This is a genomic window from Acanthopleuribacter pedis, from assembly GCF_017377855.1.
GTDB classification, from domain to species: domain Bacteria; phylum Acidobacteriota; class Holophagae; order Acanthopleuribacterales; family Acanthopleuribacteraceae; genus Acanthopleuribacter; species Acanthopleuribacter pedis.
The window spans coordinates 461,371-543,466 of record NZ_JAFREP010000003.1 but is presented as its reverse complement, the minus strand read 5'-3'; the positions used below and the strand labels follow the sequence as shown (position 1 = coordinate 543,466).

At 63.9% G+C, this 82,096-nt stretch carries 12 protein-coding genes (1 of these 12 cut by a window edge); 4 read left to right on the top strand and 8 right to left on the bottom strand.

Features of this window, described 5'->3' with window-relative positions:
- The coding region (locus J3U88_RS04985) for an RHS repeat-associated core domain-containing protein (RefSeq protein ID WP_207857258.1) at positions 1-1,275 on the top strand (1,275 nt) is incomplete at its 5' end.
- Positions 1,276-1,287: 12 nt separating this feature from the next.
- A complete protein-coding gene (locus J3U88_RS04980) occupies positions 1,288-1,725 on the top strand; it encodes a hypothetical protein (protein ID WP_207857257.1) in 438 nt (145 codons plus the stop codon).
- A 276-nt stretch (positions 1,726-2,001) separates the two neighbouring features.
- On the opposite strand, the gene J3U88_RS04975 is transcribed toward J3U88_RS04980, so the two are convergent.
- A complete protein-coding gene (locus J3U88_RS04975) occupies positions 2,002-2,301 on the bottom strand; it encodes a hypothetical protein (protein WP_207857256.1) in 300 nt (99 codons plus the stop codon).
- Between the two features lie 576 nt (positions 2,302-2,877).
- Between J3U88_RS04975 and J3U88_RS04970 the strand changes: the two genes are divergently transcribed.
- Together J3U88_RS04970 and J3U88_RS04965 are read left to right on the top strand one after the other, a co-directional pair.
- Complete coding sequence (locus J3U88_RS04970; protein WP_207857255.1) at positions 2,878-3,411, top strand: 3'-5' exonuclease; 534 nt, start codon at positions 2,878-2,880, stop codon at positions 3,409-3,411.
- 105 nt (positions 3,412-3,516) lie between these two features.
- Positions 3,517-4,731: a sterol desaturase family protein gene (locus tag J3U88_RS04965; RefSeq protein WP_207857253.1), complete on the top strand. Its 1,215-nt coding sequence runs from the start codon at positions 3,517-3,519 to the stop codon at positions 4,729-4,731.
- Between the two features lie 101 nt (positions 4,732-4,832).
- On the opposite strand, the gene J3U88_RS04960 is transcribed toward J3U88_RS04965, so the two are convergent.
- From J3U88_RS04960 to J3U88_RS04930, 7 genes are all read right to left on the bottom strand, one after another.
- The gene (locus J3U88_RS04960) at positions 4,833-6,632 is read right to left on the bottom strand and encodes a carbamoyltransferase family protein (RefSeq protein ID WP_207857252.1); all 1,800 of its coding nucleotides are present in this window, start codon (positions 6,630-6,632) and stop codon (positions 4,833-4,835) included.
- 66 nt (positions 6,633-6,698) lie between these two features.
- Positions 6,699-7,850: a MupA/Atu3671 family FMN-dependent luciferase-like monooxygenase gene (locus J3U88_RS04955; RefSeq protein ID WP_207857251.1), complete on the bottom strand. Its 1,152-nt coding sequence runs from the start codon at positions 7,848-7,850 to the stop codon at positions 6,699-6,701.
- A 23-nt stretch (positions 7,851-7,873) separates the two neighbouring features.
- Positions 7,874-37,333, bottom strand: a complete 29,460-nt coding sequence (locus tag J3U88_RS04950) for an SDR family NAD(P)-dependent oxidoreductase (protein WP_207857250.1) — start codon at positions 37,331-37,333, stop codon at positions 7,874-7,876.
- A complete protein-coding gene (locus tag J3U88_RS04945; RefSeq protein ID WP_207857249.1) occupies positions 37,330-52,359 on the bottom strand; it encodes an SDR family NAD(P)-dependent oxidoreductase in 15,030 nt (5,009 codons plus the stop codon). The genes J3U88_RS04950 and J3U88_RS04945 overlap by 4 nt, the downstream gene beginning before the upstream one ends.
- 8 nt (positions 52,360-52,367) lie before the next feature.
- Positions 52,368-65,123, bottom strand: coding sequence for an amino acid adenylation domain-containing protein (locus J3U88_RS04940; RefSeq protein ID WP_207857248.1), 12,756 nt, complete (start codon positions 65,121-65,123; stop codon positions 52,368-52,370).
- Positions 65,120-73,864: an SDR family NAD(P)-dependent oxidoreductase gene (locus J3U88_RS04935; RefSeq protein ID WP_207857247.1), complete on the bottom strand. Its 8,745-nt coding sequence runs from the start codon at positions 73,862-73,864 to the stop codon at positions 65,120-65,122. Before J3U88_RS04935 ends, J3U88_RS04940 begins: the two co-directional genes overlap by 4 nt.
- Positions 73,861-82,096, bottom strand: the final stretch of a protein-coding gene (locus J3U88_RS04930) for a non-ribosomal peptide synthetase (RefSeq protein WP_207857246.1). The gene runs 37,067 nt beyond the window's last position; 8,236 of the gene's 45,303 nt are visible here — the last part of the coding sequence; its start codon lies off the right edge, out of view; it ends in the stop codon at positions 73,861-73,863. The genes J3U88_RS04935 and J3U88_RS04930 overlap by 4 nt, the downstream gene beginning before the upstream one ends.

Sequence of the window (82,096 nt, the reverse complement as noted above, 5' to 3'; positions counted from 1 at the left end):
GTGGGGCGTCTAACACGGAATGTCGCCTCGGAACATCACTACGACGCCGCTGGTTTTTTTGAATTGGTGAAGCAGGCTGGAACCACGAGCCGGAGCGCCTCCAAGACCGACGATTGGGAGGAATACTACCTCTATGACGCGTTCGGCCAACGGGTCGCCAAATGGGAAACCGCGTCCAACAAGGTGACCTATTCGGTGCGCGACTTAAACGGCGCCATCCTGACCGAGGAGGACTTCAGCACCGCCGCGACAAATCAAGGCCAACTGAAAACCCGGCGCCAGTACATCCTGTTCGACGGCAAAGCGGTGTACACCGAGGAAACGAGCTTCTCAGCTAAAGGCACCCAAACCGACCGCAAGGAAACCTACCGCTTCCATGATCGCCTAGGAAACCCGGCGGTTACTTGGGACGCGGACCTTGAACAACCCCAATCCCAGTTCTACGAGCCCTACGGAACGCCAACAGTCTCATCAGTGAAAACCAAAGGGGCTCACGGATTCACCGGTCACGACGAGGACAACACCGGCCTGGTGTACATGAAGGCACGCTACTACGAGCCGAGGATGGGCTGTTTCCTGCAACCCGATGAAGCGCGCGACTTCAACCCATTCTTACCCAACAGCTACAACCTCTACAGCTACACGTACCAAAACCCGGCCAACGCCTACGATCCCGACGGGAACGCGGTAGAAACGGCATGGGATGTCGCCAATATCGGCATCGGCGTCGCGTCCTTTGTGTACAACGTCAGCGAAGGCAACTGGTTGGACGCAACGATTGACGCGGGTGGCGTAATCATCGACACCGCCGCGGCGGCAACCCCTTTTGTCCCAGGTGGAGCAGGTGCTGTGATCAAAGCGGCTCGGGCTGGTGATAAAATCAAGGATGCCTCGAACGTAGCCGTGGGTGTCAGCGATGCACGCCAGGCAGCAAAAAAGGTTACACCTGATAAAGGCTTCAAAACAAAGAAGAAAGGTCCAAAGCCAAACAATGGTGAAGCAAAGCCGCATGGTGGCCGAAACCACAATAATAGGATTGACGATAGGATTCGAGAATTAAAGCAAGATGCAGATGTCGAGAATATCAGGAAAAACCAAGAACAAGTGGATGTAGACGGTAACAAGGTTGGCCGAAACCGTCCAGACATCCAATACGATAAAAACGGCTGTCACCATTGTGTTGAATATGATAAGCGGCGATCCAGCAGCGTAAAACATGGAGAAACCATCAAAAATAACGATCCAAATACAGAAGTGGAACTTAATGCAATATAAGGAGAGAGAACGTTGTCAAAGGTAGAAGAACTAATTTCCCAGTTAGATGGATCTGATGAAGAGTGGGACGCAATTAAGTGGCTAAGGGAGAATGTAAGTAACGAGCTTCCCATTCACTTACTCAAGGCATATCCAAAAACAACGCAATGGAAGAAACGAGAAAGCCTTGTTTACCACAGCATGCGATATGCAAGAGAGAGTCAACCAGCAAAAGATCTTGGTATGCTTGCCTTAAAAGATCGATCAAAAATGGTGAGATACAGAGCATGCATGCTGCTGGCATACTCCCTGGACCAAAGCTTGCTTCCCAACCTCCTAGAGTTAAAGAAAGACTTCCCAGAAAACACAATGGAAGACCTTTTGGCTACAATAGACGCTATTCAATCCCAGAATCATCATTATTTTGTTGATCGCGATCACTCAGGAAAGATCAAGCTAAATATTGGTTAAATTATTGCTTACCTGGAAAGAAGCGGTCCATGCTCGCTGAATGGATCGCTTCTTCACAAAAGCGACACTAACTTAATGTTATTCATGCAGTGAAATCGTAGCGCCACCAAAGTCGTTCCCGTCATCTCGGCCTTGTACCTAAGAAACGCGATAACTCGCGGTGATTTTAACTAAGCCTCTGGGCTGCAACGGCCTGTGAAAATGCTCACCGCACCGAGTGGGTGCGGTCGTTCGCGACCCCGGTCCGCTTTTCCCAGGCCATTTCGCTCCAGATCTTTAGCGAAAATCCCACGCTCTTATCGCGCTTCTTAGGTTGTACCGAATCCGACTTATGGTCGCATCCGCAAACACACATTCAAACGTGTACTCGGTCCATTCGTGATCCACCTCGCGGGTGTATTCCAGCGTGCTAGGCTCCCAGGTCTCGCCGCCGTGATTGCTCGCGAACCAACGAACCGTTGTCGCGCTGGGGACGTCCATCTGCACGTATAACTTCGTGCTCGCAACCGTTTGCGGCATCGCGTTTTCGCGTGACAGGTAGGTACCTTCCGTGTCGACTTCATCCGCCGGGACCATTTCTTCAGCTCGCGGTTGTTTTTCTACGACTACTCGGATTTGGGCCAACTAGAGAAGCTGACCATGGGCGCGACGTCCACTGACTACCGTTATGACCTAGCCGAGAATATGATTTCCCGATCCGGCCTTAACGCGGATGTCGGTGGCGCCACGCTCCAGCTCCCTTCGTTTTCAACAGAACAGTGGTGACCTCACCTTCCCTTTGCTCGCGGTTTGCCAACAAACCGGCGGGTCGCAAACCGTCCCACTTTTAGACGTTGGCAACGATGTGCGCATCCGCGTCGGAGCGATGAAACTACAGGGCTCCGTTTATTCCTGGGACCATCGTGAAATTAAACGATGCTTGCTAGGTCACCAAACCAATCCCAGACGCTAACTTCCTAGAATTTCCCATAAATCTACTCAGCCACCAAAACTGGACAGATGGCACATAAGTAGCTTTATTTAAGGACTTAAGCGCGCTCACGACAGTTTGGTCCGAACCATGCTCTTCCTCGAATTGAGGCGCTTCCCGCGTTAAGCAGGGTTGCTCCTCCGAACGTTTCACCGTTTTTGACGGATTCTAAGGAAGACCAAATGACCTACCTCATTGTTGATTTTGAAGCGACCTGTTGCGATGCCGGCAGTGTGCCGAGAAATGAAATGGAAATTATTGAAATCGGCGCGGTGGCACTGGACCCTAAAAGCCTTCGCATCATTGATGAATTTGAGCGCTTTGTTAAACCCCAACGCCACCCCCTGTTAACCAACTTCTGCGCATCCCTAACCTCCATCACACAGCGCGACCTGGATCGGGCCGACAGCTTTCCAGAGGTGCTAAAATCCTTTCAAGCCTGGATCGGCCAATTCGAAAACCCCGTCTTCTGCAGTTGGGGAAATTACGACAAAAACCAACTTCTGCAAGACTGTCGGTACTTCAAGGTGCCCTTTCCCTTCGATGAGCAACACATCAACATCAAGCAACGCTTTGCTGAAAACAAAGGCTACCGAAAAGGAATGGGTTTGGGGCGCGCGATCAAAACCATGGGTCTAACCTTCCACGGCACGGCCCACCGCGGCATTGACGATGCCCGCAACATGGCCCGCCTGGCACCCCACATTTTCTCGTAATCAGGAACAGGCGGGTTTTCCCGGCCCCCTCAAAAATTCCGGGTGCCCTTCCCCGCCTTTGCGGCTATCTTTGAGGGTAGCTTTTCCTGATTTGGGGGGGACGCCTTGGCACCCAACTACATTGCGCTCGCCATTCCCTTCTTTTTTCTCTTGATGGGGCTCGAATGGTGGGTGGCACGACGACGCAAGCGCGATGTGTACCGCTTGAATGATTCAGTCAATGACCTGAGTTGCGGCATCATGCAGCAGGTCGTGGATGTGTTTCTGAAAACCCTGCTTTTGGGTGTGTACACCTGGGTTTATCTGCATGGGCACCTGTTTGAGATCCGGCTCGATTCGGTTTGGATGTGGGTGCTTTGTTTTCTCGGGGTGGATTTTGCCTATTATTGGTTTCACCGCTCCAGCCACGAGGTGAATGCGATCTGGGCTACCCACGTGGTGCACCATCAATCCGAGGAATACAACCTCAGCGTGGCACTTCGCCAGAGTTCGCTCCAGCCGATTTTTGTGATGCTGTTCTACCTTCCCTTGGCACTCATTGGGTTCCCGCCGCTGATGTTTCTCGCCGCGGCCTCCTTCAACACCCTGTACCAGTTTTGGATCCACACCCGCCTCATCGGCCGCTTGGGTCCCTACGAATGGGTGTTCAACACGCCTTCCCATCACCGGGTTCACCATGGGCGCGACCCAAAGTACATCGACAAAAACCACGGCGGCACCCTCATCATCTGGGACCGTTTGTTCGGCACCTTCCAAGCGGAAGAGGAAGAACCCACCTACGGCATCACCAAACCGCTGGAGAGCTGGAACCCGTTTTGGGCGAACAGCCATTATTGGATCGAGTTGGTTGATTCAGCGCGGCGGACACGCGCCCCGCTGGACAAACTTCGGGTTTTCTCAAAACAGCCAGGCTGGTTTCCCGACGATTTGGGCGGACCTCAGGCGCCGCCGCCCGTTCCCGCCGATCCGCCTAAATACGATCCAGCCCTGCCGGCCGGTTTGACGCGTTATGCAGCCTGCCAATTTTTGGTGTTGCTCCCGCCGGTCACCCTGCTGCTTTTTCTCCAAGCCTCCCTATCCACCGACTTAAAGGTCGCCGCGGCTTTGTTTGTGATCTGGAGCCTGATCGCGGTCGGGCTGTTGTTTGAGCGCAACCGCACCGCCTTTCGCTTGGAATGGTTGCGGCTCGGTCTTGCCGTACCGCTGGTCGTTTGGGCCTTGCCGGTTGGGTACCGAGCCGTCGGCCTCGCCGTCATCTTGGTTGCGGTGGCCTTAATGCTGGTTCCTTGGTTCGGACTGCGCCGTTCCTTTGCCGCATAAACAGATTGCCTCCCCGCAACTGAAGCGAACCATCCAGAGCGCAACGGCCGGGCAAGAAACCATGGCCGCACCCGGCGCGTGCGGCCATGAAGGAAAAAGGCTTAACCCACCGGGGTGGCGGTTCGGTCGCTTGCACGCGTGCGGTTGTCGATTTCTTCGGCATCGGGTTTTTCGATGAGCATGTCTTCCAACACCAGCGCGTCCAGACCCGAGGTAAAAAACACGCTGAGCGCGTCCTCCACCGAGTGAATGATGGGTTTGCCCATCACATTGAAACTGGTGTTGAGCAGGATCGGCACCCCCGTGATCGCGTAAAAGGCTTTGATCAATTTGTAATAGGGCTCGTTTAAGCTCGCGCTGACCGATTGCAAACGACCGGTGCCGTTGACATGGACCACCGCGGGCACGCGGTCGCGCACTTCTTCCTTGAACCGCAGCGTGCGCTCCATGTACGGCGTCTCCTGGTAATTTTCAAAATACTCGGGGCCGAACTCGTGCAGGATCGACGGCGCAAAGGGCCGGTATTCCTCACGGAACTTCACCTTGGCGTTGATTTTGTCCTTCATGTCGGCGGCACGGGGATCGGCCAGAATCGAGCGATTGCCCAAGGCGCGCGGGCCGAACTCCGCGCGTCCGCGCGCCCAACCGACCAACTTCCCTTCCGCCAACAACTTGGCGGTTTCCTCGTAAAGGGTGTCGGGCAATTGACGGATTTTGGGCAACCGGCCGAAGGTGCGCATGTTGTGCAAGCCGCGCGGGGAAAGGCGCGAACCCAGGTAGGGGCTCTGGCGTTTAGGCAGCGGTATGTTGGTCGGAAAATCGGCGTGATAAGCCAGGTAGGCGGCACCGACCGCGTTGCCGTCGTCGCCCGGCGCGCAGGGGATGAACACCTCCTCGAACGGGGTCTGCTCGATGATCTTGCCGTTGTAGGAACTGTTGAGACCGCAACCGCCGCTCAGGACCAAACGTTCACCGCCGGTCATCCCGTGAAAGTTGTTAATCAGCCGCGACATGGCCTCTTCATAAAAGGCCTGGCCGGTGGCGGCCAAGTCGGCGGCTTCGATGATCGGTTGGTCGCCGCTTCGTTTGGCGGCTTCCAGGTGCGCCACCAACTTTTGGTAATGTTTTTTCGAACGGTACTTGATGTTGATTCCGTCGATGATCACCAGCTCGCGCAGCACCTCTAAAATGGCTTCGATGGGTTTGCCGTAGGGCGCCAGTCCCATCACCTTCCACTCCTCGCCTTTGTCGGGTTGGAAACCGCAGTAACCGGTAAAAGCGGTGTACAAGGCGCCCAAACTGGCGGCACCTTTGATTTCTTTGATCTCGTTGAGGCTGCCGTTTTTGTATCCGAAATAGGAAATCGAACCCCGTTGGCCGTTGCTGTCGACCACCATACAGGCCGTTTCCTCGAACCCACTCATGCGGCACGCGCCCATGGCGTGGGTCCAGTGGTGCGGGTAGTTGCGGAATTCAATGTTGCGGTTGTTGTGGTGCTTGGCCAATGCCATCGACCAGCCGGCACCGGCGCCGTTCATCGAATTTAACTGCATCAGGCAGACATAAAGCCCCTCGTGTTTGGTGGCACAGGCGGTGGCGAAGCGTTGATCGTAGCGAAAAATCTTGCGCGCGCTGGTGATCCCCAAAAAGTTGAGCAGCTTCAGGAAACGATGCATTTGGTGATTCCAAGAACCGGCAATCACAAATTTGGCCGAGGGATCGGTGACCTGTTTAATCAACTGATTGGCCCATTCCATGCTGTCCGGTAAACAACCCATCGCACGTTTGTCCTGATAGTGTCGTTCGGTCGCTTCAGCAAAGATAATCTCACCCTTTTCATCGATTATCGCTAACGCGGGATCGTGAAAGGTGGTCGCTAAGCCAACATAATAAGTCTTCATGGCGTTCCTCGATGGTATGAAATAACACCCGGCGTTTGCGAAATGCGGGCTAGCGCAGGTGAAAACCTATGAATCAAAGGACAAGGACGTAACTTGTTCTTTTAAGGACTGGAGATAGGGCAGGGATTCCATGACCACGCGGTGTTCCGGGCCGAAATCCATCAAACAGGCAATTTCGCCGACACCCACGGAAACAGCTTTTTCAATCGTCGGCATGACGTCGTCAACCCCGCCGAATAAGGCGCCGGTCTTGAAATAACGTTCGTAACTGTATTCAACCATTTTGCGTACCTCACTCTCGCCTGGCCGGTCGGCTTTGTCAAGAGTTTGCATATGGCCGGTTAAGGCACTTTTTATATAGTTGAAAAACGGCTCACGCACGGCGGCCCGCACGGTGTCCAAATCGCGGTGAACCAAGGTGTGCAACATCAAGGTCACACAACCGCCGTCGGGATCGAAGCCGGCCCCGGCGCGCGCCTCACGGTAAATCGCAATCTTTTCGCCCAGCTTGTCCAAATCGATGCCCTGCAGCATGGTCAGCACGTTGTAACCCTTGGCACCGGCAAAACGGAAACTCTCCTCGGACTTGGAAATCGCCAGCCACACATTGAGCTGTTCTTGCAACGGCTTGGGGTAAACCCGCACCTCGGTGGCCTCCCCCTTCCCGTTGGCAAAACGCATGGTCTCACCCCGCCACAGCTTCTCCACCTGGCCGATGCGCTCGAACCAAACCTTGCGCAAGTCACCATAGGTTTCGGGTGAAATGATAAAGTCGTTGGGGTTCCAGCCACTGGCAAAACCCAGGTCGACGCGGCCACCCGATAGATGGTCCACCATCGACCAGGCCTCCACCACCTCGACCGGATGGTGCAGCGGCAACACCACCGAACCGGAACGGAAGCGAATCTGTTCGGTGGTTCGCGCCAAGGCCGCGGCCAGCACGGCGGGGTTGGGGTAAATACCGCCGAAGGGATGGAAATGGCGTTCCGGCAACCAAACGGCGGCAAAACCCGCACGGTCGGCAAATTCGGTCAGTTCGAAAACGAGTTGGTAGGTGTGGCCCAAACCCTGGTTGCTGTCGGAAAAAAAGATCAGGCTCATGTCCGGGGCACGTTTCTTGGGCGCGGTCTGCGCCGGACCCGGCGCGGGGCGACGATCAAAGGCGAGCAAATCGGCAATGCGTTGGTTTACCTGGTTGCGGTCGACGGGTTGATTCATGGGCGTGTCCTCTGATTGATGTTTTATGGTTTTTGGCCGGCGAGCGGTTGGCCGGCGTTGGTTTGGAAACCTTGGATCAGTTCCCGACGGCGCGCGGGTTCGGCATACAAGAGCCGGCATACCTCGGCGACGGCGGCCAAGGCGGGCGGATCGGTCAAGAAGGTCATGTGGGAACGCGCGGCGACATCGCGCGTGTAGAAGTTGGGAAGCGCCCGCGCCCAGGCGGCCCAATAACGACGGCTGTCGACGGGCGAAGGGGCGCGCCGCAACATGAAGTAGGGTTCCAAATCGCCAAGAAAACGTCCGCCGCCGTTGCGCAGGTAGAAACAGGTCACTTCATCGGGTCGGGACAGCGGTTGGATGTGGAAGGCGTTGCCGTCGTAGGCCTTGGTCACCGCGGCCTGTTGCAGCAAATGGGCACGCAGTTGCGCCTTGTTTTGCGGTAAACCGCGCGCCGCTGCGAGCTGCAGCAAGCTTTCCAAGAAGTCTTGCTCCGAGACGTCGGGGTCGACGGCGTCGCAATGAATGAGGGTTTGCGCCAAACGTTCCGGTTGGTCGGCAATGCTCGCGCCGAGCGCGGCGTTGACGGCGTGGAACAGCGCCAGTTTGTGTTGGTCCGGGTTGGGCTCGGTGTGGGTGCTGTCCAAGGTGTCAAGCATCACGATGGACGCCACGCGGCGTCCTTGCTGCTGCAACAACCGGGTCATTTCATAGGCCAGCAAACCCCCGAAGGAATAACCGCCCAGGTCAATGTCGCCGGTCGGCTGCAGGTTTTGCACGATGTGGACGTAGTGTTCGGCCATGGCGGCAACGCCGTGGATGGGCGCGGCGTCGGTCATCCAGCCACGCGCCTGAATGCCGTAGAAGGGGCGCGCGCTGTGCTGGGCAACGGCCTGGTAACCCTCAACCCCGCCCAAACCGCCGTGAACCCAAAACACGGGTCGCCCGGAACGAACCGGGTTCAAACGCTGGCATTCGGGAAAAAAGGTGCGGCGTTTGGGCGGTTCCGACAGGGGCGGGTAAACCGCGGCGGCGGTTTTCAAGGCGGCAAAGGGTTCTTCGAAATCAGCGACCAGCCTTGAAACGGGCTGCTCCGGTGCGGCGAGGAGGGCACGCACCAGGCGGATGATCAGCGCGGCCAGGTCCCGCATGGTCCGCGCGGCAAAACAGTGGGCGCGGTAGGCGCAAACCAGATGGACGGCACCGTCGACCCGCAGGATTTGGTAGAACAAGGTGGCGGTGGCGGGCATCTCGAACACGGCGTCGCTCAGTTCGGCCGGAACCTCGCCCTGGCGACTGTGCCCCTTTTCGCCGACACCGCTTTGGGTACCGCTGTCGATATCGGCACTGTCCAACACGACCTCGCCCAACTGGCGATGGAAGGCTTCGAGATCGGGCAAACCCACCTGTTCCAGCAAAGGATCAAAGGCGGTTTTTCCGTGACGCAGACACGCCAAGCTTTCACTTTTCACGGACTGGAACAGTTCCAGCACGGTGTGGCCTGGATCAATGGTTAAGGGCAAAAACAGGATGTTGGTGAACTCGCCCAGGGTTTGCAACAGCGGGGTTCGGTCCCGCAAGCTATGGAAAAACTGCAGCACGGGTTGGGGGTTGTCCATGGCGCGAGCGAGCACGAGGGCGAGGGCGCCGCTAAATACATGGGTCAGGGTGAGGTCGTGTTCGGCACAAAAGCTTCGCAACAGCCGGGTGTCTTCATCGGTTAGTGTTCGCGTGAAGGTGGCGCCGGCGTCGCGTTCCTCAAGGGTCAGGGCGCGGGGATCGCGCGCGTAGGGCAGGCGCATGGCGAGCGTCTTGTCACCCAAAAGGTTCCGCCAAAAACGGCGGGTGCCCTCGGCGCGGAAGGACCGCGTGTCCCATTGCCGCAAACTGTACAACCAGTAGGGTTCGTGTTCCGGTTGCCGCGGATCCGCCCCGGCGCGCAAGGCGTCGTAGCTTGCTTGGATTTGGCGGAACAACAGCGTGCAGGTGAAGGCGTCGGCAAGGGCGTGGTGGACGACCATGCCCAAGTGGGCGGCGCCGTCAACCCGCGCCAACCACAAGGTGAACAGCGAATCACCCTGGACGTCGATGGGTTGGAGCCGTTGCCGGGCGAGCTGGGTTTGGAACGCGAACAAACTGTCGACGGCCACTTCTTGGATCGGAATGCGTTTCTCGGGCGACACGACCTGACACCAGCGATTGCCGAGCGGTTGGAAATGGGTGCGCGGTGCATCTTGCGCCGCAACCACCTGGTCAACCGCCGCTTGTAACAGGTCGCGAGCCAGGTGTTGGTCGGCGAGGGTGAAAAGATGTTGCACGTTCCAGGAGGTCAAACCCAATTGCTCGGAGTGGACCAAGTTACGCTGTTGTTCCTGCGAAACGGGCGCGACCAAGCTATCGGGTTCAAGCCGCATCGCCAATTGCGCGACGGCACCGGGTTCGAGATCCGCGAGCCGACGGTTCAGATCAACGGTCTGGTGCGCCACGAGGCACAGTTGGTCGCCGGCGTGGTAAACAGCAATCCCGGCGGCGAGCAAAGGTGCGAGCGGATCCTGGTCGGGATCGGCGGCGGCGTGTTTGCCGTTAATGGGCACCCGCAACAGGTGCATGCCGCTCGGCATGGGGTTGAGGCGCCGAGCGACCCAGTGATCGGCATCGTCGAAGGTGTCGCCGGCGGGAGGCGGGGTGCTTGCCTCGGGCGCGGGTTCGGCGGCGGCGAGGTGCCCGGCCAGCAGGCGTGGGTTGTGAAATTCAAGCAGGTCGGCGATGTGCAGTTCCAGGTCGAAATCTTCGTTGAGCCGTGCCAGCAAGCGCATGTTCATCAGCGAGTCCATGCCGAAGGAACCCCAGGCGCGGTTGGGATCAACCTCGGTGGGTGCGAGGCCGGTGATCTCGTGGAGCACACCCAGCAGTGCCTTCAAAGGTTCATTTTCGGAATGGGTGTCGCCGGCGGGTTCCGCGACCGCTTCCCCACCCCGCGGCGCGGCCAACCAACAATGCCGCCGTGCGAACGGATAACCCGGGAGGGACAGATGGGCCGGCGGATGTTCGGCAAAACAGGCCTGAACCGATGCGGCATCGCCACGCACAAACACATCGGCGAGCAGCAGAGCGGCGTCGCGGCCGGGTTCGGCGGCCCACTGCCGGGTGGCGGTTTTGGCGAGCACGGCGAGGATGGGATCGTTTTGGGACGACGCGGTGCCGTGTAAAACGCCCGCGGGAAGTTGTCCATCGGCGAGGTTGCGCAACACCTGCTCCAAGGCGACGGGATCGTCGACGACCAAGGCGCGGCGTTCGCGCATCGGGGTGCGACGCAGCAGGTTTAGCGCGACATCGGCGAGGTTGACGGGTTCCGCCTGAGCCGCGAGCCAGGCGGCCAGATCGCCGCAACGGCGTTGCAAGGCTTCGTCGGTGTCGGCCGAGAGCAGCAGGGGCGGAAGCGCGGGCGGTGGCGCGCTGGGCGTTGTCCGCCGGGGCGCCTCGGCAAGCACCATGTGGACGCCGCTGCCGGCGGCGCCCAGCGAACTCACCGCGGCGCGGCGCAAAACGCCGTCGCTTGGCCAGGATTGGTTGACGGCCGGGACATGGAGGGGCGCGTGCGCGGGGAACAGGTCGGGGTCGGGTCCGCCTTGTCGCAACAAGGTCGCCGGGATGCTTTGGTGTTTGAGGGCCAGCAAGGCTTTGATGAGATGGGCCAGCCCCGAGCATTGCCAGGCGTGGCCGATGTGGTTTTCCACGCTGCCGAGTACACAGGCGCCGGCGGGCACCCCGGCCGCGCGGTACACCTGCTGCAGCGCCTGCACTTCCATGCGGTCGCCGAGCGGGGTGCCGTTGGCGTTGGCTTCCACAAAACCAATGTCCTTGGGTGAAACGCCGGCGCGTCGGTAGGCCTGCTCGAGCAGATCGGTCCAACCGGCGACGCTGGGCGCGGCCATCCCGTTGGTTAAGCCGTTGTTGTTGACGGCCCAACCTTCAATGACGCCGTGGATGGGATCACCGTCGGCGCGCGCGCGGTCGAGGCGTTTGAGCACCACCACCCCGACCCCTTCGCCGGGTACCATGCCTTGCGCCGAGGCTGCGAGCGCGCGCCCGACGCCGTCCGGCGCCAGCAGCGAGGCGGAGGCAATCGCCAAGTTGGGCGTGCTGGAAATGGAGACCCCGCCGACGACGGCGGCTTCGCAATGGCCGAGCAGGAGGTGGTCACAGGCTTGGGCGACGGCGGTTAGTGAGGAGCTGCAACCGACATCCACCGCCATGGAAGGTCCGGTGAGGTTCAGCGCGTAGGACACGCGACCGGGTAGGGTGCTGCTGGTAACGTGGGGCGAAACCCCCAGCGTTTGTTGGAGCCGCAGGGTGTAGTCGCCGCCGCCACCGCAGTAAACGCCCCAGCGTTTGCCGGCGAGGGCGGTAGGGTCGATGCCGGCGTCTTCCAAGGCATGCCAGGCCGATTGCAGGAACAACCGTTCGCTCGGATCCATGTGAGCGGCTTCGTTGGGCGCGATTTTGAAGAACAGCGGATCGAAGGCGGCGATGTCCTCGAGGAAACCACCGACGACATCGCCGGCGCCGGATGGCGACCACTGATCCCAGCCCCGTTCGGCGGGAACGGGGCCGAGGGCGGAGCGATCCCCGTTGAGCAGTTGCCAAAAGGCGGACGCGTCGTCGGCACCAGGGAACTTTGCCGCAATGCCGATCACGGCGATGCGGCGGTCCTCGCTTGCGGCGGACGTCGGCCCGTGGTTCGGCGTCGGGGCGGGCGCTTCGCTTGGTTGCGGTTGGGTTTGCATCGCGGCGCGGGCCTTGTTTTGGCGAAGTTGGTGGGCGGCCACCCCCATCATTTGCGCGATCAGGTCGGCCATGTGGCGCACGGTGGTGCGGGTGCTGAGCAGATCGAAGTGGTTGTCGCCGTCGACGAGCATGGTGCCCATGTGTGGCAAAACCCGTTGCCAGTCTTGCAGGTAATGGGCAAAACCGCCGCGTTCGCGCTGGATATTGACCAGGTAATCGGGATTGTAAACGGCGTCCGAGGTGGCGAAGGCGGTGCGGGTGCGGAACAAAAGCGCCTGGACCCGGCGCGGGAAGGGCAAGGGCAGGGCGCGGTAGCGGTTAAAGGCATCGAGGTTGGCGAGGTGGGTCGCCGCCATGGAGGCCAGGCGTTGACGCAAATCGTCCGCGTCCCGCGCGACACCGCGTGCGCGAATCAGGCGCACCAGGCGGTCGACCAAGGTTTCCTTCGCGGTATCCGCGGCCGGCGTTTCCGCGACCAGGGCCGGGGTTACCATCAAATCGGCGAGGGACACTTCGCCGCGCTGTTTGCGCGCGCGGAAGGCGGGATCGGCGTGCAACCCGTGGATCAGCAGGAAGTTGGCATTCATGATCAGGTTGGCGGTTTCGTCCGTGGTCCAAGGAGCCGCGTCGGCATCCACGGCAATCAACGGCGATTCTGCAAGCAGCAAGGTTTGAACGTTGCCCCCACCCTGTTGCAGGTGGCGCGTGGTTTCATAGGCGATGGTGCCGCCGACGGAGCCGCCGAACAGATGGTAGGGGCCGTCGGGATCCACGGCGCGGATGATGTCGGCGTAGACCGCACCCATGGCAGGCAGATCGGTCAAAGGCGCGGCCTCGGTCAGGAACCCTCGGGCGCGCAAGCCGACGACGCGAAAGCGCTGGTCCGCCGCCTCGGCCAGTTTGCTGTAAACGCCGACATCGCCGGACATGGGTCCGAAGCAGAACAAGATCGGCCCCGCCCCTTCGATTTGGAGCGGCACCAACTCGGGGTACTGCTGCATCAATGCACCGAGATGGGCGCCGAATGGGGAACCCGCGGCGGCTGATGCCGGCGCGGGCAGGGGCTCGGCATCAAGCGGGGTCGCGGGCAGCAAGCCGGCCAAGTGTTCGGCCATGCTGTCGATGGTGGGACAGTCGTAGATTAGGGTTTCCGGCAGCGAAAGGTCAAAGTGTGCCGACAAGGTGCGGATAAAGCGCACGGAACTGATGGAGTCGAGCCCCAAATCGGAAAAAACCGCATCGCCCGCCAGCGCGTGTTCCGGGCGCAGCAGGAGCAGCTCGCGCACGATTTCGGCCAATTGGTGCTGAACGGCCGCAACAGAGGCGCCGCGCGCCGTGGCCGGCGCCGAAGTTTGCCGTGCTGCTTGGGGCGTTTGTAGCGACTCAGGAAGAACGGGTCGCAGCCGTTTCATCAACGCCCGTTGCGGATGCTTGCTCATCAACAGCGATTCCAACGCGGGCCAGGCCTCCCCGGGTTCGATGGAGCCGGCGCCTTCCGCGCGCATGCGCTCCTGGTAAAAGGCGTCGGTGGCAACGCCGACGCTGCCCCAATAACCCCAGTTGATGACGCGCACGCGGGCGGTCCAGGCGTGATCCAGTTGCCGGGCGAAGCTGTCCTTGAACACGCAACCGGCGGTGTAATTGCACTGGCCCGCGGTTTTGAGGAAGGCACTCATCGAGGAGAAAAAGAGGGCAAAATCGAGCGCATCCTGTTGGAAAACGCGGGCCAGGTTCACCGAGACGTCGATTTTGGCGGCGAGCCCGAGGCGAAAATCGGCTTCGTCCATATTCGCCAAACTCTTGTCGCGCAGGACCAAGGCGGCGTGGACCACCCCGTGAACAGCACCGAAGCGTTGCCGCACGGTTGCGGCGGCGGCGGATAAGGCGTCGTAGTCGGCGGCGTCGGCTTGGAGATACAAGGGTTCGGGTCCGAACATCCCGAGCGCGGCGGTTTTGGCGGCGATTGCGGCATCGGCGGCACGGCGACCGAGCCAAACGACGCGCGCGCCAAAGCGTGCGATCATGTCGCGGGTCCAAGCTTCGCCAATCCCACCCGCGCCGCCGATCACCACGTAGACGCCGCGGCTCCGGTAGGGTGAACGGGCGGCGGGCGCCGGCAGCATCGGCTGCCGCGTGGCACGCCACCAGACGCCGTTGCGGTAGGCGCGGCCGTCGCCGTCGTCATCAAAGGGCAAGCGGAAAAGATCGTCCGGGAACGCGGTGTCGGCCGGACTCAAATCAACAACACGCACCTGCCAGTGGGGAACCTCTTTGGCCATGGTGCCGGCGAAACCGTGGATACCGGCATGGGTTGGATTGAGGGCTTCCTCGTCGTCGACGGCCTGGGTCGCAAAGGTAACCAGCGTCCAGCCCAAACGCGCCTTGCCATAGTCATGGGCAAGCAGGGCCTTGACCAAGCGGAACAAGGCGATCACGCCGTCCTGTTGGGCTTCGATCATCGCGGGTTCGGCGATGGCATCGAGATAGGACGGCGGTGCGATCCAAACGACGTGGTCAAAGCGGTCGAGGTTGGCCAAGGCGGCGACGAGGTCAGCCGGTTGGTGACGGCGATCAACGCTCAGTTGGACGCAGTGGGGAAGCCGTGTTTGCACGGCTTCGCGTTGGGCGGCGCTGCCGCCGACAAGTAGCACCGAGGCCTGCCGGTCGGGCACGGGCGACGGCAACAAAGGTTCGGTGGCTTCAAGCCAGGTGGGGCGCAGGCTAATCACATCCTCGATCATGGCGTCCGCCGCCGGGGCGCCCGGCTTTTCGTCAACAGCGGCACGTGCCTCGGGTTGCTCGGCGGGAACCACGGCATCCGGCAGCGAAGGCGGCGTTTCCGGCAACCAATACCGCTCCTCGGCAAACGGGTAAGTCGGCAGGCTCATGCGGTTCAAGCGGACACCGCCGTGAAGCGCGCGCCAGTCGACGGCGCCCCCTTGCACCCAGTGGGCGGCCTGTTCGGCCAAGGTCCGCGTCGGACCTTGCGGCGGGTTGCCATGGCTTTTGCCACACCACAGGTAGGACGATTCGCGGTGCTCAAGGTAGGCCTGCAAGCCGGCGTCTAATTCTTGTTGCGAGGACACGACCAGGGCCAGGCGTTCGTCCATGGCGTCACGGCCGATTTGCAACGTATAGGCGACATCGGCCAGAGACGGCGCCTGGTCCCGACAAAAATCGCGCAGCAGCTTGGCCGCCCGGCACAAGGCGTCCTCCGTTTTCGCGGAGAGCAGCACCAGAACCGGGCCGTTTTGCGGGCTCGGCGCGGGCGCGGGGTAGGCTTCCAAGAGGACGTGGGCGTTGGCGCCGCCGATGCCGAAGCTGCTCACGCCGGCGCGGCGCGGCACACCGGGTTCGGTACGCCAGGGTTGGGTTTCTTTGGCCAGATAAAGCGGGCTGTCGCGCAGGTCGAGGTAGGGGTTGGCTTCTTGCAGGTGGACGTTGCCGGGAATGGTGCCCTGTTCCATCATCAACAATACTTTCATGATGCCGGCAATGCCGGCGGCGGCCTCGGTATGCCCAATGTTGGTTTTCACCGAGCCGACCCCACAGTGGGCCTCGGCCGGCGGCGTTTGGCCCAAGTCGGCGTAACGCTTGCGAAAAGCGGCTTTGATGCCGTTGATCTCGATGGGATCGCCCAGTTCGGTGCCGGTCCCGTGGGCCTCGAGGTAAGATATGCCGGCCGGATCCACGCCGGCACGGGTCCAGGCCTCGTTTAGCAAACGTTCTTGGGCGACGGGATTGGGTGCGGTCGGCGAGGCGGCGCGACCACCGTGGTTTACGGCACTCCCGCGGATCACGGCGATGATGCGGTCGCCGTCGGCCTCGGCACGGGCCAAGGGTTTGAGGAACACGGCGCCGACCCCTTCCCCGCGGGTGTAACCGTCGGCGCGTTTGTCAAAGGTTTTGCAGCGCCCATCCGCGGCCAGAATACCGGCTTGGCTGGTGTTCAGGGTGACGGTCGGGCTCAACATCACATTGACGCCACCCACCAAAGCAGCCTCCGAACTCCCCTGGCGCATGCTTTCGACGGCGCGGTGTAGCGCAACCAACGAACTGGAACAGGCGGTGTCGACGGCTTCACTCACCCCGTGCAGGTTGAGCAGGTAGGAGATGCGGTTGGGAATCGCCCCGTGGAACAAGACCGAACCGCCGAGCGCAAGCGCGGGCTGCGCGGACTGCTGCAACAGCTCGGCGTAATCGCGGGTGGTCACCCCGACAAAGACGCCGGTTTTGCTGCCGGAAAGCGCGCCCGGCCCGTAGCCGGCATCTTCAATCGCGGCCCAAACGGTTTGCAGGAACAGGCGGAATTGGGGATCCATAAACGCGGCTTCGCGCGGGGCAATCCCGAAGAAACGCGGATCAAAATCGGCGACACCGTCGATGAAGCCGCCGTGGTGGGCGCGGGTTTTGCCGATTTCGGCCGTGGGATCGCCGTCGTAGGCGCGCCAGTCCCAGCGGTCGGCGGGCACGCGGGTGATTAAGTCGCGGTTGTCGGCCAGGTTCGCCCAGAAGGCGTCGAGGTTCTTGGAACCGGGAAAACGGCCGCTCCTACCGATCACGGCAATCGGCATGTCCCGCGCGGATGTTGACGCACCGGCGTTCGCCGCGGGCTTCACGGCGAGCAACGGCCGCGCCTGAAAGGTCGGCTTGGGTTTCGGCGTGGCCGCGCGGTGCGACGGCGCCTCCGACGTCCCTTGCGACGGCGCCTCCGACGTCCTTTGCGACGGCGCCTCCGACGCCGTGTGGGCCACCGTACCCCGATCCGGCTGATATACCGCGGCGATTTTGGCGGCGCTCGTTGTCAAAAGATGCTCGGCCAACCGCGCCAGATCGGGGAATTCGAAAAAGACGGTCGGCATCAGTTCCAAGCCGTAGTGGCGGTTGAGCCGGTCGGCGAATTCGGTAAAAGAAATAGAATCGTATCCGTAACGGGTCAGTTCGGTTTCGGGCTCTACCTGTTCCGGGGACACGGCCTGCTGCGCGACAACACATTGAACCAGGAAGGCGTTCAGTGCTGCTTCCGTTTCCGCGCCGGCCCCGTCAACGCGGGCCGGCACCGCGACGGGTTGGCGAACCTGTTGCCACAGGGCGGTGATTTTGGCGGGGTCTCCCTGGGCGACCAGCAACCAATCGCCGTCGCCGGCGAGGGCGCGCTGCAAGGCATCAACCCCGACGTCGCTGTCCATGGCGACCATGCCGGTGTTGTGTTTCATGCGTGCTTGGGCGGCGGCGTCCATGTGCATGCCGCCGTCGCGCCACAGCGGCCAGGCCACCGCCAGGGTGCGCCCGTACCGGGTGCCCGCGGTGACACGCCGGTTGCGCTGTGCCGCGAAGCCGTGCAAAAAGGCGTTGGCGCCGGCGTAGTCGGCCTGGCCCATGCTGCCCAGCGCGCCGGCCGCGGAAGAAAACAGCGCCATCCACTTGAGCGGAAGATGCGCGGTGGCGGCGTCGAGGGCGTGCGTCCCGCGCACCTTGGGTTGGAGGACGGCATCGACGGCGTCGCGCTCTTTTTTGAGTAGGGCGGCGTCGCGCAGCACCCCGGCGGCGTGCAATACGGCGTCGAGCCGCCCGAACCGCGCGGTGATCACTTCGACACAGGATTGCACGGCCTCCGTATCGCACAAATCACAGGGCAGGTACACCACCGCGCCCTGTTCCTGAAGCGCGGCTAGGGCGGCGCGCCCCGTTTCGGCCAAGGTACGCCGACCACTTAACACCACGGTCGCGCCGACCTCGGCATAAGCCCGCGCAAAGATTTGACCCAGGCCGCCCATGCCGCCGGTGATCCAAACCACATCGCCGGTTTCCAGCGGCGGCGGGCCGGGCTCGCGGCGGCAGGGTTCAAAAACCTGAACCATGCGCTTGCCGTTCGCCTCGTAACGCACCACCTCACCTGCTTCCATGGGTTCGCGGACCAGGCGTTCGGCGGTTGTTCCCGCGGACATTTGGCTATCAATCAGCTTGCCGACGAACCGCGGGTGTTCAACCGCGGCGGTTTTGAACAAACCGGCGTAGGCGCTTAACGAAGCGACATCCGCGTTCGGCGGGACCAGTACGTAACAGGGTTGAACGCCGTCTTTTTGCTTCAGGCTCGCCTGGATCCGCGCCAACACGATTGGCAAGCCGACCGCGACCTCGGCCGGCAAGGGGTGTAACTCGGCGTTTGCGAAACGCTGCCGCAACGCTTGCGCCCATTCGGCGTCTTCGCCGGCCAAGAAAATGATCGGATCCGCCGCGACGGGTTCGGCAGCGGTGCAAGCGGGTGTTTCCCGCCAAACCGGCACGGCGAACAGGGTTTGCGGCGGTGTTTCCTTCAGGCGCGTTTCGCGCGGTGCCGTGGTCAAGGCGAAACCCCGCAAGGCAAGCAGGGGCCGCCCGTTTAAGTCGGCGACCACCACATCGAGCTTGCGCAGTCCGGCCGCGGCGGGCGGCTGCTCGGCGCACAAGGCGGCATGGACCACGGCCTCGTCGCTTAGGGGCGCGTAACATTCGAGGGCGTCGAGGGCGAACGGCATCGGCAGCGCGGGGCTGTCGGAACCGACCAGGCACAAAACCGCCGCGGTGAGCACGGCCCCGTTGGTCAGGGCGGGATGCAATGCAAAACGCTGATCCGACACGGCGTCAGGCACTTTGAGCCAAGCCAGGGCTTCCCGGTCTCCGTGGCACAAGGTGGTGATGCTGAGCAGCCCGGGGCCGTGGGTGCCGCGCAGCAGTTGATCGCAAGCCGCGCGATCCAAGCTTTGCGGGCAGCGTTCGCGCAGACCCGCGATATCCAGGGCCGCCGGCGCCGCCACCGGTTGGGTACACAGCCGACCCTGAGACAGGCGTTCGCCCTGTTCGCCGGAAAGGGTAAATTCGTGGTGTTCCCCAGCCTCGGTGATCTGGACGACCACCTCGTGTTCGTCGGTGACCCTCAGCGTTTGCGGCCAAACAATCTGGCGCAGACCCGTCACCGCCAGGCCGCGCGCTTTGGCCGCGGCGAATGCCAGCTCAAAGGTCATCACGCCCGGCAACACGCCGCCGTGGTCTTTTAGGTAAAACGCATCGGCATGGAGACGGCGGCGCAGGTCGGGCCCCGGTTCGGTCAGAACACGCGAGGAGAACCCCCGCAAGGCGGCCCAGACCGCGCCCTGTTCATCACACAGATCCAGGTCCAACTTCTGCACGGCATCGTCCGCGCAACAACCGGGCGCGAACCGAATCCAGACCCAAACTTTGGGCGGCGCCGCCGCCCATTGGGTGGCGGCTTCCAAGCCAAAAGGCACGGTGGCGCGCGGTGTTTGGGTCTCCGCATCGCCACTCTGAAGATGATCGGCAACGGTTAAACCGATGGTTGCCTGCAAAGCGGCATCCAGCAAAGCCGGATGCAAGCCGTACAGCGCTTGGTCCGCCGCCACCACCTCGGGCAGGACCAGCTCGGCCAAAACCTGATCCCGACCCAGCAACACCTGTTGCAACCCGGCGTGGCTCGGGCCGTAAAGCATGCCCATGTCGCGGTACAAGGCCCGCGTTTGGGCGCCGTCCAAGCGGCCGACGTCCATGTGCGCGCGCAATCCGGCCAAGTCCAAGGCGGGCGGCGTCGGTTCGTCACGGAGCATGGCCACGCCCAGACAATGGGGCCGCTCCCCGTCTGTTTCCACCTGGAAGCGGACCCGTGCGGCCGCATCTCCCGCGGCCTCGGGTTCCAGGCGGATGCTCAGTTCCACGCCTTCCGCCTCAACGCGAAGCGGCCGTGCCCAAACAACCTGGCGAAGGGACATTATCCCCGCGTCTATGCCCGCCGGCAGAGCCTGCTGCAACGCGGCCCGCGCCATTTCCAAATACACAACACCCGGCACCACCTTGTCGCCGTTGACCACATGGTCGCGCAGGAAAAATTCATCGCCTTCGAGGCGGCTCGCAAAACGTTGCGCGCTCAAATCGGAAACGTTGCGCTGAACCAACGGATGAAGCATCGCCGCGCCCATGCCGCTAGACGCCGGCGCCTTTACCGCCGGTAAATGGTAGGCCGTTGGTTCAAAAGCGTAGGTCGGTAAACTGATCCGACGTGGTGTTTCACCCTCGGCCAAGACCTGCCAATCCACCGCCAAACCCTTTACCCACAGATCCAACAACTTGCTGAATTTGCGTTTGCGCACCCAAGCCGCAACAGCCCCGGCCATGTCGCTGTCCTCGCGAAACAGGGCGATGGTTTTTTTGTGGGGCGTCACCCGGTCGCGGAACACCCCGTCCCGGGCGGGCGCACCGGCAACAATAGCGGCCAGTTTCTCGTCCAGTTCATCCAGCGAACCCACCACCAAGGCAAGGCGTTCTTCCATCGCCTCGCGACCAACCTGTAAGGTGTAACACAGGTCCGCCAACAACCAGGGCGACGGCGCCGCGGTGCGCACAAACCGCAGCAGGTTCTCGGCGACGGCCGACAAACGCGCGGCGGTCATGGCCGACAACAGCACAACCCGCGGCCCCTCGGCGGGTAACCCGCGACGCGCCTCGGCGTTGTATTCCTCCACCAACACGTGCACGTTGGCGCCGCCGGCACCAAAGGAGGAAACGCCACCCAAACGCGGCAATTCGCTTTGAACGCCGTCTTGCGCCAAGGTCGTCCGTTGCCAATCGGCAAGCTGCTGCTGCACCCGGAACGGGGTTTTCTCAAAGGGAATTTTGGGGTTCAAACGCGCGGCGTGCAGGCTCGGCACCAACCGCCGATGTTTCAGTTGCAACACCAGTTTGGTAAAACCGGCCACCCCGGCGGCGGCCTCCAAATGGCCGAGGTTCGACTTGGCCGAGCCCAAGGCACAAAAACCGGTCTCGTCACTGTCGACGGCAAATGCCTGACGCAAGGCGTTGACCTCAATCGGGTCACCCAACTCGGTGCCGGTCCCGTGGGCCTCAATGAAACCCACCTGCCGCGCGGACAGGCCGGCTTTGTCCAAGGCGGCGCGCACCAAATCACGCTGGGCGACGGGGTTGGGCACGGTGTAGCCGTTGGTTTTGCCGTCGTGACCGGCATGGGTCGCGCGGATCACGGCGTGGATGTTGTCGCCGTCGGCCACGGCCCGCGCCAGCGGTTTCAACACCACCACGCCGACCCCTTCACCGGGAACAAAGCCGTTGGCGCCCTCGCCGAAACTCTTGCAACGCCCGTCCCGCGACAACATTTTGGCTTGGCTCAAACTGATGTAGGCCGAGGGGTGTAGGTATAAATTGACACCGCCGGCCAAGGCCATGGCGCAGTTGCCGCGCTGTAGGTTCTCGCACGCCTCGTGGATCGCCGACAACGACGCCGAACACATGGTGTCCACTGCCATGCTCGGCCCCTGCAGGTTAAGGAAATAGGAAACCCGATTGGCGGCAGAGCTAAACGAGGTCCGCGGGAACACGGCCTCGCCCTGACGCCACAGGTCCGGGCCGTACAACGCAAAGCCGGGCCGGGTGATGCCGGCAAACACACCCACGCGTTGTTGAAACCGTTCGGCAATGGAGGCCCGCGTGTAGCCCGCATCTTCCAAGGCGGACCAGGCACATTGCAGGAACAGCCGTTCCTGCGGGTCAATGTTCACCGCCTCGCGCGGCGAGATGTGAAAAAAGAGCGCGTCGAATTCGGCGTGACGCTCCAGGAACCCACCCCACTTGGAATAACTTTTGCCCTCGGCGACGGCCCGCGCCGAATCGGCCTCGTAAAAGCCATCCAACGGCCAGCGATCCGCGGGCACCTCGCTTACGCAATCGCGACCGGCGACCAGGTTGGCCCAGAACTGATCCAAATCGGCAGCCATGGGATAACGCCCGCTCATGCCGATCACGGCAATGGGTTCAAAGGCACCGGGTGCCGGCGCGACGGCCTCCACCCGCGGCGTCACGTCCTCAACGCCCGGCTTGGTTTCCGCGACCTTGCCGGACGGCGCCGTCGCCGCGGGGCTGAGGCCGAGGAGCCCCATCAACGCGTCGCGCTCCGCCACCGCGAAGTGGCGCGCCATGGCATCAATGGTTTGCAACGAAAACAACAAGGTGGCGTCCACCGCTTCGAAGTGGTCTTCCAAACGGTGGGTAATCTGCACAATGAGGATCGAATCCAAGCCGTAGGTTTCCAGGGGTTCGGCCGCGTCGATGTGATCGACGGGAATGCGCATGGTCCGCGCTACCAGGTCACAGAAAAAGGCGACGGCGCGGCGCTGTAATTCCTCGTTGTCGATGCCGGTTTCGACAGCGGGCGCTTCAGGCCGCGCCGGAACCGATTCAGCGGATCTCGCGGCGGAAACAGACGCCACCACCCGGTCGCGCCGCGTCGCGGCGGCCTGCAGCACAACCCCGTCGCTTTCGGCGGCAAGGATGTGTTGGCCGAGCACTTGGGCGGCTTGGCCCGCAAAAACCACCCGCGACCAGCCCTCCTCGCGCAAGACGTCGGCCCAGCCCGCGGGCGTAAGCGCCGGAGAGCCCGGCAGCCGCAAGGCCTCGTCCTCATTCAGCCACCAACCCTCCAGCAAACCGAAGGTTAAATGACTGTACAAGGTGCGAATGCTCAGTTCATTAAGCAGCAGCAAACCCTTTGCCCGCAGCGCGGCTTTCACCTGGCGCAAAGCACCGCGAATGTTGCGGGTCGCATGCAACACGTTGGTGGCCACGGCGAAATCAAAAGCACCGGGCGCCACATCCTGACCGGCAAGGGGTTGCGACACATCGAACAAGGCAGTGGTCAGGTAAGGCGCTTGCGGCCGGTAGTGTTCTTCCGCGTGGAACAGAAAGGCCTTGGACAAGTCGGTATAGCAATATTCGGCGAGGTTCGCGGCGAAGGGTGCCAAACGCGGCAGCAGTTTTTGCGTGGTGCCGCCGGTGCCCGCCCCCACTTCCAAAATGCGCAATTTAACGTGGGGGTCGGCCGCGATGCGGGCCTTGACCGCCGCGATCAAGGCATCGCCAAGGATCGCGTTAAAGGCGTCGGCGATCACCCCGCCCGCGTACAAACCCTCGACCAGTTCCATCGAGGCGTTGGGGAACATCACGTCGGTAGCACGCCGTTTCCCGGTCAAGATCTCGGGCAACGCACGCATCGTGGTTTCCACCAACACGGCGGCGGCGCGTTTGTCGGGATCGGCGCGCCAAACCTGCTTGGCTTGGTCCCAGCGGCGCCACAAGGTCGCGAGCGGTTGCGTCGGCCCGGTTTCGAATTCGTCCAACAACAACAAACCGGCCTCGAACCAACGGTCGTAAAAGGCCGGCACATCCGCGCCCAGATGGGAAGGCCGCGTGGCGCCGGCGCGCGCCAAACCCAATTCGGCAAACACGGCCCGGAGCAGTTGCACGAGCAAGTCCTGCATGCCGTCCGGCTCAAGGACGCCGGTGGCCAGCACGCGCGTTACCAACGGCTGTTGGTCCGGCAAGGCGGCCACGGCGTCGGCAACGGAAGGCACCTCAGGTGGGTAGACCAGGACGCTCTCACCGGCATCCTCGCCGGCAAGGGAACTTTTGTGCAGCGCCAGTTGGGCGAAAGGTCCGCGCAGCAGGATCGACAAGGCGTCCAAGGCTTCGTGGGGCGTAACGGCGACGACGCCGTTTTGCTGCAAGCGTTGTTTGGCCTGTTCACTGAGCCGTTCACCGGAACCCACCGACCAGTAACCCCAATTGATCACCTTGACGGCACGACCCGCGCGCTGCAAAGCGTGAGCGACGCCGTCCTGGTAGGCGCAGCCGGCGGCGTACCCACTCATGCCGCCGCTTTTGAAGAAGGAGGCGGTCGAGGAGAACAACAGCAAAAAGTCGAGATCGACATCGGCGAGGAGACGCGCCGTCACGGCGGTGGTTTCGATTTTGGCGGACAACACCGCGTCAAAATGGGCCGCATCAACCTTGGCCAAACCCTGATCGAAAACCCCGAGGGCGGTGTGGATGACGCCGTGAATGCGCGGGTACCGTTCGAATATTTGCGCCAGGGCGGTCTCGAGTTGGGCCGCATCTGAGGCATCGGCTTGCAGGTACCAGGGCGCGCGACCGCCGTCGGCGAGGTTGTCGCATTTGGCTTGGATCGCCGCATCGAGCGGGCTTCGTCCCAGCCAAACGACCCGGGCGTTGAAGCGGGTCTGCAGCAGTTCAGTAAAGGTCCGGCCCAAACCACCGGCGCCGCCGATCAGGACGTAAACGCCACCCTGACGGAAGGGTACGTCTCCCGGCGGGAAGGCAACCAGCGGGGTCAGGTTTTGACGGCGCCACTGACGACCGCGATAGGCAAGCGCGTTGCCTTGTGAATCAAACGGCAGGGTCGTCAGTTCCTTCAAAAGGTCGTTGTTTTCCGCCGGAGCATCGAGCAAACGCACCCGCCACCGGGGAAACTCTTTGGCGAGGGAACCGACCAACCCCATCACGGCGGCGTGGTTGGGGTTCACGGTGTCGTCGCCATGCAGCGCGGCGGCCTGGCGGGTGATCAGGGTCAGCGAAGGTTGCCGCACGGAGGTTTGCTGCAGCGCTTTGGTCAAACGGAACAGCTCGCCGAGGGCGTGGCGGACACCTGAGTCGTCGTGTGGGTCCCAAACCGGCTTGGGCGCGAACCAAATGATGTGCGCCGGGGTGTCGTCGCGTTGTTCAAGCTCGGCCACATCGGCCACAAACACCGCGGCGGGCAGCGATTGAGCGAGGATGCGCTGTTGCGCGGCATCGGCACCCACCACCAAAACGGTTTCGTCAGATGCGGGTACGGCCGCGATCCGCTCCGGCACCACCGGCTGCCAAGTGGGCACCAGCACCACCGCTTTGGGTTGGGCGGGATGTTTCGTTTCGTCTTTGGCGCGTTCGAGGACACCCGCTTCGGTCGCGGTCACGGCCGCGGGTTGTTCGGCTTGTTCGGCTTGTTCCTGCTTCATGGTTTCGGGCAACCACAGGCGTTGCTTGGCGAAGGGATAGGTCGGTAGGTGGATCCGCCGGGGCGGGTTTTGGCCGTACAAGGCGGCCCAATCGACCGGCACCCCTTTGAGCCAACAATCAGCCAGTTCGGCAACGTCGCCGGCCGCCAGGGCCGGTTCACAAAGCGCCGCAAGTTGTTCGTCATCGAATTGGGCCAGGAAGGCGCGGTGATCGGCGGGGCGACCGAGCAACAGGTCCGCTTCCCCACCCGCCTCGTAGGCGCTCAGCCCGGCAATTGCCTCGTCGAGGGACCTGACCCAACAAGCGAGTCGCAGTTCCCGAGGTTCACGACCGACCTGGAGGCTGTAGACCAGGTCCGCTACATCGGTTGCCGGGTTGGCCCGCAAAAAGGCGGCGATGCGGCGCGCGTAAGCCTGCAAACGGTCCTGGTTTTGCGCGGATAGCACCAGCAACAAAGGGACCTCGCCCTGCCAAGGTTTCCGCATCTCCGCCTGTTCCGCCAGCACGATGTGGGCGTTGGCGCCGCCCGCACCGAAGGAGGACACCCCGGCCAAACGGGTGCCGTTGCGCATCGGCCAATCGGTTAACGTTTGCTGGACGACGAAGGGCGTTTTGTCAAAATCGATGTTGGGGTTTAAGCGCGTGGCATGAAGACTCGGTACCAGCTTGCGGTGTTTGAGTTGCAAAACGACCTTGGTCAAACCGGCGATGCCGGCGGCGGCTTCCAAATGGCCGAGGTTCGATTTGGCCGAACCCAGCGCACAAAAACCGTTTTCCTCGGTGTCGCCTCGGAACGCCTGGGTCAGGCCGGTGACCTCAATGGGATCGCCCAACTTGGTACCGGTCCCGTGGGCTTCAATCACGCCGATGTCCCGCGCTGAAACGCCGGCAAGGTCCAGGGTCTCGCGGATCAGTTCGCCCTGGGCGACCGGATTCGGCACGGTGTACCCATTGGTTTTACCGCCATGATTCACCTGACTACCGCGAATGACGGCGTGGATCGGATCGCGGTCGGCCAGCGCCCGCGCCAGCGGTTTGAGCACCACGACGCCCACGCCTTCACCGGGCACAAAGCCGGCCCCGCCTTCGCCAAAACTCCGGCAACGGCCGTCGACGGCGAGCATTTGCCCCGAACACAAACCCACGTAGGTCGAGGGGTGCAGGTAGAGGTTGACCCCGCCGGCCAAGGCCAGTTCACAATCGCCCGCGCGCAAGCTTTGACACGCCTGGTGGATCGCGGTCAACGAGGAGGAGCACATGGTGTCGACCGGCACGCTGGGGCCCTTGAGGTTGAGGGTGTAGGACACGCGGTTGGCCACGGAACTAAACGAGGTGTGCAGGTAAAGCGGCCGCTCGGCGCTGCTCAGTTCGGGTCCGTAATGGTCGAACCCGGTTTTGGTGATGCCGGCGAAGACACCAACCCGTTGTTGGTCGTGACGGCGCAGGGCGTCACGGGTCAGGCCGGCGTCTTCCAAGGCCTGCCAACCGGCTTGTAGGAACAAGCGCTCCTGAGGATCGGTGTGCAGCGCTTCCAGCGGCGCGATGTTAAAGAAAAGCGGGTCGAAGTCGGCAAACCCCTCGTAGAAGGCGCCCCACTTGCTGTAACTCTTGCCGGCGGCGACGGCTTTGCGCGGGTCGGCTTCGAAAAAACCGTCCAGCGACCAACGATCCGGCGGAATCTCGCCAACCAAATCCTTGCCCGCGGCCAGGTTGGCCCAAAAGGCGTCCAGGTCCTCGGATTGGGGATAGGCGCCACTTAGACCGATGATGGCGATGGGCGCTTGGCGACCGTCGTTGGTTTGCGGCGCGGCGACGGCCGTCACCCTCGGCGCGGCTTCCCCGGCGGGCACGGACCGGACGCTTTCGCCCAGGTCGACCCACTTGGCCGCCTCGTCGGGAAAGGTTTCGCAGAGGTGTTTGCTCAGCGCACCCAGGGTTTCCACTTCGAAGAAGATGGTTTTGGAGAGTTCGGTAAAGTCTACCGCCAAGGCGTCGTTGAGCCGGGTGATGCTTATCGAATCGATGCCGTAGTTTTCCAGCGGTTCGCGCGGGTCGATGCGCTCCGGCGCCATGTTCAGCGTCTCTCCCAGCAGGTCCTTCAATCGGCCGAGCACCTGGCGGCGCAAGTTTGCGCCCGACACGGGGGACGGTGAGGAAACCGCGACGGCCGTCGGTTTTGGGTTTGCCTGGTTGGGTTCGGGGAACATCAACCGCCGCAGGGCGGGCACATCGCCGGCGAGCACCAGCAGCCCGGAAGCTTGGGTGGCCAAGCCGGCGCGCAAGGCGGCCATGCCGGCGGCGGTTTCCATGGGCACCACGCCGGCGCGGGGCGCGGCATCCATGCCGCCCGCGCGCCACAAGGGCCAGTTGATCGACAACCAATGGGCCGCGACCTCGGGCCGGCTGTTTTGGACGGCGGCGAAGCGATCCATAAAGGCGTTGGCGACGGCGTAATCGCCCTGCCCCACATTGCCGGACACGGCCGCGGTCGACGAACAGAGCACGACAAAATCGAGCGAGACCGCTTGCAGCGCATGGGCTAAAGCAACACAGCCATGGACCTTGGGTTGTAAAACCCGCGCGAAGTCCGCGGCATCTTTGCGCAGCAGGAACTGGTCACGCACCATGCCGGCACCGTGAATCACGCCGTCCAGGCCACCCAACTCGGCGCGGGCAAACTGCACCAAAGCGGCGACGTGATCGGCGTTGGCGACATCGGCGCGACGGTACACCACCTTGGCGCCGTCGGCGCGCAAGGCGTCGAGCTGGTGTTGTTTGTCCGGGTTCAACGCCGAACGCCCGCTGAGCAGCAAGGTACAGGCGCGGGTGGCGGCGGCGATTTCACGGGCAAACAACAAACCCAAACCGCCGGCACCGCCGGTGATCAGGTAAACGCCGTTTTCCCGCCAGGGCGCGCGCGGCACGGGTTGCGTCAGTTCGTTCCAGCCCAGCGTTTCCCTGCGACCGTTGCGGTAACGAATGGCGACCTCGTCCGGTCTGGCCTGGTTTTCCGCCAGAACAGCGCGCAGCTCGGCGGCGGACCCATCGGCATCGACCTCGATCACTTGGCCCAACAGCTTGGGGTTTTCCAAACGCGCGGTTTTCAGCAAGCCGGCCAAGGCGCCAAACAAGGGGCCGTCGCCTTGGTGCGGTACCAAGATTTGCAGCAGGCGTTTGCCCTTGGCGGGTTGGCGCAGCAAGTTTTGCAACCGTGCCAAACAGGCGAGGGTGACCTCGGTGAAACGGTTTGCGGCATCGCCGGCCGGCGCGGCAAGGTGAACCGGCTCGGTTTCGCCCACAAGCCGCGCCGGGTCATGGGGCCAAGCGGCAAACACCAGCAGCGGTTCGGCGTCACCCGGTGTTTCGCCCGACGCAACCGGGGCGGGCTGCCACGCGGGGGTACACAGCAAAGTTTGCGCGGGCGCCTCGGCTTCGCCGCCGCGGGCCGCGCCGGGTTTGATCGGCTGCCAGCCCGGCGGTGGTTGCGGCACCCAATGGCGTTCCCGTGCATAGGGATAGGTGGGCAGGCTGAGGCGTTGCGGCGGGGTGTCGCCGTAGGCCTGCTTCCAATCGACCGCGGCGCCTTTGACCCAAAGCGCCGCCACGGCGGACCAATCGCGGGCTTGCAGGTGTTGCGCGACACGCTCGGGCAGCGTCGGATCGGCCTTCAAGGCGGCGAGGCCGTCTTCATCGTCGCGGATGTGGCCTGTTTGTAGCCCGGCCACCGTTTCACCCGCGCACCATGCCCTGAGGTTTTGGGCCAATTGATCCAGGGAAGACACCAGCAAAGCGAGCCGTTGATCCCAGGCCTCGCGGCCGACTTGCAGCGTGTAGGCCAGTCGCGTCAAGGTGTGCGCGTCGTGCCCACCTTGTGCCAACCAGGCCGCCAGGTTTGCGGCCATGACACGCAGGCGCTCGTGGTTTTTGGCCGACAGCGGCACCAGCAGCGGTTGATCGCGCGGGCTGGGTAAACGCGAGGCCGGCGCCTGGTGTTCGGCAATGATCAAGTGGGCGTTGGAACCGCCGGCGCCGAAGGCCGAAACACCGGCCAGACGCGGACCGTCCCCCGCCGGCCAGGGCCGTAATTCGCGGTTGAGCACAAAAGGGGTGGCCGCGAAATCGATGTGCGGGTTCAGGGTTTCCGCGTGCAGCGACGGTGCCAACATGCCGTGTTTTAGTTGCAGCAGCACCTTGGTCAGGCCGGCGATCCCCGCCGCGCTTTCGCAATGGCCGATGTTGGACTTGACCGAACCCAGCGCACACCAACCGCGCGCGTCGCCCCGTTGCATGGCGTTGGTGAGGCCTTTGATTTCGATGGGATCGCCCAACTTGGTGCCGGTCCCGTGGGCTTCGATGGCGCTGATCGCGCGTGGGTCGACCCCGGCCTCGTCCAGGGCGCGTTGCACCACCGCCTGCTGAGCCTTGGGATTGGGCACAGAGAAGCCGTTGGTTTTGCCGCCGTGATTGACCGCGCCGCCTTTGATCACGCCGTAAATGTGGTCGCGGTCGCGGACCGCATCTTCCAATCGTTTGAGCAGTACCACGCCGACGCCTTCGCCGGGAATGTACCCGTCGCCGCCTTCGCCGAAACTCGCGCAATGACCGGCGCTGGAGATGTAACCGCCGGTGCTGAGCATCAGGTATTTGTTGGGATGGATGCTGAGGTTGACCCCGCCCGCGATGCCCAGGTCGATGCGGCCCGCGCGCAAATCGCCACAGGCCAAGTAAACCGAGGTCAGCGAACTGGAGCACATGGTATCGACCGTCAGGCTGGGGCCGTGCAGGTTGAGGTGGTAAGAGACGCGGTTGGCGATGCCCGCGTAGCTGCCGCCCAGTGAGAGTGGGAACCCGTTTTGGGTCGATTCGGCGCCGTAAAGTTGGTATTCGGAGAACATCACGCCGGCGTAAACCCCGGCTTGGCTCGCTTGATAGCGGTCGGCGAAGGCGCGCAGGCCGGCGCGGGTGTAACCCGCATCTTCCAACGCGCTCCAGGCGGTTTCAAGGAACAGGCGCTCCTGGGGATCGATGTAATCGGCATCGCGTGGCGGGATGTTAAAAAACAGCGGATCGAAGCGGTCGACCCCGTCGATAAAGCCGCCCCACTTGCTGAAATGGGCGCCCCATTGTCGCCGTTGCGGATCGTAATAATCGCGCCAATCCCAACGGTCGGCGGGGATTTCGGTGATGCAGTCGCGGCCGTCGCGCAGGTTGGCCCAAAAGGCGTTGACGTCCGAAGCTTGGGGGTAACGACCGGCCAGCCCGATCACGGCGATGTCCAGCGCGCCCGTGGACCCTGACGGGGCGGGTTCACCGCCCGTGGCGGCGAGGCGGCGAAACTGATCCAGCACGGAAGGTGCCGCGACGGACGGGTTCGCTGTGCTTGCGGTGGAAGGTTCCCTGGGGGCCGGGGTTTCGGAAGCCGCCCCGCCCTGCACCAGGGCGGCCGTTTGGGTGCCGTGGTGTTGTTGGAAATATTCGGCCAACTCGCGGATGCTCTGCACTTCGAAAAACAGGGTTTTGGAAAGTGAGCCGAAGCTTTGTTCCAACACGCTGGTCATTTCCATGGCCATGATCGAATCGATGCCGTAACGTTCCAAGTCCTCGTCGGCGTCGATGCGCGCCACCGGTAATTTGAGCGTGGTTGCCAGCAGGTTTTTGAGGTACTCGGCCGTCGCGGCTAAATCGCCGCCGACCGCCCCGGTCGCCGCCGGTTGTTGTGGTTCGGGTTCCGGTTCGGGTTCCAGTGCGCTTTCCGGTGCGATTTCTTTCGTCCCCGCGAAGAGCCCTTCTAAACGGCGCCGATCACCTTCGAGGACCAGCATTTGGGATCGGTCACCCCGGATCCCATGGGCAAGCGCCTGGAGCCCGGCCGCCGTGCTGAGCGGAACGGTGCCGGTCTCGCGCCGCATGGCCGCGACCGCCGCATCGTCCAAACGCATGCCGCCGTCGCGCCAGAACGGCCAATTGATCGAAACCGTGTGGCCGTGGGCGCTGCCCGCGGCGACGCGGTGGTTGCGCTCGGCGGCGTAAGCGTCCATAAAGGCGTTGGCCGCGGCGTAATCGCCTTGACCGGGATTGCCGAAGGCGCCGGCGCTCGAGGAGAAATAAAGGGTGAAATCGAGCGGTATCTCGCTGGTAGCCCGATCCAGGTTGACCGTGCCGGCCACCTTGGGTGCCAGGACCGCGTCCCATTCACTTTCGGATTTTTTTAGCAAATAATTGTCGCGCAGGACACCGGCAACATGGAGGATGCCGTGCAGGCCGCCAAACCTTTGCTGGATTTCGTCGACAAGGGTGCTCACGGCGGAGGCGTCGGCGACATCGACCTGACGGTAAAGCGCTTGCACGCCGGATTGCCCAAGCTCACGCAGGAAACCTTCCTTGTCGGCGTCCAAGGGCGAGCGCCCGGTCAGCACCACGGCCCGCGCGCGAGCCTTGGCGGCGATGTCACGGGCCAACACACGCCCCAGCCCACCGCAACCACCGGTGATCAGGTACACGCCGTTTTCGCGCCAGGGTACGGGAACCTCGGCGGGCACATCCACGGCGTCCCAGCCAAGCAGTTGGCGCTGTTGCTGCTGATACCGCACGTGACCGTCGCGGGTTTCCGCTTCAAGCGCGAGCAAGTCCCGCAAGGCGCCGCCTTCAAGGTCGGCCGCGACTTCGATCACCTGAACCCGAAGTTTGGGGTTCTCCAGCGCGGCGGTTTTCAGCAAACCGGCCAAACCCAGCGCCATCCTTCCAGAACCGGAAAGCGGCACCACGAGTTGGATCAGGCAAGGCCCCGCTTTTTTGTCGCGCAGCCGTTGTTGTACCCGGCGGAACAAGGACAGCGCCGCCGCGTGGAACCAAGCCGCCACGGCGTCGTCTTGCAACGGCAGCCTTTCCCAAGGCGCCAAAGCCGCGGCCAAATCGGCGCGGTCGAAACCCGCGAGCACGACCAAGGTTTCACCGGGCTTCGCCGCGGTGGCGGGGGTCGGCGTTTCGTGCCACGCGGGCCGACGCACCATCAACACATCTTGGGGAACCTCAAGCACCCGTGAGGCGAACCCGTGCATGGTTAAACAGGTACGGCCCTGTTCGTCCATCAGGGTCACGTTGAGCTTTTGCACCCGCTCGCCGCGCGCCTCGGCCGGACGGATCCACCCCCACATCGGCCCGTTGCAGGGTCCGGCAATGGTCAAGCGATCCAAGGCAAAAGGGACCGCCGCCCCAGCTGAAACCGCCCCTTCCCCACCCACCGTAAAACCAATGCACGCCTGCAAGGCGGCGTCCAACACGCTGGGATGCAACACAAAATCATCCGCGCCGGCGGCGATCACCGCGGGCACCGTAACCCGCGCCAAAACTTGACCCTCCCCCGTGAACACGTCTTGGATGCCGCGCAAAGCAGGGCCGTAAGCGGCACCCAGGGCGGCGTGTTTTTGGTAGGCCTGTTCACCGGTTAATCGCGGTCCCGTCTGTTGCTTTTGCAAGGCGGCCAGGTCGTGTTTGGTTTCTGGTTCGGGTTCGCTCAAACCAACCAGGCCGCTGCTGTAAACGCCTGCTTCCTCGCTGTTTTCAGGCGCCACTTCGAATTGCAACCACACCTGGTCCGCGTGCTGTTCGGCCACACTCAGGCGAACCACCACCCCCTGCGCTTCTTCGGCGACCAACGGCCGCAGCCACACCACATTTTTGAATTGCAAACCCGACAGCGCCTCGCCGCCCACGCCTTCAGCCAACGCGGCCCGCACCATTTCCAGGTAAGCCACCCCTGGCAGTAAAGGTCGCCCGCCGATGCGGTGATCGGCCAAAAAGAATTCGGAACCGTCGAAGCGGCTGCTAAAACGCTGCTCGAAGAAGGTCGACTGGTTGCGATGTACCAAGGGGTGCAGTCGCGTTTCGGTCGCCTGGCCGGCAAGGCCGAAGTCGGCGGGTGGGCGATGGTCTTCCGCCGCAAACGGATAGGTCGGCAAGCTGATGCGCCCCGGCACCGCGTCGTAAAACGCGTTCCAATCCAGGTTGGTACCGCCGACCCACAACGCCAGAATTTTGGCGTACTTGCCCTTGGCGAACCAGGCGGCAACACCGGGCGCAAGGTCCTCGTCGTCGGCGACCAGGTCCAGCAAGGCGCGGTCTCGCTGCACCCGGCCGCACCCATCCCCCGCGGCAAGCGAGCCGTCGCGTAGAAAACGTTGTAATTTGTCGTCGAGCTCAGCAAGCGAGGCCGCCACCAAACCAAGCCGATGGTCCATGGCTTCGCGCCCGACCTGCAGGGTGAAAGCGACCCGCGGCAAATCAAGGTCCGCGCCCTGCTCGGCCACATACCGCTGTAACCGCGCGGCCGAATCGCGCAATTGCGCCTCGGTACGCGCGGAAAGCACGATCATCGCGGGTCCGTCTTCGGCGTTTTGAAGTCGCGGCTCGGGAGGCGCTTCGATCACCAAGTGGGCGTTGGCGCCACCCGCGCCAAACGAGGAAACACAGGCGAACCGCGGTTGTGCCGCGCCTTGTTCATCGACCGGCGCCCAGGGTTCCAACGCCTGTTGGACGCGGAAGGGCGTATTTTCAAAGTCGATGTGGGGATTGGTTTGTTCTGCATGCAGGCTGGGCACCAAACGACCGTGTTTCATTTGCAGCAGGATCTTGGTCAACCCGGAAATCCCCGCGGCGGCTTCCAAATGACCGATGTTGCTTTTAATCGAGCCGATGCGACAAGGTGCCGTCGCACGCGGTTGGGCCGCAAATACGGAGGACAAGCCGCGGATTTCGATGGGATCGCCCAAGGCGGTGCCGGTGCCGTGGGCTTCGACGTAACTCACCGCATCCGGCGCCACCCCGGCCCGGGTAAGCGCGGTGCGGATCACATCGGCGTGGGCTTGCGGGTTGGGCACGGTGAAGCCGTTGGTTTTGCCGCCGTGGTTCACGGCCGAACCACGCACCACCCCGTGGACGCGGTCACCGTCGGCCAGCGCACGCGACAAGGGTTTGAGCAGCACGGCGCCGACCCCTTCACCCGGAACCATGCCGTCCGCGTCGGCGCCGAAGGCTTTGCTTCGGCCGCCCGGCGACAGCAGCTTGCCGTAAGCCAGCGCCACGAAATGCGAGGGATGCAGGAAGACATGCACGCCGCCAGCGACGGCGACGCTGCACTCGCCGCTCTGAATGTGACGGCAGGCTTCGTGGACGGCGATCAGCGAGGAGGAACAGGCGGTGTCGACGGTGAGGCTGGGTCCGTGGAAATCGAAGCTGTAGGAGACGCGGTTGGCCACGGAAAACAACGAACTTTGGTAGGGATCGTGTCCGGCGCGGGTCACCCCGGCAAACACGCCGACGCGCTCGCCGCGCAAGCTGGAAGGTGGGTAACCGGCGTCTTCCAAGGTTTGCCAAACGGTTTGCAGGAACAGGCGGTCCTTGGGATTCATGTATTCGATTTCGCGGGGCGACAAATTAAAAAACATCGGGTCGAAGGCATAGGGCGCATCGAGGAAACCGCCCCACTTGCCGTAGCTTTTGCCGTGTTGGACGGCGCTGTCGGGGTCGGGATGGTAGAGATCACCCCACTCGCGGTCGGCCGGAATTTCACCGATGCCGTCGCGGCCCGCGGCGAGGTTGGCCCACAGCGTGTCGAGATCAGGGGCGCCGGGATAACGGCCGGCGAGGCCGATGATCGCGATGGGTTCGTCACGGGCGATGCCGGCCTCGGTTTCACAGCCGGCAGACGGCGCAACGCCGGCACGAAGCGCGGCGATGTGGTCGGCGAGAAAATCGGCCAGCGCCGCCGGGCGGTTGTGTTCAAAAAACAGCGCCGCCGCGACGGGAACGCCAAAACGCTGTCCCAGCGCCGTGGCCAGGTTGATCACCAGCAGTGAATCGAAACCGAGGTCGGTGAAGGCCGCCCGCATGTCGATCTCGGCCGCCGCTTGTTCCAAATAATCGGCGAGCAGATCGCGCAGCGCCGTGTGAACGGTTTCCTTCAAAGCAGCATCCGCGCAAACCGCTGAAACCGCGGTCTGGGAGGCGGCGGCCGCTTTGGGCGCGACCACCGCTTGCTTGGGCGCTTCAAACCAAAATTCTTTGTTTTCAAAGGGATAGCCTGGCAAATGCAGGCGTGGCAGGGCGCGCGCCGGTTCGGGCAGGTCGGCACCGGTTACCCAAGCGGCGGCGATGTTTGCGACCTCGCCGGATTCCGCCGCGGGACGGCGCGTGGTCGCGTGTCCGCTGAAAACGCCGGCGTGGTTGTGACCTTCCACAAAAGCTTCGGCCTGCCGCAACAACTGGTCGCGGTCGGTGCACACGAAGGCGGCGCGGGTCGCCATGGCATCGCGGCCCACGGTTAACGTGTGGGCGATCTGGGCCAAGGGTTGTTCCCCGTGGTGTTGCACCCAATCGGCCAAGGCCTGAACACGAGCCCGGAGCCCCCGTTCGCTTTGCGCCGACAACGGCAGCAGCACCGCGCCGGCAGGGCTGAGCACGGGTGCGGCCGGCGGTGCCGCCTCCACCAGGATGTGGGCGTTGTTGCCGCCGGAACCGTAGGCGTGAATTCCGGCCAGCCGCGGCGCACCTTCGTTCGGCCACGGGCTCACCTCGGCGGCAAGGGCGCAGGGTACCCCGGCCGGCTCCAGTTCGGGATGACCGCCGGAAAATCCCAAAATCGGCGCCACCCGTTGCGCGCGCAACGCGTGAATCACCTTGAGCAACGCGCCCAGGGCCGAGGCCGCGTGCATGTGCCCGATCATCGGTTTGAGCGTGGAGACGCGACAGGCGCCGGGCGTCAGGCGCACGCCTTGTTCGCCCGCCACGCTGGTCAGCGCCCGATTGAAGGCGTTCCATTCGGCGATGTCGGCGACCGGGTTGCCCATCCCCTGGGCTTCTAAGTAACCGATGTGGCGCACGTCGACGCCGGCCTCGCGAATGCAACGCGCGATCAATGCGGCATGGGCCCGCACGTTGGGGGCGGCCATCGAGGCACCGCCCTGACCGTTGTAGTTCACGGCGGTATGGCGAATAACGGCGTGGATCGCGTCGCCGTCCGCGCGGGCTTGGGACAGGGTTTTCAGCAGCACGCAGGCCACGCCTTCCGCGCGCAAAAAGCCGTCGGCCTTGGGGCCGAAGGAATGAACGGTGCGGTCCGCGCTCAATTGGCCGGCCGCGGCCAAGGCGGCAAAGGGTTCGGGTCGCAGCAGCAGGTTGACCCCGCCGACCACGGCTTGGTCGATCTGCCCGGCGCGCAGGGCGGTCACCGCGCGATGCAGCGCCACGGCCGCGCCGGAGCACATGGTGTTGACGACCTCGCTCGGCCCGCGAAAATCGAAATGGTAGGACAGCCGGTTGGCGAGCACGCCGGCGGCGAGGCCGAAGGGACCGCTCGGCACCTGGCCTTGTTCCAAGAGCAAGGGCAGGTATTCACTGCCCTCTTCGCCGATGAACACCCCGGTCGCGCTTTGTTTGAGGCGCGCGGGCGCATAACCCGCGTCTTCTAAGCAATGGTATAGCGTGTGCAGCAGCAGGCGCAGGCGCGGGTCGAGCAAACGCGCCTCGGCGGGCAAAATCTTAAAAAAAGCAGCGTCGAAACCGGCCACATCAGGTAGAAACCCGCCCCAACGCCCGCGTGTTTGGTTTTCGGGCAGGCTGAAACGATCGGCGGGGATGGGTTCCAACAAGGGACGCCCCCCGTCAAGTGCCGACCAAAAAGCAGCGAGATCGGCACAGCCCGGAAAGGAACCGGCGGCGCCGATCACGGCGATGGGTTCCGGTGGCGCGAGGCCGCCCCGCTTGGGCTTGGGTTTGTCTCGCGGCGCTTGTCGGGCCTGCGCCATGCCGGCCTGGATTTGTTTGAGCGCTTCGTGGATGTTCATCGGGTTTCCTTTCCAGCGGATGCTTGCAGTTGCGCGACCAGTTCTTGCACGGTGGGATGGTCAACCAGCCACTGGACGGGAAGGTCGCGGTCCAGCGCTTTTTCGAGGCGGGTGGCCAGCACCGTGGCCGAGATAGAATCCAGCCCATAGGCCGGAAAAGGTCCGTCATCGTCAACCTGCTTGAGCTTGAGCACGGCGGCGAGGTGCTCGCGCACCACGGCGCGAAGCTCGGGCGATGCTGCGCCCGTGGGTTTCGGTGGCGTGGCTTGGGTCGCCGGGACGTTACACGCTGCGTCGGGCACCTGAGGCGATGCCGCGGTGGACAGGGTCGCGGCGCCGAACAGCAAACGATGAATGCGCGCAATCAAGAACGGCTCCAGCGCTTGAACCGCGGCGAAGGTCATGTGTTGGTTGAGCGTCTCAAAGGGCAAACCGCCGTCACCCAGTTCACGCTCCCATCGGGCAATCAAGGCGGCGATTTGGTTCTCTTCGGCCGGCGTCTCGGGTTTCACCTCGGGTTGCGCACCCAAACCCATGGTGCCTCTGACCCTGGGCATGTCGGTTACGCGCATCAGCAGCAAGGCGCCCTCCGCGCCGCTTAAACTCGCCTCGATGGCGGGGAATCCCTGGTCGATATCAATCAAACCAAAACCCTGCTCCTGAATGGCGCGACGCGATTCGGGGAACAGGTGATCTTCCACCCACGCACCCCAACACTGGGACAGGCTCACGCCGTGACGCAGGCCGGCCTTTACCAAGCGGGCGCGATGGCGGGTGAAGGCGTTTTGGAAGGCGGTTGCGTAGGCGTAATCGGCGGAACCACGTACCCCGTAGGCGCCGAGGGACGAGAAACACAGGAAAAAGTCGAGGGGTTGGTCCCGCGTGCATGCGTCGAGATGGATGGTGCCCTGCACCTTGGCTTGGATCACGCGCTGGAAGGAATCCCATTGCTTGGCGGCGATCATGCGGTCCTCGTGGGACCGCGCCAAATTGAAAACACCGTGGATCGGGCCGACCGCCGCGGTGACCTGTGCAAGCGTGACTGCCAAAGTTTCCTGATCCGCAATATCGACGGCGTGGCAATGAACGGTTGCACCTAAGTCGCGCAAAACAGCGCATTGCTGCTGCACGGCCTCGTCCATGGGACGCCGCGAGAGCATCACCAGGGTAGCCCCGTAGCGGCTCGCCAGTTCCCGCGAAAGGTGTCCGCCCAAACACCCCAAACCACCCGCCAACACATAAACCCCACCCTGGCGGAACAGGGTTTTTTCATCTTGTGGCAAAAGGTGTTCGGCAAAGGCGCGTACCTGACGGAGGCCCGCGCGGTAACGAATGTCGCTTTTTTCAAGGGGATGGGCCGCGTCTTCCGCAAACAACCATTCGCGAAGCAGGATTTGGGCGGCCTGGGCCTCGGCGCCGTCGTGGCGAATGATTTGCCAGCGGTGGTTTTCATTTTCCATCATCGCCGAGCGCAGCAGCCCGGGGAGGGCTTCACAGGCCAGGTGCGGTTCGTCTTCCGTATCCTTATATATGTAGATGCAACGAATCGCCTCGCCCCAGAAGGCCTCCATCAAGTGCCGACACACGCCCAGCACCCGCCGCACTTCTTGTTCCGCAAACACCGCCGTTTCGGTCGCGCGCTCCGGGCCCAACCACAGCACCGCGTCGGGCGCCTCCGACGGCAGCGAAGCCGGGCCTTCATCCAGGAGGATCACCCGAATCGTCGGTTCAGGCACCGACACCGCCGCGCTCATGTGTTGCAACAGATCCCGGAGCGCATCGGCGGCCGCGCGGTTGTCGGCCACAATCCAAAACGACTGCCCCGCCGTGGCGCCCACCCGCGCGGACCAGTCGAAATCGGCGGGAATGGCCGCGTCTCGCCAATGCTCGCGAAGGAACAACCATTGGCCGTTGTCTTCAGCCGGCGCACATTCGGGTAGGGATTCCTGCTTTGGCGAGGTCAACCAATAGGTTTCCCGCGCAAAGGCGTAACCCGGTAAATGAATGCGGCGCGGGGTCCGCTCGCCAAACAGAAGTGATCCATCCAAGGTATAGCCCTGACAAAACAGCGCGGCCGCGGCCAACAGATTTTCGCGTACGGCGGCGGTATCGGGATGCTTGCGGCAGCCCCGGAGCAAGTCATCGCAAGTGCGCTGCAAGGCGGCTTGGCCTTTGAAGCGGCGCGGCACCTCAGCCATCAGGAGATTGGCCGCATCGCCGCTTTCACTTTGGCGCAACAGGTACAAGGCGTCGGCCGTGTCTTCCACCACCAGGGCGCAGCGGAAAGGGAAATGGAATCGCCCGGTTAACAAGGTGGTGGCCGCGGCGGTTAGATCGGGCGCGTCGTCGCCTTCCAACACCGCGATCAGGGCATTGATCCGTTCCTGCAGGGCCGACCGCGTTTTGGCGGACAGCACCAGCAGCAGGGCAGCCGGGCGCGGGATCTCGGGTTCGACGATGGGATGGTCGCGCACCACCACCGTGGCGTTGGTGCCACTCATGCCGAAGGCGTTGATGCCGGCCCGGCGCGGGCGGTGCTCCAGCCGCGGCCAGGGTTTGTTGCTTTTGTTGACCACCAGGGGACTTTCGGCCCACTGGATGAAGTCGTTTTCCTGAAGGCAATGCAAACCGGCGGGAATCGTTTGATGGCGCAAAGCCTGTAAGGCGTTGACCAGGCTCAACAAACCGGAGGCGGCAAAGGTATGGCCGAAGTTGGTTTTGCTGCTGGTAATCGCACAACTGCCAGGGGCGGCGCCGGCCTGTTGGAACACCTGATTCAGGGCGTTGGCTTCGATGGGGTCGCCCAACTTGGTGCCGGTCCCATGGGTGACGAAGTAGTCGAGGGACGCCGCGTCGATGCCGAAACGGGCGTAGGTGGTTTGCAGCAGGTCCACCTGGGCAACGCCGCTGGGGGCGGTGATCCCGTTGGTGCGGCCGTCGTGGTTAATGCCGCTCGCCTCGATCACGCCGTGGATCGGGTCGCCGTCGGTGAGGGCGCGGGCCAGGGGTTTGAGGACCACCGCGACCGCTGCTTCGCCGGGAACCATGCCGTCCGCGCGGCGATCAAAGGCGAAACAGGTGCCGCTGTCGGACAACATGCCGGCTTGGCCCAGGCCGACCAGGGTTTGCGGCGCCAGCACCAGGTTGACGCCGGCGGCGAGGGCCGTGTCGCATTCGCCGTTGCGCAGACTTTGACAGGCTTGGTGCAGCGCGACCAGCGAGGAGGAACAAGCCGTGTTCAGCGCCATGTTGGGGCCCTTGAGGTCGAGGAAATAGGCCAAACGGGCGGCCATGATGCCGGTGTGGTTGGCGGTGAAGTCGCCCGCGCCGGTGGCGAGGGCGTAATCGCCGTCCTCCACGCCGACAAAGGTGCCGACGCGTTGTTGGGCCAAATGGTTCGGGCCGTAGCCGGCATCTTCGAGGGCGTTCCACAACTCTTGCAGCAACAGGCGCTGGCGCGGGTCCATGCGTTCGGCTTCGGCCGGTGAAATCTCGAAAAACAGCGGGTCGAATTCAGCCACGCCGGGGACACAGCCGAGCCATTTACCGTTGGTTTTGTAAGGGTCTTGATGGGGATCGCCGAACACGGCGCGCCAGTCAAAACGGTCCGGGGGCACCTCGGCCACCGCGTTGCGGCCCTCGGCCAGAATCCGCCACATCGCGTCCACGGAACGGGCTTGGGGGAAACGACCGCTCATACCGATGACGGCGATGCCGTCGCAGGAAACCGAGGCGGTGTCGCCGATGGCGGCGGTGGCGGCAGGTTGGGACGCGGAGATTGGGGCGGTGGTTTCGGGTTCGGTAAGCCGTTGCGGTTTGGGCGCCGTGCTCGGTTGGCCGGGGCCGGCGTAGAAGGACTGCATCAGGGAGCCGTGTTCGTCGATGAAGAACCCGGTCAGCTTGGCGAGGGTGGCGTACCCGAAAAAGACGGACGGTGTGATGTCCAGGCCGAAATGGGCGGAGAGCATGCGCGCCCAGTCGGCGAGGGCAATGGAATCAAAACCAAAATCGGCGAGGTTGGTGTCTTCGCCGAGCAGGTGGCGGGGCATTTTCAAGTAACGCGCGGCCAAATCCCGGAGATCCCAAGCAACGCATTGGGCCAGACTCAGTCCCTTCAGCTCGGGCCGTGCCGGGTTCAGCACCGGCGTTTGCTCTGGTGGTGCCAGACTTGCAAAACCATCTGGCTTTGTTGGGGTTGGCTTTTTTGGCGCACCCGTTTGTGGGGACAGGTACGTGAAAACGTCTGGTTTTGTTGGGGTTGGCTTTTTTGGCGCACCCGTTTGTGGGGACAGGTACGTGAAACCGTCTGGCTTTGTTGGGGTTGTCGTTTCTTCTGCACCCGTTTGTGGGGACAGGTATGTGAAAACGTCTGGTTTTGTTGGGCTTGCCGTTTCTGCTGTACCCGTTTGTGGGGACAGGTACGTGGAACCGTCTGGCTTTGTTGGGGTTGTCGTTTCTTCTGCACCCGTTTGTGGGGACAGGTACGTGAAACCATCTGGTTTTGTTGGGGTTGCCGTTTCTCGTGCACCCGTTTGTGGGGACAGGTACGTGAAACCATCTGATTTTGGTTGGGTTGCGGATGTGGCGATGTGGCGCAGGCGTTGCGGCTCGCCGTGGAGCACCAGCACTTGGCGGGATTCGCCGGCCGTCAGGCGTTCGAAAATCGGCAAACCGAGGGCGGCGGTTAACAAGGCTTGGCCGCTGGATTTGAGGTAGAGGTGAAGTTGGTCCGCGTCCTCGAGGCGCATGCCGCCCTCGGCCCAGGTCGGCCACATGACGGCCAAGGATTGGCCCGGCCCACGGCGAACCGCCGCGTAGGCGCTTTGGTAGCGGTTGGCGACGGCGTAATCGAAGGCCCCGAAATCACCCAGCACGGCCGAACTCGACGAGAAAGTCACCACAAAATCAAGGGGTTCATCGGCCAACACCTGATCCAGAACCCGCGTGCCCGTGAACTTGGGGGCAAGTACCGCGGCGACGTCCGCGGCGTTTTTATCGGTCAGCAAGCTTCCGGCGGGTAAACCCGCTGCGTGAATCACCCCGTGGACGGCCCCGAAACGGCACTTGGCCTCGGCGACGGCGGCGCGCATCGCGGCCGGATCACATACATCGCCTTGCACGTAGGCGGCGCGACCGCCGGCGGTTTCGATCTGAGCAACGGCCGCCTGTTTTTCGGGCGAAAGCGGCGACCGTCCGATCAGAACGAGGTTGGCACCCACGCGGGCCGCCAGATGTTTGGCGAACAGCAAACCCAAGCCACCCGCGCCGCCGGTAATCAGGTAGGTCCCCCGCGTGCGCAGGGGCGAGGCGGTGCCCTCGCCGGGATGAACCTCGCGGATCTGTAGAATCCGGCGCTGCTGTTCTTGGTAACAGACGGCCTGGTCGGGCGCCGCGGTTTCCCGCCACAGCAGCGACAAGCCCGCTTGGCCCGGCACATCGTGGAGCACGACCTGGACCCGCGTGTTGGGCAACAAGGCGCCGGTGGATCGCGCCCCGCCGATGAGCGCTTCCAGCGCGACCCGTTGATCGTCGTTGCGGTAACACCCGCCCAACACCAGCCGCGCCGGTTGGGCCTTGGTCGCATGTAAGGCTTGGATCAGGTGGACGTGGTGATCGAGACGAAACGGTTGGTCTTCGTCCCAAGGCGGCAAGCAAAAGAGTACCGTCGCGGGGACGCCGTGATCCTGTTTGACTGCCTCGAACAGAGCGCCCACCGAGGCGGCGTCATCCAAATCACAGCGGTAGGCGGCAGCGGCCTCTCGACTGAAAACGGACCCGGGCGTCACGCGAAGGTGCTGCTCGGGTAAGGCAAGGCACACCGCCGCCGGCGGCAAAAACCACAACACGGGTCCACTTGTTACCGGATCAGGGGCGGTGGTGTCCCGCGCCACCCAGGTCTCCTCGAAACACAGAAGGTCGTTTTCCGCCGGCGCCGCCGCGGCGGATTGTGTTCCCGTTGCCAACAGGGAATCCGGTCCCCAGTAGCGTTGACGCGCAAAAGGATAGGCGGGCAAGCTGATGCGCCGTGGTCCGTTGTCGGGATACAGCGGCGCCCAATCGAAGTCGTACCCAACCAGCCAGAGTTCAACCAAGGTACCCTCATCTTTTTGCGCCAACGCGGCCTCAACCCGCGCGGCCACGGCCGCATCGTCGCACGCCGCGCGCACCTGATCCTTTTCCACGCGCCCCTGTAGCAAGCCTGGACATGCTTCACCCCGCGCCGCGTTTTGCAAAAAGGCGGTCAGGGCTTCCAGGGAATCGGCGCGGAAGGCCAGCCGTTGCGGCAAGGCATCGCGACCGATGTGCAAGGTGTAGGCGATGTCGTCAAGTCGCACCTCGTCGCCACCGTGGCGCAACCATTCGAGGAGCCCGGCGGCAACGGCTTGTAAACGCTCGCTGTTCAAGGCGGACAACACGAAAAGGTAGGGTCCAGGTTCGGGTGCCCGGCGCGGTTTGGCCGCGGGCGCTTCTTCCAACACCACGTGGGCGTTGGTCCCGCCAATCCCAAAACTGCTGACCCCGGCGCAGCGGGGTTGCGCTTGCAAATCGGGGCCGGTCGGTTCAGGCCAGGGCACGCTCTCCGTGGGCAGGTAGAAGGGACCCTCCTCGATTTTGAGGTAGGGGTTGACCTGCTTGAGGTGGATGTTGCCCGGGATGGTGCCGTGTTTCAACATCAACAACACCTTGATCACACCGACAATGCCGGCGGCGGCCTCGAGGTGGCCCACGTTCGCCTTGACCGAACCCAAGGCGGTGCCCACAACCGCGTCGTCTTGCTTGAGTTCGGCATACGCGCCTTTGAGGCCGTTAACCTCAATCGGATCGCCCAACTTGGTTCCGGTACCGTGGGTTTCGATATAACCGATTTGACTGGGCTGCAGACCGGCGCGGCGATAGGCGTCGACCAGCAACGCCTGTTGCGCGGCCGGGTTGGGCGTGGTCGGTGAAGCCGCTTTGCCGCCGTGGTTTTCGGCGGTGGCGCGAATCACGCCGTGAATGATGTCGCCGTCTTCCAAGGCACGCGCCAAGGACTTGAGCAGCACGACGCCGACGCCTTCCCCGCGGCCAAAACCGTCCGCTTCGGCATCAAAGGTTTTACAGCGACCGTCCTCGCTGAGCATGCCGACACGGCCGGCGGCGATCATGAACCCGGGATCGGCAATGAGGTTAATGCCGCCGGCAAACGCCGCCTCGCATTTGCCTTGCTGGATCTGTTCAACGGCGTGGTGAATCGCGACCAGCGAACTGGAACAAGCGGTGTCGATGGGTTCACTGGCGCCGCGCAGGTCGAGCAGGTAGGATACGCGGTTGGCGACGGTGAAGTGGCACAACAACGAAGCCATAAAGGAACCCGACCCCCACTCGGCCTGTTGCAGCAGGGTTTGGTAATCGCGGGTGGTCACGCCGGCAAAAACACCGGTTTTGCTGCCGGCCAGAGATTTCGCCGTCACGCCCGCATCGTTCATCGCCGCCCACACCGTTTCGAGGAACAGGCGGAATTGCGGATCAAGCGCCTCGGCCTCGCGCGGAGAGATGCCGAAAAACATCGGATCGAAGCAGGCGATGTCTTCGATGAAACCGCCGCGGTTGATCCGGGTTTTGCCGGGTGTTTGGTGCGGATCGCCGTAGATGCCGCGCCAGTCCCAGCGATCCGCGGGCACCTCGCGGGTGAGGTCACGGTTGTTCACCAAATGGTCCCAAAAAGTAGCCAGATCCGGCGAACCGGGAAAACGCCCGGCCATGCCGATCACGGCGACCGCATCGTTGGCGGTTGCATCCGGTGAGGAAACCGCCTCGATTGCGCCGGCAGCAGGAACAGCCGCTTGGCCTAAGAAGCGACGGGGTACCGGCGCCGGCTCAGGCGAGGCTTTTTGAACCACTACGCCGGCAGGGGGCGCGCTTTCCTGTTGAAACGCCTCGGGAAAGTTCGCCGCCAGGTAATCCGCCAAGCGGGCCGGGGTGGTGTATTCGAAAAACACGGTCGGCATCAGGTCCAGGCCGTGGCGCGTGTTGAGGCGGTTGGCAAAGTGGGTGAAGCTGATCGAATCAAAACCGTATTGGGTCAGCTCGCGGTCGGCACGGATACGCTCGTGCGCCACCTGCTGCAGTTCAGCCACCCCTTGTTTCAGTTCCGCCAGCACCCGGTCGCGCAGGTCCCGCGCAACGGCCGGCGCGGGTTCCAACCCCGTCGCCTGCTTGGGTTGCGCCGCCTCAAAAAACACGGCGCGTATTTTGTCGCGATCACCCGGCAACACCAAGAGGTGGTCCGCGCTGTGTTGCAAAGCGGTGGTGAGCAGGGTGCACCCGGTTTCGCTGTCCAGCGCGACCAAACCGGTTGCCTGGGTCATCAGCGCTTGGCTCGCGGCATCCATGGTCATGCCGCCCGCGCGCCACAGCGGCCAATTCACGGCAACGGTGCGACCGCGCCGCCGTCCCTCGGCCAGCCAACGGTTGCGCCGCGCGGCGAAGGCGTCGAGGTAGGCATTGGCGGCGGCGTAGTCACCCTGGCCGGGCGGACAAATGACCCCGGCCAGGGAAGAACACAGCAGCATCCACTTAAGGGCGGCGTCGGCGGTGGCCTCGTCGAGGGCCAAAACCCCGGCAACCTTGGGGGCCAACACCTCGGCCGCGGCCTCGGCGCTTTTTTGCGCCAGCGGTTCGTCGTGCAACAAGCCGGCGGCGTGAATAACGGCGTCCAGCCGGCCGAACCGTTCACGGACGGTCGCGGCGGTTTCAGCGACGGCCTCGGCATCCGCCAAGTCGACGGGCAGATAGGCGACCTCGCCGTGGCAGTTTAGCGCATCCAAAAGGTGCTGTTGGTGGGTTTCGAGGGGCGAGCGCCCGCTCAGCACGACGCGTGCGCCAAAGGCCGTCATCAGGTAACGGGCAAAGATGCGCCCCAATCCACCAAGCCCACCGGTGATCCAAACGACATCGCCTGAGTCGAGCAGGGCTTCCCCCGTCGCTTCCGGCTCGACCGGGATCAGGTGTTGGTGGTGGAGAAAACCGGCGTCGCAGCGGGCAACAACCTCGCGACCCGGCGTCGCCGCGAGGGCCGCAAGCAGGCGCGGCAGGTGTTCCGGCTTGGCTTCGCCGACAAGCAGCAACTTCACCGAGGCGGCCGGATGTTCGTTGTGCCAGGTTTTCAACAAAGCGGTGATCGCCGCAATTTGGGGATCGGTTTCATCAGGCGCAACAACCCACAGGGCTTGTTCCCCGTGTTCTTGCAAGCGCTGAAGCAATTGTTGGAGTCGGCCGATCACGGCGGCGGCCTGGTTCCCCGACGCTTGGAGCACCTCAATCTCGGCGTGCGGCGCGGCGGCGCGCAGGCTTGCGACCAAGTCCTGGTTGGCTTCGAGCAGCACCAAACGGGGCGCCGGGGGTACATCAGCGGCACCTTCAACCACCGCGCGGCGCCAGGCGGTGGTTGCCAGAATCGGCCGGGCCGGCTCCGCCGCGGCGGTCGGCATGGCGGCATAACCCCGCAGGGCCACACACACCCGGCCCCGTGGATCGCAGATATCGAGGTCGAACAGCGGCATGGCACCCGCGCGCGGAACCGGTCGCATGTGAACCAAGCCGACATCGGGCACGGCGTCGTACACCCACAACTTCTCCAGGGAAAACGGCAGCCACGGCCGGTGTTGTCCACTCTGGAAACCGTTCCAAAACTGCACGGTTTCGAAGGCAACGTCCAACAGGCTGGGATGCAAACCATAGGCGGCGCGGTCGGCTTGGACCGATTTGGGCAAGCGGAAGTCGGCCAATGCCTCGTCCCCGTTGTAGGAGAGCGCGGTCAAGGCGCGGAAGCTGGCACCGGTGGGATCGGCGGCCCAGGCGGCGGCGTCGTCAACGCCCCAACATTGATGGGCCTGCTTGTGGTGGCTGCATCGAGCGCGCAACGCGTCAACGGCCGTGGCTTCGGGCCGTTCGGGCCGCGCCGCCGCCCCGTACAAACGTCCTTGGGCGTGGTGGGTCCCATCAAGGCCGGTCACAACCCAGTCCTGGTGTCCCCGCCCCGGCGTAACCTGAAGGGTCACCGCCACGGGTTCGTCTTCCACCACCATCGCCTTGGCCCAGACGAGGTTGCCGACCCCGGCCACGGTGTTCCCCGCCAACACGCCGGCGGCACGGGCCATTTCCAAATAAGCAACCCCTGGCAAAAGCCGCCTGCCGTTAACGACGTGATCGGCCAAAAACCATTCGCGACCGGTGAACCGACTCTGAAAGGAAGCACCCTCGGGGTCGGCGATTTCGCCGTGAACCAGCGGATGACGCGGCCCCGCGGCCCGCGCACGCGAGCTAAACCCTAGCAATGCGGCCTGACAACGACCCTGCTCGTCATAGAGGTTCAGGTCGCAACGCATGACGTTTTCGGTTTCCTCGACGACGCGCACCACGGCACGCATCGCACCGCGACAGGGACCGTAACAATGCACAGCGGCGAGCGCAAAGGGCATGTAGGCCGCCCCCGCCCCCGCCCCGGAACGGTTGATCGCCAAAGCAATCAAACTCTGGAGGGCACCATCCAGCAAACTCGGATGCAACACCCAGGCGTCATCGGCGACACCGTCGGGCATGGTCAACCAGGTCACCAAGCGACCCTCACCCCGTTGGATGGTTTCAATGGAACGCATGCGCGGTCCGTAACACATGCCCAACCCTTCGTAGGTCTGGTAACAAATCGGGCCATCCAGCCGCGCGCCGCGTTTCAGGGTTTGATCCGCGCCGTCCCACGGTTCCGGCACCGCCGATGTATCCCGCTCAGCCCTCCCCTGGCAATGAACCACGGGCCGCGCCGCGTCACCAGTGGCCACTTCCCAGGCCACGCTTGCACCGTCCTCGGCAACACGCAGCGCCACGGTCAGAGTTTGCGGTTCCCGCACAATTAAGGGTTGCAGCCACACCACGTTGCGCAGCACGACCCGCGCCCAATCGGTCGCCGCGGCCAGAGCCGCCCGCGCCATCTCCAGGTAGGCAACCCCCGGCAGGATCTTCTCGCCGGCGACGACATGATCGGCCAGGAAAAAGGCGTCACCGTCCAGATGGGTGACGTACGCTTGTCGCTGCAAGGTGGAACGGTTTTCGTGGAGCAACGGATGCAGGCTTGCTGCCGCCGCGGGCGCGGTTTCCACTTCCGGCAAGCGGTAGCGCTCGCGCGCAAAGGCATAAACAGGCAGGCGCATCAGCGCCGGTTGGTCGCTGTACAGGTCGCGCCAAGGAATCACGGCGCCCTGGATCCACAAGGCGAGCAAGGTCTCGCGGTCCATGCGCGCGAGGGCGTCTTTGACCCGAGGGCCAAAGGCGGGGTCTTTTTGGCCGCGCAACAAAGACCCACAAACCACGCGCGCCGCGGGTTCACCAGAAGCAAAAGCGGTCAAGCCGGCAACGGCCTCGCCCACGCTTTCGCACAGCAAACCGGCGCGTTCTTCCAAGGACGCGCGGCCGACTTGCAAGGTATAGGCGACGGCGTGCAGATCAAGGCCGGTCTCCTGATCGCGCAGGAACGCGGCCAAATCCGCGGCGGCTTCCCGCAAGGATGGTTCGCTTTGCGCGGAAAGAACGAGCACGGCCGGGCCCGGCGTGGTCGCGGGCGGCGCAAGCACGACCGCTTGCGCGGGCGCCTCTTCAATCAGTAAATGGGCGTTGCTGCCGCCGGCGCCAAACGAGGAGAGACAGGCCAAACGGGGCCGGGGTGAACCGTCCGGGCCGACCGGGTTCCAGGCTTCGTGGGTCTGTTGCACGCGAAAGGGGGTCGCGGCAAAATCGATTTGCGGATTGGTCTCGGCGGCGTGCAACGAGGGCACCAATTCACGGTGTTTTAGCTGCAACAACACCTTGGTCAAACCGGCGACCCCGGCGGCGGCTTCCAAATGACCCAGGTTACTTTTCAGGGAACCCAGGGCGCAGATCCCAGGCCGACCCTCAAAGGCTTGGCGCAAGCCGCGCACCTCGACGGGGTCACCCAAGGCGGTGCCGGTTCCATGGGCTTCGACATAACTAATCGCCTCGGCGCGAATGCCGGCGCGTTGCATGGCCTGTTCCATTAAGTCGCGGTGGGCCTTGGCACTGGGCACGGTGAAGCCGTTGCTTTTTCCGCCGTGGTTGGTCGCGGAGCCGCGAATCACCCCGTGAATGGGGTTGCCGTCGCGCAGCGCCGCGGCCAGGGGTTTCAGCAAAACGGCGCCGACGCCTTCGCCCGGCACCATGCCGTTGGCGGCCGAGCCAAAGGACTTGCACCGGCCGTCCGGCGAGAGGAATTGGCCCAGCGACAGGGCGACGAAATGCGAGGGATCCAGGAAGACATGCACGCCGCCGGCAAGGGCGACACTGCATTCGCCGCCGTGCAAGTGGCGGCAGGCCTCGTGAATAGCCACGAGCGAAGAAGAGCAGGCGGTGTCGAGGGTGAGGCTGGGTCCGTTGAAATCGAAACAATAGGAAACGCGGTTGGCGATGGAAAAGGACGAGGTGGCGTAGGGATCGATGCCGGAACGGGTCACGCCGACAAAAACACCGACCCGTTCGTCGGCCAGTGCCTCGGGATAGGTCGCCGCGTCTTCCAAAACATGCCAGGCCGTTTGCAGGAACAAACGTTCCTTCGGGTTGATGTAGGGCGCCTCGCGTGGCGACATGTTAAAAAACAGCGGATCAAAATCGTACACACCGTCGAGAAAGCCGCCCCACTTACCGTAACTTTTGCCGGTGGCGGCGGCCCGGTTCGGATCGGGTTCGAACAGGTCGCGGTTCCAGCGGTCGGCGGGCATTTCGTCGATGCAGTCGGCGCCTTCCACCAGGCGTTGCCACAAGGCCGCCGGCGAGGGCGCATGGGGATAACGACCGGCAAGGCCGATCACGGCGATGGGTTCATAGGTCGGCTCGCGACGGGTGACCCGACGTTTCGGCGCCGCGGCCACGACCTCGGCACGCCCGAACACCGCGCCGTGCGCTGCTTCCAGATAGGCGGCGAGTTGGCGCGGCGTATTGTGGTCAAAAAACAGGGCGGCTTCGACAGCGACCCCGAAATCCTGTTTCAAGGCCTTGCACAGGTCGAGGACCAGCTTGGAATCAAAACCCATTTCGCTAAACTCGCGGTCCACATCGATTTGGTCCGGGGCTAGTTGCAAATAAGGGCTCAGCAAACGCCGCAGCGCCGCCAAGGCGTCGGTTTGGGCGGCTTCGGTGACGGCGACGGAACGCACCACATCAAACCAGTGTTCGCGATGGGTGAAGCGATGAACCGGCAAATGAACCCTGCCACCGCCGACGTGCGGCCGCCACGCCGACCAGTCGAGGGCGGCGCCTTGGACCCAGGCCCGGGCGGCACCCGGTCCGTCGTCGGCGACACGCGCCGGACCGCCTTCGGCGCGCGTGAACACGCCCTCGTGGGGGTCACCGTTGAGGAAGGCGTCGACTTGCGCGCACCAGTCGCGGGTGTCCTTGACCAGAAAAGCCACCCGTTCGGGCATGGCGTCACGGCCGACCTGGAGGGTGTGGGCGACGGCGGCCAGGGGAAGGTCGTGTTCGCCCAGGAAAGCCGCCAGCCGGGTGACCTTGTCGCGCAAGCCGGCGGAGTCGTGGGCCGACAGCGGCAACACCAGGGCTTGCGACGCCACGGCGGGCCGCGGCGCCGGCCGGTATTCCTCAATGAGCAGGTGGGCGTTGTTACCGCCCGCGCCGTAGCTGTGCAGGCCGGCTAAGCGGGGCCGCGTCCCCGCCCGCCAGGTTTCGTGTTGCTGTTGTAACCGGCAGGGACGACCGGACAGATCAAGACCGGGATGGGCTGTTTCAAAATCGAGGATGGGGTGAACCGTGCCGGTTTGCAGGCTGCGAATGATTTTGCAAAGCGCACCCAGGGCGGAGGCGGCGTGCATGTGGCCGAGCATGGGTTTGAGGGTCGACACGGGTACGGAGCCGGGCTCAAGCCGCCGTCCCTGTTCCTCGGCCAGGTTCTCGAGGGCGCGGTTGAGCGCTTCCCATTCGGCCATGTCGCCGGCGGGGTTGCCCATCCCCTGCGCTTCGATCAAACCCAGATCGGCGATGTCGATGCCGGCCTCGCGGTAACACTGTTCCACCAACTGGGTGTGGGCGGCCACGTTGGGCATGGCCATCGACAAACCGCCGCGGCCGTTGTAGTTGACGGCGGCGTGGCGGATGACGGCGTAAATGGGATCACCGTCCCGTTCGGCATCGGCAAGCGTTTTGAGCACCACGCCACCCACGCCCTCGGACCGCAGAAAGCCGCGGGCATCGGCCCCGAAGGAACGCACCGTCGCCTCGGGGCTCATTTGCCCACTCGCGGCCAAGGCCAGGTGCAATCCCGGCTGCAAGATGAGGTTGACGGCGCCAACCACGGCCTGGTCGATGTCGCCGTTGCGCAGGGCAACCACGGCACGGTGCAGCGCAACGGCCGCGCCGGAACACAGGGTGTTGACCACCTCGCTCGGCCCGCGCCAATCGAAAAAATGGGAAATGCGGTTGGCCAACATGCTCTCGCCGTGACCGTCGCCGACGGGAAAACCGTGGGCGGCCAGTTCGCCGGCGTATTCGTTGCCCTCGGCGCCGACAAACAGGCCGGTGCGACTGCCCTGCAAGCTGAGCGGCGCGATGCCGGCGTCTTCCAAGCTTTGGTACACGGCGGGTAAAAGCAAGCGTTGGCGCGGGTCCATCAGGTCGGCTTCGCTGGGCAGGATCTTAAAAAAGGCTGAATCGAAGCCGCGCACATCGTCCAAAAAACCGCCCCAACGGCCCACGGGTTCTTCCAAACCGGCCAAACCGCGACGCCAGTCAAAACGCGTTGGGGGAATCTCTTCGATGAGCGAGCGGTCGCGGTCCAAGGCGGCCCAGAAATCGTGCAGCGTCGGACTTTGCGGGAACCGACACGCCAGACCAATGACGGCAATGGGTTGCGGCACGCGCGGTCGCGAATCTTTGCGTTTCAGCACATCTTGGTGTTGGGGCGGGCTCACCTCGGGCGCCAGGGCATGCAGGCGTTCGATCACTTGGCGGCGTTGTTCGTGAATGTTCATGGCGAAACTCAGTCTTGCTTTGATGCGGTGATATGGGCGAGATGACGGGTCAGGGCGGTGACGGTGGGATGGTCCAGCAACCATTGCGGCTGGACCTCGCATTGGACGATTTTTTCCATACGGGTCGAGAAGTGCATGGCGGAAATAGAATCCAAGCCGTAATCCTGAAGGGGTTTATCGTCCTCAATCGCGGGCAGGCGCAGCACCTCGGTCAACAGCGAACGCACCGTATGGGGCAGGTCGTCCTCGCGGCGGGCTTGGGGCGGTGTACCGGGCGCGACCGCGGCGGGCTCGGGCTTGGAAGGCGCGCGGAGCAACGGGTGCAGGCGCTGAATGATCGCATCCGGCAGGGTTGCGGCGACCTCGGCGCTGACGACGGCGGCGACCCTAGCGGCCACGTCCTCACCCTTTCGAAACCGGTTTTCCCAATCGCGCAATTGCTGTTCTGAAACGGCCGCTTCCGACCCCGAACCGGCTTCAGCAGCGGAACCTTCCACCGCATCGGACACCAACCCCATGGCCCGGCGCACGCTGTCGGCGTCGTCGACCTGCATCAGGGTCAGCACGGGCACGCCGGCGCCGAGGCTGCGTTCGATTTGCGGGAAGGCGCGTTCCATGTCGATGAGGTGGAAGCCCATGCACTGCAACTGTCGCCGCGTTTCGGGGAAAAGGTTGTCCTCTTCCCAGGCACTCCAGCACTGCGCCAGAGCCACCCCTGACCGGCCGAGCGAACCGCGGTAGTGGGCGAAGGCGTTTTGGAAGGCGGTGGCGTAGGCATAATCGGCGGAGCCGCGCACGCCGAAGGAACCCAGCGACGAAAACATCAGGAAGAAGTCGAGCGGTTCGTCGGCGGTCACCTGATCGAGCAGCAGGCTCGCCTGAACCTTGGTGCGAATGACCCGCGCGAAGGATGACCAGGACTTGGCGGCGATCATCTGGTCCTCGTGGGAACGCGCCAAGTTGACCACGCCGTGGAGCGGCCCCACCTCGGCACGGATGCGGGCATAAGCCGTGCGCAAGGCGTCGCCGTCGGTGATATCGACGCGGTAGAAGTGGACGGTGGCACCCGCGCGTGTCAGGGTCGCGAAAAAGGCGTCGCTGTCGGCGTCGCGTTCCCGGCGCGAGAGGATCACCAAAGTGGCGGCGTAGGTGGTCGCCAGCTTGATGGCGAGCAAACGCCCAATGTAACCCAAGCCGCCGGCCAACAGATAGGTCCCGCACTGTTTAAAGGCAGGTAGCCCGGTGGTCGGGACCGCAACATCGACCAGCTCTTTTTCAAGACGTTCGTTGTCGCGGTAGCGGACCTCGCGTTGCGTGAGCGGGTTGTCGCCGGGTTCGGGTCGCGCCAACCACTCGGTTAACAGGATTTGGTGTTTTTGCAGCGGGTCGACGCGGTCGTTTTCCCCGGCGATCAGGTGCCAACGGTGGTTGGGGTTTTCCTGCATGGCGGAGCGAACCAGACCGCCCAAGGCGTTGCAGGCCAGGCGCGGGTGTTGCGGCGTGATTTGGTAAACGAACCAGAGGTCGATGGTTTCGCCCCAGCAGCTTTTCATCAGCGCTTGACTGAGTTGGAACACCAGCCGCGGGTCGGTTTCGTCATAGGCCGCGCTCTCGCCGGGCGAACCGAGCACCAACACGGCGGCGGGTGCTTGCGCAAAGGTTCCCGGGTGGAGTTGGTCGGGGCCGATGCACTGAATATCAGGCACCACGCCGGCAACTTTTTTAATTTGGCCGAGCAAGGCCAGAAAGAGCGCTTTTTCGGCGGGGTCGCTTGCGACCACAACCAGGCGACGTCCGTGGAAACGCGCCAGACCGGCGGCCCAATCGACGGCATCGGGCAAGGGTCGCGGTAACCAGGCTTCGCGGTGGAACAGCCATTGGGGTTCGGGGCCGCTTGCCGCGGCGACGGGTTCGGATGGGACAGGTTTGGGTGTGCCTGTTTCGGCCATCACAACGGGTTTGGGCTGCAGCCACAGGGTTTGACCGGAAAAGGGATAGGTAGGTAGATGGATGCGACACGGTGGTGCGTCGTCGTACAACGCGGGCCAATCAATGGTGGCACCCGATACCCAGGCGGCGGCCGTCTCTTCCAAACTGTCCCCCGCGCTCTCGGGTCGGTTTTCCGCGACGGTCCCACGCAGGACCCCGACACCGTCGACCAATGCGGCGCGGAGTTCGGCCAAGTCGGTGACGACGGCGGCCCATCGGTGCGCCATGGCCTCGCGGCCGACTTGCAGCGTGTAGGCCAGATCGCGCGGGTCGGGGTTTTCCTGTTCGAGGAACCGCGCCAGTTTGGCGACGGCCCGCGCCAAGGCGGCCGCGTCTTTGGCCGAAAGCACGATGACCACGGGCGCCGGTGCGGCGGCATCGCGCGGGGCCCGCGGCGGCGCCTCCGCCACGACCAAATGCGCGTTGGAACCGCCCGCGCCGAAGGAAGAAATGCCGGCGATGCGGGGCGCGGTCTGGTCGCGGCCCTTTTCGGTCCAACGGGGCGACGTCCATGGCGCGGCGGTTTGTTGCAGCACAAAGGGCGTTTTGGCGAAGTCGATGTTGGGATTGGTCTCGGCAGCGTGCAGGGTCGGCACCAGGGTGGCGTGTTTCATTTGCAGGATGACCTTGGCCAGCCCGGCGATGCCGGCGGCGGCTTCCAAATGGCCGAGGTTCGACTTGGCGGAACCCAAGGCACAAAACCCAACCGCCTCGGTATCGGCGCGAAACGCCTCGGTCAGGCCGGTCACTTCAATGGGATCGCCGAGTTTGGTGCCGGTCCCGTGGGCTTCGATGTAACTGACGGCACGCGCATCGACGCCGGCTTTAGAGAGGGCGTCGCGGATCAGCGCGCTTTGGGCGACGGGGTTGGGCACGGTGTAGCCGTGGGTTTTGCCGCCGTGGTTGATGCTGCTTCCACGGATAACGGCGTGGATCGGATCACGGTCGCGCAGGGCGGCGTCCAGCGGCTTGAGCACGACGGTACCGACCCCCTCCCCCGGCACATAACCGTTGCCGCCGGCGCCGAAGCTGTGGCAGCGCCCATCGGCCGACAACATGGTGGCGGCCGACATGGCCAGGTATTGAGACGGGTGCAGGTAGAGGTTGACGCCGCCCGCCAGCGCCAGGCGACATTCGCCGGAACGCAACCGTTGGCAGGCCTCGTGGATCGCGGTCAGCGAGGAGGAACACATGGTGTCGACGGGCATGCTGGGCCCGTGAACGTCGAGCACGTAAGAGACGCGGTTGGCAACGGAACTGAACGAGGTATGAAAATGGCAGGTTTCACCCTGGGCCTTGAGTTCGGCGCCGACCAAGTTAAAGCCGGTTTGGGTGATACCGGCAAAAACGCCGACCTCGCCGTTGTAGTCGTTTTTGAGCGCGGCACGGGTCAGGCCGGCGTCTTCCAAGGCGGACCAGCAGGATGCCAGGAACAGGCGCTCCTGGGGATCGGTGTTGAGCGCTTCAAAAGGCGAGATATTAAAAAAGAGCGGATCGAAGTCGGCAAACCCCTCGAGGAACCCGCCCCACTTGGCGTAACTTTTCCCCTGCTCAATCGCTTCCTTGACCGGCTGGTGGAAAAAACCGTCCAACGACCAGCGTTCCGGCGGGATTTCGCTGATGCAATCGCGGCCCTCCAGCAGGTTGCGCCACAAGGTGGCGAGGTCCGGTGCTTGCGGGAAGCGGCCGGCCAAACCAATCACGGCAATCGGCGCTTGGGTGGCGGCGGGTACCGGGGCGGCCTGAATCGGGCGTTGCTGGGTGCTGGTTCGCCGCGTGTTTGGCGACGGCCCGTTTTGCGGCGCGGATTCGGGCGCAACGCTTGCCGGGACGGCACACCAACGCCCACAATCACGGGGATGGCGGCGCGCGAGGTCCTCGGCACAGGCGGCCAAGGTCGCGTGCTGGTAAAACAGGGTTTTGTTTAAGTCGGGAAAAACCGGCTCCAGCTTTTGATTGAGCTGGGTGATCATGATGGAGTCGATGCCGTAGCGCTCGAGGGTGGCATCCACATCGACGCGCGCCACATCCAAGCCGGCCACCTCGGCAAACAATGCGCGCAGTTGGGCAAGCGGCGTAGGCGCTGCGCCCCGCGTGTTTGCCGTCGCTTCGTTCACCAAAGCGTGCGCCTTGGGTTTCGCTTCGGTCTGGGTCGCGGTTTGGCAAAACACGGTAACACGGTCCGCGTCAGCGACGCCAAAGGCAAGGCGCAGGGCACGCAAACCATCCGCCGTTTCAAGCGGCGCCCAACCGGCGCGCGCCATCGCATCCTCGACCCAGCCTTCGACACCCATGCCGCCTTCACGCCACAAGGGCCAATTCACGGTCAAGGTCCTGCCGCTTCGCAACCCCTCGGCGACTTGCGCGTTGCGGTAGGCGGCGAAGGCGTCGATAAACCCGTTGGCGGCGGCGTAATCACATTGGCCGGCGTTGCCGAACACACCCACGGTCGAACCGCACAACAGCATGAAATCGAGTGCCACCTCCCTGGTGGCGAGATCCACAATCTCGGTGCCAAGCACCTTTGGCGCCAGGACCGCTTTGACCTCGCCCAGCGTTTTGCGAGGAATCATGTTGTCGCGGTTGATGCCGGCGGCATGAATCACACCCTGTAGGCCGCCGAAAGACGCCCGCACCTCGCGCACCAAACCATCGACGGCTTCGCGATGACAGACATCGACCTCCCGGTACCAAACCACGGCGCCCAAACCGCGAAGCTCGGCCAACGCCTTTTGTTTGGCAGGTGTCAACGCGGCGCGGCCGGTCAGGATCAGGGTCACCTTTGCGGCGGTGGCGGCAATCTCCCGCGCAAACAGCAAACCCAAGGCACCCAGGCCGCCGGTAATCCAGTAAACCCCCTGGTCACGCCAAGGTTGTTGCGGTTCGGCAAGAACCGACGCCCATTGTTGTACCCAGCGTTGGCCGGCGTGGTAGCGCACCAACACATCGTCGGGACAGGCGCCGTTTTGCGCCAAACAGGTCTCGAGCTCGGCGGCGTCATCGGCGGCTTCGGGCTCAATCAACTGCAGGACAAGGGCGGATTGCTCCAACCGCGCGGCCCGCAACATGCCTACCAACCCGCGGTAAATCTGCCGACGGGGATCGGGACCGGTCACGATTTGAACCAGGGTCTTCCCATCTTCCTTGAGCCACCGCTTGATGAGGGCAAAAATCCGGCAGGTCATGTCTTGGTACCGCTCACCATGGGTTGGTTCCGAGGATTCCAGAACCACCCATTCACGATCCGCCAAGGCGGCGCCGGCTTGCTTGGCCGCCGCCCGGTCCCAGTCACACAACACCACGGCGCGGCGCGTGTAGGCCGGCGCTGCCGGCTCGCGAACCGGTGCGGCACACCAAGTCGCGGTTTGCAGGGAAACACACGGGTCGATACCGGCACGGGGGCCCGCTGCTTGGATGGGGGATTCGCCACGCTGCGCCGGCGCATCGATGGGGGCGTCCTCCTCGGGCGCCGGCGCATCAAACAACCAACAGCGTTCACGCCGGAACGGATAACCCGGCAAGGAAACGCGGCGCGGTGGTTGGCCGGGGTACAAGGCGCGCCAGTCGACGGCAAGGCCCCGCACCCACAGCCGCAGCAGCGGGTTGAGGCGACGTTCGGCGAGCCACGCCTGGACGGAATCCTGAAGCGCCGATTCGTCGTCAAAGAGTTCAAGCAGATCCTGGTCGTGTTGCACACAGCCGGCATAGTCGGCGCTGTTTGCGTCCTCAAGGTAGGCCGCCAGTTTTTGTGCGAGCTCGGCCACGGAGGCCACGACCAGGGCAAGCCGTTGCGCCAGGGCGTCGCGACCCACTTGCAAGGTGTAGGCGATATCGTCGAGGCGGGGCACCGCGTCGCCGCGCGCTTGCAACCAGGCTTGAAACTGGGCGACCAAAACCCGCAAGCGCTCGCCGTCCACGGCTGAAAACACCATCGGCCAAGGACCCGCTTGCGCGGAAAGGACGGCCCGCTCGGGGTAAGCTTCGGCCTCGCGGATAACGGCGTGGGCGTTGGCACCACCCGCCCCAAACGAGGACAGGCAGGCGATGCGCACCGCATCGCCTTTTTCCAATGTGGGCCGCGCCCAAGCGGCGCCTTCCCGTTGGATATGCAGCGGACCCGCGCTGAAATCGATGTTTTCATTCAGCGTCTCGGCATGGAGCGACGGAACCAGCCAACGGTGTTTGAGTTGCAGCAAGATTTTGGTGAGGCCGACAATACCGGCGGCGGCTTCCAAATGGCCGAGGTTCGATTTGACCGAACCCACGGCGCAATCAGCGGCTTGATCACCCCGCGATTTGCCGCCCAAGGCCTTGCGCAAGCCGGCGATTTCGATGGGATCACCCAGCGGCGTGCCGGTCCCATGGGCTTCGACGTAACTAATGTGGTTTGGATCGATGCCGCCGCGCCGCAAGGCTTCACGGATCAACGCGGCTTGGGCGTTGGGGTTGGGCACGGTGTAGCCGTGGGTTTTGCCGTCGTGGTTAACGGCGGTGGCTTTGACAATGCCGAGGATCTGATCGCCGTCGGCACGGGCTTGGCCCAGCGGCTTAAGCAGCACAGCACCCACCCCTTCTCCTGGCACCAAACCGTCGCCGCCGGCGCCGAAACCGCGGCAACGACCATCCGAGGCGGACATGCCCAGTTGCGATTGCACGATGTACTTGTTGGGGTGGAGCGAAAGGTTGACCCCGCCAACCACGGCGGCCGCGCATTCGCCCCGTTGCAGGCTGTGCACGGCGAGGTGTAACGCGGTCAGCGAGGAAGAACACAGGGTATCCACGGCCAGCGAGGGGCCGCTCAGGTCATATATATAGGATACGCGGTTGGCAATCGACCCGTAGCAGGTGCTCACGACGGGGTTGGCACCGCCGCCGAAGAGTTGGTATTCGCCGTACATTACCCCGACAAACACCCCGACCTTACCGCCGAAATGCCGCTGCAAGGCGCGGCGGTTGTAACCCGCGTCCTCGAAGGTGTGGTGGACGGTTTGCAGGAACAGCCGTTCCTGGGGATCCATGGCTTTGGCTTCGTTGGGTGAGATGTGGAAAAAGAGCGGGTCGAAGCAGGCCACGTCGTCCAAGAAGCCGCCCCACTTGGTGGTCATTTTGCCGGGGCGGGCCGGACCTGGGGTGTAGTAACGGTTCAGGTCCCAGCGGTCGGCGGGGATTTCGTCGATGCAATCGACGCCGTTTTTGAGGTTGTCCCAAAAGATGTCGAGGTTCTCCGCCTTGGGATAACGGCCGGCCACGCCGATCACGGCAATGTCCTCAAGCGCCGCGGGGTCGGTTGTCGTGCGGCCATGGTCGCTTTCAACGCGCGGTGTCTCGGTTTCCGCCGGCGCGGCCTGCACCGCGGTTTGGGTGCCGGGAAACAGACGGGCGCTTGCTTCAGCGTGGTGTTGCAGCAGGTAGTCGGCCAGCGCGGCCAGGCTGTCGACCTCGAAAAACAGCGTTTTGGGCAAGCCGCTAAAGTCGCGGGCCAGCACCGCGTTGAAGCGGTTAATGATCAGCGAGTTGAGACCGAGCTGATCAAAGGTCGCGCGACTTTTCACCTCTTGCAAAGGGCAGCCCGTCACGGATGCAAAACGTTGCTTGAGGTAACGCGCCAAGGCGTCGCCGTTAGCGGCCGTCTTGGTTGGTGCAGGTGCGCCGGTGGGTTCGCGAACGGGCGGCGCCGTCGCCGCGGGATGGGGTTCGGCTTCCAGCCAATAGGATCGGTGTTCAAACGGATAGGTCGGCAGGTGGACCCGCGCCGGGGTGGACCCGTCGAAGCACACTTGCCAGGTAAAACGGGCGCCGGAGACCCAGCGCCGCGCCGTTTCACGCAACGAAAGCCGCGTTTGCATAAGCGCCCCTTCCCGCTCCACCGTGCCGACAAAACCGTTGTCGCCGAGCGCTTCGCCGCGGTGGAACCGGTCGAGTTGCTGCACCAGTTCCTCACGGGAAGCACAGACCAGCGCCAAGCGTTCGGCGAGGGCGACGCGGCCGACCCGCAAGGTGTGGGCGACGGCGTCGAGCGGCGGAGTTGTCACGCGAAGATGTTCCGCTAGCGAAAAAGCAAGCTGCCGCAGTTGCTCGGCTGTCGCGGCGGACAGCACCATCAATTGCGCGCCGTCTGCACCGTCAGGCGGAAGCGAACGCGGGTAACTTTCGAGCACCGCGTGGCCGCTGCTGCCGGTCGCGCCGAAGGCATTGATCAAAGCGCGGCGGGGTCGCTCCCCTTCGGTCCAAGCAAGGGCGGAGTCGACCAGTTCCAAGCCGTTTTCAGCAAAGGCGACCATGGGATTCAGCGGCGCGGCCTGAACGGTGGGAAACAAGGTCTCCTGCTGCATTTGCAGGATCACCTTGGTGAGCTGCGACAGCGCCGAGGCCGATTCGCAATGGCCGATGCCGCCTTTGATGCTGCCGACCCGGGTCGGATCCCGTTTCTCCGCGAACAGATCGCGCAGCGCCGCGGCTTCCAGCGCATCGGCCAGACCCGCACCGGGCGCGGCGGCTTCGACATAATCTATCTGGTCCGTTGCCAATCCGGCGTCGCGCAAGGCGGCCGCCATCGAGGCTCGCTGGCGGGCGTGGGAAGGCGCGCCGAAGCGACCTTCTTTGCCGCTGTAGCCGATGCTGGTCCCTTTGACCACCGCGAGGATGGTGTCGCCGTCGCGTTCGGCCGCCGCCAGGGGTTTGAGCAAAAGGGCGCCGACGCCTTCGCCGGCCACCCAGCCGTCGGCCTGGGCGCCAAAGGGTCGGCAGACCTCGCTATCCGAAAGGAAGTCCAGGCTGTCGAGCAGGTCGAGGTGGGCGGGATGGGTCATCAGGTTCACCGCGGTGACCAGGGCCGCCCCACAATCACCACCGCGTAACCCCGCGACGGCGTGGTGGAGTGCGGTCATGCCGGCGGAACACGAGGTGTTGAGCACCACACTCGGCCCCTCAAAGCCGAACACGTGGGACACGCGGTTGGCCAGCGAGGAAGGCATGGATACGGTGGGAAAGGCGCCGTTGGCATCGGCGCCGGCGCCGTGCAAGGCGTAATCGTTCCACATCACGCCAGTGAAGACGCCAACCCGCTCGGCCACCCGGTTGAGTTCGGCGCCGCTGTAGCCGGCGTGTTCCAAACAGGTCCACACGTTCTCCAACAACAACCGTTCCTGGGGATCGATGCCCTTGGCTTCCACGGGCAAAATGTTGAAAAGGCGCGCGTCAAAACGGTCCACGCCCTGGAGGAAACCGCCGAAATGACGGCGCGGTCCGTCCTCGGCCATGCCGTAGTCGCGGCTGTTACTGAAACGCCGTTCGGAGAAACAGGTTTTGCCGGCGCGTAGGTTGTCGGCGAAGGTCGCCACGTCATCGGCGCCCGGGTACCGCCCGGCCAAACCGATGACGGCCATGTCGCGGCAACTCAGGTCGCGCGCTTCCCGCCGATCACCACCGCCTGCCACGGCCCGTTGCGGCGGCGCGGCTTGATAACCACCGCCGACAAAACTGTGAACCAGGGTCGCCCCGGGCGCCAGGTTGAAGGCGTCGCGGATTTTGTCAAACAGCAAACCGCCGATGGGACACAAACCCAGACCCAAACCGCTTTGCGCCGCCAACAAACGCTGGCCGAGGAAACCCGCTTCCAACAAAGCCGGAAATTCATCGGGTGTGTTTTCGGCCAAAACCGCGGTCAAAAAGAGGTGGAAACGGGCGGCGCCGGCGTGTTTGCGGTTAAAAGGGGTGTAACAGCGTTTGAGCTCGTGGCCGAGGTTTCGCGTCACCAGGGTCAGGTGATGCTGTTCGGCGTCGTAGCGGTACAGCCCGGCGGCAAGGCCGTCCACGCCGTCCTCAACCACGGCCAAGTAGGCGCACAACCCCCGCGGCGCGCAAAAACGGTAGCGATCCGCCGCGCCGAGCAACCCCAGCAGGCCGCTGATTTGATTCAGGGCGACGGCGCCCGCGCGGTAGCGGCGTTTGGCGGCGCGGGCGGCCAACAACGCCCGTTCGGGCGGCGCGGCGGCCACGGCGAGCCGGGGCGTATCGTCGGGAAAACGCCGCAATTGGGGCGCGCGGGCGGCGAGTTGCCGTTTCTCCTCGGCATCGGGAAACCCAATCGCATCGCGACCCTCATTGAGAAAGGCTTCGGTTTGAAGACGGCGGCGCGCGTGGCCTGTCACAAGTGCCGTCAGGTCGAAGTCGGCGTCCTGTTCCCCGGCGGGCGGCGTGCCGCCCAACAGCGCCAACAAGGGTTGGTGGCTTTCGGAAAGGGCACAGGCCGCGACCCAAGCCGAGGCTTCAATCGCCAAAACCGGCCTCAGCGCAAGCCGCCATGTTGCTTGGCGAACCAGCAGGCTTTGGCCGAGGTAACCACATTCAACCGTGGTCAGCACCGCCGCGCTCCCTTTGTACACCGGCCGCACCGCCGCCATTTCGGCAACCAACAACAGGGCGAAACCGGCTGTTTGGGCCAGGCCCGATTCGGTGGTGTGCACGAGTGCGCCGAGGCGCGGCGCCTGATCGGAAACGAGGCGCAGGACAAGGTCGACGGGGTCGAAATAATAAACACCGGCGTCAAGACCGGTCACCCCGCCCTCGCGGACAGCGAGGTAACATTGAATCGGGTTGAGCCCGCCGGCGGAGGCGTACAGGGTTTTGCGCGCACCCTCAAGCTCAACGCTGCCGAGCGCCCCGAGCAGTTGGTCAAGGGCGGCGCGCGGCACGGGTTTTTCTCCGAAGCGCTTAGCTACAGGCGGGTTCGCGGTTTTTGGTTCCACCGCATCCAAAGCCACACCGGGTTGCGACGGCGCGGGGCCGTCACCGGTCTCGGTTTTGGCTTCAGCGCGGCGCGTGGTAGGAGCACCGCATTCGGCGAGGAAACGAGCGAGTTCGGCGATGGTCGGGCCGTCCATGATCACGTCGACCGGCACGGTTGCACCGAAACGCGCCTGAAGCTGTTCAACGATCAACACCATGGTCAGCGAGGTGGCGCCTAAATCGAAAAAGTCGGCATCGTCCGCCATCGTCTCCAGGTTGAGTAGCGGCAAACACACGGTGCGAATCTGACCAGCCCGCTCCTGGATCACGTCGGCGCTCGGCCCAACCTGTGCCGGTTCGGACGCCTCGCAAGCCGGCGGTTCGGACGCCTCGCAAGCCGCCGGTTCGGACGCCTGCGCAGCCGCCGGTTCGGACGCCTTAGCAGCCGCCGGAGTCGCGGCGCGAACCTGCGTCTGTTGGGCAGGCTGTGCCGCGTCGGAAACCGGCCAAGGCAAGGCCTTGCGGTCCAGCTTGCCATGGCGCGAAATCGGTAATTCCCCCACAAACACCACATGGTTCGGCACCATGTAGCCCGGCAAACTTTGTTTGAGCGCGTCGCGCAGCACCCGGGCCGGCGGCGCTTCGCCGTGGGGCACCACGTACGCGACCAACTTGGGATCGGCCGTGTCGCGGTCCACCACCTTCACCGCCGCATCTTCAACCGCGGCGTGTTGGCGCAAGGCCCATTCGATTTCACCCAACTCAATGCGGAACCCGCGCAGCTTGACCTGATCATCCAGGCGACCCAGGTATTCGATGTTCCCGTCCGGCAAGCGCGCACACAGGTCGCCGGTCCGATAAAGCCGTGCACCCGGTTCATCGCGGAAGGGATGGCGCACAAAACGTTCGGCGGTCAGTTCCGGCCGGTTGAGGTAACCCCGCGCCAAACCAATACCGCCGATCAACAACTCGCCGGCTTCGCCCTCCGGCACCGGGTTCAGCGCGGCATCCAGCACCAACAGCTCAATCCCGCTGATGGCCCGACCAATGGGTACCTTGCCGTCGCGGCGCGGTTCGCATTCCCAGAAACTGACATCGACGGCGGCCTCGGTCGGCCCGTAGAGGTTGTGTAATTTGCCGGGACATTTTTTAAAAAACTGGGTCACCAAGTCCGAACTCAGCGCTTCACCACTGGCAAAAACATGGCGCAAGCTCCGGCATTGCTGCACCTTGGCTTGGGCGAGGAAAAACCGCAACATCGAGGGCACAAAATGGCAAACCGTGATTTTCTCGCGCTTCATCAGTTGCACCAAATAAGCCGCGTCCTTATGACCGTCGGGCTTGGCGTACACCAAACAGGCCCCGCTTAGGAGCGGCAGGAACAGTTCCCACACCGACACATCAAAGGTATAAGGCGTTTTTTGCAAAATGCGGTCGGCGGCGCCGATCTGGTAACACCGCTGCATCCACAACAGCCGGTTGGTGATGGCGCGGTGCGGGATCAAACAGCCCTTGGGTTTGCCGGTCGAACCCGAGGTGTAAATCACATAAGCCAGGTGATGGTCGGCAACGGAGGTCACCGGGTTGTGGTCCGGCTCCCGCGCCACATAGGCCCATTCGCGATCCAGACACAGCACGGTGCCGTCAAAGTCGGGGTCTTCAAAAGGCGAGGTCGTCAGCACGACACTCACGCCGGCGTCTTCCAGCAGCAGGTTGCGACGGGCCGCCGGATCCTGGGGATCGAGCGGCAGGTACGCGGCGCCGGCTTTGAGTACGCCCAGCAAGGCAACCGACAGTTCCAGCGAACGTTCCATTAAAACGGCGACGATTTTATCCGGGCCCATCCCCAAACCGCGCAGAAAATGCGCCAGTTGGTTGGCGCGTCGGTTGAGTTCGGCATAGGTATAACGGCGCCCGTCGCAACGCACGGCCGGGGCGTTGGGCGTGCCTTCCACCCGCGCTTCAATCAGCTCATGCAAACAAGCAACCCCTTTCTCAGCGGTGAGCCCGGCGCCGACGCCGGATTCAGACCTTGGCTTGTGGTTCATACTTCCTCCATCGCCGGCACAATCGCATCACCGGCGCGGCGGAACCGCCCCGGTCTGGCTCGGATCAAATCGCGAAATTCGGTTTGCGCCCAGACCTCGGGGAAGGCGGCGAGCGCGGCAAGGAGGCGCTGGTACCCGGCGAACATGGCGGGCACCATCTCGTCCGGGAACACGCCGCACGCCACATCCCACTTACACTTGAGCGCATCACCGGTTTCCAGGCTGATGTTGTCCATGTGGACCCGCGAGGTTTGACTCTGGTAACCGGCAAATCGCACCCCTTCCGGCAGGTCGAAACGGGTGGCGCCACCCATGTTGGTGTACACGATGGGAAAAGCGAGTGGATCCTGTTTGGATCGTTTGGCGGTGACCTTGCGCAGGGCGGCCAAACCGCTGACACCGGCGTGGGCCAGGTCGTCGTTCACCGTCTGCTGGTAACCTTGGACCTTGGCGGTGAAGGTTCGCGTGTCGGGGCGAACCGCCACCCAACTCATGGCGGTGAAGTCGCCGACAATCCGGTCGACATCGGCGTGATAACGGGGTCGCTGCCAGCAGGGCACCACCAGCCCGAAGGGTTCGCCGCCGCTCCAGGCCGCCAGGACCTCGGCGTAGGCACCCAGCAGGACCATGCTCTCGTGGATGCCCCGTTCGCGGGCGGCCGCCTTGAGCGCGGTCCATTCGGTGAACACCTGCTCGAAACCCCGCGTGGCGGTCACCGCGCCGTGGTCCAGCCGCGGCAGGTCGGGCCCGCCCGGCATGTTGAGGAATTTGTCGCGCCAATAATCGCAATCGGCACGCCAGGCAGCCGTGTTTTTGCGGGCGTGACCGTGCATCACCACATCGCGAAAAGCGGCGCCCGGCGCGGACAAGGGCGCGGCGTCACCGGCATAGTCGTGGAACAACTCGCGGGCCAACTGATTGATACTGGTGCCGTCGGCGATGATCATGTCGACGCTGAACAACAGACGGGCACGCGCCTCGGGCAGGCGCGAAACATGGAGGTCAAACATCGGCCATTCGCCCAGCGGGACGATGCGTTGTTGCATGGACTCAGCCGTTTCGCGCAGGCGCTCGGCAATCGCGGCGCCGTCCTGATCCCGCAAATCGGCGACGGGAATTCGGTAGTCGGGCACTTCCGCGAGGACCTGCTGCATGCCGTTGGGTTGAATCACGGCCCGCAACATATCGTGGCGCGCCAAAACCTGGCCCCAAGCGCGGTTGAGGCGGTCAAGGTCCAGGTGATCCGCATCAAAAGCCATGGTGATGCGGGAACTGAGGTTGCCGCCGAACTTGCTGCGTCCAAAGGCGTAGGCCTGCTGCTGGTCGGTCAGAGGAAAGGGTTCAAAACGGGCGCGCGGATCGAGGTTCATCGCCGGTTCGGCTTGAACCTCGGTACGCAGCGTGGCGCGCCAGGCGCTGTCGCTAAGGCGCGCCTCATCCGCCGCCAAGGACCGCAGTAACCCGACAAAGGCGGCAAACATGGCTTCGACGACCCCGGCCTGGAAGGCGGCGGGCACCACGTCCCAATTGAACACCAGGGCGCCATCCCGTTCGTGGACCTGGAAGTCGAGGAACACACCCGGTGTTTGCGTCACCGCGTAGCCGATTTCGGCGAACATCGGTTCCGCCGCGGCGGTTGTTTCTTTGCCCAACAAGGAGGTGAACACCACCGGCAAACTGAGGTCTTGGGCAACGCCCTCCTGCTTCTTGAGTTCTCGCAACACCCGGATGCCGCTGACCGCGTCGTGGTCCAGGTCGCGCCACAGGGCTTCCTGGGTCGCGCGCACCCCTTGTGCCGGTGATTCGCGCGGCGGTTCCGAGGCGAACAAGGTGGTTGAAATAAAAGGCGCCAACACCTGGGCCAGGTCGGGATGCAGCGGTGGCCGGTTGACGTAGGTCAGGATCAGCAGGAAGCCGCGGTCGTCACTCCAAGCGTGCAGCACCTCGCGGAACAGAGCCAGCAACAGCGCGCTCGGGGAAACTTCGAGGCGGTGGGCCTCGGATTTAAGCGCCGTCCATTGGTTCGGGTCCAGGGTTTCAGCCAAACGTTCGCGCGGGCTGTCGCCGAGGTCGCCGCAAGGGTTCATCGGCAGTCCCGGCGGACGTGCACAAGCACGCACGCGATCCAGCCAATAGGCCAAATCCCGTTGGGCACGGGGCGAAGCGGCAAAATCTTTGACGGCCAGCACAAAGTCCCGGAAGGAAACCGCGGGCCGCGGCCGAACCAATTCTGGGTTTTGGTAATGGGCGTTCCATTGGCGGAACAACATTTCCAGGCCGGACCAGTCCAACAGCAACTCGTCGATGCTGAAGTGAATCACGGTATGTTGTGGACAAATACTGACGCGAATTTCGAACAGGGGCCATTGATCGGGGGCGTAAACGCCGTGGGCCATACGCGCGCGAATGCGGGCCAAGGCGGCTTCGCGCGCGCTTTTGGTTTTGCGGCGCAGATCGAGCACCTTAAATTCGTAGGGCGTGGTTTCTGGCAGAACCTGCTGGCGGCCGTCCTCACGGAAAACAACCCGCAACATGTCGTGATGGGCGACCAGGGTTTTCCAAGCGCCGTTGAGGCGGTAGAGGTCGAGAGGTTGTTGGGGATCGTCGACCCCGGCAGCGTTGAGTTCCAGGTAAATGTGGCAGCCGACGCCGCCCAGCTTGCGCCCCAAAAGGTAGGATTCCTGGATGTCGCTGAGGGGGAAGGGCTCGAAGCGGCCGGCCGGGTTGGGGACCACCATCGGCAGCGCGGCCTCGCCCACCGGCTTGGTTTCCGTTGCATTTTCCTTGGGCGGGGTCGGCGTGAGCGCGCTCAGTTCGCGGGCAATGGCGGCGGCGGTTTGGAAGCCGGCCAAGGAAGCGGCGGGCAACGACAGGCCAAAACGTTTTTCCAGTTCGGCCTTGAGCAACACCCCGTTGAGCGACCCAAAACCCAGCTCGACCAAAGGTTGATCCGCGCCGACACGCGCGGGGGGCAACGCCAGCATGCGGCCGACTTCCGCCTGGATCCAGGTCAACCAAGCGTCGCCGCTTGCGTTGGGTTTCGGCATGGTTTTGTCCGGCGCAGGAACGGGTTCCGCGCTGCTGTCGAACCAATAGCGGGTGCGTTGGAAGGGATAAACCGGCAGGGACAACGGCTGCATCGGCTCGGGGTAGAGCTGGTGCCAAGGTACATCGGCGCCTTGGGTCCAGAGGTCGGCCAACTTGACGCGGTCGTTTTGGCGGAGCAGCGTTTGCAGGAACTGGGCGCCCGCCTCCCCTTCCAACAGGTTTTCGATGCGGTGCCGCGTGGCCGTGCTCCCGGAAAAAACCGGGAGTTCCGCGGCGGTTTCGCCGTCGGCAATCCGTCGCAAAGCCTGCTGCAAAGCGGGAATGCTGTCAACCACCAAGGCCAGCCGATGGGTCATGGCCTCGCGACCGCATTGCAGCGTAAAGGCCAGGCGCGCCAGGGACGTTTTGGGATGGTGCGCCAAATAGTCGGCCAAACGACCCGTCAGCAGCGGCAGGCGGTCCGCGTCCTTGGCCGACAGGAGCACCAGCTGGGCGCCGCCGGCCTCGGGCGCGGCTTGGGACACGGGGGGTTGGACCGCATATTCTTCGAGGATCAGGTGGGCGTTGCTGCCGGCGGCGCCGAAAGCACTCACCGCCGCCCGACGCGGCACCGCGGTGAAGCGACCGTCCACCTCGATCTGGGGTTGGGTCCAGGCTTCCAAGCTTTCCTGGAACACAAAGGGACTGTTTTCCCAATCCATTTTGGGGTTGGCAACGGCGGGTTTCCGGCTCGGCACCAGTTGGCGGTGGTGCAGTTGCAACACGACCTTGGCCAGTTGGGTGAAACCCGAGGCGGCCTCGGCGTGGCCGATGTTGGTTTTCACCGAACCCATGGCGCAGACAAAACCATCGTCGTTGGGAAACGCCTTGCGCAGGGCGTTGAATTCGACCGCATCACTCAAGGCGGTGCCGTTGGCGGCCGACTCTACATAACTTATAGTGGCGGGATCGATCTTGGCTTTGGCCAAATTCGCGCGGATCAAGCGGGTTTGGGCTTGCGGGTTGGGCACCGAATACCCGGTTCCGGCGCCGCCGTGGTTGAGTGAGGAAGCTTTGATCACGGCCAAAATGCGGTCGCCGTCGGCCTCGGCGCGGGACAGGGGTTTCAGCAATAGGGCGCCCACGGCCTCCGCGGGCAGGTAGCCCCCGCCCTCGGCGAAACCGCGCTCGGCGGGATCGGAGGCGATCATGCCGGCGGCGCTGAGGCCCAGGTACTTTTTGGGATGGAGGTTGAGGTTGACGCCGCCGGCGACGGCCAGCTCGGTTTCGCCCTTGAGCAAAGCCTCACAGGCGAGGTGCACGGCCACCAAGGACGCGGAACACATGGTGTCAACCGCCATACTCGGCCCCTGCAGGTCGAAGAACTGGGAGACGCGGTTGGCAATCGAGGCGTAGGAGGTCAGCGACAACAGCGATTCGGTGGTGGGATCGCCGCGGAAGGCGTGCATCTGCTGGTACATGGCGCCGACGTAAACGCCGACGCGACGGTCGTGGCGTTCGGCCAAGGCGGCGCGCGTCAAACCCACGCTTTCAAATAAATGCCACACCGTTTCCAGGAACAGGCGCTCCTGGGGATCCATCAGTTGGGCCTCGCGGGGCGAGATATTAAAAAACAGCGGATCGAAGCAGGCCACATCCTCGAGGAAGCCACCCCAGCGACAGGTGGTTTTGCCGGCGGTATGGGGGGTGGCGTCGTGGTACGCCGCGCCGTCCCAACGGTCGGCGGGCACCTCGCTGATGCAGTCACGACCCGCTTTGAGGTTTTCCCAGAATTGGTCGAGATCGCGGGCCATGGGAAAACGCCCGGTCAACCCGATTACGGCGACGGCGTCTTGCTCCGGTTCCACGGGCCGGTGCACCCGCGCCGCATCGCGCGAGGCCGGCGGTGGCTGAGCGTCTTGGGTCGCACCCGGCGCGGCGGCGGGCGGCTTTTGTTCGCGGAAGCCGACCAGCGCGGCCAGTTTCTCCGGCTGCTGTTCGATCAGCGCCGCCACCAACGCCTCGATGGTGGGCACTTCAAAGAAAAAGGTGCTGCTGATGTTGTCCAGCTGTTTGCTCAGCCGGTTGGTAAGCTGCACGGACAGGATCGAGTCGAGGCCGTACTGTTCCAGGCGTTCGCGGCTGTCGATTTGCCGGGGGTCCAGCTTTAAGGTCTCGCCAATCAACTCTTTGAAGTACGCCGCTGCACGGCTTTTCAGCGACAGCGCCCCAGCGGCGGGAGACGGCGCAACCGCGCGCGGCGCCGTCGCGGCAACGGATTGGGTCGCAACCGGCGTTTCGGTAAGACGACGAATCATCCCGTCGGAACGGGCCACGATCACTTGAGAACCCAGTGCCTCGGCCCAGGCCGCGGGGAACAGCACGCCGTTAAATCCTTCCTGCACCAACAGATCCCGCCAAACCGACCCGCTCAGCCCCGGGCATCCTGGCAAGCGCAGTTCGCCATCGCGGTAGCGCCACCAGCCTTCCAACAAGCCAAAGGTCAGGTGGGCGTACAGGCTGCCGCGACTCATTTCGTTGATCACCAACACCCCGCCCCGCCGCAAGACGGCTTTGGTGTGGCGCAGGGTGGTGCGCATGTCGGGGGTGGCGTGCAGCACGTTGGTGGCCACCACCAGGTCGTAACCACCCACCGCGATCCCCTGCGCCGCGGGATCGCGCGTCACATCAAACAACGCGGTGCGCAGGAAGGGCGCCTCGGCGGTGAAACGCGCCTCGCCGTGCATTAAAAAGGCCTTGGAAATGTCGGTATAGGTGTATTCCGCGACGGCGTCGCCCAACGGCTGCAAGCGCGCCAAAATCGCGGCGGTCGTGCCACCCGTGCCCGCGCCGATCTCTAAAATACGCAGCTTGGCGCCGGGCGCTCGCCCCCGCCGCGCTTCCGCGACGGCGACGGCGGCTTTGGCGGCGGTTTCGTTAAATAAGTTGGCGCTGTCGTTGCCTTTGTAAACGGCTTCCACCAGCTCGGTCGACCCGTTCGGGAACAGCACCTCGGTGGCAGGCTTGCGGCCGGCCAATACATCCGGCAAAGCCCGCAGGCAGGTATCTACCAAACGCAAACGCGCGGCCTGATCCGGCGCGGCGGCTGCGACACCCTGCGACCAACGCCGCCACGGGGCCTCGCGGTCTTCCGGTCGGTCATGCAACGCATGCTGCGCCAACAGACGTCGGCTCTCAACCAACCAATCACCGAACCAGGCGCCGACGGCCGGCACCCGGTCAGCGTCCAACAAATCGAGCCGGTTCAGACTGTCCCACAGCAGAGGCGCCAACTGGTGTTCCAGACGCGCGGCGGTTTCCAGCCAAGCTTCCAGCAGCAACAAGGCCGTTTCCGGCGGCGCCTGCTGCAGCGACGCCGTGACGGCGGCGTAATCCGCGTCGGCGCCGGCCGGTATCAGCATCCAGCGTTCCGGCGGCGGGGTCGCGGCCGGCCCGGTGACCTTGGCCAATGCGGCACATGGCACGGGCAATTGCAGCAACTGTTCCAAGGCGGCCCAGCCCTCGTCCGGCTCAATCGAGGCGATCCCCGCGCGGGCCATGCGTTGCTGGTAAAAGGGATCGGCGACGCGGCCGACACCGCCCCAGTAACCCCAGTTCATCACCTTCACGGTGCAAGACAGGGTTTGGCCCAACTGCACGGCGAGGGCATCCTTGGCGGTGCAGGCGGCGGCGTAATTGGCCTGGCCGGGCGAGGTTTGGTAGGCGTTAAGCGACGAGAAAAACAGCAGGAAGTCGAGGGGTTCGTCACCAAAAACCCGCGCCATGGTGACACCCACATCCAGCTTGGCGGTCAGCGCCGCGCGGAACACGGCCTCGGGCATGTTGACCAAGGCGCGGTCGTCGAGAACCAGGGCGGCGTGAACCACACCGTGGATCGGGCCGAAGGCGGCGTGAATCCGCGCCCGCGCTTGGGCCAGGCTTTCCCCATCGCTTGCATCGGCTTGCAGGTAGAGGGGACGAGGGCCGACCGCGGCCACCTCATCCAAAGCGGCGGTGATTTTTTCGTCCAACGGGCGACGGCCGATCCACACCGTCTGGGCCCCGGTTTCGGCCGCCAGGCGTTGGCTCCAAACACGACCCAACCCGCCCGCGCCGCCGATAACGACGTAGGTCCCGCGCGCGCGGTGCGGCGTGGGTGCGGATTCGGCGGGGACATCAAGCGGCAGGAGCTCGCGGCGCCACCACTGTTGCCCGCGCACGACCCAAGCGTTGCCCTCGGGATCGGCGGGCATACGGAACAGGGTCGCAAAGGCCGCACCATCCGCGGCGGCGATGTCACACAAACGGATGCGCCAGTCGGGGACCTCCTTGGCAAGGGAACCCACCAAACCGTGGACGGCGGCGTGGGTGGCGTCCACGGCTTCATCGCCGACGGCCAACACCTGTTGGGTAACAACGGTGAGGTGCAAGGCGCCCGCGCCGTTTTGCAGCAAGGCCTGGATCAGGCGGAACAGATTGAAAACACCGCCGTTTTGGGCGGCGAGCATGGCCGGCCCCACGGCCGCGCCGGCGGGTGCGAACCAGACGATGTGTTCGATGGGTTCGTTTTGCTGAAGCTGGGTGCAGATGTGGGAAACCGGGACGTCGCCGGCCACCTCCAGCACGCCTGCCTCGGGAAATACGGCTTGCAGCGCGGCCTGTTGCGCCGGCGTCCCGCCCACCAGCCAAGGCGTCGGCACGGGTGCAGCCGTGGTCGGCGGGTGTTGAACTTGCCAGGCCGGCGCCGTGAGCAGCAGCGTCTCAGCGGGGGTGTTCTCCGGTGGGTCCATCTCGCGGGCCGCCAATCCTTGCAGCCGCACACACACACGACCGGCGGCGTCGCACAAATCGATGTCGCGCTTGCGGCCGTCGGCGGCAGGCCGCAACCAAGCCCACATGGTCGTTTCACAGGGGCCGTACACCTTAACCTCGTTGACGGCAAAAGGCAGCGACGGCCGACCCGCATCACCCTCGGCGAGCAGCGCGACCGCGGCTTGCTGGGCGGCGTCCAAAAGCGCGGGGTGCACCCCGTAGGCCGCCAAACTCGCCGGTTCGGCGTCCAGCGCCAATTGGGCCAAAACCTGATTACCCGCGACCCAAACCGCGCGCAAGGCGCGATGCATCGGACCGTAAACAATACCGAGCGCTTCGAAGCGACGGTAACAGGTCTCGCCGTCCAACCGCCGTGTTTGGATCTCTCGCCGCAACCCCTCCAAATCCAGCACCGGCCGTGCCACTTGCGTTTGCCACTGCACCAAACCACCACCGTGCACCACGACATCGCCGGCTTCGGCCCCCGTGGTGATCTGGTAACGCAACACGCCGGGTTCCTGCTCGGCAAGGGTGACCTTCACATCGGTGGGGCTTTCGACGGCAAGCGGGGCGGTCCAAGTAACCTGGCGCAGCAGGGCGCACGCGGTTTCATCGGGCGCGGGCAGCGCCAGCGCCGCGGCAACTCGCGCCACTTCGATGTAAGCGGCCCCCGGTAAGATGCGCCGCTCCCGCACGCGGTGGTCACGCAAGAAAAATTCGTCGCCCTCGAAGCGGCTGCTAAAGGCGATCTCGTTGAGGGTCGAGACGTTGTGGTGCACCAGCGGGTGCAGGCGGCAATCCGGGGCAGCGGCCGCGGCTTCAATAAGCTGCATCGCCTCGGCTTTGGTCAGGGAACCTTGCTGAAATTTGCGGTAGATCAGTTCTAAATGCGCTTTGTTCATGAGTCCATCTCAGTCTGTTCCAGTGCTTCGGCGATGCTGATTCGCCCGGCACCGAGTTCGTCCAGTAACTGTTCAAAAACGGCGGGATCAAAGGAACGGCGGCCGCCGGCCACCCTTCCTTCGTTGGGGATGCCGGTTAACGGCGGGTTATGGGTCGGCACATTGCCAGGGGTGGCCGACGCGGTCTTTTTGTGGGGAAGCCAGTAGCGTTCCCGCGCAAACGGATAGGTTGGCAGCGCGATGCGGCGCGGGTTGCGGTCGGCAAAGAGCCGGTTCCAATCGAGCGCGGCGCCTTGAACCCAAGCCGCCGCAAGTTGGTCGAGGCTTCCCGGTTGGGGCAGGTGCGAAATGAATGGGTCGGGGTCTTGCGATGGGTTCAAGGCCCCGTCAACCCGGCCGACAAACAGATCGGGAACGGGCCTTCCGTCCAAGTAAGCCTGCAACTTGATTTGCAGTTCATCGTGGGTGGCGGCGATGAGCGCGAACCGTTCCTTCCAGTGGTCACGGCCGACCGCCAAGGTGTAGGCCGCATCTTCAAGCACCAGATCAGGGTGTTTCTTCAGAAAGGCCAGTAAGTCGGCCGCCCGTTGCCGCAAGCGTTCGGGGTTTTTGGCGGAACACACAAAAAGCGTGGCAACCGGATGGCCGCCGCGTGGCGGGATCGCATGGGGATCTGGGTAGGCTTCCACCACCACGTGGGCGTTGGCGCCACCAATGCCGAAACTACTCACGCCGGCGCTCCTCGGTGTACAGGATGGGTGCCGGTTGGAGGGGCTGAGGTGCGGTGGAGACGCGTCAGCATGGACCGGCCAGGATTGAGTTTCTTTGGCCAGGAAGAACGGGCCGCCCGCCAATTGCACATAAGGATTTTTCGATTTGAGTTGGGGATTACCGGGGGTGATACCATATTTCATCATCAATAGCACTTTTATGAAACCAGAAATTCCCGCCGCGGCCTCTAAATGCCCAATATTCGCCTTTACGGAGCCAATCGCACATCTCATTTTTTCGCCGGATTCAACACCCATGGCGGCAAACGCGGCTTTGAGGCTGTTGATTTCGATGGGATCACCCAAGGCCGTACCGGTCCCGTGGGTTTCGATGTAACCCACGGTGGCGGGATCGATCCCGGCGTCGCGGTAGGCGCTCAGCAACAATGCTTCCTGGGCGGCGGGGTTGGGCGCGGTCGGCGAGGTCGCTTTGCCGCCGTGGTTCTCGGCGCTGCCGCGAATCAGGCCGTGGATGGTGTCGCCGTCCGCCAAAGCTTTGGCCAGCGGTTTGAGCAGGACCACGCCGACGCCTTCGCCGCGACCGTAGCCGTCGGCGCGTTGGTCGAAGGTTTTACAGCGACCGTCCGGGCTCAGCATGCCGGCGCGGTCGGCGGCGATAAACAGGCGCGGACTGCACATCACGTTGACGCCGCCGACCAGGGCCGCGTCACAGCTGCCATTGCGCATGCTCTCGACGGCGCGGTGGATGGCGATCAGTGAGCTGGAACAGGCGGTGTCAATCACCTCGCTGGGTCCGCGCAGGTTGAGCAGGTAGGAAATGCGGTTGGCGACGGCGAAGGGGAAGCTGGACAAGGCGCCGGGATCGTCGCTTTGCGCCAAACACAGGTCGTGGTAGTCGGCGGAAGAAATGCCGACAAACACGCCGGTTTTGCTGCCGGAGAGGGTGCGACCGGCGATGCCCGCGTGTTCCATCGCGGTCCAAGCCGTTTCCAAGAAAATGCGAAACTGGGGATCGAGCATTTCGGCTTCCAAGGGCGAGATGCCGAAAAACAGTGGATCGAAACAGGCCACGTCGTCGATAAACCCACCCGACTTCACCCGGGTTTTGCCAAGTTCTTCCAGGGGGTTGCCGTAAATCGCGCGCCAGTCCCAACGGTCCGCGGGGATGTCGCTGATCAGGTCGCGGTTGGCGACCAGGTTCTCCCAAAACCGTTCCAGGTTGGGCGAACCGGGGAAACGACCGGCCATGCCGACCACGGCAATCGCCCGCGAACCGGCTGAAGGACCGCCGTTTGGACCGCCGCTCGAAGCGCCGTTTGGACCGCCGCTCGAAGCGCCGTTTGGACCGCCGCTCGAAGCGCCGTTTGGACCGCCGCTCGAAGCGCCGTTTGGACCGCCGCTCGAAGCGCCGTTTGGACCGCCTGAAGGATCGCCGTTTGGACCGGCTGAAGGAGCACCGTTCGGTTCTTCGTGCGTTCCTCCTGGCAGTGGGGCGGATGGTTCAGAAACCGACGCGGCCTTTTGCTCGACCCTGTTGCGCTCGGTCCCGGTTGTACCTTCACCGTGCCGGGCGGCGACGGCGCCGCCGTGGCTCGAGACGAGGAACGCGGCCAGGGCGTTGAGCGTGGGTTGTTCGAAAAAAACCGTCGGCATCAAATCGAGGCCGTAACGACCGTTGAGCAGGTTGGAAAAATCGAGAAAGGAGATGGAATCAAACCCATAGGCGGAGAGTTCGGCTTCGCCGTCGATCCGTTCCGGCGCAAGCTGTTGCAGTTCGGCCACATCGGCAATTAATTGCTGTTGGACGGCGCGCGTCAAACGGCGCGCCGCTTCCCCGCCCGTTCCCACCGCGGCCGATGCGGCAGCGTGTTCTCGCAACGGCACTTCAGCGGCGCTGACACCAAGCGACACCGCCGCAACAGTCGGCGGGCAGAGCGCGTTTTGCAGCGCGGGTAACATCCGTGCCGGGTCACCGTAGGCCACCACCAGGTTGCCGGATGCATGGGCCAACAGCGTATCCAGCGCATGCAAACCGGCGGCGGTCGGCATGGGCACCAACCCAGTGGCGGCGGTCATGCGTTTTTCGGCGGCGGCGTCCATCACCATGCCGCCGTCGCGCCATTGGGGTAAGTTCAGCGACAAGGTGACCCCGTGGGCGCGTCCTTCCCGCACCTGTTCCTGCCGCCACGCCGCAAAGCCGTCCATAAACCCATTGGCGGCGGCATAATCGGCCTGGCCGGCATTGCCGACGACGGCGGCCAACGAGGAGAACAGCACAAAAAAGTCCAGTTCCAGGTGGCGGGTGGCGGCGTCGAGCGCCAAAACGCCGGCAATTTTGGGTTGCAGCACCGCGGCCGTCGCCTCGACGGTTTTTTGGGCCAAATAACCGTCGCGCAACACACCGGCACCATGCACGATGCCGTTGAGCCGCCCGAACCGGTTGAGGATGGTGGCCGCGGCCTCGCCGACCTGTTCGGCCTCGGCCACATCCACGGCCAGGTAAAGCACCCGTGCGCCAAAGCGGCCCAGGTCGGCGAGCAAGGCCGGGGGCGCTTCGGCACGGCGGCTGCTCAGCACCAGTGTTATGTCCGGTTTTTGCGCGAAATGGGCGGCGACCAACCGGCCCAAGCCGCCAAGCGCGCCGGTAATCCAGACCACATCGCCGCGACGGGGACGGATGGCGGGGGAACCCGTGGGCCGCCACGCCTCAAGCCGGCGCACCCAGCGGCGGCCTTCGTGGTACCGCACCAGCAAATCGCCGGCGCTATCGGCCCGTTCGGCATCGATACGGGTCAACACTTGCGCAAGGTCCACGCCCTCTTCGAACAAGAGCACGCGCGGCCGCAACCAGCTGTGTTCCAAACGGGCGCTTTGCAACAAGGCGCGTAACCCGGCATGGAAACGAGCCTCGGACTCCGGCAACAACAGCAACAACGGCCGCGGGCCGCCGTCGTGGGCGCGAACCAAGGCCTGGATGTGCGCGATCATCGCGTGGATGTTGCCCTGAACCGCCGCGGCCGAAAGGCCTTCGTGGGGCAAACACCCGCCACGCGGATCCGGCCGTTGCTGTTGTAACACATCCCCGAAATCCCGGTAGGCGCGGCTAAGCACCAGGGTCGGCGCGGGCCCGCGCGCGCGACCCACGCGGGTGGGTTTTTCCTGCCACACCGGCACGGCGAACAGGGTGGCGTTGTCGCCGCGCGGGGCCATGGGCACCGTGGTGAAACCGTCGATGTCGAGCAGGCGGTTGCCGTCGGCGTCCAAAACAGAAAGATCGACTTCGTGATGGCTGCTGTTCGTCCCCGTGCCGCCGTCGCGAACCCAAACGGTCACCTGTTCGGGAAGTTCGCGGTACAGCCGCAGTTCCTTCAGGCTGTAGGGCAGGCGCAAACCGTCGCCGCGGCGAAACATCGACCACAACACGGCGCTGAGCACGGCACCGTTGACCAGGCTCGGCTGCAGCAAACCTTCACGGGGAACACCTTCCGGCAAACGCAGGGTCGCCAGGGCACCCTGCGCACCGAGATGCATGGCTTCGATGCTCATCAAGCGCGGTCCGTGGCTCTGTTGCAGCCGTTGCGAACAGGTCGCGCGATCCCAAAACCGGTCACAGCTTTGGCGCAAGGCCGCGCAATCTACCCGCGGCGGGATCGCGGCGGGCGCGGGACCGATCAGACCCCGTACGTAGGTCGCCTGCTTCTCGCGGCCCGATTCAATCGCAAAGGATCGCCACCCACCTTTTTCGGCGGGTGCCACCTCGGTGACCCATTCGCCGCCCCCCGCCTCGATCACCAGCGGGCGCAGGAAAACCAGGTTGCGCAGGGTCGGCATCGCGTGGCCGGTCGCCGCGGCTCCGGCGGCCCGTGCCGACGCCAACAAAACGGCCGAGGGTACGATCTGGGCGTGGTCGACCAGGTAATAAGCATCGCCCGCGGCGGTGGTGACATGGCGTCGGCCCTCGGGGCCGGTCAAACGCGCGGTGAAGCCGTTCATTTCAGCGCGCACCCGACCTTCGCCGTCAAACAGGATCATGTCCAGCTTGCGAACCGCCTGATCCCGGCCCTCGCGGCGACGCAAGCAACACCAGATTTCAGTTCCCAAAGCCTCGTACACCACCAGTTCTTCAAGGGCGTAGGGCAGCAAGCGGCGGTCGTCCCGCCCCCCATCGGCGAGGAGCAGGCCGATCACGGCTTGGGTCGCGCCGTCCAGTAACCCGGGCGGCAACGCCATGGTTGCAGCATCGCGACGGGAGGCGGCGGGCAGTGCCAATTTGGCCAGAACCAGGTCCTCGCCGACGGCAACATCGCGCAACACCCGATGGGCGGGTCCGTAGTGCAAACCCATCGCGGCAAACGCTTTGTAACAGGTATCGGCATCGTAACCCGTCGTGGTTTGCGCCTGTAAAGCCTTCAGATCGACCCGCGGCGGTGTGGCTGTTACACCGTCAACGGAACCTTGGCAATGAATCTGTTGCGCGTCGGAACGGAAGTAAAAACGGATACCCGCGCCGTCTTCACGCCGATCCAGGGCGAGGTTTAGGTTTTTGGGCTGCGCGGCCACGCTAAACGGCGCGACCCAGGTCAGGTTGCGCAAGCACACCGCACGTCCTTCCACCAGCAAAGGCGCCGCGGCGGCACGCGCCGCTTCCAGGTAAACCACCCCCGGCAACACCTTGCTGTCGCCGACGCGGTGGTCGGCCAGAAAGGATTCGCCGCCGTCAAAGGTGGTTTGGTAACGCGGCCCGTCGAAGGCGGAACGGTTGTGGTGCAGCAAGGGATGGCCGTCCCGTTGCACCGGCTCGGCTTCAAAGGGACCGTGCCAATAGGTTTCCCGCGCGAAGGGATAGGTCGGCAAGCTGATGCGCCGCGGCCGACCGGTGCCGACCATATCTTCCCAATCGACGGCGACACCCCGCAACCACAGGTCACCCAAGGGGCCGGGGTCGCGGCTTTCCCGCCACGCGGTTTTCGCGGCGGAAAGGGCCGCGCTGAGGTCGGCAGATCCGCGGCTTTCTTTTTTCCCGGCAACGCGACCCCGTCGCACAGCCCGCGCGTCACCGGCCAACCAGGCCCGCAAGGCCGCGGGAACCGCATCCAGGTTTTCCGCGCAGAACAACAAACGTTCGGCCATGGCCTCGCGTCCGGTTTGCAGCGTGTAGGTGAGATCCACCAAACGCGGCCTTTCGCCCGCGTCGAGGAAGGCGATCAACTTTTGGGCGTAGGCGCGCAGGCGCGTTTCCGTTTGCGCGGACAACACCACCAAACAGGGGGCGACATCATCGGCCGTTGCCACGGCGGGCGCCTCTTCAACCAATAGATGCGCGTTGGCGCCACCCGCCCCGAAGGAAGACAACCCGGCCACACGCGGGCCTTGCGACCCATCGGCGCGCTTCGGCTTGGGCCACGGCGCCGCCTCATGTTGGACACGGAAGGGCGTGTCCTCAAAGCGAATGTTGGGATTGGGGGTTGCGGCGTTCAGGCTGGGCACGAGGCGCCGGTGTTTGAGTTGCAACAAAATTTTGGTCAGCCCGGCGATGCCGGCGGCGGCTTCCAAATGGCCGATGTTGGCCTTGAGCGAACCCAAGGCACAGAAGCGACCGGCGTCACCACAATAGCCAAAGGCTTCGGTTAAACCGGCCACCTCGATGGGATCACCCAAGGCGGTGCCGGTACCGTGGGCCTCGATGTACCCGACCTGACGCGGGTCGACGCCGGCTTGGGCGAGGGTCTCGCGAATCAACGCGGCCTGGGCGACGGGGTTGGGCACGGTGTAGCCGTTGGTCCTGCCGCCGTGGTTGAGGCCGGTGGCGCGGATGACGCCGTGAATGGGATCGCGGTCACGCAGCGCGGCCGCCAGCGGTTTCAGCAGCACGCAACCCACCCCCTCCCCTGGCACAAATCCGTCGGCGTCGGCGCCGAAGGGGCGGCAGACGGGGCCGGCGGCGAACATCTGCAAGCCGCTGCGCGAGATGTAACTGGAAGGATGGAGGTAGAGGTTGACGCCGCCCGCCAGCGCGAGCTCGCAGGCGCCCAGGGTGAGGTGTTCACAGGCCTCGTGGATCGCCACCAGGGACGACGAGCACAAGGTGTCAATCGGCATGCTCGGTCCCTGTAAGTTGAGCAGGAAGGAAACGCGATTGGCAACCGAACCAAAGGAGGTGTGGGGATTGACCCGCTCTCCGCGACGCCGCCAGGACGGCCCGTAAAAGTCGAAACCGGTTTGGGTGATGCCGGCAAAGACCCCGACGCGGCGGCGGTGTTGGTCGGCAATGCGCGCGCGGGTGTAGCCGGCGTCTTCCAGGGCTGCCCAGGCGGCTTGCAGGAATAGGCGTTCCTGGGGATCCATGTTGATCGCCTCGCGCGGGGCGATCTCGAAAAACAGCGGATCGAATTCGGCGAAACCGTCGAGGAAGCCACCCCACTTGCTGTAACTCTTGCCCTCGGCCTTGGCGCGGCGGGGATCGGGTTCGAAGAAACCGTCGAGCGACCACCGTTCGGGTGGGATTTCGCCGATGCCGGTTTTGCCGGCGGCGAGGTTTTGCCAGAAGGCGTGTAGATCCGGCGCTTGCGGGTAGTGCCCGCTCAAACCAATGACGGCGACGGGCTCGCGCCGCGCGGCCGGTTCGTCGGACACGACGGCCGCGACCGACGCGGCGCTTGAAACCGGTGCCGCGGTCGGCGTCTCGCCGGCGACCTTTTGGCTGGGGGCAGCGGTATCCCGCAACCAAGCGGCGCATTCGCGGGGAAACGCGCTCTGTAAGCGGGCGGCGACCTCGGCCAAGGTCTGTACCTCGAAGAACAGGGTGCGCGAAACCCGGGGGAAGGGTTGCGACAAACCTTGGTTGAGGCGGTTGATCAGGATGGAATCGATGCCGTAGCGTTGCAGGCTTTCCTCACTGTCGAGATCGGCAACGGCGATGTCGGTCTCGGCCGCGAATAGGTTTTTGACGGCGGCCAACACGGCCTCGCCGCTAAGGGCGACGGCGGTTTCCAACGGGACCGTCGCCGTTTGTGGCGCCGGCTCGCCCGCGAACCAAGGCTGCAGGCGTCGCGGATCACCGGCCAAAACGGCCACTTGCGCGGCGGATGCGGCCAATGCCTGCCGCAACGCGGTTAAACCGGCGGCGGTGGTGAGCGGCACCATCCCGGTGACCTCGGCCATGTGGCGGCGGGTGTCAGGGTCGAGTTGCATGCCGCCCTCGGCCCATAGCGGCCAATTCAGGGAAAGGGTGCGGCCGGCACACCAACCGGCGGCGACCCGTTGGTTGCGTTGCGCGGCGAACCCATCCATAAAGGCGTTGGCGGCGGCGTAATCGCCTTGGCCGGGGTTGCCGGTCACGGCCGACAAAGAGCTGCACAGGACAAAAAAGTCGAGGGCGACATCGCCGAGGGCACGATCCAGATTCAGGGTGCCCCGTACCTTGGGGGCCAGAACCGCGCACAATTCCGCGCCGGTTTTCTTGAGCAAAAAATTATCGCGATGCACGCCGGCCGCGTGCAGC

What these genes read in the sequence shown, in the direction of transcription:
- J3U88_RS04975 (WP_207857256.1), bottom strand. Translation starts at nt 2,301, where the DNA reads ATGGTCCCGGCGGATGAAGTCGACACGGAAGGTACCTACCTGTCACGC.
- J3U88_RS04970 (WP_207857255.1), top strand. Translation starts at nt 2,878, where the DNA reads ATGACCTACCTCATTGTTGATTTTGAAGCGACCTGTTGCGATGCCGGC.
- J3U88_RS04960 (WP_207857252.1), bottom strand. Translation starts at nt 6,632, where the DNA reads ATGAAGACTTATTATGTTGGCTTAGCGACCACCTTTCACGATCCCGCG.
- J3U88_RS04955 (WP_207857251.1), bottom strand. Translation starts at nt 7,850, where the DNA reads ATGAATCAACCCGTCGACCGCAACCAGGTAAACCAACGCATTGCCGAT.
- J3U88_RS04950 (WP_207857250.1), bottom strand. Translation starts at nt 37,333, where the DNA reads ATGAACATCCACGAAGCGCTCAAACAAATCCAGGCCGGCATGGCGCAG.
- J3U88_RS04945 (WP_207857249.1), bottom strand. Translation starts at nt 52,359, where the DNA reads ATGAACATTCACGAACAACGCCGCCAAGTGATCGAACGCCTGCATGCC.
- J3U88_RS04940 (WP_207857248.1), bottom strand. Translation starts at nt 65,123, where the DNA reads ATGAACCACAAGCCAAGGTCTGAATCCGGCGTCGGCGCCGGGCTCACC.
- J3U88_RS04935 (WP_207857247.1), bottom strand. Translation starts at nt 73,864, where the DNA reads ATGAACAAAGCGCATTTAGAACTGATCTACCGCAAATTTCAGCAAGGT.